General features: G+C 59.6%; 80 protein-coding genes, 1 tRNA gene, 25 pseudogenes and 1 other annotated feature. Of the genes and pseudogenes, 42 read left to right on the forward strand and 64 right to left on the reverse strand.

Annotation, left to right across the window (positions count from 1 at the left end; all coding sequences use genetic code 11):
- Positions 1–313: 313 nt before the first annotated feature.
- Positions 314–967: a histidine phosphotransferase ChpT gene (gene chpT, locus AC0L3A_RS12655; protein ID WP_007600529.1), complete on the reverse strand. Its 654-nt coding sequence runs from the start codon at positions 965–967 to the stop codon at positions 314–316.
- A 171-nt stretch (positions 968–1,138) separates the two neighbouring features.
- Between chpT and cysQ the strand changes: the two genes are divergently transcribed.
- The gene (gene cysQ / locus AC0L3A_RS12660; protein ID WP_473254462.1) at positions 1,139–1,966 is read left to right on the forward strand and encodes a 3'(2'),5'-bisphosphate nucleotidase CysQ; all 828 of its coding nucleotides are present in this window, start codon (positions 1,139–1,141) and stop codon (positions 1,964–1,966) included.
- Between the two features lie 14 nt (positions 1,967–1,980).
- Here cysQ and AC0L3A_RS12665 read toward each other — a convergent pair whose 3' ends face one another.
- On the reverse strand, positions 1,981–2,466 hold the full coding sequence (locus AC0L3A_RS12665) for a YHS domain-containing (seleno)protein (RefSeq protein WP_219685571.1): 486 nt from the start codon (positions 2,464–2,466) through the stop codon (positions 1,981–1,983).
- A gap of 139 nt (positions 2,467–2,605) precedes the next feature.
- Between AC0L3A_RS12665 and AC0L3A_RS12670 the strand changes: the two genes are divergently transcribed.
- From AC0L3A_RS12670 to AC0L3A_RS12680, 3 genes are all read left to right on the forward strand, one after another.
- Positions 2,606–3,211 carry a DUF1134 domain-containing protein gene (locus tag AC0L3A_RS12670; RefSeq protein ID WP_027565201.1) on the forward strand — a complete coding sequence of 202 codons (606 nt, stop codon included), beginning with the start codon at positions 2,606–2,608 and terminating at the stop codon, positions 3,209–3,211.
- A gap of 119 nt (positions 3,212–3,330) precedes the next feature.
- Positions 3,331–4,629, forward strand: coding sequence for a coiled-coil domain-containing protein (locus AC0L3A_RS12675; RefSeq protein ID WP_007600524.1), 1,299 nt, complete (start codon positions 3,331–3,333; stop codon positions 4,627–4,629).
- 157 nt (positions 4,630–4,786) lie between these two features.
- Positions 4,787–4,861 (forward strand) — tRNA-Val (locus AC0L3A_RS12680).
- A 101-nt stretch (positions 4,862–4,962) separates the two neighbouring features.
- On the opposite strand, the gene AC0L3A_RS12685 is transcribed toward AC0L3A_RS12680, so the two are convergent.
- Entirely contained in the window at positions 4,963–5,319 is a 357-nt protein-coding gene (locus tag AC0L3A_RS12685) for a hypothetical protein (RefSeq protein WP_473254463.1), read from the reverse strand.
- Between the two features lie 554 nt (positions 5,320–5,873).
- On the reverse strand, positions 5,874–6,107 hold the full coding sequence (locus tag AC0L3A_RS12690; RefSeq protein ID WP_007600521.1) for a hypothetical protein: 234 nt from the start codon (positions 6,105–6,107) through the stop codon (positions 5,874–5,876).
- Positions 6,108–7,197: 1,090 nt separating this feature from the next.
- Here AC0L3A_RS12690 and AC0L3A_RS12695 point away from each other — a divergent pair.
- Positions 7,198–7,455 (forward strand): hypothetical protein, encoded by a 258-nt coding sequence (locus AC0L3A_RS12695; protein WP_473254465.1) that lies wholly within the window; start codon positions 7,198–7,200, stop codon positions 7,453–7,455.
- A gap of 134 nt (positions 7,456–7,589) precedes the next feature.
- On the opposite strand, the gene AC0L3A_RS12700 is transcribed toward AC0L3A_RS12695, so the two are convergent.
- The 9 genes and pseudogenes from AC0L3A_RS12700 to AC0L3A_RS12740 form a co-directional block, all read right to left on the reverse strand.
- Complete coding sequence (locus tag AC0L3A_RS12700; RefSeq protein WP_473254466.1) at positions 7,590–8,015, reverse strand: hypothetical protein; 426 nt, start codon at positions 8,013–8,015, stop codon at positions 7,590–7,592.
- 20 nt (positions 8,016–8,035) lie between these two features.
- On the reverse strand, positions 8,036–8,239 hold the full coding sequence (locus AC0L3A_RS12705; protein WP_473254517.1) for a hypothetical protein: 204 nt from the start codon (positions 8,237–8,239) through the stop codon (positions 8,036–8,038).
- A gap of 807 nt (positions 8,240–9,046) precedes the next feature.
- Positions 9,047–10,330, reverse strand: a complete 1,284-nt coding sequence (locus AC0L3A_RS12710) for a type II toxin-antitoxin system HipA family toxin (RefSeq protein ID WP_473254467.1) — start codon at positions 10,328–10,330, stop codon at positions 9,047–9,049.
- The gene (locus AC0L3A_RS12715; RefSeq protein WP_473254468.1) at positions 10,327–10,614 is read right to left on the reverse strand and encodes a helix-turn-helix domain-containing protein; all 288 of its coding nucleotides are present in this window, start codon (positions 10,612–10,614) and stop codon (positions 10,327–10,329) included. Before AC0L3A_RS12715 ends, AC0L3A_RS12710 begins: the two co-directional genes overlap by 4 nt.
- A gap of 390 nt (positions 10,615–11,004) precedes the next feature.
- Complete coding sequence (locus tag AC0L3A_RS12720) at positions 11,005–11,340, reverse strand: PilZ domain-containing protein (protein ID WP_473254469.1); 336 nt, start codon at positions 11,338–11,340, stop codon at positions 11,005–11,007.
- A 1,353-nt stretch (positions 11,341–12,693) separates the two neighbouring features.
- Positions 12,694–13,569, reverse strand: coding sequence for an ABC transporter permease (locus AC0L3A_RS12725; RefSeq protein ID WP_473254470.1), 876 nt, complete (start codon positions 13,567–13,569; stop codon positions 12,694–12,696).
- Positions 13,562–14,424, reverse strand: a pseudogene (locus tag AC0L3A_RS12730) (ABC transporter ATP-binding protein). Before AC0L3A_RS12730 ends, AC0L3A_RS12725 begins: the two are co-directional and overlap by 8 nt.
- A 136-nt stretch (positions 14,425–14,560) precedes the next feature.
- Entirely contained in the window at positions 14,561–15,313 is a 753-nt protein-coding gene (locus AC0L3A_RS12735; protein WP_473254471.1) for an ABC transporter substrate-binding protein, read from the reverse strand.
- A gap of 201 nt (positions 15,314–15,514) precedes the next feature.
- Complete coding sequence (locus AC0L3A_RS12740; protein WP_473254472.1) at positions 15,515–16,444, reverse strand: TauD/TfdA dioxygenase family protein; 930 nt, start codon at positions 16,442–16,444, stop codon at positions 15,515–15,517.
- A 566-nt stretch (positions 16,445–17,010) separates the two neighbouring features.
- Here AC0L3A_RS12740 and AC0L3A_RS12745 point away from each other — a divergent pair.
- From AC0L3A_RS12745 to AC0L3A_RS12760, 4 genes and pseudogenes are all read left to right on the forward strand, one after another.
- On the forward strand, positions 17,011–18,354 hold the full coding sequence (locus AC0L3A_RS12745) for an LLM class flavin-dependent oxidoreductase (RefSeq protein WP_473254473.1): 1,344 nt from the start codon (positions 17,011–17,013) through the stop codon (positions 18,352–18,354).
- Between the two features lie 680 nt (positions 18,355–19,034).
- Positions 19,035–19,550, forward strand: a complete 516-nt coding sequence (locus AC0L3A_RS12750; RefSeq protein ID WP_473254474.1) for a MarR family winged helix-turn-helix transcriptional regulator — start codon at positions 19,035–19,037, stop codon at positions 19,548–19,550.
- Between the two features lie 753 nt (positions 19,551–20,303).
- Positions 20,304–21,506, forward strand: a pseudogene (locus AC0L3A_RS12755) (diaminopropionate ammonia-lyase).
- A gap of 178 nt (positions 21,507–21,684) precedes the next feature.
- Positions 21,685–21,810: pseudogene (locus AC0L3A_RS12760) on the forward strand (ATP-binding cassette domain-containing protein); the annotation flags it as partial.
- On the opposite strand, the gene AC0L3A_RS12765 reads toward AC0L3A_RS12760, so the two are convergent.
- From AC0L3A_RS12765 to AC0L3A_RS12800, 8 genes and pseudogenes are all read right to left on the reverse strand, one after another.
- Positions 21,755–22,327: a GNAT family N-acetyltransferase gene (locus AC0L3A_RS12765; protein ID WP_473254475.1), complete on the reverse strand. Its 573-nt coding sequence runs from the start codon at positions 22,325–22,327 to the stop codon at positions 21,755–21,757. The pseudogene AC0L3A_RS12760 and the gene AC0L3A_RS12765 sit on opposite strands and share 56 nt — an antisense overlap.
- A gap of 612 nt (positions 22,328–22,939) precedes the next feature.
- Positions 22,940–23,125 carry a hypothetical protein gene (locus tag AC0L3A_RS12770; RefSeq protein ID WP_473254476.1) on the reverse strand — a complete coding sequence of 62 codons (186 nt, stop codon included), beginning with the start codon at positions 23,123–23,125 and terminating at the stop codon, positions 22,940–22,942.
- 576 nt (positions 23,126–23,701) lie between these two features.
- Positions 23,702–23,983 (reverse strand): annotated as a pseudogene (locus AC0L3A_RS12775) (aminotransferase class III-fold pyridoxal phosphate-dependent enzyme); the annotation flags it as partial.
- Positions 23,980–24,611, reverse strand: a pseudogene (gene bioD / locus AC0L3A_RS12780) (dethiobiotin synthase). The pseudogenes AC0L3A_RS12775 and bioD (AC0L3A_RS12780), both read right to left, overlap by 4 nt.
- A 402-nt stretch (positions 24,612–25,013) precedes the next feature.
- Positions 25,014–26,128 (reverse strand): annotated as a pseudogene (locus tag AC0L3A_RS12785) (8-amino-7-oxononanoate synthase); the annotation flags it as partial.
- A 52-nt stretch (positions 26,129–26,180) separates the two neighbouring features.
- Positions 26,181–26,554 (reverse strand): annotated as a pseudogene (locus AC0L3A_RS12790) (aspartate 1-decarboxylase).
- A 44-nt stretch (positions 26,555–26,598) separates the two neighbouring features.
- A pseudogene (locus AC0L3A_RS12795) lies at positions 26,599–26,736 on the reverse strand (biotin synthase BioB); the annotation flags it as partial.
- A pseudogene (locus AC0L3A_RS12800) lies at positions 26,735–26,999 on the reverse strand (chorismate-binding protein); the annotation flags it as partial. The pseudogenes AC0L3A_RS12795 and AC0L3A_RS12800, both read right to left, overlap by 2 nt.
- A 257-nt stretch (positions 27,000–27,256) precedes the next feature.
- Here AC0L3A_RS12800 and AC0L3A_RS12805 point away from each other — a divergent pair.
- The 4 genes and pseudogenes from AC0L3A_RS12805 to AC0L3A_RS12820 all read left to right on the forward strand — a co-directional run.
- Positions 27,257–27,613: pseudogene (locus AC0L3A_RS12805) on the forward strand (chorismate-binding protein); the annotation flags it as partial.
- A gap of 41 nt (positions 27,614–27,654) precedes the next feature.
- Positions 27,655–28,230 (forward strand): annotated as a pseudogene (locus tag AC0L3A_RS12810) (anthranilate synthase component II).
- Between the two features lie 406 nt (positions 28,231–28,636).
- Positions 28,637–28,813, forward strand: coding sequence for a hypothetical protein (locus AC0L3A_RS12815; protein ID WP_473254477.1), 177 nt, complete (start codon positions 28,637–28,639; stop codon positions 28,811–28,813).
- A gap of 20 nt (positions 28,814–28,833) precedes the next feature.
- A pseudogene (locus AC0L3A_RS12820) lies at positions 28,834–29,258 on the forward strand (hypothetical protein).
- A gap of 2,873 nt (positions 29,259–32,131) precedes the next feature.
- Here AC0L3A_RS12820 and AC0L3A_RS12825 read toward each other — a convergent pair.
- From AC0L3A_RS12825 to AC0L3A_RS12840, 4 genes are all read right to left on the reverse strand, one after another.
- Positions 32,132–32,914 (reverse strand): YggS family pyridoxal phosphate-dependent enzyme, encoded by a 783-nt coding sequence (locus AC0L3A_RS12825; protein WP_438744159.1) that lies wholly within the window; start codon positions 32,912–32,914, stop codon positions 32,132–32,134.
- Positions 32,915–33,485: 571 nt separating this feature from the next.
- The gene (panC, locus tag AC0L3A_RS12830) at positions 33,486–34,337 is read right to left on the reverse strand and encodes a pantoate--beta-alanine ligase (RefSeq protein WP_473254478.1); all 852 of its coding nucleotides are present in this window, start codon (positions 34,335–34,337) and stop codon (positions 33,486–33,488) included.
- A gap of 14 nt (positions 34,338–34,351) precedes the next feature.
- Positions 34,352–35,224 carry a 3-methyl-2-oxobutanoate hydroxymethyltransferase gene (panB, locus tag AC0L3A_RS12835; RefSeq protein WP_473254479.1) on the reverse strand — a complete coding sequence of 291 codons (873 nt, stop codon included), beginning with the start codon at positions 35,222–35,224 and terminating at the stop codon, positions 34,352–34,354.
- A 453-nt stretch (positions 35,225–35,677) separates the two neighbouring features.
- Entirely contained in the window at positions 35,678–35,800 is a 123-nt protein-coding gene (locus tag AC0L3A_RS12840) for a hypothetical protein (protein WP_473254518.1), read from the reverse strand.
- On the opposite strand from AC0L3A_RS12840, the gene AC0L3A_RS12845 reads away from it, so the two are divergent.
- A complete protein-coding gene (locus AC0L3A_RS12845) occupies positions 35,747–35,929 on the forward strand; it encodes a hypothetical protein (protein ID WP_473254523.1) in 183 nt (60 codons plus the stop codon). The genes AC0L3A_RS12840 and AC0L3A_RS12845 overlap by 54 nt on opposite strands.
- Here the strand turns inward: AC0L3A_RS12845 and AC0L3A_RS12850 are convergent.
- Positions 35,864–36,001: a hypothetical protein gene (locus AC0L3A_RS12850; RefSeq protein WP_317245085.1), complete on the reverse strand. Its 138-nt coding sequence runs from the start codon at positions 35,999–36,001 to the stop codon at positions 35,864–35,866. The genes AC0L3A_RS12845 and AC0L3A_RS12850 overlap by 66 nt on opposite strands.
- 434 nt (positions 36,002–36,435) lie before the next feature.
- Here AC0L3A_RS12850 and AC0L3A_RS12855 point away from each other — a divergent pair.
- Positions 36,436–37,026 (forward strand): annotated as a pseudogene (locus AC0L3A_RS12855) (IS5 family transposase); the annotation flags it as partial.
- 207 nt (positions 37,027–37,233) lie between these two features.
- On the opposite strand, the gene AC0L3A_RS12860 reads toward AC0L3A_RS12855, so the two are convergent.
- Together AC0L3A_RS12860 and AC0L3A_RS12865 are read right to left on the reverse strand one after the other, a co-directional pair.
- The gene (locus AC0L3A_RS12860) at positions 37,234–37,575 is read right to left on the reverse strand and encodes a transposase DNA-binding-containing protein (protein WP_473254480.1); all 342 of its coding nucleotides are present in this window, start codon (positions 37,573–37,575) and stop codon (positions 37,234–37,236) included.
- 211 nt (positions 37,576–37,786) lie between these two features.
- Positions 37,787–38,517 (reverse strand): annotated as a pseudogene (locus tag AC0L3A_RS12865) (outer membrane protein).
- A gap of 641 nt (positions 38,518–39,158) precedes the next feature.
- Between AC0L3A_RS12865 and sbmA the strand changes: the two are divergent.
- On the forward strand, positions 39,159–40,394 hold the full coding sequence (gene sbmA / locus AC0L3A_RS12870) for a peptide antibiotic transporter SbmA (protein WP_473254481.1): 1,236 nt from the start codon (positions 39,159–39,161) through the stop codon (positions 40,392–40,394).
- Between the two features lie 443 nt (positions 40,395–40,837).
- Here sbmA and AC0L3A_RS12875 read toward each other — a convergent pair whose 3' ends face one another.
- The 3 genes and pseudogenes from AC0L3A_RS12875 to AC0L3A_RS12885 all read right to left on the reverse strand — a co-directional run bounded on the left by AC0L3A_RS12875 (position 40,838) and on the right by AC0L3A_RS12885 (position 44,598).
- Positions 40,838–41,425, reverse strand: a complete 588-nt coding sequence (locus tag AC0L3A_RS12875) for a GNAT family N-acetyltransferase (protein ID WP_094183269.1) — start codon at positions 41,423–41,425, stop codon at positions 40,838–40,840.
- Between the two features lie 855 nt (positions 41,426–42,280).
- Entirely contained in the window at positions 42,281–43,783 is a 1,503-nt protein-coding gene (locus AC0L3A_RS12880) for an SGNH/GDSL hydrolase family protein (protein ID WP_473254482.1), read from the reverse strand.
- A gap of 54 nt (positions 43,784–43,837) precedes the next feature.
- Positions 43,838–44,598: pseudogene (locus AC0L3A_RS12885) on the reverse strand (IS5 family transposase).
- Between the two features lie 135 nt (positions 44,599–44,733).
- Between AC0L3A_RS12885 and AC0L3A_RS12890 the strand changes: the two are divergent.
- Positions 44,734–44,971, forward strand: a pseudogene (locus tag AC0L3A_RS12890) (MFS transporter); the annotation flags it as partial.
- A gap of 4 nt (positions 44,972–44,975) precedes the next feature.
- Here the strand turns inward: AC0L3A_RS12890 and AC0L3A_RS12895 are convergent.
- The 9 genes and pseudogenes from AC0L3A_RS12895 to AC0L3A_RS12935 all read right to left on the reverse strand — a co-directional run.
- A pseudogene (locus AC0L3A_RS12895) lies at positions 44,976–45,242 on the reverse strand (type 2 isopentenyl-diphosphate Delta-isomerase); the annotation flags it as partial.
- Positions 45,229–46,131 carry a terpene synthase family protein gene (locus AC0L3A_RS12900; protein WP_473254483.1) on the reverse strand — a complete coding sequence of 301 codons (903 nt, stop codon included), beginning with the start codon at positions 46,129–46,131 and terminating at the stop codon, positions 45,229–45,231. The gene AC0L3A_RS12900 and the pseudogene AC0L3A_RS12895, both read right to left, overlap by 14 nt.
- Positions 46,128–47,678 (reverse strand): hypothetical protein, encoded by a 1,551-nt coding sequence (locus AC0L3A_RS12905; RefSeq protein WP_473254484.1) that lies wholly within the window; start codon positions 47,676–47,678, stop codon positions 46,128–46,130. Before AC0L3A_RS12905 ends, AC0L3A_RS12900 begins: the two co-directional genes overlap by 4 nt.
- 299 nt (positions 47,679–47,977) lie before the next feature.
- Positions 47,978–48,976 carry a polyprenyl synthetase family protein gene (locus tag AC0L3A_RS12910; RefSeq protein WP_317245092.1) on the reverse strand — a complete coding sequence of 333 codons (999 nt, stop codon included), beginning with the start codon at positions 48,974–48,976 and terminating at the stop codon, positions 47,978–47,980.
- 99 nt (positions 48,977–49,075) lie between these two features.
- Positions 49,076–50,419, reverse strand: coding sequence for a cytochrome P450 (locus AC0L3A_RS12915; RefSeq protein ID WP_317245093.1), 1,344 nt, complete (start codon positions 50,417–50,419; stop codon positions 49,076–49,078).
- Complete coding sequence (locus AC0L3A_RS12920) at positions 50,419–51,264, reverse strand: SDR family oxidoreductase (RefSeq protein ID WP_473254519.1); 846 nt, start codon at positions 51,262–51,264, stop codon at positions 50,419–50,421. The genes AC0L3A_RS12915 and AC0L3A_RS12920 overlap by 1 nt, the downstream gene beginning before the upstream one ends.
- A complete protein-coding gene (locus AC0L3A_RS12925; protein ID WP_231188988.1) occupies positions 51,251–51,559 on the reverse strand; it encodes a ferredoxin in 309 nt (102 codons plus the stop codon). Before AC0L3A_RS12925 ends, AC0L3A_RS12920 begins: the two co-directional genes overlap by 14 nt.
- A gap of 1 nt (position 51,560) precedes the next feature.
- Positions 51,561–52,850 (reverse strand): cytochrome P450, encoded by a 1,290-nt coding sequence (locus AC0L3A_RS12930; RefSeq protein WP_456766007.1) that lies wholly within the window; start codon positions 52,848–52,850, stop codon positions 51,561–51,563.
- Positions 52,851–52,944: 94 nt separating this feature from the next.
- Positions 52,945–54,147, reverse strand: coding sequence for a cytochrome P450 (locus AC0L3A_RS12935; protein ID WP_473254485.1), 1,203 nt, complete (start codon positions 54,145–54,147; stop codon positions 52,945–52,947).
- Positions 54,148–54,435: 288 nt separating this feature from the next.
- On the opposite strand from AC0L3A_RS12935, the gene AC0L3A_RS12940 reads away from it, so the two are divergent.
- The gene (locus tag AC0L3A_RS12940) at positions 54,436–54,576 is read left to right on the forward strand and encodes a hypothetical protein (protein ID WP_231189001.1); all 141 of its coding nucleotides are present in this window, start codon (positions 54,436–54,438) and stop codon (positions 54,574–54,576) included.
- Between the two features lie 249 nt (positions 54,577–54,825).
- Here AC0L3A_RS12940 and AC0L3A_RS12945 read toward each other — a convergent pair whose 3' ends face one another.
- A complete protein-coding gene (locus AC0L3A_RS12945; protein WP_473254486.1) occupies positions 54,826–56,025 on the reverse strand; it encodes a cytochrome P450 in 1,200 nt (399 codons plus the stop codon).
- A 137-nt stretch (positions 56,026–56,162) separates the two neighbouring features.
- Here AC0L3A_RS12945 and AC0L3A_RS12950 point away from each other — a divergent pair, with 137 nt between their 5' ends.
- The gene (locus AC0L3A_RS12950) at positions 56,163–56,909 is read left to right on the forward strand and encodes a TetR/AcrR family transcriptional regulator (RefSeq protein ID WP_456766009.1); all 747 of its coding nucleotides are present in this window, start codon (positions 56,163–56,165) and stop codon (positions 56,907–56,909) included.
- Positions 56,910–57,703: 794 nt separating this feature from the next.
- Here the strand turns inward: AC0L3A_RS12950 and AC0L3A_RS12955 are convergent.
- Positions 57,704–58,060 carry an aminotransferase class I/II-fold pyridoxal phosphate-dependent enzyme gene (locus AC0L3A_RS12955; RefSeq protein WP_473254487.1) on the reverse strand — a complete coding sequence of 119 codons (357 nt, stop codon included), beginning with the start codon at positions 58,058–58,060 and terminating at the stop codon, positions 57,704–57,706.
- Positions 58,061–58,068: 8 nt separating this feature from the next.
- Entirely contained in the window at positions 58,069–58,305 is a 237-nt protein-coding gene (locus tag AC0L3A_RS12960) for a GntR family transcriptional regulator (RefSeq protein ID WP_326956081.1), read from the reverse strand.
- 482 nt (positions 58,306–58,787) lie between these two features.
- Here AC0L3A_RS12960 and AC0L3A_RS12965 point away from each other — a divergent pair, with 482 nt between their 5' ends.
- The 3 genes from AC0L3A_RS12965 to AC0L3A_RS12975 all read left to right on the forward strand — a co-directional run bounded on the left by AC0L3A_RS12965 (position 58,788) and on the right by AC0L3A_RS12975 (position 59,753).
- Positions 58,788–58,967: a hypothetical protein gene (locus tag AC0L3A_RS12965; protein WP_473254520.1), complete on the forward strand. Its 180-nt coding sequence runs from the start codon at positions 58,788–58,790 to the stop codon at positions 58,965–58,967.
- A 140-nt stretch (positions 58,968–59,107) separates the two neighbouring features.
- Positions 59,108–59,308 carry a hypothetical protein gene (locus tag AC0L3A_RS12970; RefSeq protein ID WP_317245100.1) on the forward strand — a complete coding sequence of 67 codons (201 nt, stop codon included), beginning with the start codon at positions 59,108–59,110 and terminating at the stop codon, positions 59,306–59,308.
- 16 nt (positions 59,309–59,324) lie between these two features.
- Positions 59,325–59,753 (forward strand): hypothetical protein, encoded by a 429-nt coding sequence (locus AC0L3A_RS12975; protein WP_007600175.1) that lies wholly within the window; start codon positions 59,325–59,327, stop codon positions 59,751–59,753.
- A 226-nt stretch (positions 59,754–59,979) separates the two neighbouring features.
- Here the strand turns inward: AC0L3A_RS12975 and AC0L3A_RS12980 are convergent.
- From AC0L3A_RS12980 to AC0L3A_RS12995, 4 genes and pseudogenes are all read right to left on the reverse strand, one after another.
- A pseudogene (locus AC0L3A_RS12980) lies at positions 59,980–60,372 on the reverse strand (TRAP transporter substrate-binding protein); the annotation flags it as partial.
- 151 nt (positions 60,373–60,523) lie between these two features.
- Positions 60,524–61,570, reverse strand: coding sequence for a transketolase family protein (locus AC0L3A_RS12985; protein ID WP_456766011.1), 1,047 nt, complete (start codon positions 61,568–61,570; stop codon positions 60,524–60,526).
- A complete protein-coding gene (locus AC0L3A_RS12990; RefSeq protein ID WP_317245102.1) occupies positions 61,567–62,418 on the reverse strand; it encodes a transketolase in 852 nt (283 codons plus the stop codon). Before AC0L3A_RS12990 ends, AC0L3A_RS12985 begins: the two co-directional genes overlap by 4 nt.
- Before the next feature lie 24 nt (positions 62,419–62,442).
- Positions 62,443–63,192 (reverse strand): SDR family NAD(P)-dependent oxidoreductase, encoded by a 750-nt coding sequence (locus AC0L3A_RS12995; protein ID WP_473254488.1) that lies wholly within the window; start codon positions 63,190–63,192, stop codon positions 62,443–62,445.
- Positions 63,193–63,302: 110 nt separating this feature from the next.
- Between AC0L3A_RS12995 and AC0L3A_RS13000 the strand changes: the two genes are divergently transcribed.
- Together AC0L3A_RS13000 and pdxR are read left to right on the forward strand one after the other, a co-directional pair.
- Complete coding sequence (locus AC0L3A_RS13000) at positions 63,303–64,199, forward strand: LysR substrate-binding domain-containing protein (protein ID WP_473254489.1); 897 nt, start codon at positions 63,303–63,305, stop codon at positions 64,197–64,199.
- Positions 64,200–65,007: 808 nt separating this feature from the next.
- Positions 65,008–66,540, forward strand: a complete 1,533-nt coding sequence (gene pdxR, locus AC0L3A_RS13005; protein WP_473254490.1) for a MocR-like pyridoxine biosynthesis transcription factor PdxR — start codon at positions 65,008–65,010, stop codon at positions 66,538–66,540.
- Between the two features lie 281 nt (positions 66,541–66,821).
- Here pdxR and AC0L3A_RS13010 read toward each other — a convergent pair whose 3' ends face one another.
- Entirely contained in the window at positions 66,822–67,466 is a 645-nt protein-coding gene (locus tag AC0L3A_RS13010; RefSeq protein ID WP_473254491.1) for an FMN-binding negative transcriptional regulator, read from the reverse strand.
- A 62-nt stretch (positions 67,467–67,528) separates the two neighbouring features.
- Entirely contained in the window at positions 67,529–67,747 is a 219-nt protein-coding gene (locus AC0L3A_RS13015; protein ID WP_007600162.1) for a rubredoxin, read from the reverse strand.
- 492 nt (positions 67,748–68,239) lie between these two features.
- Between AC0L3A_RS13015 and AC0L3A_RS13020 the strand changes: the two genes are divergently transcribed.
- The 4 genes and pseudogenes from AC0L3A_RS13020 (at position 68,240) to AC0L3A_RS13035 (ending at position 70,477) form a co-directional block, all read left to right on the forward strand.
- Complete coding sequence (locus tag AC0L3A_RS13020; RefSeq protein WP_473254492.1) at positions 68,240–68,389, forward strand: hypothetical protein; 150 nt, start codon at positions 68,240–68,242, stop codon at positions 68,387–68,389.
- An 18-nt stretch (positions 68,390–68,407) separates the two neighbouring features.
- Positions 68,408–68,719, forward strand: a pseudogene (locus AC0L3A_RS13025) (LysE family translocator); the annotation flags it as partial.
- Positions 68,720–69,575: 856 nt separating this feature from the next.
- Positions 69,576–69,971 carry a hypothetical protein gene (locus AC0L3A_RS13030; protein WP_473254493.1) on the forward strand — a complete coding sequence of 132 codons (396 nt, stop codon included), beginning with the start codon at positions 69,576–69,578 and terminating at the stop codon, positions 69,969–69,971.
- A gap of 164 nt (positions 69,972–70,135) precedes the next feature.
- Positions 70,136–70,477: a pyridoxal-phosphate dependent enzyme gene (locus tag AC0L3A_RS13035; protein ID WP_473254494.1), complete on the forward strand. Its 342-nt coding sequence runs from the start codon at positions 70,136–70,138 to the stop codon at positions 70,475–70,477.
- Positions 70,478–71,125: 648 nt separating this feature from the next.
- Here the strand turns inward: AC0L3A_RS13035 and AC0L3A_RS13040 are convergent.
- From AC0L3A_RS13040 to AC0L3A_RS13055, 4 genes and pseudogenes are all read right to left on the reverse strand, one after another.
- A complete protein-coding gene (locus tag AC0L3A_RS13040) occupies positions 71,126–71,341 on the reverse strand; it encodes a hypothetical protein (RefSeq protein ID WP_085348737.1) in 216 nt (71 codons plus the stop codon).
- A 318-nt stretch (positions 71,342–71,659) separates the two neighbouring features.
- A pseudogene (locus tag AC0L3A_RS13045) lies at positions 71,660–71,872 on the reverse strand (helix-turn-helix domain-containing protein); the annotation flags it as partial.
- A gap of 3 nt (positions 71,873–71,875) precedes the next feature.
- A pseudogene (locus AC0L3A_RS13050) lies at positions 71,876–72,294 on the reverse strand (IS3 family transposase); the annotation flags it as partial.
- Positions 71,885–71,997 (reverse strand) — a sequence feature (AL1L pseudoknot). It overlaps the preceding pseudogene by 113 nt.
- Before the next feature lie 724 nt (positions 72,295–73,018).
- The gene (locus AC0L3A_RS13055; protein WP_473254495.1) at positions 73,019–74,257 is read right to left on the reverse strand and encodes a cytochrome P450; all 1,239 of its coding nucleotides are present in this window, start codon (positions 74,255–74,257) and stop codon (positions 73,019–73,021) included.
- 408 nt (positions 74,258–74,665) lie between these two features.
- Between AC0L3A_RS13055 and AC0L3A_RS13060 the strand changes: the two genes are divergently transcribed.
- The 4 genes from AC0L3A_RS13060 to AC0L3A_RS13075 all read left to right on the forward strand — a co-directional run bounded on the left by AC0L3A_RS13060 (position 74,666) and on the right by AC0L3A_RS13075 (position 80,752).
- Positions 74,666–74,914 (forward strand): GcrA family cell cycle regulator, encoded by a 249-nt coding sequence (locus AC0L3A_RS13060; RefSeq protein ID WP_456769714.1) that lies wholly within the window; start codon positions 74,666–74,668, stop codon positions 74,912–74,914.
- A gap of 1,508 nt (positions 74,915–76,422) precedes the next feature.
- On the forward strand, positions 76,423–77,787 hold the full coding sequence (hemN, locus tag AC0L3A_RS13065; RefSeq protein ID WP_473254496.1) for an oxygen-independent coproporphyrinogen III oxidase: 1,365 nt from the start codon (positions 76,423–76,425) through the stop codon (positions 77,785–77,787).
- 91 nt (positions 77,788–77,878) lie between these two features.
- Positions 77,879–78,109 carry a hypothetical protein gene (locus tag AC0L3A_RS13070; protein WP_157158633.1) on the forward strand — a complete coding sequence of 77 codons (231 nt, stop codon included), beginning with the start codon at positions 77,879–77,881 and terminating at the stop codon, positions 78,107–78,109.
- Positions 78,110–79,450: 1,341 nt separating this feature from the next.
- Positions 79,451–80,752 (forward strand): carbohydrate porin, encoded by a 1,302-nt coding sequence (locus AC0L3A_RS13075; RefSeq protein WP_473254497.1) that lies wholly within the window; start codon positions 79,451–79,453, stop codon positions 80,750–80,752.
- Positions 80,753–81,485: 733 nt separating this feature from the next.
- On the opposite strand, the gene AC0L3A_RS13080 is transcribed toward AC0L3A_RS13075, so the two are convergent.
- Complete coding sequence (locus tag AC0L3A_RS13080; RefSeq protein ID WP_007600153.1) at positions 81,486–82,415, reverse strand: TauD/TfdA dioxygenase family protein; 930 nt, start codon at positions 82,413–82,415, stop codon at positions 81,486–81,488.
- A 2,012-nt stretch (positions 82,416–84,427) separates the two neighbouring features.
- Between AC0L3A_RS13080 and AC0L3A_RS13085 the strand changes: the two genes are divergently transcribed.
- Entirely contained in the window at positions 84,428–85,054 is a 627-nt protein-coding gene (locus AC0L3A_RS13085) for an FMN-binding negative transcriptional regulator (protein WP_007600152.1), read from the forward strand.
- 417 nt (positions 85,055–85,471) lie between these two features.
- On the opposite strand, the gene AC0L3A_RS13090 is transcribed toward AC0L3A_RS13085, so the two are convergent.
- From AC0L3A_RS13090 to AC0L3A_RS13105, 4 genes are all read right to left on the reverse strand, one after another.
- Positions 85,472–91,036: a trifunctional serine/threonine-protein kinase/ATP-binding protein/sensor histidine kinase gene (locus tag AC0L3A_RS13090; protein WP_456766020.1), complete on the reverse strand. Its 5,565-nt coding sequence runs from the start codon at positions 91,034–91,036 to the stop codon at positions 85,472–85,474.
- A 150-nt stretch (positions 91,037–91,186) separates the two neighbouring features.
- Positions 91,187–91,510 (reverse strand): hypothetical protein, encoded by a 324-nt coding sequence (locus AC0L3A_RS13095; RefSeq protein ID WP_231189043.1) that lies wholly within the window; start codon positions 91,508–91,510, stop codon positions 91,187–91,189.
- A complete protein-coding gene (locus AC0L3A_RS13100; RefSeq protein ID WP_246648954.1) occupies positions 91,507–91,806 on the reverse strand; it encodes a HipA domain-containing protein in 300 nt (99 codons plus the stop codon). The genes AC0L3A_RS13095 and AC0L3A_RS13100 overlap by 4 nt, the downstream gene beginning before the upstream one ends.
- 126 nt (positions 91,807–91,932) lie before the next feature.
- Positions 91,933–92,250, reverse strand: a complete 318-nt coding sequence (locus AC0L3A_RS13105; RefSeq protein ID WP_456766021.1) for a HipA N-terminal domain-containing protein — start codon at positions 92,248–92,250, stop codon at positions 91,933–91,935.
- A 1,681-nt stretch (positions 92,251–93,931) separates the two neighbouring features.
- On the opposite strand from AC0L3A_RS13105, the gene AC0L3A_RS13110 reads away from it, so the two are divergent.
- The 5 genes from AC0L3A_RS13110 to nolL all read left to right on the forward strand — a co-directional run bounded on the left by AC0L3A_RS13110 (position 93,932) and on the right by nolL (position 99,681).
- Positions 93,932–94,561 carry a response regulator transcription factor gene (locus tag AC0L3A_RS13110; protein WP_088941395.1) on the forward strand — a complete coding sequence of 210 codons (630 nt, stop codon included), beginning with the start codon at positions 93,932–93,934 and terminating at the stop codon, positions 94,559–94,561.
- Between the two features lie 84 nt (positions 94,562–94,645).
- Positions 94,646–95,035: a response regulator transcription factor gene (locus tag AC0L3A_RS13115; RefSeq protein ID WP_007600141.1), complete on the forward strand. Its 390-nt coding sequence runs from the start codon at positions 94,646–94,648 to the stop codon at positions 95,033–95,035.
- A gap of 445 nt (positions 95,036–95,480) precedes the next feature.
- Positions 95,481–95,621, forward strand: coding sequence for a hypothetical protein (locus AC0L3A_RS13120; RefSeq protein WP_158091512.1), 141 nt, complete (start codon positions 95,481–95,483; stop codon positions 95,619–95,621).
- A 365-nt stretch (positions 95,622–95,986) separates the two neighbouring features.
- A complete protein-coding gene (gene ectB / locus AC0L3A_RS13125) occupies positions 95,987–97,249 on the forward strand; it encodes a diaminobutyrate--2-oxoglutarate transaminase (protein ID WP_473254499.1) in 1,263 nt (420 codons plus the stop codon).
- 1,310 nt (positions 97,250–98,559) lie between these two features.
- Positions 98,560–99,681, forward strand: coding sequence for a nodulation factor fucose acetyltransferase NolL (nolL, locus tag AC0L3A_RS13130; protein ID WP_456766022.1), 1,122 nt, complete (start codon positions 98,560–98,562; stop codon positions 99,679–99,681).
- 219 nt (positions 99,682–99,900) lie between these two features.
- On the opposite strand, the pseudogene AC0L3A_RS13135 reads toward nolL, so the two are convergent.
- The 6 genes and pseudogenes from AC0L3A_RS13135 to AC0L3A_RS13160 form a co-directional block, all read right to left on the reverse strand.
- Positions 99,901–101,023 (reverse strand): annotated as a pseudogene (locus tag AC0L3A_RS13135) (aminotransferase class III-fold pyridoxal phosphate-dependent enzyme); the annotation flags it as partial.
- Positions 101,020–101,525 (reverse strand): annotated as a pseudogene (gene bioD, locus AC0L3A_RS13140) (ATP-dependent dethiobiotin synthetase BioD); the annotation flags it as partial. The pseudogenes bioD (AC0L3A_RS13140) and AC0L3A_RS13135, both read right to left, overlap by 4 nt.
- 7 nt (positions 101,526–101,532) lie before the next feature.
- Positions 101,533–102,114 carry an aminotransferase class I/II-fold pyridoxal phosphate-dependent enzyme gene (locus AC0L3A_RS13145; RefSeq protein ID WP_445818636.1) on the reverse strand — a complete coding sequence of 194 codons (582 nt, stop codon included), beginning with the start codon at positions 102,112–102,114 and terminating at the stop codon, positions 101,533–101,535.
- Positions 102,115–102,289: 175 nt separating this feature from the next.
- Positions 102,290–102,627, reverse strand: a pseudogene (locus AC0L3A_RS13150) (aspartate 1-decarboxylase).
- Positions 102,593–103,443, reverse strand: a pseudogene (bioB, locus tag AC0L3A_RS13155) (biotin synthase BioB); the annotation flags it as partial. The pseudogenes bioB and AC0L3A_RS13150, both read right to left, overlap by 35 nt.
- Positions 103,444–103,954: 511 nt before the next feature.
- Entirely contained in the window at positions 103,955–104,374 is a 420-nt protein-coding gene (locus AC0L3A_RS13160; protein ID WP_094183635.1) for a DUF7694 domain-containing protein, read from the reverse strand.
- A 1,564-nt stretch (positions 104,375–105,938) separates the two neighbouring features.
- Here AC0L3A_RS13160 and AC0L3A_RS13165 point away from each other — a divergent pair.
- The 4 genes from AC0L3A_RS13165 (at position 105,939) to glmS (ending at position 115,056) form a co-directional block, all read left to right on the forward strand.
- Positions 105,939–107,825, forward strand: coding sequence for a hypothetical protein (locus AC0L3A_RS13165; RefSeq protein ID WP_473254500.1), 1,887 nt, complete (start codon positions 105,939–105,941; stop codon positions 107,823–107,825).
- Positions 107,826–110,970: 3,145 nt separating this feature from the next.
- Complete coding sequence (gene gmd / locus AC0L3A_RS13170; protein WP_456766026.1) at positions 110,971–112,056, forward strand: GDP-mannose 4,6-dehydratase; 1,086 nt, start codon at positions 110,971–110,973, stop codon at positions 112,054–112,056.
- Positions 112,037–113,020 carry a GDP-L-fucose synthase gene (fcl, locus tag AC0L3A_RS13175; protein ID WP_473254501.1) on the forward strand — a complete coding sequence of 328 codons (984 nt, stop codon included), beginning with the start codon at positions 112,037–112,039 and terminating at the stop codon, positions 113,018–113,020. The genes gmd and fcl overlap by 20 nt, the downstream gene beginning before the upstream one ends.
- A gap of 209 nt (positions 113,021–113,229) precedes the next feature.
- Entirely contained in the window at positions 113,230–115,056 is a 1,827-nt protein-coding gene (gene glmS, locus AC0L3A_RS13180) for a glutamine--fructose-6-phosphate transaminase (isomerizing) (RefSeq protein WP_456766028.1), read from the forward strand.
- Positions 115,057–115,343: the final 287 nt, after the last annotated feature.

Here is a 115,343-nt window from a genome sequence, read left to right on the forward strand (position 1 = left end):
ATGTTATCCAGGATCTTGGCGTTGTTCGGCTCCTGCTCGAACTTCACCAGCTGATTGTCCACGGTGTCCAGGCTCTCACTGGTTTCCGTCAAAAACTCCCGCAACAGATCATCCATGAAAACAGGCCTTCATACAGGGAGGGCGCGCACACAAGACGTGATGCGCCAATTCGGAATGGGGCCAGCTTCACCGCAAAGCGTTTAATATTGGTTGAGTATGTGGAAAAGAACGGAATCAACAAAGAGATAAGGCGCTCCGGACAAGCCGAAGCGCCTTGTAAAGATTTGATTAACGTTTGAGAGCGGCTTCGTGTCTACGACGCGATGATGGTGATGGCCTCGCCTTCGTGCGCGAGCCTCACGGTCAGCCCGCAAGCCTCTGCCAACAGCCGCGTATAATAAGGCTGGATCGCGTGCGCATCCGCGGCCGGGCCGCGCTCGCCGCTCAGGAGTTCGGAGATGTTCTGCGGCAGGCGCGCATTGTGTCCGGTCGCGGTGATGCGGAAGCTCATCGTCTCGCCCTCGCCGATCGGATCGATCGTCAGCGTGCCGCCGCGCGGGATCGTGTGCTGCGAAACGACCAGCATGTTGAGCAGCAGCTTGACGCGATTCTTCGGCAGCAAGATCCTCGGCAGATTCCAGGTGATCGAGCACTTGCCGTCCTCGATGTGGCCGCGCGCCATGGTCTGGGCATCGCCGAGATCGATCTGCGCGCCGGACGAGCCGGCCGCACCAAAGGCGAGGCGGCAGAACTGGAGGCGGGCGGAGGCGGTTTTCGCGCTCTTGCGTATCAAGTCGAGTGCGAACTCGCGGTCGTCGGGCTTGGGATCGTCGTCGAGCACTTCGAGCCCATTGACGATGGCGCCGACAGGGCTGATGAGATCGTGGCAGACCCGCGAGCACAGCAGCGCAGCGAGTTCGAGCGCATCTGGAGCGGTGACGGTAGCGGGTGACGAAGCGTCAGACATAAAGGGTTCCTGGAATTGCACGGCGCGGACGCGGCGAATCAAGCATGCTTGACGAATGCCGCAGGTTCTAACATTCGCAAGCCCGTGGCAGCTAGCTTGCGATCGGTTCGAAGCGGCCCTAATGCCGCGGCGAATCACTCGCGTAGGGATGGAATTACCGATGAATGAGGCATGCAGGTGAAGCGGATCATCGACAGCACGGCCGCCTCCCACCTGATGGAGCCGCTCACCGCGCTGGTGGTGAAGGCGGGTGAAGCCATCCTCGCGGTCAACCGCACCGCGATGCGGGTCGACGGCAAACAGGACGGCTCGCCGGTCACCGAGGCCGACCTTGCCGCCGACCGCATCATCGCGGACGGGCTGGCGCAGCTTGCGGGCGACATCCCGACGCTCTCGGAAGAGCGGACCCAGCTCGCCTCGCCGCCGTTCCGCGAGAGCTTCTTCCTGATCGACCCACTCGACGGCACCAAGGAGTTCGTCGCCGGGCGCGACGAGTTCACCGTCAACCTTGCCCTCGTGACATCGGGCGTGCCGGTGCTGGGCATCGTCAGCGCCCCTGCACTCGGGCTGCTCTGGCGCGGCATCGTCGGCCGCGGCGCCGAACGGGTCGGGTTTGACGGCGCGACCATCGGCGCTGCCGAGGCGATCCATACCCGCAAGCTGCCGCCCCTGGGCGAGCCCTGGATCGCCGCGGTGAGCCGCTCGCATGGGGATCCCAGAACCGAGGCGTTCATCGATCACCGGCCCAATGCCATCAGAAAGACGGTCGGCTCGGCCGTGAAATTCGGACGGATCGCGGAAGGCAGTGCCGACATCTATCCCCGCTTTGGGCCCACTTGTGAATGGGACGTCGGGGCCGGCTACGCTGTCGTGACCGCGGCCGGCGGCAGCGTGACCGACGGCAAGGGCGGCGCGCTCCGCTTCGGCGAGCGGCACGATGCCGGCTTCATCATCCCGGAGTTCATCGCCTGGGGTGACCCGCAGGCGGCAAGACTCTGACGTCGTGAAGGGGCCTACTGGCTGAGCTTGTCCTCGAGGGCCGGCCAGCGCTTGCCCACCTCGTAGAGGAAGCGCTCGGGATTGGCGGCGAAGGCGTCGCGATTGGCTTCCCGGCTGAACAGATAGAGCCGCTGCGCCGCGATCGCGAAGAAACGGGGGTTACCGGCGATGGTGACGCCCCGGGCGATATCGACCGGATCGTAGCCGCCGAACTGCGGCCCGTAGACCTCGGGATGGGCCAGGAAAGAGGCCCGGTTGCCCTCGTTCCGAAAGCGCCAAACTGCGCCCCACAGGTTCGCCTCGAACTCGGCCGTCCCCTGCACGGCCGCGCCATCGACGAAATAGGCCACGGGGTCGAAGCCCTCGATCGCCACGCCGCTGAAGCGGTTGACGACGATCCGCTCGGTGGTGGCCGCCTGCGCCGGCAACCCCGCGCAGAGGATCCAAATGCCCGACAGCATGCAGACCAGAAGGCCGATCAAGGCAATTCCGGGGCGCAAAGGGCTGGCTTCCTGCCGTTCTGCCGTCATAGTTGCTGCGGATAACATCCGAGTCGAGGGGACATCCGGCGCAACCTAGAGCCGTGCCTGTTGGCGTCAGGTTAAGGAAGCGACCGGATTCGATACCAGGGGTTCTTTTATGACTTTCGCATCACGCCTTGCCGCAGTCGCGCTTGCCGCGATGGTCGGGTGGATCATTCCGGCTTCCGCCCAGCAGCCGCCGCCGCCCGATTTGCCGCCGCCGCAGCGGACCCAGACGCCCAGCACCTATGGGCCGGACGAACTTGTGAACGCCGGCCACCGCTTCTTCGGCAACGTCTCGCGCGGCCTCGCCTCGATCATCGAGAAGGCGGTCAGCCAATGGGGCCTGCCCAACGGCTATATCCTCGGTGAGGAAGGATCCGGCGCTTTCGTCGCCGGCCTGCGCTACGGCGAAGGCACGCTCTACACCAAGAACGCCGGCGACCTCAGGGTCTACTGGCAGGGTCCCTCGCTCGGCTTCGACTGGGGTGGCGACGGCGCGCGCACCATGACGCTGGTCTATAATTTGCCCGCCACCAACGCGATCTATCAGCGCTTCGCCGGCCTCGACGGCTCGGCCTATATCATCGGCGGCTTCGGCATGACGGCGCTCACCGCCAACAACATCGTGCTGGTGCCGATCCGCTCGGGCCTCGGCCTGCGGCTGGGAGCCAATATCGGCTATTTGAAATTCACCCCGCGCGCGACCTGGAACCCGTTCTAACGTTCTGCTTTCCCCTCCGGCGACGGATCAAGGTTAACGACATGTCGGGGCTGGCTTTTTGCCGGCCCCGCATGCAATGTCCTTGGTAAATTTTTCCTTAGCTTTGGGAGTTCTGGCCCATGGTCGAACCGATCATGTACCTGGCGATCGGTTTCCTGCTCTCGATGCTGTGCGGGCTTGCGATCGTGCCGCTGGTGCATAACCGCGCCGTGCGCCTGACCACGCGCCGGCTCGAGGCCGCCACGCCGTTGTCGATGGCCGAGATCCAGGCCGACAAGGACCAGCTCCGCGCCGAATTCGCCATGTCGGCGCGACGGCTGGAGATGAGCGTCGACCAGCTCAAGAACAAGACCACGAGCCAGCTCGCCGAGCTCGGCAAGAAGAGCGACGCCATCAACCGCATGAAGATCGAGCTCGGCGAGAAGAACGCCACGATCTTCGCGCTGGAGGCGCGCGAGAAGGCGGTGAAGGAGCAGCTCCGCGCCACCGAAGAGGAATTCAACACCAAGACCGCAGCCCTGCGTGCCGCCGAGCTCGCGCTGACCGACAAGCAGGGCGAGCTCGCAAAGATCAATTCCGAACTGTCCGACCGCTCGATGATGGCGGAGAGCCGTCAGGTCGAGCTGGTTGTGGTCCGTGCGCAGATCGAGGAGCTGAAGAACCGCGTCGGCGACGCCGAAAAGGAATTTGCCGCGACGCAGGCGCGGCTGGCGCAGGAGCGCACCGAATCCGAGACCGCCTCGCGCGAGCTCGGCGACGCCCGCGGCCGGGTCGAGAATCTGAGCCAGCGCGTCACCGATCTCGATCGTCAGCTCATCGTGCAGGTGAAGGAGGCCGAGATGCTGTCGGGCCGCGTCGGCGATCTCGAGGGACGCCTTGCCACGCAGGGCAAGCTGCTCGCCGAGCGCGACTATGAGAACAACCAGCTCCGCCAGGCCAACGAGGGCAACGAGCGCACCATCAAGGAGCTGCGCGTCGAGATCGCGGCCTTGAGCGGCGGTAAATCGTCGGCCGCGATGGAATCGATCCGCGCCGAAAAGACCGCGCTCGAGGAGCAGCTCCGCACCGCCCGCGACGAGCGCGCCAAGCTCCAGCGCGACATCAACGCGATCCAGCAACAGGCCGAGAGCTCCTGGGCGACCGAGCGGATGGAGAACGCGCTGCTGCGCGAACGCATCAACGACATCGCCGCCGAGGTCGCCAAGCTCGCGATGCAGCTCGAAGGACCGAACTCGCCGATCGAGGCCCTGCTTGCGGCGGAGGCCGGCCAGCCGCCGAGGCCGGCGCCGCGCCCGGCCAATGACGCCCCGACCAACGGCACGGCCGCCGGCACCCTGCCCGAAGGCGGCGGAACACTGGCCGAACGTATCCGCGCGCTCCAGGCCCACGCCTCCCGCGCCCGCCAGCAGGGCGCGTAAGCCGCCCCAATACAGTCTGACCGCTGAATTGCGGGTCCGGGGAGAAGGTTTTCCGGTCCGGCAGCGCCTCGAAACTTGACACCTTCGGCCCGCACTTCTAAATCGCGGGCTCCAAAGCGTCGGCGGCCGAAACTCGGGTCGCCTGCATGATGGTTTCGGGTGCATAGCTCAGCGGGAGAGCGTTCCCTTCACACGGGAGAGGTCCAAGGTTCGATCCCTTGTGCGCCCACCATTAGTCCAGAATTTACAGTAGCTTAGCGACTTGCTTCCCCCACATTGTGCCCCGAAAAGCCTGGGGCACAACCCGGGCACGCTGCAAAAAAGATCATTCCTCTACTTCGCCCGCCGCTCCGATCCCGACAGCAAATCAAGAAAGCTGGTTGATCTTTCACCATGAGATCCGTGTCGTCGCGCGACCTTTGGGCCCGAGTTTCGTTGGGCGCTCGGTAAGGCGAGTACGTTGGGATCGAGGCAACCTTCGCCGAGGTACCACGCGAGGAAGGTATCGTGCTTCCGCGGTTCCTTTGATGCTGCGCGCTTGCCGGTCTTGGCTGTGTTTTCCACTGGCGCCATGAGTTGCCGCCGCGTCAGCTCGGCAATGGCGAGCTCGAAACGGTGATCGAGACCACGTCGCCAGAGCAGATAGTGCTGGTTTCCAGTGACGACCTGCCGTCCGGTGAGGGACACCACATAGGGCCGCCTTCAATCATCAGGTTGCCAGCTCATGCACTGCTTCTCCGCCAGCTGTTGCCGTTGAGACTCGCGCCCGACTTAGCTCGGATCGCTAGCGCTAGTGAAGTGACGACTACGACGAGACCCCTGTGGCAACATTGTAAAGCGGTAAGGACTAATGGAGCCGGGGAGTTCGCTTTCGCATCCCGCTACCTCGGGGTCGGCTTATGGTCATCGCCCTTCCAGATCGTGATGCTACTCGGGCGTATTGACCGGTTGCGGTGCCGTAGCGCTCGTATGGCTCACAACGAAGGACCCGGCTCGCACCCTCCTGGATCACGACCGAGTACCAAACCTGCATCGAGCATTGGCGGATCGGGTCTAACCAGCTTCGTGGTGCTCACGCCCGCATTCGGATCAACTGCCATTTCGTAGTCCCGTTCAAGCAGCTCTCGCAGGCGCTCGATGCGAGCGAACCGGAATGGATGGACTGGTTTGATCATCGGGCTAGGCTCCTCGGGTCGAATGCGAACAATCGGATGATGAAACGACGAGCGCGCGACGGGTGACGCTCATGAGTCGAGTTGTCGGTTCTCCGCCGAATGCCAGTCCGCGCCATGGAGGCGGATCATCTCCCGACGGGACCGCTCGATGAAGATGCGCTCAACGCAAAAGCCGGCTGCAACTGAAGCCGCCAGCGCAAGGCCACAGGCCATATAGTCATTGATGAAATTCCAAAACATGTTGCAGCCGGCAACTCCTACAAAAGTAAGTGCCATGATCAAATTACGAAATGCCTTAACCATCCTGCCCCCAGTCAGTCGGCGAGGAGCTTACCATTGCAACCACGGCGATTGGCAGCGTTTGACCCTTGGGATGAGCCGTCTTTCTGCTCGATCAGCCTGGGTCCGGCCGCGCTGTCGACCGCCGACCGCGAACGGGGCAGTGATAGCGACGCCGGCATACTTCATCACGGCAGGCCCCTTTCCCGAATGCCCCCGGCGAGGAGCTCCGCATCCCTTTGCACGAGGGATGGACGCGCTACCCCGATGCGACGTTCACCTTGATCACGCGGCCGACCACTGAGCAATCGGTGGGCGAAGATTACCGTCTAGGCGCGTTCGACATCGGCAATCCTGAACAGTAGGACGGTCCACCGTCGTCGCCTGGGGCACAGCCCCGACCGGCGTTGAGTGCGCGAGCCCGTCTATCCAGACCGCTTTGCCACTTCTGCGACGAGCAAGTCCCGTTCGTGCAAATGAGCCTTTTGGGTCTCAATCAGGGTGTCGAGAATGGAAAACGCGAGAGCAAGATCACGTCCCTCGCGCTTGAGCTGGGCGATGACCCTCTCTTGCTCACTGATGTGTTGCTCGCCTTCGTGAAGACGGCGTTCGGCTACGATCAAGCGCTCGCGCAGGCGCGAAAGCGGCCGCTCCTGCCTCCGCTCGGTTCAAAGCGGGCGAGACGCCGTGGACCACACCAAACCTCGACAGGGTCGTTCGCCACCGCGGGAGAGCCCAGCTGTAGAGCCTCTTCGGCGTTATTGCAGTCGATCTCTTGCGCGTTCAGTGTCCTACCGCAGTCGTAGAGCGTGAAGATATAGCAGCGAATCGCAGTTTCGCAGCTGTTGTTCAGTCAGGAATTCCAACGCAGGCGTAGACGTTCCTTCTTGGACATTCACCGGCTCAGAACCTTCCGATGCGGCTTCTCGCTTCCCGAATTAACTTCCAGCGCGGATATCAAGCTTAATTTGACGCTTTGATTGCGGCGACGCGTCGGAGGGTTAGCTTTGCGCACCGGACATTGCCCTGTCCGGGAACACCCCAGGCGAAGCCGTCGCGCCATCATATTCGGCGCGGCGGTTTCGTTTGCCCCAGCACGCCCGCGAGTGCGATTTTGAAGAGGCCGTCAAAACAAGAAGCGCTCGATCTCGCCGAGATGCGTCGGCAGATCATCGCTGTGCGAAGCCGGCACTCAGAAAATTTGCGCGTTACGTATCTGCTGAACAGATTGCTGATCAAGATTGCATATCTCACTGAACCAGAGAGCCCTACTCACGCGGAGCAACTGCGCGAAGCGTTCACCCGAACCATGACGGATGTGGAGACCATCACGAGAGACGACCGCACCGCGCCGCCCGGTAAGGCTAACTAGTAGATTACATTGCAGGAGGCCATTTCTGGGTCGAGCCTACCTGTAGTCGCGGAGGTGCCGATGTATCGCGTAAACGCTGCCTTCGCGGCAAGGGGCCGCCGCTGTCACAAGCGGCGGCCCCGCCCGCGGGCGGTCTAGTAAGCACGCCGCACTACTCGGGGCAGGGATGGCACTCTCGGAGAAAACCGGTGGGCAAGCGCGAGCACTGCGGCTTCCTCGGTTTCGAGCGCGATCTTCTGCGCGAGCATCACATCGCCAGCCGCCAAGGCCCGTTCGGGAACGAAACACCACCCGATCTTAGGCTGTCTTTCTTCATCAAGTTCCAAAACATTGCTCATGGTGCCCTGATGAATTCGATATCGTCGGCCGGTGTGAGAGCCCGTGACATCGAAATAACCCTCGGCATCAAACTGCGCACGCTGATCCGGAGATAGCCAATCGCGCAAAAGACGCCGCGCACGCGCTTCCGGCCCTTTTTGCTCGAAGAAGCTCCAATACAGCGAACGCAGGGCGCGCAAACGTGCACTACTGCCGACGCCGTTGCGCCTGAACAAAAACATTTGCCGTGCCGCGAGGGTGGCTAGCCGCCGACGAGGCGCGGATAGAACAGCGTCTCGTCCGCAGTCGGATCAAATGTCCGTACGGCCTTGAGATCGCCGACTGGCGTCCGAGTAGCAGCGGTAAATCCTTGGTCTGTCAACTTCTCAAAGCGACGCTCAGCCTTGGCCAGCCCCTCGAGGGCGGTTTGGTCAAAAAAGTGTCTGCTGTCGCCTGTGTGGTCCATCACGATCTGAGTAGCCCTCGAAGAGAACTCCGTAAGTGCTAACCCTACGGCCGAAGAACCTCGCGGCGCCGGCTGGTGTTCCTAGTCCGGGGAAATTTGCTGTGTTTCCCATTAGGCGTCCCTGACCGGCATCGACGAAGCCTGATCCGCCGCGATCTGACCGCAGCGCAGCGCACTGACCTGATCGCGAAGTGGAAGCGGCATATGGAGCCGTGCATCCGGAGACGAAGCACGGCGCGACCGGGCGCCGCGGGAAAAGATGCCAACGTGGCGTCTTTTACTTCCGATACCGCGGCAAGACAGGAAACCAGAACGGACCATCCAGCACGACGCGAACCGCGCCAAGGCGCTAGGCCCCGATCCGGACCGTGTTTCAAGACGTCGCGTACCAACCGACAGGACAGCCGTCGTGGCCGCGATCCTGCTCTGTTTGATCTTCAGCCCTGGCTAATCCAGCGCCCCTTAAATGCGGCGAGACGCCGTGATTGCGCAGCCGTGTCCACGGGACTGCCGGGCGGATAGGAGTCGTGCCAAAAGAGGACCTACAAGCGGACCGCCGAATTGGAAAAGCCCGCGGAGAGTAATCGTACTCTGCCGGAGCCCTGAAAGGACATGCCGTAGGGTCATGCCACCCGCAGCGGCTACGCGGTTGCCACCGATCGCGAGCAACCACCGATCGTAGTCGACATCGACATCGGCATGCCGATCGCGGTGGTGCTGCCGTTGGCCTCGACAACGACATGTCGACTATGATGATCGACGCCTTGCTGCCGAACATCATCATTCTGCTGGCGGCCGTAGTCGGAACTATATCCCACCGAGCTGTCGACGGCATTGCTTGGCTCTGGCAATCAAGTGCTCGGCGAGGCGCCCGATGATGGCATTGTCCAATCCGTCTTTCCGCCCTTGCTCCCGTACGGCGGCTACAATGTCCGGAAGCTGCTCGGCCATGGAAATCAGTCCGGCGATCACCTTGTCAGGATCGAGGCGCGTTTCGCGTGCGAATTTCTGCCAATCGCGCAAACCAATCTGGCTGAGCTTGTAATCACCGCCGATTTTCATCGCGAGCTTGATCTTCTGCAGATCGATGTCATCGTAGGGAAGAATGCTGGCGATGTCGTAGAGGGGGGCGAGTCGTACGTGAGGGCCGCCGGCCAGCAGCAGCGAATAGTTTTTGGCATGAGCATCCGTACCCGCAATCAGCCAATTGAAGCCTAGCGCCTCGACAAACGTGTCAACGTCGACGACGCGATCCGTGGAGTAGGTGCGCAAAAGCTCGATCACGTCGGCAGGGCTTGGTCCGCCATCGTTTTGATACTTTCTGGTCGGCAGGATCCCGAGCGCCTGGCAGATATCCTCCTGGTGGACACGGACAATCTCGTTCCCACTGAACTGCCGGTCGTAGCGCTCGATGACGATGGCGATTTCTTTTCCGAAGCGCATCACCTGGGTGTCGGCGACGGGCAGACCGAGATTGCGGGCCAGTATGAGGCAGATATGTTCATTTTCCGCGTGTCCATCGAAATGGCCGGTCGGCGGTTTGAGGATATGCGTCGTCGGAATGCGCCCAGAGGGAATTCCCCATTTGCCCTTTTGCAAAAGCAAGGCGGTTTTGGGTTGGGCGCCCGCAAGGCTGAATTGTCCGGCATCGCGCGGCAACCGCCAGGCGGCGTGATCCTCGCGCAAGGTCTGCAGGCGTTTGGCGATCGCCGTTTCGTCAAGCCATTCGACCTTGTCTTCGGCGCCGCTTCGCAAGGCGTCCAGCCGATCGGGCGTGACGAACTGGAGGGCGCCGGCGCAGTCCTCGCCGACATGGGAAACAAGGGCAAACACGTTGCGCGCCGACACCTGAAATCGTCGGGCCCACCGTTCGAGCACGTGTTCGTTGTCGGGCAGGAGTCCCCAGAGGAAAGCCTGCACGGCGGAAGGTCCGTGCTCTTCGGCCGCGAGCGGCATGGACAGCGATAGCGGATAGGCTCCCTCGGCCTGGCGCCAGTCCTTGTCATAGACAAGGGTGAGCCGGCCGCGGGCGTCATTGCGCACGCGGCCGATTTCCCGGCCGTCCAGCAGAGCAACAAGTTCGCTCGTCATGCCTTTTTCTTCCTGGCGTTGGCCACGATGGCGTTGATATCGACGGCTGGCCTGGTGGCCCGGCGGGCCGGCGCTTGTTCGGTGCCCGCATCCAGGCGGATGTCCAGGGCGTCAAGGGCGCGAAGGATCAGACCGAGTTCAGCGCGCGCGTGACCGTGCTCAACTTCGATCACCCATTGGCGGCTGACGCCAATGCGTTTGGCAAAAGTCGATTGATCGAGTTTGAGCTTCTTGCGCCGGTCGCGAAGGATGGCGCCGAGTTCGGCCGGTGTGCGTATGAGCATGGGATATCCAAATGTCTACGTTCGCTTACTTTAGCATAAGTCGGCGTTCGTTGACAATTTGTGAATGTCAGCGATCGATGACAAAGTTGAATGTCATCGAATGCTGACTTAGTGCCCAACTGTCCCCAGTTGCGGCGATATGGCGTGTTCGGGAACGACTATACCGCTGCAGCGCTACGGGGAGCACTACGTCCTGAGACCGCCGCACGGCATGTTCTCGGGCGCCGTTCAGGCAATCGCATAAGGGTTCGATACCCGGGATGGACCGCCCCTACAATGAGAACGCAGATGAGGGGCATCGCTGCTGCCAGTTAGCGTCGATTCAGGAGTGAGTTGGGGGACGACCCTCCTCATTGAATCAATTCGAGCCGGATTTGGTTTCTCTGGCAATTAGCCCGAGCGGATATTCCGGCTGGTTACAAATTGGACTCCGATTTCCGAGCCGTCCAGTCGAATCAACTTGCATCGCCGGTAAGCTAATCCGACGGTTGAAAGCAGCAGGAAGAACTGGCGAGCTTTGAGCACGTCTGTCGATCCATCAATTCGAAGGCGTGCTCCGGTGTCGGAAACGTCGATGAGAATGCAATCGCGCCGCCACGTGCCGTCTAGACCTAAAAGGGTTGCCCGGTACTCGCGCTCGAAGTGAACGCGCTTTGATTTTCGCTTATCCCACATCCAATGGCTTTCAGTCCAGACCGGGCGAAGCGGAGTCAAATTGCTCCTCATCTGGCCTCGCATCCGCAATCAAATGAAAATGACAACTACCAAGAGGCAAGCTATCTGTCGGCTTGATACGATAGCAAAGATACTGAAAGCGGACGCGGCTCTCGCCACCACTTTCCGAAGATGGTTCGTGCGGGCTTGAGCGACGTCGTTGGAGAAGCTCCGGGACAACAGCGATTGAGGTCTACATAAATGGCAACACGATCGACCAATTCACTTTACGTGAAGAGGAGCGGAAGCAAAGTTGCGCAACTCCAGCTGCCGACCGCACAGAAGCTGCTGCTGACAAGATCAACAATGCCCATGAACGAACTCAATTTTGGCGAGGAGTAGACATCGCCGGCTCATCATGAAAGATTATTCAAATACGGCGCATAATTCCTGCTGGTCTCCCAATGGGCCGCTGGTTTCCAGCACGATCAGCGAGCAGTGCGCCGCATTCCCGCACCGTTCAACCCTGTGGCGCGTAAGGGGACGCGATCTCTAATCGGCAGTAGAGTAGAGCACCTGCGTTCAGATGCAGAGCAGGACTGTCGAACTCGGAGACGTCTTGGACGCGGCACAATCGCGACGCGAAGCCCATTTGGCTTCGTAAACAACTAGGCTGATGCCGCCCAATTTGAGCGCCGATGGCTACTACTCACTTTCGATCGCCCTCTGTGCGCAATGGACGCCTCTACAGTAGTCTGGGCACGGGCGAAAGATCATAGGTCTGAAATCGTTTTTGACTTCACAAGTGGCGAGTCCGGCTTTTGATTCTGGCGGTCCCCAAGTAAGGGCTTTTATCTCGAACAGGCTTTGAGGTAACTTTAAGAGGCCGCTGTCCCCCGCCAGCGGTGTCTTAGCCTCGTCGGGAGAGTTCGTCCGATGCCAACCCAAGTATGGGCTCTCGCCACGTCAATCGGTTGGACATTGGTCGTGGCGGCGATCCTGCTCTGCTTGATCTTCAGCCCTGGCTAGTCCGGCGCCTTAGCCGTCGTGATTGCGCAGCCGTGTCCACCGGAGTGCCGGGTGAATGGGGGTGAGCAAGAGGACCCAGAAGCGCCCGCGGAATTGGAAAAGCCCGCGGAGGAGAAATCATCTTGTGCCGGAGCCTCGAAAGAGCACCTCTAACGTGAGGTCATGCCAGCAGCAGCAGCGACTACGCGGCTGCCACCGATCGCGAGCAGCGAGCGAACGTAGTCGACATCGACATCGATATCGGCATGCCGATCGCGGGGATGTTGATGCTGGTGCTGCTGTTTGCGTCGAAAACGACAAGTCGATGATCGGCGGCAATCTCTTAACGATCCGCCGAACAGCATGGTTACGTAGGCGGCCAGCGCGGAACCTGCGAGCGGCGCCTGATTCCAGATCTCATGCCGTCACTGGCGCTTTCCACCGCATGAAGCGCCGCTCCAGTGCCTCCAGAATGGCATTGAACACCAGCCCGATGACGGTCATGCTGAGGATGCCGAAATACATTTGCGGGATCAGGAAGCTGTACTGGCTATTGATGATGAGATAGCCGAGGCCGGCCTTGGCGCCGACCATTTCGGAGGCCACCAGCACCAGCATGGCCGACGCGCTGGCCAGACGAATACCGACAAAGATAGTGGGAAGCGCCGCCGGAACGATCACCTTGCGAAACAGCTGCCGCGGGGTTGCACCCATGGTCCGCGCCGACTTGATCAGCAACGGATCGACCTGTTTCACCGCGGCAACGGTATTGAGCAGGAGTGGCCAGGCGCAGCTATAGATCACCATCGTGATCTTCGACAGCTCGCCGATTCCGAGCAACAGGATGAAGACCGGCAGCAGCGCAAGCGGCGCGGTGTTGCGGCAGATCTCGATGAACTGGTTCACGAGATTGCCGAGACGCGCATACCAACCGACGGCCATGCCAAGCGGGACGATGAAGGCGACCGAAATCAGAAATCCGCTCAGGGCACGCAGCAGGCTGGCGGAGACGTCAGCATAGAGCTCGCCGGGCTGCGCAAGCTGCCAGCCGGCCGCGATCACCTCCGAGAAGGGTGGCAGGAACACGGGATCGATCAGCCCGAGCCGCGGCGCCACCTCCCATGCCGCCAACAGGGCAATCAGCAGCAATGAGCGGTGCCCGAAGGCAGCCAGCCCGCGGGCCGCGGCGCGGATTCGGCCGACCGCCGGCGATGCCGGGCCTTCCACGCTGGTGAGCGGCTCTCGGCGCCCGTGTGCAAGCTCCAGCAGCGTCAACATCTCGAGACTAGACATGGGCGCCCCCTTCCACTTTGCGATCGGCTCGTGCGAAAGCGCCGGCGGTCAATTGCCCTTGCTGCGCTTTCAGCACTTCCTCGCGTAACAGACTCCAGACCTCGTGGCGCACGCGGCCGAATTCAGGCAGCGAGCGCACGTCGTCGGCCTCGCTGCGCAGCACGTCCGGAATGTCGATGATCCGCTTGATCCGGCCCGGACGCGACGTCATCACCGCCACGCGCTGCCCGAGCACGATGGCCTCGTCGATGCCGTGGGTGATGAAGACGATTGTCTTGCCGGTGGCGCGCCAGATCCGCAGCAGCTCGCCCTGCAGCGTCTCGCGCGTCTGAGCGTCAAGCGCGGCGAACGGCTCGTCCATCAGCAGCACTTCCGGATCGTAAGCGAGGCTTCGCGCGATCGCGACGCGCTGCTTCATGCCGCCGGAGAGCTCATGCGGGTAGCGGTCGGCAAAGCCGGACAGCCCGACCAGGTCGAGGAAATGCCGCGCGATGTCGAGCCGCTGCTTGGCCTTGAACCCGGCGATATCGAGACCGAACTCAACGTTCTGCGCGGCGGTGCGCCAGGGAAACAGCGCATACTGCTGGAACACGATGCCGCGGTCGCGACCGGGTCCGGCAATCGGCCGGCCATCGAGCAGAATCCGGCCGTTGGTCGGCAGCGCGAGCCCGCCCAGCAGATCGAGCAATGTGGATTTCCCGCAGCCGCTTGGGCCAACCAGGCCAAGAATTCGCCGGAGCGAACATCGAGCGTGATGTCCTCCAGAGCGATGAAGTGGCGGCCTGGTGCGCCTCCCTCCCCGCGCAGGACGAACTCCTTGCGGACATGCTCGAAACGGATCTTGACGGAGGTCATCGGGCCTCCGCCGTTTTTCCGGGACGAAAATAGTTGAACGCATTGGTGTAGGTGTTGGAAGCCTTGACCTGACCCGGCTTGAACAGGCCGTCCTTCACCAGCCAGTCGATTCATACCTGGATTTCGCTGTCCGAGATCAAGCCGCCCTTGGATACAACACCGCGCTCTTCCAGTATTTGATCGAGGAGGCATCCTCGTTGCGCTTGCGCTCGACGATGATCTTGTCGAACCGGGCCCGCACCTCTTCCGGCGGTGTGGTCTGGGCCCATTCGATGGCCCGCGAAATCCCCTCCACCAACTTAAGCGAGGCATTGGGATTATCCTTGATGAATTTGTCCCGCAGTACATAGGCACCGCCGGTGAACTGGCCGAACAGATCGGTGTCGACAAAGAGCGAGCGGATGCCACCCCGTTCCAGCGCCTTGTCGCGCAGGACACCGCCCAGCGCGCTGACCTCGACCTGACCCTGGCGCAACGCTTGCTCGCCGCTGACCGGAGGGATCGCCACCAGCGTGACCTGCCTGGCTTCACCAGCGCTGAGGCCGGACCTAGCCAGGTACTCGCGCAGCACGAACTCCAAATGTGCGCCCAGCGTGTTGACCGCGACCTTCCTGCCGATCAGGTCGTGCGCGGTCTTGATCGGGCTGTCGTCCTTCACGAAGTAGCCGTAATAGGTGTTGGCGTCGGAGCCGTAGTAGCCGACCACCGCCTTGACCGGCGCCTTCGCCGCGATCAACTTGAGGATCGCCCCATAGAACGCGCCGCCGATGTCGATATCACCGGTGACGACGGCCTGGATGTCCTGCGGCCCGCTGATGGTGTTACCGACCCATTTGAGCTTGAGCGGCGCGAGATAGCCGAGGTCCTCGGCCAGCTCGATAAACGTCACCTGCCCAGCCGATCCCTGGTATCGGATCTCGGTCTTCTCGAGCGCGGCTCGGCGAATGCCGGGGCCGTGAGGCCGAGCGCCACGGCGCCCGCCAACAAAACCCGCAACGTGTTGCGGGTGGCCCGTCCCAATCCGGCGCGCCTTGCGGGAAGCAATCGAAGTATAGCGTTCATCATTGTGACTCTCGTGAGCTAATCCGGATCAAGCGGCTTTGGCGGTCTGGGGCTTGGATGTTTTGACGCGCGTCACACTGCGGCGACCGTCGACGCTGAGCGGTACATCGCCATCGATGGTGGCCCGGCGCACAACGCGGTGCTGGTCGCCATAGTCGTTGACCGCGTAATGTTGCGTGGCGCGATTGTCCCAGATCGCAACGTCGCCGGCCTCCCAGCTCCAACGAACGGTGTTTTCCGGCGCCGTGATATGCGACTGGAACAGGTCGAACAGCTTCTGGCCGTCGAATTTCGGCAGACCAACGAAGCGCTGCACGAAATTGCCGAGCACGAGCGTGCGCTCGCCTGTCTCGGGATGGACGCGCACCACCGGATGCTCGGTCTCAAAGATCGTTCCGGTGAACACCTCGTCGAAGTGCTTCTTGTCCGCCTCGGTTGCCCGCGTCTTCACGGCATAATCATAGGCGTTGCTGTGAACGGCCCACAGTTCGTCGGCGAGCTTGCGTAGGGGCGCCGGCAGGTCGAGATAGGCGGCTGCCGTGTTCGACCAGACGGTGTCGTCGCCGTAGGGTGGAATCACCACGCCGCGCAGCACCGAGATTTTCGGATAGGCGTCGACGAAGGTGACATCCGTATGCCATTGGTCGGCGCGGCCACCGCCTCGGCCCGAGTCCAGCTCCAGGATCGACGACGTGCCCTTGATCGCGCCGACCGTCGGATGGGGCACCAGCTTGCCGAGTCTGATGGCAAAGCGCTCCTGTTCGGCATCGTCGAGATGTCCCTGGTCCCGGAAGAAGATGAGCTTGTGTTCGAGCAGCACTTGGTTGATGGCACGGATCGTCTCGTCCGAAAGCTCGCCCGACAGTTTGATGTTCCTGATCTCGCCGCCAAGTCTGGCCGCACGCTTGACGATGTCGGCGCGCGGAATGACGTTATCAATTGTTGTCGTGTTGCTCATGGTCGTGCTCTCGTCACTGCGATCCCAATGGACAAAGCTCCGCCATGCGTCGGTCGCGGAAACGACGGCAGAAATAGATGAAATCATTTCTGGCTAGGGGCCCTACTCGGCCGCAACGTGCTCCGGCAGACGGCCCGAGCCGGGACATCGGTCACTGCGATCGAATTGGAGCATGATGAAACGACCTCGCGTTGAGGTCCTGAATGGTACGAGCGATCGATCGTCAGTCAATGAAACAAAACCAGCTTTGTTTTCGGCGACAGGCAACGAACGCTTCGCCAGTGATGCTGACACTGAAAGATTCACAATGATGGCTGCCCGCCCCTCTGCAAGAGGAGCGCAATTTGACGCGACGCAACGCACTTCTCGTCCAGAGACCCGATAAAATCGTTACAGCCGCCGCCATTTCTCGTCGTGACGACTGCCCTCGTCTTTGATTGGCGCTCCGCTCGCAAGCTTCATGCTTGCATCCAATTCAACAACGCAAATGCATTTCATCGACACCAGCGTGACTGCAGACGTAGAGTCTCGCTTGCTACAGCTCCCAATGCACGCGGATCTCACAAATGAGCAAACGACGGCAGCTTTCCCTCAACTTCTTCATCTATCCAGATGGCCATCACGAGGCGGCCTGGCGCCACAGGAGTTCGGCAGCCAATCGCATCCTGGACGTCACCTACTATCAGGAGCTGGCGCAGCGCGCTGAAGCACATAAGTTCGACGCGGTTTTCTTCGCCGATGGTCCGGCGCTGGCGGACAATGTCCGCTATGCGCAGCGGTTTCGGCTCGAGCCGATCACCCTGCTCACCGCGATCGCATCCGCCACCAGCCGGATCGGCCTGATCGCGACCGCATCGACCACCTACACGGAGCCTTACAATTTGGCGCGGCTGTTCGCCTCGCTGGATCACATCAGTAGCGGCCGGGCCGGCTGGAACATCGTGACAACGAGCACGCCGCAGGCCGCGCAGAACTTTGGCTTGCCCGAGCATCCTCCGCATCACGAACGCTACGAGCGGGCGCGGGAGTATCTCGACGTCATCACGCGCCTTTGGGACAGTTGGGAGGACGACGCGCTCGTCAACGACCCCAGATCGGGTGTTTTCGCCGACACCGGCAAGATCCACGCGATCAATCACATCGGAAAGCATTTCCGCGTGCGTGGCCCCCTCAACATCTCAAGGACGCCGCAGGGACGACCGGTCTATGTCCAGGCCGGTTCTTCCGACGACGGACGTACCTTTGCGGCGCGTTTTGCGGAAGCGATTTTCACCGCGCATCAGACACTGGCGAGCGCCCAGGAATTCTATACCGACATCAAGCGTCAGGCGCGCGCTTTCGACCGCAGTCCCGATCAGATCAAGATTCTGCCCGGCATCAGTCCTTTCATCGCCAGCACGCAGATCGAGGCCGATCGGCTGCAGGACGAGTTCAACGAGCTGATCCAGCCCGAGTATTCCCTGACCCAGCTGCGCCAGATGATCGGTCTCGACCTCTCCGGGTTTGACCTCGATGGCCCCTTTCCTCGTCATCTGATCGATACCGAGGGCGCCCGCGGGGCGGCCAGCCGATTCAAGCTGGTGATCGACATTGTTGATCGCGAGAAGCCGACGATTCGCCAGCTCGTGCAGCGCCTGGCCGGCGCCCGCGGCCATTGGGTGATTGCCGGACCGCCGGAAAAGATCGCCGACAACATCCAGACCTGGTTCGAGAACGGGGCAGCCGATGGTTTCAACGTCATGCCGCCCTGGCTGCCCGGCGGGTTCGACATCTTCGCCGAGCAGGTCGTGCCCATTCTGCGCAAGCGCGGCCTATTCCGTCACGATTACACCGGCACAACGCTGCGCGATCATTACGGCCTGAGCCGGCCGGCCAGCGTCTTCTCCAACGCCATTGAGGAGATCGCATAATTCGCCTGACAACACTGATTTGAAGATGGCGCGACAGACGCCTAACGGGTTGCTTTCATTGGGTCGCTGGACGGCTAAGGCGTAAGCGAGGGGGCATTTATTTATGCCCCTCATAGCAACCTAGGTTCGGAGCGAGGTTCACTCCGGTGAACCAGGTCCTCACGGATTCGGCGAATAGATCTGTCCTTCCGCGGCCGTGCCTTGCAGACATCTTATGGCGAGCGCCGGGTTTAGCCGGCGGGTGATCAAATCTCTACGGCATCCTTAAAGTCGAAGGAATCGTCGCCCGGCCTACGCTCGTCATCGAAAGCGCAGCGAGAGCATCTCGACCGAGACGTCGGAAGCATTCCCTCTGAACGATCCAGCGCCGACTCCCGCTTGGCCGTGAAAGATCGCGGTTCGCCTGGTTTCGAGAAGTCAATTTACGTCTGACCTGCCGCGACGCTCAAATTCTGCGTTTACAAGCGAGTTTTTGACGGATTTCACCACCGCGAGTGTGTGAAGTTGCGACGTATGCTTTGGAGCTTCAGCGAGGAAGTCGCATCGGGAGCGGGCTCGGGATTGCAGCTCATCCAGCTGACCTGCAGCGCTTGGCCTGTCGAGTCGGTCAGCCAAACATCAATCCTCTCTGTTGAACTCCGCTGCGCGGAACGGTCTAACGATGGAACTCATAAGATCCGATGGTGCCAAATTTGCCTAGTCTAACAACACGGCTTGGAAAGGGCTCTGCCGCGGGCCAGGATGTACTTAGGCGATTCACCTGGGAAATCAGATCTATCAATGTCTGTCTGGACGCACTTCGCTATTTCCAGGCGAATGCGCTCGGTATTACTGGACCGCAAATGATGATCCTGATGGCGCTGACCGAATTGGAACGGAATGACGGAGTACCGGTCAACGTGGTTGCAAAGTTAATGGAGGTGGGTTCGGCCTTCATCACGAAGCATTCGAAGGAGCTCGAGAATAAACGGTTTGTGCGGCGCGAGCCCTGCACGAAGGACGCCCGAGTCGTACACCTGTCGCTAACAGAAAACGCTCGCAAACGTCTTGGGAGCATCGCGGCACAGCAGGAAGAGATTGATCAGTTTGCTTTTGATTATCTCGGCATTAAGGAATTCGCCAAATTGGCTAGCTGCCTCAGCGGTGTGAGGCATAGGCTGGAAAAAGCTCGCCTACACGCTGAACTAAAATCCTGAGATGAACTAACAAATTCAAGGGCATTTCGCGACGACAAAGATCTGCACGCATCTTTTGCGACCCGTTCACGTGATGGGTGCTCTTGGCAATCCTGGTCGCTTTGGCGATGGCACGCAACTCCAGTGTGTTGCGGCCTTCGGTTTGCGGGCCAGTGTCTTCGTGATCAACTCGGCCACTGCCTCATCCTCAACTGTGCAGGGCCCCTGAAGGCTTCCAAGCATCTGGCGATGCGTCGACGCACAAGAAGAAGCACTCGACCAATTTGTTTTTGGTGATTTCGGCACTAGCGAATTGACCTAGTCCGCTGCTAGGCTGATGCGCTCGGGCATCGCCTAAAGAAAGCTCGCTTGAAAGTCGCTATCGAGTCTTGAGGACCAAAAAACAAGCACGCGGCTTGAAGCGGCGCGCTATCCTGATCAATGTCTGATTGAATTCCAACGCTCACTATTGTTAAAGCAGCGCAGCCGAAGATGCTTGTGGTCGGTCTGCACGATAGAAGGCGCGCTGGTTATGACGGGTTTAAGAAGCAGCCGATCCGCTACCAGCCATGAAGCCAATAGGGCGCTTGTTCTATTGCTGCTGAGCGCGCCCTATCGTTTGCGAGTTTCGGCTCGAGCGATCCAGGCTGATCAAAGGGCTGCCCTCGGGTATAAGCGACTCTTGCACAAAATGATTCCGGAATGCGCCACTTATATCGTCGTGAATGAAGTATTCCATACATAGCGCAATCGACGAGGCAAGAAAGCCAGACCATGTTTCTCCTCAACCAACACATCGACCACCGCGCTCCCCTCGATACCTCGGACGCCGATACGGTGAGTGTCGAAGCCGCTCGCGAGGTGGAGCGGTTTCTCAAGCATCGCGATGGCCACAAGGAAACCCCTCTTGTTTCTTTGCCAGGCCTTGCCCGCGAGATTGGAGTCGGTTCGATCCATCTAAAGGACGAAGGCCAACGTCTCGGCCTTGGTCAAAGCATTGGGAGGTTCCTATGCCGTGATCCGTCTGGTGCTTGAGGAAGCAACTCGGCAGCTCGGTCGCGATGTTGACGTGTCCGACGTGCACGCACCTGAGGTGAATTCCGTGGCAAAAGGTATGACGGTCTCTTGTGCCACGGATGGCAACCATGGCAGATCCGTTGCCCAAGGCGCCCAGCTCGTTGGTGCAAAATGCGCCATCTTCGTTCATTCAGGCGTGAGCAACGAGCGCATCGCTGCCATCGCCCGCTTTGGCGCGCAGATGATCCGCGTCGACGGCAACTATGACGATTCTGTCGTCCAAGCAGCCCGAGTTGCGGCTCAAGAAGGCTGGATTACAGTGTCTGACACGTCCTGGCCTGGCTATGAGCGGATCCCGCGCTTTGTAATGCAGGGATATACCGCCCTTGTGAGCGAAGCACTACGCCAGTTGCCGGAGCCGCCGACACACGTCTTCATCCAGGCAGGCGTCGGTGGGATCGCCGCAGCCGTTGCTGGACATCTATCAATTCTGTTCGACGACGACCGCCCGTTCTTCACAGTTGTTGATCCCTCGCGGGCAGCATGCCTCTTCGAAAGCGCGCGGGCCGGGCATTCTGTCAAGGTAGATCGTGGGCAACCGATCGTGATGGCGATGCTCGAATGCTACGAGCCTTCGCTCGTGGCTTGGCGCATCCTTTCGCGCACGGCGGATGCTTTTATGACTGTCGACGACGAGGACGCAATCAGCGTGATGAAACGACTGGCAAATCCGAGGATGGCGATCCCGTTGTCGTTGCAGGCGAAAATGGTGGTGTTGGCCTCGCAGCATTACTGAAGGCTGCTTCTGACCTGACCTTGCGTGGCAAGGTCGGTCTTGGACCCAATGCACGGGTCTTTCTGATCAACACCGAGGGCGCGACAGATCCTCTCCTGTACGAACAGCTCATCGGTGCGACGCCAGCGCAAGTGACCTCGAAGAATATTAAACCGGTCAACTGATGGGGCGAGCTCGTGAGCCTTTCGTAAGCCCGTCCCATCCGTACGCTTTGGGACACTGGCCAGCGTTCCGCCCTTACAGAAGGCTCATCGCCGCGCAGGGGTTCATGTCCCTTCGAGCTGGGCACGCGGATTGGCTCACTCACAATGAGGGGTTTGAGATGCGCCGGTTCTCTCTGACTTGTCGGTCGGACTCAAACCCGGCACTACAAACTTCATCGCGGGTCAATCGGGCGCCGGCAAATCGACGCTCACGCAAATCTCGCAGAAGTCGAATCCGAGCGAAAGCGGCTCAGTGCGCGTTGCTGCCGAGGATCTAACCGCGAGCTGCCCGCAGCATCACGTTTCGCACGTTGACCAGGTAAGCCGTGTAACGGCAACTTGAGGCGTGGGCCGATCTCTGCAAAACCGGCCTTCAGGTATAATGCTGAGTTGGGGCTACGGCTCCACATTGGTTGCCTCGGCGCCCCCACTTCGAGCTGGCCCCAGCCTTTTACCGTCCCTAGGCCCACCGCAGCCTCAATGAGACGCATCGCGACCCCAGACGACCGCTGATCCGGCACCACGTAGAGTTCGGTGATAATACCGTAGGTTCCGCCCGCAAAAAGGGCGGCGCTTTCCGACAACATAATGAGGCCGACCGGGCGTGACTCCGTGAAGGCCAAAAACCCATGGACGCGCTCTTTCATGGCCAAGAGGTCGACAAAGAGCTGGGTATCTGGTCCGCCCTGCTTTTGTCCGCCCTCAAGTTCGGCAAGTAGGGCGGCAACCATGTGAGTCACCGTTGTAGCGTCGCCGTTAGAGACTTCACGCGTGGTCACCATGTCACATCCTCCGTCAAGTTTTACCAATGTACGACCTGGTCCAGCGGCGGCATCGGGGCAGGAGCCTGCCGCAGCACCCGATCCAAAACAGATATGCCGCAGGGTTGAAGGTCAGATGACGTTTAGTTCACACCGCGGTGATAGCGTCTTTGTGTCGCTCCTAGCTAAGCTAAAATATCTGGGAAACTCGAAAGATAACTTTGCCGAACATCGTGATGATCGCACGGAGCAGTCTCTTCTTCTTTGGACTTGCGTGTCGCCCAAAATCGGGCGGATCGTGTTCATGCGCGGACGTTACAGGAGCGAGGCTAACCGCTTGCGAACAGGCTCACGGATTATGGTCTACTCTCCCCCCTCGTAGAAAGCTCGAACGGCAGGCCGACCCGCGATTTGCCGGATCCAGTCTCGATCAATCACATTTGACGGTCCCATGACGTGGTTGCGCGCGTGGCGGAAAACACGCTCATCCGTCCGCGGGAATAATTGAAATACTCGCCTTGTCGAAGCTGTTGTTGGGGATCATGAGCGTCCCTACCGCCGTCATTGCTGGCATCTATGCTCTCAGAGAATCGTGGAACACGCGAGTCCATGGCACACTGTTTTCGGTAGCGTTTAGATAATCAGTTTTTCTAATTTCTCATCGGACGCGCCATTTGTTGCCGCGCCGATGAAGAACATCACGGACGCCCGACGAACGCGTGCAACTTGGTCGTTGAGCTCGCGATTGAGGCCGGCTTCTCTCGTGTTCTTCGAATAGACAACATCCCGTCCTGATGAGCCGGGTTCACCGCGTGCCATCGCATTGCCGTTAAATGCTTTGAGAGCATCGTCGGGCCGTATCGCGCGAGACGTTTCTATCGTTCACTTGGATCACTTTACGATCTGTTTGTTGAAAGACTGTTCTATGCTTGCCGACACGCGCTACTCCGTGAGCACGTCGCGGAAGATCGCTCAGGCATAAGCGGTAGGCTTCTGCCATCGCAAAATCAGGAAGTGCTGCACGAGGACGATTCGTAGCGGCTATGCGCGCCTACCACTCCTGTCGGCGCGTAAACGGCACGGATGAGGCAGACGTCTGAAGTGACTTACGTCACTTTCCTACATTCCTATGACGGGAGCTTGCCGGCTCAGGCGCGATTCCGCCTTCATCATTGCACCGGCTAGCATGAAGGACGGCTTAGTTGGTTCGGGATTATATCCAATCTGCGCCATCGTGACATTCCGCCATCAAGGCGTATCGGCATTCCTCTGCAGCGGCGCCGTCGGAACGATGTTGAACGACGTGATAGCCATTGTCGTGCAGGTACCGTAGGAAGGCGGGCTTCATCGCGGCGGTATGTGCCTTGGCGTCGTGAAGCAGAATGATCCCCCTGCGAGCTTCAAGAGTTGCGCAGCAAGCTCCTCCGCCGGTTCGTGGGTGTAGCCTGCGAAGATGATCTGGTTGAGCTTGCCTGCCTGTTCCTGGTTGGCGCTGACGATATGTGGAATGCAGTGACCGTAGGTCACCACCCACCAGGATGATATAGCATCGATAATTCGGCGACCGTCAGCGGTGCGGAGATAAGCGCCATCTCCCCGCACAACTTTTGTCATCTCCTCTTGGAGCGCATGTTGTGTGAACGGGTGCCAGATCGGCGACTTCGGCTTCGTCGTCATTGCTTGAATTGATCAGCATGGAAAGCGGTTTTGAACGGGGCCTGCAGCGTGTCTGCCGCGAGGGGAGACAGCCAGGGCAATCGCCCTAGCCAACGCGCCCGCCCAATCTCGCGAATCGCGATCTGGGTCTCAGGATTGGGTTCCCCAATGAAGGCTATCCCAAGAATGGGGATCTGGCGTTTTCGCAGAGCCTCTATCGACAGCAACGAATGATTAATGGTGCCAAGTGCCGTGCTCGCGCAAAGCACGATTGGAAGTCGCCATCGCTCGAACACATCAATGTAGAGTGTATCGCCCCTGAGCGGCACCATCAGGCCGCAGCGCCCTCGATCATCAACGGTCGCTCCCCGGTGTCTGGCACATTGAGCGAATCTGGCTCAATGCGAACTCCGTCAATTTCAGCGGACTGACGTGGCGAAACGGGAGTGCGAAGTCGGTAAAGCTCCGGCATGATGCGATCGGGCGAGAGACCGCCGAGCCGCGCGACAAGTTCGACATCAGTCTCTCCTTCGAGACCGGCCTGAATCGGTCTCCAATAGTTGGCGCCAAGGAGATCGGCGAGCCCCGCGGAAAACACCGTTTTTCCGATTCCGGTGTCTGTGCCTGTCACCACGATCCGCTGACTCATCGAGCTTCACCTCTCGTCTCTTCAATAAACGCGCCGAGCCCTGAACGCACCTTGTCCGCTCCGACCTTGGTCGGCTGGAAGTTTTCATCTTTGCGTCCTATGTTGCCCGGACTCTGAGCCGAATTTCCGCAATGCTGGGCAGCTCGTTGCCGAATTCCGCAGCTAATCAGGAGATTGCAAAGCTTTCATCTCACAAGCCTCGAGGCTTCTGGGTCTGCCTGAGCAAAGCACGAGAGGCGTCTAAGTTCTGGAGCCCCTTCACTGCCTATTGCCACGCCGGCCTGAATCGGTTCGCAGCAGGATTGCACCGAGGAGATGGGTGAGCCCGGCCGCAAAAACGTCTATCTCATCCGGTACTCCGCATCGGTCACCACGACCTGTTGCTCGAGCTCCATCTCTTCTCTCCTCGAACATAGCATCGAGCATTGCACGCACTTCAGCCTCCGCAAGCGTCAGTGAAATTCGCAGACGAGCCGTGCCCGCCGGCACAGTCGGCGGCCGGATTGCGCGAATATCGAAACCGCGCGCCTGCAGTCTCGATGCGAGCCGCATCGCACGCGCGTTGTCGCCCAGGATAGGGCACGCTCTGCGACTCCGAGGAACTTCGCCCACTGGGCGCGCCAATCTCTCGATGCGTGAACGCGATCAGCTTGGCCAGCCGCTGCTGTCGCTTTGGTTCCTCCCGCAGGATGAAGAGTGCCTCCCGCACGGCGACGGCCATCAATGGTGAGGGCGCGGTGGCGAAGATGATGGATGGCAACGATTGACCATGAAGTCGCGCAGCACGCCCGAGGCCACGACAAGCGCCCCGGCCGCTCCCAGTTCTTTGCCGCAGGTATGGACAACCAAGAGGTTCTCGCGCCTTTCATAAGGCGCTGTGAGCCCTCGACCCTGCTCCGCGTAAACGCGCGTGGCATGGGCCTCATCCACTACGACAAACGCATCATATCGATCCGCGATCGCGATCAGCTCTTTGAGCGGGGCAAAATCGCCATCCATGCTGTAGACACTTTCAACCACGATCCAGACGCGGCCCATTCCACCCGTGGCCCGCCAGTCACAAATTGTGCTTTCGACCGATTGAGTATCATTGTGGGCGGTTAGAGGAAACTCGGCCCGGCCAGCACGCGCCCCTTTCATGGACACTTGCGTGCACAAGAGAATCGAGAACAAGCAGATCACCCCGCTGAGGCAGCGTTGTCAGGCTGCAAGATTTGCGAGATAGCCCGCGGGAAAAAGCGCGCCTCCGCCCCAAAGAACCGAGCTGCTTCCGCCTCGGCTGTTCTTCGCAATTGCCACGCAGGAGCCGCAACCCGCCGGCCCGACCGGGGTGCCCGCCTCGAGCGTGGCCGTGACAGCCTTTTTCATGCGCGGCGCGCTCGCCAGCGCCAGATAATCATTCTCGATGTGAAATCTGCCCCACTGCGCGGCTTGAGGCAGCGAAGACGGTCGTCTTCGTTCAGGGCATGCAACTGCGCGACATAGTCGGCAACTTTGACCGCAAGGCTTAACGTCACTCTTCAACTCCCAGGATCGCGCAAGAAAGTCTGTTGGCCGCCTAGAGCAAGCTCAAATATCGGCCTCTTGGCTTCGACCTGGCAGAATGCGAGTTTCTCGATCGACGAACACAACGTGTGGCTTGAAAGGTCTTGCCTCCGTCTCGTCAAGCGACTCGTATGCCACGACGATAACCTTGCCTCTGGGCATCGCGAGTCGCGCAGCCGCACCGTTCAAATCTATGGAGCCCGATCCGCGGGGGGCTTCCACCACATAGGTCGCGAAGCGCCCCGGCTTCCAATCTTGTAGATCTCGACGCGTTCGTGGATCAGGAGTCCTGCCGCATCCAGCAGCGCACGATCATTCGAAACCGAGCCATCGCTGTCCAGATCGGCTCCAGTCACCCAGACGCGATGGATTTTGCCTTTCATCGAGATAATCTGCATTGTCACTTTCACTCAAGTTACGGCACAGCTGCGCGCTGCCTCTTTCATTTAGTAGGCCCGGACGAGATGCCGAGCCGGTCCAGCAAGTTGGCATCACGGTCGCGCTGCGGGTTCTTAGTCGTCAACAGCACATCGCCGATGAAGATTGAGTTTGCGCCGGCTAGAAAGCATAGGGCCTGCACACAAGGAAGGAACGTCGATCGAATCCACAGTGCAAACGCGAGATAGTCGTTCTGCAAGAGGTCGACGATCATAGTGTTCTCTGCCGGGTCCTTTTCGGATGCGACCAGCCTATCAGCGCGGCGCTGGTCTTCCTTGGAATCAGCGGATCGCGCGATCGTACCTTTGATGGGTCGCGTTCTACCTGTCGTCCGTCAAGCTTCAGTAACGGTTCCGGCGAGCTCGACGCAATGGTGAGCTTGCCGTAGCGCAGCAGGGCTGTAAACTAGCGACATCGCTCCTGCGGCACCCATGATTCGTCACATCGTCCTATTTAGCGCCAAGAATCAGGCTCAACTTGCCTTAGCATTCCATCATAGATAATCAGAGAAATTATCTATGAACTGTCGGTTTGGAGTCAGACTAGACGATGCGACCTACTCATGCCCTGATTTTGCGGTAGATAATCTATGATTGGCCCTGACCAAAACGCGACGACTGCGGGGCGCATTGCTGAGGCCATCGGTGAGCGCATTATGAGCGGCGAACTGCAAGCTCGAAACCTATGCCTCAGTGCACCACCTCGTGTCAGTCGTCACGGGTGAACTTGCAGAAGCCCAAGACGCCGTTTCCTTACTTCGGGCTTGCTTCCCCGGCGGTTCCATCACAGGGGCACCGAGGGTCCGCGCGATGAAAATTATTACGAACATCGAGGCTATGGCGCGAGAGGTCTGTTGCGGGGCGATCGGCTTCATCGGTTTCAACGGGCACATGGATACGAGTAATGCGATCCGCACTGTCACGATCAATGACTAACAAGCGGTGTTTCACGCCGGTAGCGGTATAACCGCGATGTCAGAGCCAGAGGCCGAATACCAGGAGACGCTCGCGAAGGCGTAGCGCATCTTTGATGCATTTGGCGCTAAAACACCCGGTGGATTTTGATCGTCATCATCGACAACTACGACTACTTCGTCTTCAACATTGCGCGCTATTTCCGCAGGTTAGGTCAAGCAACTGAGGTGTTCCGGAACGACGTGGTCGGCTCAGCGAACTTGTTCGCCTCAAGCCGCGCGCAATCGTTATCTCCCCCGGTCCATGCACGCCAACGGAAGCCGGAATATCTACCGCCGTCGTCCGCGAACTTTCTGGGCGGCTCCCGATTCTCGGCATCTGCCTCGGACACCAGTGTATTGGCAGCGTTTTCGGCGGACGTGTCGCGCGTGCACGTCGCCCTATGCACGGCCGGTCCTCGTACGTAACGCATGATGGCCTTGGGTTGTTCAAGGACCTCCCCTTTCCACTTTGCGTCGGGCGCCACCATTCTCTCGTTGTCGAGCTCGATTAGGCCTGCGCGCCGCACCTCACGGTCACCGCGCGTTCGGACGAAGGCGCGATCATGGCTATTGCACATCGCCATCAACCAACCTATGGCGTGCAGTTCCCCAGAGTCGATACTTACGCAGCAAGGGCACGTCTTGCTCATGAATTTGCTGCGACTTGCAGAGACTTCCTAAGCGTGACGATCGGATACCAGGAACGATCCTTCCTGGCTCGTGGCGAGGTCGTCACTCGGATGAGGCGGCACAAAATGGAGGAAGCCGCTGGCCCATTGCAGGGAGCCACCGCGTAGCGGCACCGTCATCAGAAAGAAGCATCGGGCATGGCGCAATTAGGGTGACAAGGAGAACTTACGCGGATTCCTGGAGCGAGGCCCGGCAGCAACGATGTAGGCGTCCTTCCAGCGCGAGTCGCAGACGAGTTCTCGAAAAAGCGTGCAGTGCCCCATGGGTTACGCTCGCGTCAGTGAGAAAACTCAAATTTTCGAGCGACATAGGAACACTATTCCGGGCTGCAAGGTTCTTCGCCTCAGGGGCAAGAATTGCGGAGTTCTCTTTCATGGCTACGGGCGACACTCGACATATGTTTGAGCAAACCGACCCGAACGGGCTGGCCGAGGCTGAACAGCGCTTCAGGGAGCTGACCGGCCAAGGATTTACCGCCGCCACCCGGACCTCGTCCGGCGAGCTCAAGGTCACACGGTCATTCGACTGGACTGCGGATGAGACGCTATTCTATCCGCGCCTCGTCGGTGGTTAGCTATCTTCGCGGAACGGCAAATGTTTCTGTTCAGGCGCAATGGGGCCGGCAGTCGGGCGCGTTTGCGCGCCCTGCGTTTGGTCTATTGGAGCTTCATTAAGCAAAACGGCCCGGAAGCGCGTGCGCGGCGTCTTCTGTGGGATTGGCTATCCCCAGAGCAGCGTGCGCAATTTGATGCCGAGGCTATTTCGAAGTCACGGGCTCTCACACGGGTCGACGATATTGAATTCACCAGGGCAGCGTGAGCAATGTTGTGGAGATCGACGAAAACGGCCAGCCAAAAATCGGGTGGTGCTTTGTTCCCGAACGCCCCCTGGTGACCGGCGACATCATGCTCGCTCAAAAGATCGCGCTCGAAACCGATGAAATGGCAGTGCTCGCGGTTGCGAATAAATTCTATCCGAATCCTATTCGACTCCCTCGACTGGTGCGCCGCGCCTACTAGCGTTGCTCATGGGTGGGCCGCTTGGTGCGGGCCGGCGAAAAGCGCCTGTACGTGAAACGACGGCTCTTTCGCGACAGCAGGTAAGCCTCGCCAGACTGGCGTTTTGTTGCAATGCGATCCGGCTATTAGCCGTTGGCGAGATGCCCTGCGCGCATTTCGCGCCAGGCATTTCTCAACCTCTGCATGGCATTTTCGAAGGCTCCGCGCAGCCATTGCGCGTGAGCGGTGCTGACGCTGTTGGGGAGATAGCGTTGCGGGCCCGATGCGCTACGCTACGAGATCGCGCACTTGTAAAACGAACTCGGCGGCAGGGGTGGACCATCGCTACGTTCCGTAAGTTGGGTGTAGTTTCACGAGCGATCTCTCTGCGGTGATCAGCCGGATGCATAAGGAGTTGAAGTCATGCCTCGACCTCAACGCTCCAGGGCTTGGCGGCGCTCTTTCCTTCAGCTCTATGACGGCGCCTCGCCTGTATTCGAGAAGCAAGCGCATTTTCCTGCAGTTCTTATACCTCAATCCAGCAAGTGAGATCGTTTCATGCACGACCTCCGCGCAAAGCGAATGGCGTCCACGCAGTCATATACTTAAACTTGTTCGGGGGCTTGATGATCAGGCGCTTTCTTGCTGCATGGCGAAAATTGGTCTCAGACATGGTCCACCTTGCGCAGTAGCGGCCGAAGGAAATTCAGCTAAACACCTGGCAGTGCGATCGTGCAGGGCGCCTACCGTGCGGTGGCCACTGGACGGCTGCCCGAGTCCTGCATGACTTGGCTAGGACGCTTCGCTTTCCACGAAATCAAACCGCAACTGTTCGGGATTACCGACGGCCAACTATGATTTGACACGTCGTATTCTTCACCGCAAAAGACAAGGCATACATCGACAAAGTAATCGAAGCCCTTTCCGTTCTCGCCAAAATCCCGTACGCACGCCGGCTTGAAGTCGCTCGCAACCGGCAAGAGTGACCGGCCAAACGAAATTGACGTGATCGTCTACGGTGAGTTCGACGACGAAGGCGCCTCGAAGCCTATAAAGCGCCGAGCTTTACCACCAATCGATCCGGCAGGTAAGCCGCTGCGAGAGCTACGTCTCGCGGCCGCCTACAGCTTGTCTGCAGATGCGGAGCCAGTATGTTCGGCAGGCCCTCGCTACGCGCGTGGTTAAGCTGACAGGCAGTAGGGGTTTTGGGGTGATATAACGCTCGCCTTCGGCGGGCCGAATTACGATCTTACATATATCGCTGAGCGACAGAGTCATGCAGTAGTGGAACTGCAGTGGATCGAGCCCGTCACAGCCATGCGAGGCCTCTCGCATCGGAGGCACCTAACGTGCCTGGATAGGCATCGAGAGACGCGGTACTCGGGCAGCATTCGCATATGACGTGCGATCCGTTCTGGGCTTATATGATCGCGGACGGGAAAGGTATTTGCAACGGAGAGACCATTGTGGGTGATCCGAGGGTGGCACTTCGCGCTCTGCTAGTGACAGCACTCTGGGATGATAGGGCGATCATGCTCTTGCCCATCGGAATCAAGCGACATACGACGTGTAGTTCCATCCGGAGTCGATACTCGCACCGCAAGGGGACGCAGTATTCGCAATCTTCCTACGGCTTGCAGAACTTCCTTAAACGCGGTCGTATAGATCGGTTTCACAAATGCGCAGCTCGATAACATACCGGTCAACGCGAAAAGAGCAGTATTGCGGAAATATGGGTCGAGTTCATTTGATGCGGGCAGCACACAGACCGCTAGGCCGGTTGAACTTATCAATACCTTTCAGGTGCTCGGATCAATAGAACTCTATCACGTTTGAAATTTCCGGATGCCGTTCTAGAATTCACAGGATAAGCGGCATCTGCTCGCGCGTTTTCGGGCTCTGCTTCTGCCGTGCCGATCTTGTAATTATTGGATGCGACCATCCCGTGGCACCGCCCATGATCAGAGTAGCCCGACCTGGTTTAGCCGCGGATGCTTAAATCGGGCGAGCGTCCGTAGAGTTCGCTCACGCGCGCCAGCGGTCTCGCTTCCCTCCGCTCTGGTTCAAAACGAGCGAAACGCCGTGGGCGGCACTTCGCGTAGAGCTTCTCCAGGCGCTCTCGCAGTCCATCTCTTGCACGTCCAGTGTCATGTCCAATCCTCTAGCGATAAGATCCGGCAAACCATGAATTTTGATCGGTGGGGCGCGGAGGCTGAAAAGCAGAAGGTTCCTGCTCGCTTGCACGCTCGAATCTCGGTTCCAGAATTAACCTCGACCCAGGGCATCAATTAATTTGGGGTTTTGATTGCGGCAACGCATCGTAGCGTTGCGTTCACGCACCGGACATTGCCCCGTCCGGGTTCACCCATGCGAAGCCGGCGCGCCATTATATTCGGCGCGGCGGCTTCGTTGCCCGGCCACGCGCGTGCGCTCGATTTTGATGCGGGCGTCAAGAGATGGAGCGCTCGAGCTCATCGATATGGGACGGCAAATCCCTGCTTCTGCGAAGCCAGCACCCCTAACGTATCTTTAGGGCAGGCTAACAATCGAATATCTCAGTGACCCACCGAGCCCTGCTCACGCAGACAGTTGCGCGAGGCGTTCACCATGGAAGAGAACTCCGCAAGCCCTATCCCTGACGCAGAAGAACCTCGCGGCGCACCTTAGTGTTTCTGGTCGCGGAGAAATTTGCCGTGTTTTCCGTTGGGCGGCCCGCCTGCAATCGGCGAGGCTCCGGCGTATCGACTTAGAGTGGGTCCGCCATCGAGCCTGGTCAGCTCACAAGGGGCGTCATGCCGATCGTGACGGGGCGACTTGCTAGCATTGGTGTGGTGATTTTACTCTGCTGTTGGCAGGCGACGGACGAAACAGAACTCGCGGCAGGTCCCGCGGCCTCACTCGGATAGCGCGCTGGTGGGGAGAGGAAGCCCTGGCCAATACTGTCCGTCCTTGGTCGGCCGAGGTCCGAATATCGCCTGACCAACTCTTATGACATCGGCACCTTCCTCGATTGCTATCTCGAAGTCGCTTGTCATCCCCATTGAGAGGAGATCAAGTCGCGTCGATGTTCTATCGCGGAGTGCGTCTCGAAGCCCGCGCAGCAACTTGAAACATTCGCGAACCTTGTCCGCCTCTCCGCTCAGGACGGCGAGAGTCATCAAACCGCGAGGGACAAGGGCTGGATAGTCGGACAGCCGAAGAACAAAATCCTCTACCTCGTGGGGCAGCAGACCGTATTTGCTCACCTCACCCGAGGTGTTGACTTGGACGAACACGTCGAGATGCCGGCCTTCGGCGCTCAGGCGGGCCTGGAGCGCTTCCGCCAATCTCAAGGTATCCAACGCATGAAACTCGTTCGCGAACTTGACCATCGATTTCACTTTGTTCGTCTGGAGGTGACCGATGACACTCCAGTTCAACGACAGGTCGGCCAAATCGCGGACCTTGCTCTCCGCCTCTTGGACCTTGTTCTCGCCGAACTCGCAAAGGCCGAGTTCGGATGCGATACGGATAATCGCGGCGGGTACGGTCTTGCTGACAGGCAAAACACGAACTTCTGAACGGCTGCGGCGAGCCCGCATACAAGCCCGATTTATGCGCTGCTCAAGCTCATCAAGGTTGGAGCGCAATAACGAGCGCGGATCGTCCGTGAATCGGGCGCTATTCATCTGCGACATCGCGAATTCCTCGCTTCCACGTCCATGGTGTTTGACATGGCAAAGGCCAATGATTTCGGTAGCACATAAAGCAGGGCCGAGTCCGGCTAGTTCGTCAGAACCTCTCACATCGACGCATAATCCAGGCCGTATCCCCCTCATAGGGACGATCCTAATCCCAGACAAGGTGCTCCGGATCTCGCGATCCGCCATCGCCCAACTCGCCGCTCTGGCTCAGGGAGGACAGCACGGAAAGTTCTGTGCTGCTCGGGAGAGACAATTCACGCCCCTCCACTCACGAGTAAGGTTCATATTCGTTCAAAATCGGGGCAGTTCTGGTCTGACGACGCTGAGCGGCTTGAACTTTGCGCACCCAGCCCTTCATCGCTAAATCCATGTCCGACCCACATCCAGATGCTAAGGTTTGCGCTGCGTCGGCGGAACAAGGGTCGCGGAGTGCCCGACGCTCAAATCCCGGACCTGCACCGTCTCAAATCGCTGGGTTGGGCCCACGGCCTGAACAGGTGAATCGGTCGGCCGATCCGTGGATTATGACGAGAAGATAGGTTTATCGATTTGGTTCTGAATTGCGCTACGGAGTTGGTAGTCCCAGTAGAACGTTGTCAATCAGTCGGGTCGAACCAACGTAGGCTGCGACACAGAGCGCCGCCGGAAACCGCAGGGGACTCTCGGCGCGCTTGAGCGTATCACCGTCGACAAGTTCAAGATATTGCAGCCGATCAACTGTCTCAAGTTGCCGCTCGGCGATCGCAATCAGCTTCTCCACCTCGCGCACTCCTGCGCGGAATTCTTCCGCCGCGGCGAACAGTCCACGACTGATGGCAACGGCTCGCCGACGTTCTTCCTTGCTGAGATACCGATTGCGGCTGCTCATCGCGAGCCCGTCCGGTTCCCGAACGGTTGGCACGGTGACGATCTTGATGGGAAGATTGAGATCTGTCGCCATGCGACGCACGACCGCGCATTGCTGAAAATCCTTTTGCCCGAAAAACACGACGGCCGGATGCACCATGTTGAACAGCTTGCACACGACGGTCGCCACGCCCCGAAAATGCCCAGGCCTGAAAGCCCCGCAGAGTGGTTTCGCCAGTTCGCCCGGCTCGACGAAGGTCTCGAATTGAGCCGGATAGACTTCCTGTGCACCCGGCGCGAACACAATCTCAACACCGGCATCGCGGCACAATTTTTCATCGCGCACGAAATCGCGAGGATAGCTGCTGAGATCCTCGTTTGGTCCGAACTGAGCCGGATTGACGAAAATGCTAACGACGGTGACATCGCATTGCGCTCGGCTCGCGTCGACCAGGGCCAGATGGCCATCGTGCAAATACCCCATTGTAGGTACTAACCCGACGCGTTTGCCCGCGCTGCTAGCCTTCGCTAGCTCACGACGAAGCTCAGCGACCGTGGTAATCGTTTGCATCGTTGCACCTTACATCAGGTTGGGTTGGGAGGAGCCCAGGTTGCGATAATGTCACTCAGGCTTTCAGGAAGCCTATAGCACTCCTGCGGCGCCGGTAACGCACCGGTGCGGACATCGGCAGCCCAGCGCGAGAGCGCCTCTTGTAACATCTGAAAACCATCTGCATAGGCGCGAACGAATTTGGGCCGATGACCTATGGTTAGCCCCAGCACGTCATGGAATACGAGCACTTGGCCCGAGCAGTCGGGACCCGCGCCGATTCCGATGGTTGGTATCGATAGCGATTCGGTCGCTCGCTGGGCTAGCTCGGCCGGAATGCCTTCAAGCACCAACGCGAAGCATCCGGCCTCCTGCAGACGGTGAGCGTCATCGAGCAGCCGTAAAGCGTCATCGGCGTTCCGGCCCTGCACCTTGAATCCGCCCATGACATTGACGCTTTGCGGGGTGAGGCCGAGATGGCCCATGACAGGAATTTCGCAATCGACCAAGGCACGCACCATTTCCACGCGCTTGGCCCCGCCCTCGAGTTTCACAGCATCTGCGCCTCGCTGCAGGAACCCTCCAGCGTTGCGTATCGTCTCCTCCGGACCAAGGTGAAAGCTAAGAAACGGCAGATCGGCCACGAGCAGGGCGCGGGGCCTTGTGCGTGCAACAGCCTCCAGATGATGGTTCATCATTGCCATGCTGACCGGCAACGTGTTGTCGAATCCGAGACAGACATTGCCAACGCTGTCGCCCACAAGAATGATATCGACGATGGGGTCGGCGATGCCTGCCGTAACCGCATCGTAGGCGGTGGTCATGGTGACACGCCGCCGCTCCTGCTTCCACCGCTGCAAGATTGGGATCGTGACCCGCTCAACTGACACTTCCGAAGCGTGGCTCATTTTCGATACGTTCCATCAACTAGGCGAAGGGAAATCCGATTCCGACGCGGCCGAGTATTACGCGCAAACTGGGACCATGCTTTCGTATGGAGGACAAGAGAAAACTGTCAACCGTGAAAGAAAGAAAGAAAGAAACATACGTCTCCAAGGTCGCGACCGAGTACACAAACATTCCAATGGTCGCGCGACCACCAAGCAAGAACTTTCAAAATTCAAATTGTCATGTGGAAGCACCTTGTGTCACGCCGCGCCTCAGGGCGCGCTGGGGCGGTCGGAGCCATTCCAGATGAGAGCGCACGGGACGACGCAGGGTGCGCTGATCTAGTCGTGTCGAAGCGCTGCGATTAGCTTTTGGTCTTCCAGTGGCGGAAAGGTGAAGCTGTGGTCAGTCGGGGTCCGGGTCAGTGGTCCCGCCGACTCACGTCATGCTGTCGACACCGCCTTGACGCTTCACTAGGAGTTCGTCCGTTTCCGCGGTGTTGGCTCACGCCATTGCAGGCTGCCCGCGGCACAGATGATCTCTTGGTCGAGCCGCATCAGCGCTTGGCGAGCGATGTCGGCGATGTCAGAGCGCAGGGTGCTGGCCAGCTTGGTTGCCGCCACCCTGCAAAGCAGGTCGAGCTCCGACCAACCCGCAAGTCAATGACCGCGATCGCGTTCTTCTTCCGCCGATTCGTCAGCGCTGGCATCTACCGGATGCTGTAGCAGACGTGCGATCTGCATGGCACCCGCGACTAATGCACGCGGAGACTTCTTCTGGCTTGTGATTTTTTGCATTTGTCGGCGCCTGGATAATGCTCTGGTGCTGCAGGTCGGCTGCGGCGCGCAAGCGGTGACATCGATTGTGCAAGAACCGACACAGCTGCGTGGCCGGCGCTGTTCGCCTGGCCGCTCAAGGCCAGTCGTCGAACATTTTGAGGCTCCTGCCTAAACTGAGATAGATCGGGACTTAGCGGCACGTCGCGGATATTTCACAGGACCGTGCAGCGTCGTGCTTGGCGTATTTGAACGTTCGACGGACTGCTGAATTTCCTTCAGGGCGGACTAGGCTTGCAACATACTATACCCCACCAACCCTAACCCTGTTGCAGCGAAAGCAACGGCCCGATGAACCTGCGGCCGATCAAGCCGCCTCCTCGCCGCTCCGCCGATCGGTTGACGCAGCCAACCATATTCACACTTGCTGTTTTCTATTTTCCTTCCACAGCAATGGCCCTTACACGACGATCTACGAATCGCTTCATCGCTGGGCCAAGCGAGGCCGATGGTGCGCAATCTTCGAACCGCTGGCCAAGCCTGGCGAAGATGGTGTTGTGCTGTAGCTCGATTGGACCTCGGTTAAAGCTCACCGGTGTGCGTCCGACGGAAAAGGGGGGAGCACAATCAAGCAATCGGCCGCTCGCGCGCAGGCCGCACGACGAAACTCCATACGCTGAGCAATCCCTTTGCCGGCCGGTCGTCCTGCATCTGATGGCAGGCCAGGATGTCGATATCGCAGCGGCTCCCGATGTCCTGGCGCTCGCGCCACCTATCAGTGCGCTCCTCGCCGACAAAGGGCATGACGGCGACAAGCTTCGCGGCGAAATCGTTCGTCGCGGCGCGAAACCCGTAATCCCCAATAAATGTAACCGTGTTGTCGTCCAGCGCTTCAACAAATGCGCCTAGAAAGGCCGAAACGTCTCGAACACTGCTTTTGCAGGCTCAAGGACTTCCGGCGCATCGCCCCGCGGTGCGACAAGCTCGGCCGGAATTTCTTGGCCGCTGCGCATCTTGCCGCTCTCGTCGCATATTGGCTCAATTGAATCTGGATCCTAGTCTTCTTGAGCGCGGCGGCCCCTTGAATTTCTTCTGGGTCCGGAATTTGACGGCGGCCAGCCCAGGCGGAGCCCTTCAGTCGTCACCGCCAGGCTCGAGTGCATCAGGATGCCGCAAACCGTGTGCGAGCTCAGGCAGCCCGCCTTGTCCCCGGCCGCTGTTTATGCTCTTCGTGATTCCGATCGGTCGGAGTTCTATCTTTGATGGCTGAACTGGGTCGTATCATCGAGCACTAGAACCGGACCGCCGGCGGCAATCGTGCGCTCACGCGCCGATTGAAAGTGGCCCGCCAGAATGTCCGCTTCGCTGACCCGGTCATTAGAGAAGAAGCGATAAGCTGCCTTGGTATTCGCCCAATTGGCAGACGAGCGGAATACTTTGTCCGATGGCGCTTCCAATCTGCGTGAGCAGCGGAATCTGTCGCCGAGCCGCGCGTCCCTAGACTGGCATCCACTAGTCTCTCGATCAATCCAACATTCACCGCCTACAAATCGCAAACGGCCTTTTGCCGATCGATCCCTCAATGTGAGCCCCATAGAGCACCCCCTCGCGCATCAGGTGCTCAGCAAGGAATCACAAGCGATTCTTCAAGATTTTGCTGATCGGCGGATCAGCTCAAGCGGAGAAAGTTATGGACAATTGAAAGCCGGTCAACCGCGCCAGTCGCGGCGCTCCGCGCCATGCCTGGCGCACCAAAATAGGCCCCGGCCCATGGGCCAAGGCCTTATCTACCTTTTGAACGATAGATCAATATTTGAGAAGAATCGGGCCGCCAAACTTATAGTTGAGCCGTGCAGTCAGAAGATCCAAATCTTGGCGGACGCGGTCGATCCCACCAGCGGGCTCGGTGAAGCTGACCATGGCAGGCCGCATGAACAGGTGTGCGTACTCGGACCCAACCGACCAATTCGGTGCGAAGCCGTACTCGATACCGGCTGCCAACGCGCCGCCCCAAAGAACGTGCTTGCTTTCTCCACCCAGCTCGCCCGTCGTCCAGATGATTCGAAACGTGTTGCTCGTCACCGCGGCGCCGCTTTGGCCTAAAGCAGTACGTTGTCGAAACCATAACCGATCTGCCCTTTACCAGGCCGAACGCATCAATCTTGGTCTGGTTGATATCCAAAAAAGCAGCGCTGGGATTCCAGCCGGTCAAATCAGCCCAGTTCCCCTGGCCTTCAAGACCAAGCACGATCGGGCCCATCTGCCATCGATAGCCGATCTGGCCACCCACGCTTCCGCTGGTCGCATCATGACAGCCCTCAGGCTTACCGCCATCGGATCCCAGCAATTCGAGCTTGAGGCCAAGCCGCCGTTCATACCGACGTTGTAGCCGCTCCAGTCGTAGATTGCAGCCGCGACGGCCGCGGGGCATTGGTGTAGAGAGGCTTGGCCGGCTGCGCAGCCAGATCCGCGCCGAATGCGGGGACCAACGCGCCAAGCCCCACAATGCTCACAGTCGCAAGCAATAAGTTTTTCATTTCTACTCTCATCTCTTCAGTGCCCCGAGCCTCATGCGTCGTAACAACGTCCGCGCGAATTGCTGTAACTGCATCGCAACATTTGCGCTGAAAGAAATGCGTGAACCGAACGCTGCGTCAGGTTGCGCTGCAGATCATCTCCAACAGCGTCGCAATCCACCTTCGGGTGCGAGCATAGATTGCGACCGCTGATTTCAGCGGAGTAAGCGCACGCAAGTCAGATCGTCGCAAGCCACACCGCAAGTGAGAAGAATGAAGCGGTTTGCAAAACTCTTGCTCTTGTCCCGTGCCGCCACTAAAGACCCCGTTACGACCATGCTCGTGTTGCACCCACTGGCTCCGAGAGATCAGATGACTATTCGATTGAATCAATGTCCTGCAGATGCTGACCCGTTCGTCGCAGATGCCGCTGTGTCCCGCGGTCGACAGAGCATGCGAAACACAACCTCCGCCCTCGGCGGATGCAGGATGCGGCCCGAAGGATTTTGCTTATTGGTTGAGCGAGCCGTTCTCCACCCGAGGCTTCCTACCACACCGCCAATGCCCAGATCGCCGATAACGCTTGCCGACCGGTGGTGGCCAGCGGCGGCGGTGTGTTCATCTTCTGAGCTGAAGTTCTGAGTCGATAAAGGACAGCGAGTATGTTCGTTTCATTCTTCCCTCGACCAAAGTTGTTCTTTGCGTCGTCAATTCTTTGGACGGCATTGGCGATGGCGTTTTGGTATGTATTTGCCGGCAATCTCTTTCAAGCCCCGGAGAAGCCGGTCGGGCTTGCGACGTTCTGGTCGGCCTCGGCGCTGTGGTTTGATCTCTATTTTGCGCTGGCCGTTACGGTGTTCGCGGCGGCATGGATGTTATTTGCCCCGCATCCCTGGGCGACGTGGTCCATTCTTGGTTCGGCGCTGATCCTGTTCACCTCTTACTTTCAGGTCCAGGTCTCGGTCGCGATCAACAGCTGGTATGGACCGTTCTATGACATGATCCAGGCTGCGCTTTCGAAGTCGGCGCCGGTCACGGTCGAGCAGTTCTACAGCGAGTTGTCGACCTTTGCCGGCATAGCGCTCGTGGCCGTCGTGGTCGGCGTGATGACGCGATTCTTCGTCAGCCACTACATCTTCCGCTGGCGCACGGCGATGAACGATTTTTATGTCGCCAACTGGCCACGGCTGCGCACGATCGAAGGCGCCTCCCAGCGGATCCAGGAAGACACGATGCGCTTCGCCAGCACGATGGAAGGTCTAGGCGTTAATCTCATCAGCGCCGTGCTGACACTGTTGGCCTTCCTGCCGGTTCTGGTGAGGCTGTCCAGCAACGTCACGGAGTTGCCTCTGTTCGGCTCGATTCCCTATCCGCTGGTGTTCGCCGCGGTGATCTGGTCAATCCTGGGCACCGGCGTTCTCGCGCTTATCGGCATCCGCCTGCCCGGAATTGAATTTTTCAACCAGCGGGTCGAAGCGGCCTATCGCAAGGAGCTCGTGCTCGGCGAGGATGATACGGCGCGTGCCAATGCGCCGACATTGAGCGTGCTGTTTAGAGACATTCGCAGGAATTACTTCCGGCTCTATCTGAACTTCATGTACTTCAATATCGGCCGGATCGTCTATCTCCAGACTGACGTCATCTTTCCTTATCTGCTGCTTGCGCCCACAATCATCGCGGGCAAGATCACCCTCGGCGCGATGAACCAGATCCTCAACGCGTTCACGCAAGTACGAACCTCGTTTCAGTATCTCGTCAACTCCTGGAGCACGATCGTCGAACTGATCTCGATCTATCAGCGGCTACGGAGCTTTGAGGCAAAGATCCATGGTGGGCCACTGCCGTCGATCGAGACACAAAAGGAGCGGCCTCATGATTGGCGTAGCTGCAGGAGTTGACGAAACCCGGCCCTTGAGCCGCTTGCCGCAGACCCGATCCGACGCCCCACACTGCGGTCATCGCGTCCCTTGATCGTAGCCCCATATCAACGCTTGTGCTCTCGCGGTGCCTAGACCGGCCTCGGTCCAACTGTTGCGCGTTCCCGAATTGCACGCACCGCATACTTGCGATGCCAGCCGGTCGTCGCGCATATCGCATCGAGATGCGCCTCTTTTCGCCCGGGTGGCCGACCGGCAACGATCCCTTTCGGCCGACACCACCTGCCGCCCCGCGCCCATGCTGATCTTTCCCGCCATAGACGCCACCGGACCAATTCGATGGCAGCCACCCAATCACCGGCGAGAAGTTGTTCAGTGACAATCCGGATGGGGCAATGCGCCTCAGTTCGGCGTCTCAAGGACGCTTCGGGAGCCGCAGCATGCGAAGCGTCTCCGAATTCCGCTCAACGCGTCTTTCGCAACATCGGCGTAAGTGGAGGTGAGCAACCGTGCTGTATCTCTCCAATAATCTTGAACCCGTGGCGTTGGTAAAAGGGAATGTTTTCAGGATTCGAACTTTCGAGGTAGGCAGCGAGGCCCTGCTCATCACAGCGTTGAAGAGCGTACTTCATCAGCAATGTGCCAAGCCCTTGTCCGGCCCAGTTCGGATCGACAGCGATCAGGGGCAAATACCAATGTGGCTCGGAGGGATGATGTTCGGCCATTCCCTGGCGCAGGTGTGCCATATGTTCGCTGATTTCAGGGCGCAGGGACAGCGCCATGATTGCGTCCAGCGCATCCTCATCCTGCTGCACGCCCGGAGGCAGCCACAGGGCCGCCGCGCGAGTCTCTCCCGTGACGTATGCTGTGCCATGCTCGAATGCTCGTCCGCCACAGGCCTTGATGAACTGAGTCATGCTGCCAAGATATTGCCCAGGGTCCGGCCAACTCCAACGCATCAAAGGATCGGCGGCAAAGCCGAGGACAATCGTCCAGACGATTCTTGCCCGAATACTTGCGTTCGCCGAGGTGACGCCCGGCTCTCTTGTCATGCTTCACCGCTTTTGGATCGCAGAGTTGAAGGTTGGAGCACAGGACCGATACCTTGGACGTGAGCGGAATGGATGTGCCCCCGAACATTCATCGGATCCCTTTAGTTTCCGTCTCCCGCGCTCATCCTGCCTCAGAAGACCGCCTTCGACGGCCGCTTCGGACGGAGGTTCCTCGCTGGAGGCCCTGACCCTTGGGGCTGGATCTGGATCTGGCGAGGACTTGTGCTTTTCGCCATGAGAGCGTCATCTGGATCCCGCGCTTTCCGAAGAAAGGGTCCGTTTTATCGGCGTCGACAACTCTGCCAGCCTTCCGAAAGCAGCGAAAAGACGATTTGAGCTACAAGGTGATCTTGTTTCGCCAAATGTTGCGAGTTGCATTCGCTCGACGAGTCTAAGCACCGCAGTATAATTTGGAACCTGCCAACCCAGGTAGGTGCTTGGCATTCGCCCTAAGGATTGCCAACGACTTCCCCCTTCGGCCTTGCCGCAGCGATCCGCACCCGTGACGTCGCCCGCGCGCATCGAGTTGCCCCTTCGTCGGCCGGCGTCGTCTGGGTCAACGATCATCACCGGTGCTCGACCCCGCCTCGCCTTGGGGGGCCTCGGCTATTCCGCCACCGTCCGCGAATACGCACCGAAACCTTCGACAACCACTTCAACACTAAGAGCGTGATGATCGCCACGCACGAGCAGCCGTTCGACTGGTATCGCGACACGGCCAACCAGAAGCGGCTGAACAGTGTTGCTCCAGGTGCGAACTGCGTTTGCCACGCCCACAGGCTCCGGCCCAAACCGATGCGATTGTCCCCGAAGCGGCCCCACTGAGCGAAACCTGCGGGCCAAAACGTCAGCGCCTCACCTTTGGCTGCGATTCTTTTTCTGCTTTAGCATTGGCGCCGGCGCAGATACCGGGATGCGATCATCGGGCGAAGCCGAAGCCATTGGAGTATCCTTAGACTGTTCGCGTCCGACTTCGCGGCGCGGCCAGACAAAATCGTCGGCGCGACCGGCCGGTGCCGACAAGGGCTCACCTTTGACCAAGACACGCGCTGCTAGCGCATCCATTGCCATCGGCGCCCCTGGACCGCCGAGCAATTGATCGGCGCCGAAAGAGGGGGCCACCAAGGGAAAGATCGGTCCGGCGAGCGGGCGCAGGTCCGGTTGACCCGGCGGCGCATTGACGTCGAGCTTTGCCGGTTCCGTCGGCAGCGCGATCGGCGCGGAACGAGTAGCCAACAACCGGTTGATTTCGCGTTCGACATAATGCGCAAGCTTGCGGGCGCCGGGCTTGGTGAAATACACGCCATCGGAGGAGCGCAGCTGACGGATCTGGCCTTCGAAGTCGGGACCGCGCTGCATAAAATGGCCGGCTTCATCGACAAAGCTGTCCCAGACATCGACATAAGTGATGCCGGCCTTGCCGGCCGCCTCGCGATAGAGCGAATCCAGAAACAGGGTGTCGGCTGTTGCCTTAGGGCCACGTACCACCGGCAGGCCAACCCACAGCACCGGCACCCCCTTAGATTTGAGCACGCCGATCATCTGTTCGATCTTGTTTTTGTAGAGCTCGATCCAGCGTTTCTCGCGATACTCATAGAGGCCGTTCGGCGAGCGCGTGCTACTCTCCGGCTCGATAGCCGGCGCGTCGGCGGCGTCATTTGGCGACAATTCCGTATCGACCAGTCTGCCATCCGGCTTCGCGTCGACGTTCGTACCGCCCTCCGGCTTGACGCCCGGTTTGCCTCTGGCTTCCTTCTTGTCTGCGTTTTTGTCCGATGGCTTGATATCGGATTTCTCAGCCGGCGGCTCGCGCATCCCGACTCGGTCATCGAGTCCGAGCATGACGATGATGACGTCCGCTTTTTCGGTCGCGAGAATGCCTTTGGCAGCGGCGGCCCAATCGGCCGGATTGCCCTTCGGCTGATATTTGATAAGGCCTGAGACGGTCTTATGTCTGCGGATCACGCCCATGTCAGGCTGTTCGGCATAGGCGTCTTCAAGACCATAGGCGAGCCAGTCCGCCATGGCATCACCGAGCACAAGAACATGGCGCTCCGGTACAGTATCGCGCTTTCCGGCCGCGGGCGCCCTCGAAAAATCCTCGCGCGCGGGCGGCAAGGTTTGCCGCCGATCCCAACGAGGCTGGGGAGCAGACGGCTCAAACATGTCGTTACCAAACCAGCCGCCGCCGAATCCGCCACCGCGTTGCGGCTGCGGCCGTTGCTGATATCCACCGAAATTGAAGAACTGCGCCGACGTCGGGCCGACAACGCCGACCACCATCCCCCCAGCGATGGTTAGCGCAATCAGGGGACCTCTGTCGGTAAAGATACGCAATTTTCTTAGTTTGTTTGACATGCTCTTGGACCGCACAAGACGAAGAACTGCCGCGACAGAGACTAGGGTTCAGACTCAATTGATCCAACAGGCGACGACGGCGGCGAGGTGGACGGTGGCCAAGAAGTTTCTAGCAAGTTCGTCGTAGCGAGTAGAGACACGCCTGAAATCCTTGAGCCGGCAGAAGCAGCGCTCGATAACGTTTGCGTCCTTTATAGGCGCGTTTGCTGAAGCTGTGGAGGGGCACCCTGTTGGACTTGTTCGGAATGACGAGTTTCGCGCCGCGATTGACGATTTCGGTGCGAAAGCCGTCGCCATCGTAGCCTTTGTCCCCAATGAGGGAAGACATGGGCGCCGCGAGTTTCAAAAGGGCCGGCCCTGCGGCAAGATCTGCGTCTTGTCCCGGAGTGAGATGAAATGCGCAAGGTTTGCAATCGGGGTCGCTCAGCGCGTGGATTTTCGTGCTCCGCCCGCCGCGTGAGCGGCCGACGGCCTGTTCATGCTCCCCCCTTTTCCGCCGCTCGCGGAGCGATGCGCTTTGATCGAGGTGGAGTCGATCGACAAAGTCAGGCCGTCCTTGCCGCAGCGGGCGAGCGCTTCAAAGATAGCCTGCCAATGTCCGCGCTTAGCCCAGCGATTGAACCGATTGTAGATTGTCGTGTAAGGGCCATAGTCGGGCGGGCAATCGCGCGAGCGTGCGCCGCACTGGAGCATGTGAACGATACCGCTGATGATGCGTCGATCGTCTTCGCGCGCCGGCGCGGTCTGGTTCATTGGCAGCTGCGGTCTATCTGAGCCCACTGCTTGTCGTTGAGCCAGAACAGTCCTTTGCGCATCGAAGCCCCCATGCCGAATCAACTTGGCAAGAGCGAATCAGAAGCAGTTAATTAGGTACAGACCCTAACAGAAGACAAGCGGCAGACGTTCGAAGAAGGCGGTCCGCATCAAGGGAGAGCGTCAAACTCGAATCCGTGAACGCAGGCACTCGTCTTGATCGACTGCTGGTCGGGCCATTCCATGGCCGCCTCATGCTGCTGATCGGCATCGGAATGTTTTTCATCTACATTGCCGGTACCGTGCTGAGCGTGATGCCGAAGACCAGGTTTGGACCCTCGCCCAGAATGCGGTGTTCATCTCCGCGACCTTCGTCGGCATGATCTGGGATCGTTGCGTACCGGGTTTCTCGGTGATCGCTATGGACGCCGCTTCGCGCCATGATCTTGCCCACCAGCCAGGCGCAGCGCTCGATCTGCGTCAGGTCCAAGTCGCATGCGCAGTGTTCGAAACCTATATACTTCCAGCCGTCGGCGATCGGAGCCGGTGCCGTTCGCCGATCCAGCACGACGTCCAGATAGTCGTCCTTGCACGGGCTCATGGCGGTGTCGCTCATGCTCGCTGCATCGGGCGACGGCGTTGCGTCCGATCTGACCGAGGGGAGCGGGCGCTCGCCTCCGCCTCCCGCGCGTTCAGCCCGGCGCACGCTGGCCTGCCCCCGCGGCGTCGCTGCGATAGCGGCTGGTCGAGGTCTGATAGTACTGCGCGCAGATGTCGGCCATGGCCTCGATCAACGCTCCCCACGGCGCGGGAAAGCATTCTTCCGCCATCAGGCGGTGCAGCATGCGCGTATGGCCGGCCAGCTCGTCCTTGAGGAACTCCATCACAGGCATAGCCGGATAGCGCTGCAGCAGCAGGATCGCCGCGTTGTCGGCCTCGCCCGCCGTCCTGTCCTTGTCGCGTCCATGCAGATCGTTCTGCAGACGCCCTATCGCGGAGATGAGCCGCAGGACCTGGCGAAATGCCGGACGCTCGCGCAAGGTCGCCATGTCCAACCCCCACAGCAATGACAGGCAACAGAACACATTCGCGTAGGCGATCGAATCGACGCCATTGTGCAGGTACTCGGCGTAGGACCAGCGTTCCGCCCCTGCCGCCTGCGCGGGTCCGTCGCGCAGCGCTGCGCAGTAGCGCCGGGTATCGTCGAGAAGCTGAGCATAGTCGCGACGATCGTAGGCGAGTGCGGCCAGCGAGGCGCGCAGCACCGCGCAGCCCTCGAATCCGGGGAGCGCGCACGGCAGGCCCTGCCCCAGCGCCTGCTCCACCGCGGCGAGCTGCTCCGGCGCGATCCGGCCAACGTCGTTGCAATCGTCGAGCCAGAACAGCAGCGCCAGTTCGCGATAGAACGCCACGATCAGCGTTTCGTCCTGCGGATCGCGGCCGGTGCGGGCGCTGGCGTCGCGCAGGCTCGGATGGATGCGCTGCAGGATGTACTGGCCGCCCCTGACTGCTTCCACGGCATGCTCATCGGCGAACCCGGTCAGGGAATGCCCCCACTCCAGCACCTGCTGCAGCGCGCGTTGGGTCTGGATCATGGCGCCGCTCCTGCTCCCTTGGCCAGGGCGCGCCGCCCCCAATGAAGTGCCAGCCACAACCCGGCGAGTTCAGCCACGCGCACGACCCGCGTGGGGCAATATAGTTCTTTGCCGATCCACAGCGGCGTCTGCGGCAATGGATGCGCCGCATGGCGGGCGAGCATCCACTCCAGCGCACGCGCCACCGCCTGCGCGATGCGCCGGCGCCCTGTCGGCTCTTCGTTCCCGTCCATCACGTGCAACGCGAACAGCGCATAGGCGGTTTCCTCGAATGTGGACGCGCGACCGGCGCCCCAGCCGCCGTCGTCGCGCTGCGCGCGCAGCAGCGCCGCCAGCGCGCGCTCGTCGCGCCACTGGGAGTTGCCTTGCGCCAGCGCAGCGATGGCATGCGCGGTGGGATACAGCCATGAAACGTGCCATTTTTCGTTGTCCCATACACCGTCCGGGTTGCGATTGGCTTCGACATAGGCGCTGGCGGCGGCGGTAGGCTTTCCAAACAGTCGCAACGCATGCAGGGCATGGATGTTGGTCGACATCGAGGCATTGCGCTCGCCGGGGAAGGTGACAAACAGCTCGCCGCTTTCGAATTGGCGCAACGCATCGACCGCCGGGTCGCGGCCTGCAAGGCGCAGGACACACAACGCAATGGCGGTGTCATCCGCATCGGCCGCGAAGTGCAAGGCCGGGCCGAGACCGCGCACGCTAAGGCGGGCATCGAGCTGCGCGACGATCACGCGCATCACCTCAGTGAGCGCGGGATGCGCGAACAACCCGGCCAGATGCAGGGTGTACAGCGACCAGCATGGTTCGAACACGTTGATCGGCCAGACGTTGGGAACGACACCTTCGATGCCGCTGCGCGTCGCCTTCGATGCCGCCTTCAGATACGCGTCCGCGCGCCCGACCTGCGGCGTGCTCCCCTGTGTCAGGACGTGCGCACGCCACGCGGCGGTGGCCGCCGGACTGATGCCGATGCTGCCGTCGTCGTCCGGGCATGCGGTGGTCGGCGAGGTCCCCCAGGCTTCCCAGGAGTGCAGCAACGGATGGCCGCTCGGCAACGTCGCCACCGCCGCCAGCTTGACCAGGCACGCTTGCCGCAACGGCAACAGCGCCGGGTGGCGCGGAAACGCCACGCCGCCCAGCAAGGATGCGGCCTCGCCGCAAAATTGCGGCAAGATCAGCTCCGCGCCGATCGGCGCGTCTTCCGGCACCGCATGCGCGTAGGGATCGGGCTGGCGTTCGAGGAACCGGGTTGCAGCCTGGACCGCGTCGGCAGCGCCGGGAATAGGATCGGCACGTTGCAATGCCAGCAACGCCGCCCACGTGGGCGCATGACGGAACAGCGGGAAGTCCGCGCTTCCCCATCCGCCATCGGCCTGTTGCTGCGAGATGAGCCACGCGTAGGCGTCCTGCCGACCGGTGACGTTGCCGTGGAATTGCAGAGCTCGCGCCGTGTCGTAGACGGACGGACCGACGCTGCCGCCGTCGCTCATCTCGCTCAGCAGGTGGCGCAATTCGGAAAGGATCTGTTCGGACTGCGCGTTCACGCGGGATGTTCCTTCTGCAGACGGTTGACGAGAACCAGGATCGGGCAGACGCCGCACACGTCGCCGCAGGTCCGTCGCGGCCCGGCCGATGGGCAGCGCCGGACGGCCGCACTGCTCTGGCGCGGCGACTTGCCACCGACGCTGGCGCCGGTCCGCCGCATAGGCTTGGCCGCAGCGCGCCGCGGCCGTGCAGGGCAACCGCTGCGATGGGCGCCGCGGACTCGGACACGGTGCAGCATGCACCGCTACCGCCGGCTGATCGCAGCGGCACAAGGGCGACTCCATGCGCACGGGCGCGCTCATGCGCATGGCGCGTGCTTGAACAGGTGCGCGTTGGCCCGCTGCAGCATCTGCCCCAACCGTTCCGCACGCGGCCCCAGCGGGACGATGGCCTCTCCGGCGTCGCGCAACAGATCGAGCGCGAACTGGCGCGCAGCCTGCAGCCCCATGATCGACGCGCAGGTCGGCTTCTGCGCCGCCGCGTCCTTGCCGGGGGTCTTGCCCAGCGCCGCGGTATCCGCCGTCGCATCGAGAATGTCATCGACCACCTGCAACGCCAGGCCGAAACAGGCGCTGTAGCGATCGAGCGCACAGTACAGCGCAGCGTGCGCGGCATCCTCCGCGATGGCGAATAGCGCGCCCATGCGAACGGACGCGCGCACTAGCGCTCCGCTCTTCATCCGGTGCATCGCGACGATCCTGTCCAGCTCGACGTGCTTTCCGACCAGCGACAGATCGATGGCCTGCCCGCCTGCGGCACCCTCGGCGGACACCGCCTGCGCCAGTTCGCGCACGAGCGCGATAGGATTGTCGCCCGGCGCATCCAGGCTCGCCAGGGTCAGGAAGGCGTGCGCCTGCAGCGCGTCGCCGACCAGGATCGCGGTGGCTTCGCCGAACTTGACATGCACGGTCGGAAGGCCGCGGCGAAGCACGTCGTTGTCCATCGCGGGCAGGTCGTCGTGGACCAGGGTACAGGCGTGCATCATCTCGATCGCGGCGCCGACGTCGTCGAGCATATGCGCCGGCGTGTCGGCCAGTGTGCCGGCAGCCAGACAGAGCAAGGCGCGGGTGCGCTTCCCGCCATGCAAGGTGGCGTAGCGCATTGCCGCGATCAGCTCGGTCTCACCCTTGTCTTCGACGCAGAGACGACGCGCGAGCGCTTGTTCGACCCGCTTTGCGCCGTCCTGCATCCAGATCTCAGGCATCAGCCTGCCGGAAGCGCCGCGCGCCTGCGCGCCCAATCCGCCGAGCGCGGAAACGCCAGTTCGGTCGTCGTGTAGCGTGGAACCGGTCTGCATGCTGTTCATGTCCTTGTACCTGACAGGAGACGGCCAGAGCGGGCCGCCGCGGTGTTGCCGGCGTCGCTGCCTCGCCACACAGGCGCAAGCGATGCCAGCTCATGAGAATCCGATGCGGATTTTCATGGACGGATGTGCGGTCGGGTAATAACGCCGGCCTTTTTCGACGCCGCTCAGCAACCGCGGCCGCACCCCGGCCTTGTGCATGGTCAGCGCCAAAGCGATGCAGAACTGCACCAGTTCGAGCCACACCAAGTGGTAGCCCATGCAGACGTGTGGGCCGGTACCGAACTGCAGCATGTCCACCGGCCGGATCGGCTCCGTGCGTTGCAGCCACCGCGCCAGGCGGAACTGATCAGGCGCCTCGTGCAGCAGCGCCGAGGTCGAGAAATGCAGCAGCGGGATGCACAGATGGGTGCCCGCGGGAATGCGCCGTTGGCCGAGTTGCAATTCCTGCAGCGCCCGACGCGGCAGGAGCGTGGTCGTCGGATGCACGCGCAGCGTCTCGCGGAACAGGGCCTCAGCGACCGGACACTGCGCCAGGTCCGCGTGCCGGGTCGGCACCGCGCCCACGCGTTGCGCCTCCTCGACCAGGGCGTCCCACAGCACAGGCTGCCGCGCCAGCTCGATCACCATCCAGGCCATCGTCGAGGCGGTGGTGTCGTGACCGGCAAGCAGCAGCAAGCGGATATTGGCGACCAGGACGTCATCGGAGAGCGCATCGTCGCTGCGATCGAAGGCGCTTACCATGTCGTTGATCAACCCGGTGCGCGCGGCATGCGCGCGCGCGTCGCGGACGAACTGGCGCAACTGCGCGTCGATCCAGTCGCGGGCGGCGCGGCCCCGCCGCAAGGGCAGCCCGGGCAGGTCGACCGGGGGCGCGACGATCAACTGCAGCAGTTGCCGGTACTTGCGATGCCATCCTGGCAAGTCCTGCGCGGGGATACCCATGAGGCTGAAGATGAGTTTGAGCATCAGGTCGCCGGTTTCGCGCAGGATGGTTACGTCGCCGCGGTCACGCCACGCCTGCACCCGCGCCCAGATGACGGGCGCGAACAGGTCGCCGATGCCGGCCTGAGTCAGCCCTTTGGGCAGGAACGCCGCCTTGATCGCATCGCGCGCCTGCCGGTGCGCGCCGCCGTCCTGGGCGACCAACGTTCCGCCAAGTAATTCGGGCGCGATCTCTTCGATCAGCACCGAGGACACGTCCTTGTGCCGGAGCAGCGCGAACGCGTCCGGATCCACGCAGGTCATCAGGTGTCCGGCAGGGCCGAAATCCAGCCAGAAGTGGCTGCCCAGCATCCGTTCCGCGCGCCGCAGCAGGCGCGGCAGGTCGCAGACGATGGCGGGAAGATGCCCGACCAGGGGGAAAGCGCCGGGCACGATCGGGATGTCGTACCGCAGCCGGTGCCGACGCGCCAGCGGGTTGAGCAGCATGTCCATCAGCAGCGCGGCGCCGCAGCCGCTTCGGCGGTGTTGCCGGCAGGCCGGGCGGCGCGGCTGTTGCCACCGTCGGCGTACGTCGGCACATGCGCCAGCATGCCGCCGTCAATGCACACGACCTGGCCGGTGATGAACGCAGCATCCTCGGAAAGCAGGAACGCCACCAGCGCGGCGACGTCCTCGGGACGGCCGACGCGCGGCAGGAGCTGGTGCCGGCGCAGATGCCGTTGCATGCCCTCGTCCAGCTTGGCGAGGAGACGCTCGGTCATGATGAGACCCGGCGCAACCGCGTTGCAGCGGATCCGCGCATGACCGTATTGGGTGGCGAGCGAGGCCGACAGCATGTTCATCGCCGCCTTCGACGCGGCGTAGGACGTCTGCGCGGTGTCACCGCTGAGCCCCTGGCATGACGACATGTTGACGATCGCGCCACCGCCGCGGGCGATAATCGGTGGGATTGCCTGCCGGCAGCAGAGCAGGGTGCCGCGCAGATTGGTCGCCATGGTCTGGTCCCAGACCGCCAGATCCAGGTCGAGGATCGCGCGGTCGCGCGGGGTCAGATGCATGGCGCTCGCGTTGTTCACCAGCAGGTCGACCCCACCGAAGTGCCGCTCCGCCGTCTCGAACAGCGCTGCCACCGCCTGCGCATCGGCGATGTCCATCGCCAGGGCCAGCGCGTGGCCCGCTTCGGCCGCGATCTGCGCGGTGCAGGCGATGGCCGCCGCGCCGTCAATGTCGGCCACCACCACTCTGCCGCCCTCGCGCGCGATAGCGAGGGCGCATGCCTTGCCGATACCGGCGCCGGCGCCGGTTATCACGGCCACCTTGCCTTCAAACCGTCCCATCGTGTCCTCGTCGATTGCGTTGGTCTTTCGCGGCATGCCGCTCGGCCTCGGCCGGAGAAGGCGCAGGGTCGGCGGTGGCGCGCTCGTCATCGCCAGCGTCGCTTTCGATGACCCTAATGGCGGCGACCGGGCATTGGCTGGCCGCGAGCCGCACGGCGGCGTGCAGCGCCTGCGGGACCGTCGCCACGCACACTTCGGCCACGCCGTCCGGTTCGCGCTGGCGAAAGGTGCCCGGCAGCGTCAACACGCACTGCCCGGTGGTTCCGCACATATCCTGGTCGACCACGACGCGCATCTCAGTCCCCGTGCTCATGCAGCCGCACCGGCAACGCGCGGAACGTCCTAAGGAACGCGGAGGGCTCCCGGCTCGGCTGCTCGGCCAATGCCAGCGTGGGGAAGCGCGCCTGGATCCGCTGCAGGCTCTCGGCCAACTGCACCCGGGCCAGTTGCGCACCGAGGCAGAAGTGGATGCCGTGGCCGAAGCTCAGCATGATCTTCCCGTCGGTCGACATGCCAGGACTGGTGCCGTAGAACCGCGCGGGATCGAAGCGGTCGGGGTCGGCGAAGGCGTCCGGGTCGCGATTGCCGGCCGCGATCAGCACGCGCACGTCCGCGTTCTTCGGGATCACCACGCCGCCTAGTTCGATGTCGCGCTGGGCGATACGCGGAATGGAGCTGAACATGGCGGGCGCGTCGCAGCGCAGGACCTCTTCGACGAATGCCTTCACCCCCACGGCGTCTCCCTGCAGCCAGTGCCGCTGTTCGGGATACGCCAGCATCGCCAGGACCGCATGGTCGATGGTCGCGGCAGTGGTGGCGAAGCCGCCCAGCAGCATGCCCCACAGCATGCTGATCAACTCCGCATCCGACAGCGTGTCGGCATCGTCCTCGTGTGCGCCGACCAGCATCGACACGATGTCGTGGCGGGGATCGGTGCGCCTGCGCTCTATGAGGTCGCCGAAGTAGGCCTGCACCCTGGCGCTGGCCGCGTCCGCCGCGGCAAGCTGGGGATCGCTGGCGTGCGGGCTTAGGCCTTCCAGAATGGCGCCGATGCCGGCGGCGAGCCCGAACATGTCGTCTTGGGGCATGCCGAACAGTTCGGCGAAGATTAGCATGGGCAAGGCCAGCGCGAATTCCCGATGCAGGTCCACCGTCTCCCCGCGCTCCAGCGCGGGCGCCATGCCGTCCAGGCGCGCTGCGACGATGCGCGCGATGCTCGGCCGCAGGTCGTCGATCTGGCGCATGGTGAAATCGCGCGAGATCAGCCGGCGCAGACGCGTATGCGTCGGTGGGTCCTTCATCGCCAGCGTGGACGCCAGCAGATTGAGCGACAGGCTGGTCGCTGCACGCGGGAAATAGCGCGCCAGTTCGCCCGGCGCCGGTCCCCGAAACGCATCGCCCGTGGCCTTGAGCGCCCAGTAGATGTCGCCGTGGCGGCTCAACAGAAAGAGGCCCGACGCCGCGCGATGCACCGGATCGTGCTCGCGCAACCACCGCATGAACGGATACGGGTCGTGGATGCACGCTGGCGACGCCAGTTCGGCGAAGGCGTCCCGGCATGCTGCCGTGGTTTCTTGCACGTCCATCTTGGTTAACTGTTGGCTTGCTGATCGGAACGGCGCGCGCCAGGCGCGCCGGCAAATTGCGGAGAAGATCGCGATTCCCGGCGGTGTCCGCGCATCACCAGAGCACCGGCAACTCTTCGAACCCGCCAGTGATGATCTCCTTGCGCAACTTCAGTTCTTCCGGCGCCACGGCCAGGCGCAGCGCGGGAAAGTGCTGGAAGATCGAACCGAACACCACTTTGAGTTCCAGCCTGGCCAGCGCCATGCCGAGGCAGTAGTGCGGACCGTAGGAGAACGCCAGGTGCGGGTTTTCGGCGCGCCCGATATCGAAGATTTGCGGGTCGTCGAAATGGCGCGGATCGAACGACGTCGCAGGCAGTCCGACCAGCACCTTGCTCTCCGCGGGAATATGCACGCCCGCGATGGTCACGTCGGTCCTCGGATAGCGCATGATGCCGTCCCAGCCCACGCCCGCCGGGTACATGCGTAGGATTTCCTCCACCGCCGTGTCCACCAGGGATGGATCGCCGACCAGGCGTTCGCGCTGTTGCGGATGGCGGAACATGGCCAGCAGGCCGAATTCGATCTGCGCGACGGTGCTCTCGTGCCCCGCCACCAGCATGCCCGCGGCCAGACCGATCGCCTCTTCCTCGGTCGCCTTGCCCTGGTCGACCGCCGCGAGCAGGTCCGTCAGCAGGTTGTCGCCCGGATCCTGGCGCTTGTCCCGCATCTTGCTGCGAATGTAGGCGCGCAGTTCTTCCCAAGCCAGGCGCGACGCGCTGCGCGGGCCGCTTTCATGCTGGTGCGTCATTACCTCGTCAGACAGGCCGGCGAAAAACGCGTGATCCTCGTAGAGCACGCCCATCAGCGCGCTGATGACCATGGCCGGAAGCGGAAAGGAGAGGTGGCGCCGCAGGTCGGCGGGCTGGGGCTGGGCCGCCAGCGTCTCGAACAACTGCGCGGCGATCGCCTCGACCTGCCGCGCGAGCAGCTTCACCCTGCGGTCGTTGAAGGCTGGCGCCACGATCGTGCGCAACCGGGCATGCTCGCCCCCCTCGTGCGAGACCAGCCACCCCGGCGAACCGAGAATTACCGAATCCGGGGTGAATGCCGCCGGCGGCATTCCCGCGGGCCGGAACGCCGCGTCGGACAGCACCGCCTTGGCCTCGTCGTAGCCTGTCACCCACCAGCCTTCGTGCCCGGACGGGAAGCGCACGCGGTGGATCGGACCGTTGGCGCGTAGCGCCAACATCTTGGGCGAGGGCTCGATGTGATCGACGCGCCACATCGGCAGCGTCGGCAAGAGTTGTTCGGACATGGTGACACTTCAGTCTCTACGCGATGGAAGGGCGGAAGGTGACCGGCAGACGGTGCGGGCTTCACGTGCGCTTGCGTTCGCTTCTGTTCGTCGATGATGAGGATCGGCGGGGACGGCGGCCGGAACCTAGGGCCTCAAAGTGGCTTTAGCCAACTACCGAATCTTGTAGTAGCGTCCTAAACTAAACGCTCGGTGGCGCAAAAAATATGCGGAAAACTCTGCCGCCACGCGCTGCAATACGGAAACCTATTTCCGATGCGTATCCGCCTATGTTGGTTGGCTACATGCGTGTCGTCGGACTCCGACGGCGAGAGCACGGACTTGCAGCGCGATGCGCTGCTCGCCGCCGGCATTGATCTGGTGACCTGCCTGGGGTTCGCCACGATGACGATGGCGTATTTCGCAAGGCTGATAGAGGGCCCGCGTTGATTCTCGATGCAAACGTTATCAAGGCGATCGTTGATCCTTCGGGCCCTTGGGAGCTCCTTTTCAAGAACAAGATCCCTTCTCGGTTCAACGAACTTCCATGCGAAAGGCGTGCTGAACTATAGCAACTACGTCGAAGAAGCAGCGGCGCTTGCACGACAACACCTTTCGGGCAATAAGCTCGCAAAGGAAGCAGGTCCGCCAGCCGTCCTGGCGGGCAATGACAGCCGCCGCAAAGAGCCCGGGCTGGCGCTATTTCGTCGTAACGCGTACCGGCAGTGAGCTGAGGGCCCGCAATCCACTGCTGTCGCGGTATACCGGCTCGCCCGTTATCTCGATTGATGCGACGCTCGCCGCCAAGGCGGCCAGAACGGCTTCGCCTTCGAGCCGCGCGACCATTTGCCCCACGCAGCCATGGATCCCGGTGCCGAAGCCGATATGGCCCGAGACGCGCCGGGTGATGTCGAACTGGTCGGGCTGCTCCCACCGCGTTTCGTCGCGATTTGCAGAACCAATCAGCAGCAATACTTTCTCGTGCTTACCGATCGGCACCCCTGCGATCTCGGTTTCATGCGGTGTGGTCCGAAAGACGTAAGGTGCGGCGGAATCATAGCGCAGGCTCTCATCGAACGCGCCGCGCGCCAGCGAAGGATTGGCGGCCAGAATGGCCCACTGCTCCGGATGACGGACCAAACTAAAGAGGGCCATGCCTGTTGCACTGATAGTCGTATCCAGTCCCGCCGAAAGAAAGGACCGGACGAGCAGAGGCGCTTCGTCATGGGTAATTTCGCCGCTATCGGCGGCCTCGTAGACCTGTGCGCCAAAACTGCCGGGAGCCAAGGCGTCCCGTTGGCATTTCGCGGCAACCCAAGGCAAAACCTCAGGTGCCTTGGCCATCAGAGTTCGGAAATAATCGTTCTCCGGCCCCATGCCGGCAAACACCATTGCGCCGTAGGTCAGAAAATTTTCGCGGCCCTCATTGTCGATGCCCAGAGCATCCGGAAATACAGTCACCGGAAATATTTCGGCAAGATCGCGGACGGCGTCGAACGATCGCTTTTCAATGAGTTCATCGACCAGCGCGGCGGCCTTGGCCTTGAAACCGTTCTCGAGCCCCCGCATGGCACCCGGCGACATGATCCGAGCTAGCACCTTTCGGGTGCGTGTATGTAGCGGCGGGTCAGCTTCGAGGACGATGCTTGGCGCACGCCACGGCTTCTCCTTGAAATAATTGATGATGCCAGCACCACCGGCATTGCTGAAGTTCACATGGTCAGCAAAGACCGCCTTGATCTCGGCAAAACGCGGCACGGCGAAGATGCCATATTTCTCGAGCCGGACGACGGGTGCCGTCGCACGAAGCTCGGCATAGGCCGGATAGGGGTCGATGCGAGTGTCCCAGTCGAACGGATCGAAATCGCTGCAGGCATACTCGCGTGCTGACGTTGCCACTGCTTGCCTCCGTTTGGTCGCTTCAACTTAATTGACTATAGTCATTTATCGCAGAAGGTGGCAAGCTAAGAATGGAGCGGCGTTTTTTGCTCGTGATAACAGCCATGTAGCTGCAGGACAGACCAGGCGGAGATTGGATGTCGGCCGAGAGATCAGGAAACTCCAAGGGGATGCGACGCTTTCAGAAGCGCGCACGCCAAGAAGCTGACAAGCGCGCGTTGCAGGCTCGAATCCTGGAAACAGCGCGAAAGGAGTTCGCGAGCGGCACACTCGAAACCGTTTCGATCCAGAAGATCGCCGATGCGCTCGGTTACTCGAAGGGTACGGTTCTCAAATACTTTCCGACCAAGATCCTGCTGCTGCTGGCAGTGAAGGAGAGGAATCTCGAGGAAATGGCGGATCGGCTCGACCAAGTCCGCGCGCTTCATTCCAGCGGTGAGGTCCGGCTGCGGCGTGTCATGGAGGCCTATATCGAGTATTGGGTGAACAACCCCGATCATTTTCGATCGCTCTATTCGATGGCCGGCACAGTCGAGGACAGGCGTTTTCCCGACGGGGTTTATTTCGGTGAAACTGAGATCGCACGAAAGGGCTACGGGCTATTTGTGACCTCGATGGCGGAGTATCTTTCCGAATTAGGGGTGGAGGCGACGCCAAGGCTGACGGAGCGCCTCGCGACCGCCCTGCTATCGGCGGCGCATGGGGTGATCTCGCTGCCACTGGGAACACCAACGATGAAATGGCCGGATACTCGTGGCAACGGACGATTGGTCCTCGACAGTCTCATCGACGCTTGGTCGGCGAAGATTAAAGCCGCTCGGCAGACCGAGACCTGGCCGAGAATTTCCATCGGTGATCTCTTTAGTTCGGCAGCACCGGCTTGATGGCAGCCAATCTATCGTCGCAGCCAAGAAAAGGGGCTGTCGTGCGAAGGGATTCGCCACGCGTACCGAAACGAAGACGGACACCTACGCGTGAGAAGCGACGTTTACTGGCCGGCGAGCCATAATGTCCCGAAGTATCTGAAATATATCGGACAGTTCTTTAGGATCGCTGGGGGCGCCAAAACAGATGCGAATGGCGCCAGGATCCCCCTTTCCCACCGCTGAGGCGATGCGGGGGGGGGACAAGTATGCCTCGTCCTGGCGCAGCGGCCGTAAACCGATCTGCGGACCACTCTTGCGGCAACTGCAACTATCCGTAGAAGGCTGAGAACTGAAGTTTGCGGCATTGGGAAAAAGTCTAGGAGCACCCCGTAACGTTCGTGCGCCTGACGCCGCCGCTCACGCAGAAGTTCTTCCAGCTTTCCGCTCGCAATCAACCGCACCACAGTCTCGCCTGACACCTGAGCAACAAACCAGGCACAGGCGTGCAGGAGGAGCTGAGTTTGAGCGATGTAGGCCGGCGGGACTGTCACTGTCCCGAGCCTGAAGGCTGGCGCAAGGTATTTGGAGTAGGACGTGATTTAGAAGGAGAGGGCCGGCACCAATGAGGCGATCGGCACAGGACGCTCGGGGAAGAAAAAGCGGTAAACGTCATCCTCTATGATGGCGAGATCGAGCTCCTCGGCGAATTCACCGATGCGCCCCCGCGGTCAAGACTCAGCGTGCGAGCCGTGGGGCTCTGCAACGTCGGCAGGCAATAGAGCACTCGCGCTCGGGACGCCCGGCAGGCTTTTTCAGCGCCTCAGGGTCGATTCGGTCCTCATCCATGTCCACGGGCACCAAATTACGGTGGCTGGCGCGGCGATGGCTTTGAAGCAGGGATAAGTGAAAGCACCCACCAAGACACTGTCGCCGGGTTTTGCCACGAAGCGCAGGGCGACATCGATCGCGTGCTGGGCGCCGTTGCACAGAATCAGCTGTGCCGGCGCGACCGTAAAGGCGTTGTCAGAGAGCGAGGCTGCGATGATTTCACGTCCCTGGGAAAGGCCAGCGTGAGGATGGTAGCCCAACAACAGTGCAAGATCAGGTTCGCGCACCACCTCGCCAAACAACGCGGACAGGACCTGCGTTTCGCTTCCGTGGCCGGGCACGCTCAGCGCTAAATTGACCGGTTCATGTCATGCCGTGGCCGCCTCGGCCTGCGCGGCGAATGACGCCGGACGAAGGTTCCCTGCCCGACATGTCCGCTGATACCGCGTTGTTCGGCCTTCTGATAGGCTTTGCTGACGGTGCCGACGGACAGGCCGAGCTCTCGTGCCAGTTCAAGGTGCGGCGGAAGGCAGTCGCCATCGGACAGCCGACCGTCAGCGATGTCCCGCTCCAGAGCACTGACCAGGGCGAGCTAGCGCGCCCCCTCGGACGCGAGTTTCCGCGGCCGGCGCGTATCTGCAGAAAGCCTGGCGCGGCAAACGGCCAGTACGTCATCACGCCGGAGATGAGCCCCGGCTTCGTGGAGGCACTCCCTGTCAGCAAATCCCACGGCATCGGTCCGGCGACTTGCGCCAAGATGAATGCTATCGGGCGGTACACTGCCTCGACGTCCGCAATCAGTCGCTCGACTCTGCAAGCCAATTTCGGCAAGGCCGGCGCGTAATACTACCGGATATCGAGGGGCATCGATCACCGCGAGGTCCGCGCGAACCGGATCCGGAAGTCGGTTGGTGCGGAGAATACGTCCTCAACCGATCTTTAGCGCTTTCGACGCAATGGCCACCGAGTTGGGCCCGCTGATCGAGAAGGTCTGGCGGCACTGGGAGGACAAGGACCGCGCGGGCCCGGAAAGTCACGCTGAAGGCTCAAGTCAACGATTTTGACATCATCACGCGCAGCAGGTCCATGCCGATCGCGAAGTCGAACCACAGCGAGCCCGAACACTTCTCGATCGCGCTGCTTCAAAACGAGATGCCTGCTCCAAAGCCGGTTCGGCTTCTCGGAGTATCGTTGTGCTCGCCCCACGGTGAGTGGCAGGTGAGCCGCAACTCGGCCTGGCCGATTTGAGAGGCGCAGTTTCGAGCAGGATTTCAGGAGGGGCGCAGGCGCAGGTCGTGTGCAGTGCGGCAGAGTTCATTAGTTCACATTCGTGAATCCCAAAATGGAAAGACTTGCGGTAGGATCGGGCTTTCCAAGGGGGCGCACCCATGTTTGAACAAGCTACAACCGCTCTATTGCGAGCGGTACTTGACGAGGTCTGCGAAAAGCTAGCCCGCGACGAGACGGGCGCTCGCACCCATGTGGCCTGCAAGATCCTCGAAACCGCAAAGACCGGCGAAACGACACCGGACGAGCTGCGGCAGATTGGCCGGAAAGCCCTGACACAAGCGCCGAGGATGTGGCGTTGATCAGGCGAGGTGCGCAGTGAATTTCCAGGTCACGGTCTTGAAGATCCTGGTGAGTTATCCGGATGGATTCGCCGTGATGGCGGACCTCAAGCGCGACATGGCCATCCTGGCGACCAGCGGCCCGGAATGGGCCGAGCGCACCAAGCGGATGGCAACGCGCGTACCCGAGCTCGACATTTTTTCGGACGGCCTCGTCGAGCGTCAAAACGGCGGCTGGAGGATTACTGTGAAGGGACGAGCCGTGCTCGAATCCATGGAGGCGCGCCGGACCGAACACGAGCCGGTCGAGAAGGTGCCAGTCGAAACGGCCGGGCCACCAGTGCCATCCTTGCCGCTGCCGGCAGAGCGAGCGAAGCGCCGACGCGAACGGCGCCAGCGTCGCCGCGAAGCCCGCGAACGCATGCATCTTAAGTGGGCAGGGCGCGGCGGCAGCCCAACTCATTGACCAAAAAGTAGATAGCTCCTGTCGATGCCGCGCCGACCCCGCGTCTCATGGGTCCAGCCGACAGCTCGGCGATAGCTGCCGATCGCCGCGGTCCGCTTGAGTGTCTTGACGACGACGGGCTGGTTCTCATCCGCGAAAGGGGAGACCCAAAGCGCATCCTCGGGACAATAAAGCTCGCAAAAGGAAGCATGTCGTCGTGACGGGCAATGACCGGAATTCCTTAGGTGCCGAGTTTGCCGTCCATCGCCTTCCACACGCTGTCGTAATCGGCGAATGCGAAGACGGTGCATGCCCGCGCTCGGCACCAGGGTGGCAAGGATCGAGGACGGTTGGTTGAAGAACTCACGCCGCTGCGTACCTGGTCAGGAGTTCGGTGTCGGAGCCGAGCTGATTGGCCGGAAACAGCCTGATCTCCAGCCCGCGCTCGTCGCTTCGCGGATCGGTCGATCGCCTCTTGGGCCCGGATATTCACGGGGTGGGTCGGATCCTGCCCGGTCGCAAACTTGTAAACGAACTCGGCTGCGGAAGCCGGACGAGTAAGAATCCCGCAGAGAGGTACGGCCGTGGCTGCCATCAATAGCGTACGGCGGCTCATCCTTCCGGGCTTCGAGACAATCATTTTTCCTCCTGATCCTGCATTGACGTTGGTGCCGACAGCATCAGCCTGCGCTGGCGTGCAGCTTTCGCGTCTCTTGGTTCCCCGCTCTCGACCGCCGGCATGTAGGCAAGAGTCATCGCTCGCCGGCGCAACATGCGACGGGTGTAGCTCCTCACAAGGACTTGGCTGGATTGGCGCTTAGCGCCGGTGCAAGCCACTGCTTGATCTGCCTTGCGACCTCTGCGGTAGAAATCCCGTAGCGGTCGTGCAGTGTCGGAAGTGCGCCAGCGTCAAGAAATTCGTCCGGCAATGCGATCTGGCGGAAACGCGGATGAACGCCTGAACGCATTAGAACCGCGGCAATTGCCTCGCCAAGGCCGCCAATCGACGTGTGGTTTTCGGCAACGACGACAAGACGGCCCGATTTGCCGGCTTCACGCAAGATCGTCTCAGTGTCGAGCGGCTTGATGGTTGGAACATGCAGCACCGCAGTGTCGATGCTGTCGCCCTTCAAGGTTTGCGCCGCCTCGAGCGCACGCATGGTCATGATGCCGGATGAGATGACCAGGGCGTCCTTCCCGTCACGAATCAGCTTGGCCCTGCCAAGCTCGAATTTGTAATCATATTCGTCCAGCACGAGCGGCACCTGGCCGCGCAGCAGGCGGGTGTAGACAGGCCCGTGATGGGCCGCGATGGCGGGCACCAGCTGCTCGATTTCGTGAGCATCGCAGGGATCGATGACCGTCATATTCGGCATCGCGCGAAACAGGGCGACATCTTCTGCGGCCTGATGGCTCGGGCCATAGCCCGAGGTCAGCCCCGGCAGCGCGCAGACGATCTTCACGTTGCGATCTTCCTCCGCGATCGTCTGGTGTATGAAGTCGTAAGCCCGTCGCGATGCGAACACGGCGTAAGTGGTCGCGAACGGCATGAAGCCTTCGGCGGCAAGGCCCGACGCAGCGCCGAACAGAAGCTGCTCGGCCATGCCCATCTGATAATAACGGTCCGGAAATTCCTTCGCGAAGATGTGCAGATCGGTGTATTTGCCCAGATCGGCCGTCATGCCGACAACCTCAGGGCGGCTGCGGGCGAGCTCGACGAGCGCATGTCCAAAGGGCGCCGGTTTCGTCTTCTGTCTTTCAGAAGCGATCGATGCGATCATGGCGGAGGTGGTCAGGCGCGGCTTGCGCGGCTGCGGTGCTGATCTGATGGTCCTCATGCCTGCCTCCCAGCTTCCAGCGCGGCAAGCGCGAGCTGCCATTCGTGCTGCTCGACGCGGATGAAATGATTCTTCTCGCGCTGCTCCAGGAAAGGAACGCCCTTCCCCATCAGAGTGTCGGCGACGATCATCCTCGGCTTGGGCTCGGGATGGGACTTGGCGGCGTCGAACGCGGTAAGTACGGCATCGAGATCGTTGCCGTCGATCCGCTGCACGAACCAGCCGAAGGCCTGAAGCTTGTCGACCAGCGGCTCGAAGGCCATAACCTGCGTGGAAGGACCATCCGCCTGCTGATTGTTGACGTCGACGATGCCGATCAGATTGTCGAGCTTGTAGTGGCCTGCCGACTGGATCGCTTCCCAGACGGAGCCTTCGTCGAGTTCGCCATCGGAAAACAACGTGTATACCTGTGCCTCGGATCTCTTGCGCTTGAGTCCTAGGCTCATGCCGACGGCAATGCTCAGCCCAAGTCCGAGCGATCCGCCCGACATTTCCATTCCGGGCGTGTAGGAGGCCATGCCCGACATCGGCAGGCGGCTCTCGTCGCTGCCATAGGTTTCGAGTTCTTCCTCCGGGACAATTCCCGCCTCGATCAAAGCTGCGTAGAGTGCGATGGCATAATGTCCGTTGGAGAGCAGAAAGCGGTCCCGGCCCTCCCATGACGGGTCTTCAGGCCGGTAACGCATGGCGTGGAAATAGGCCACGGCGAGAACATCGGAGATGTCGAGCGCCTGCGCGATGTAACCCTGCCCCTGGACTTCGCCCATGCGCAGCGCATTGCGGCGGATGTTGTAGGCGCGGTCCGCTAGCTTGGGCGCGTTGATAAGCGCATTGGTGGGCGTTTCCATCGATCTGGACCTTATCTCGCTGGCTCAGTGGATAAGCATGCCGCCGTTGACGTCGATCACGGCACCCGTGACGTAGGCAGATAGGTCCGAGGCCAGGAAGGTGTAGATACCGGCGACATCTTCTGCCGTGCCGAGGCGATTGAGCGGAATGCCTTCCAGAATTTTCGCTCTCATTTCATCATTCAGCTTGCCTGCCGTAATATCCGTGCCGATCAGGCCGGGCGTAACGCAGTTGACGCGAATCCCGTCAGGGCCGAACTCCCGCGCCATCGCCTTGGCGAGGCCAAGGACCCCTGCTTTCGCAGCCGAGTAGTGTGGCCCGCCAAAAATTCCACCACCGCGCTGGGCCGAGACGGACGACATGCACGCGATCGCCCCGGACTTCCGTGCGCGCATATGCGGGATCACCGCCTGGGACAGAAACAGGATACCCTTGAGATTGACGTCCTGAATTCGATCCCAATCGGCCGGCGAAATGTCCAGGAACTTGACGGGCTGGGTGATCCCGGCATTGTTGATCAGGATATCGATGCCTGCGAAGGTTTCGATCACACGGGTGACTGCCTGTTCGCAGAACGATTTGTCGGCGACGTTGCACGCCAGTCCAATGTGGGACTTTCCAAGCGATGCCGCAGCTTCCGCCGCGGCGCCCGCGTCGATATCCAGAATGGCCACCCGAGCGCCCTCGGCGGCGAACCGCCGGGCGGTTGCGAGCCCGATTCCCCGCGGCGAGGCCGCGCCCGAAATGATTGCCGTCTTACCGCTGAGCAGCATCAATTCCTCCCGCAAATTGTTCTTCCTTGCTGGATTTAGGAATGACCTGCGGAGGCCGGCCCTACAAACGCGCAGTTGTCACGGATCGATGAATCTGGTTCACTTATCGAATGCTCTCGAAGATCCCGATATCCTCAATTCGTGCCTTTGAAGCCGCAGCCCGGACCGGATCGTTTCGCGATGCGGCGAATGAGCTTCACCTGACGCCGAGCGCCGTCAGTCACGCGGTTCGCAAGCTGGAGGCCACGCTTCGGACCGTTCTGTTCGAGCGCAGCGCGCGATCTGTGCGGCTCACGCCAGCCGGCGAAAATCTGATGCGTCACACCGGGGCGGCGTTCGATCAGCTCCGCCGCGGGCTTGAAGAAGTCGCCGCCCGCGGCCCACAACTGGTGCGCGTCCATTCCGCCCCAAGTTTTGCTGCGCAATGGCTGGCGCCACGGCTTGCGCAGTTTCTCGCTGCTTACCCGAAGCTCGAGGTTCGACTGGCCGCAAGCACGGATTATGCGCGCTTCAGCAACGATGATTTCGATATCGACATCGTCTACGGTCCGCCGCGCGCGGAAGGCGTCGAGATTGTTCCACTACCAGAGGAGACGGTCACGCCGCTCTGCTCTCCCTCGCTCGCAAAATCGATAAGGAAGGCCGCTGATCTCCTCGATCAGACGCTCATCCGCTCAGACGTGAAGCAGGTGCAGTGGCATCAATGGTTCGCTGCCAACGGATTGGAAGCCCCCGCGCTCCACGGCATGAGGTTCGATCGGAGCTTTCTTGCAATTGCGACCGCTGCGGAGGGATTGGGAGTGGCGTTGGAATCAACCCTCCTGGCCCAGCTTGAACTGGCCAATGGGCGATTGGTTGCCCCGTTGGCGGGACGTGCGACCGATATCAGTTACGTCGGTCACCGTCTCATCTATCCGCGCGCCAGCCGACAAAGATCGGCCGTACGAGCGTTTGCAGACTGGCTGCTGGCTCAGCTCGACGGTGAAGACGCCCGCTCCTTGCAATGAACTGCAGGTCTGGCTGGAGCTTGGTTCAGGGCAAACCTCTGCTTGGCGCCGAACAGCAACCCTCGCCGCGGGGGCGTCCGCGCCTGCGGAGAACCTCAGATCATGCATTCTTCATTGGTCTGGTAGGGAGCTATCGCTGATGCTCGCCGATCCATCTGTACAAGGCGATCATCGATGTAGCGCCTGAGCGCCGCAGCCGCCTTCAACATATAGACACGCATTGAGATCACTTCCCGCACGTCACGGCTCGCGCGCGCCCGCAAACCCTTGCAAGAGGCGCTCGCCGCCAGCAGGCGCGAGGCCGATCGAAAGCCAGCGGATTCTGATCGCAGGAGGCGACGGCGAGCGCATCTTCTCCGCAAGCGATGCAACAGTGAAGCTCACTTTGCAGCTCGCGCGCCTCATCGAGCGGTCGGGACCCCGGAGGCCCTGGCAGAGCTGAGGGCCAGCAGGGTGCTTGGACCTCGATCCGGGACATGCGCTCGCCGAATTGATGAGGCTTTCCTTCCGGACGTCCGCTGCTACTCGGCCGATGGATTTCACACTCTCGACGGGCTTCGAAACTGGATAGCCTCTCAACAACGAAGATGCTCAGCCCGTCGATTCAACGAGGCGATCTTCCACGGCCTCGGGCCGAGCTACCTACGTCGTGGGGAAATGGTCGTTGACCCGCAAGGCCATCGCTGCTCGGCGGGTTGGATGTCGAAACCGAGCGGTAGAGCGGTATGTGACGATTTCTTTCAATGACTCACAGAGTTGGTCTATTCTGGACTTCAAAGTACGAGCGGACAGGTAGACCAGAACGGCAATGGCAAGGCGCCGAAACATCATCGCAATTCCCTCGCTGGGCTCTCTCGACAAGGCCGCAGGCCGGGTCGGACAACAACTTACACAGGCACTTCGCGAGGCGATATCAAACGGGATGTTGAAGCCGGGCGAACGGCTGCCGTCCACCCGCGCCCTCGCGGCATCGCTCCAACTCGCGAGGGGTACGGTCATCGACGCGTTCGGTCAGCTACATGCGGAAGGCTACCTCGAGGCGCGCGCCAGAGGCGGCACGATCGTCGCCAACGTCAACGGCGGTCGCGAACTCGTCAGCCCACCGCAGGCATTCATTGCGCCGCCGCGGATCGGCCCTGTGTTGCGGGAGAACGTCGCCCGTCTTGCAGAGGTCGCGCAAGCTCTTCGGCCGCAAGGGACGGCGCCATTTGCAATCGCTCATCCGGCAGGCGCGGTCGCCCCGGATGACAAGTGGCGCCGTCTCGGTAATCGCGTCCGAGCGCTGCGCGTGGCTGCCCCGTCGGGATACATCGACCCGAAAGGATTGCCTGATTTGCGGCTCGCGATTACTGACTACGTTCGTAAAGCCCGTGGAGTGAAATGCGAGGCCGGCCAGGTCGTGATCACGGCGGGTACGCAGCAGGGTCTTTTTCTGGCTGCAACCGTTCTTCTTGCGGACGGAGACGCAGTATGGGCGGAAGACCCCGCCTATCCCGGTATTGTCGCGGTTCTCGGAAACTTCAACGTCCAGACCTCTCGCATTCCCGTCGACGCGCAGGGCATCGACGTCCACGAAGGTCTCGTCCGATGCCCGAAGGCTCGGGTCGCGTTCGTTACGCCATCGCATCAATATCCGCTCGGCATGCCGATGAGCATGGGGAGACGCACGGCTCTGCTGTCCTGGGCCCGTCAAAACAATGCCTGGATTGTCGAGGACGATTACGACAGCGAACTTCGCTACGCGGGACATCCATTTCCGTCCCTGCAGGGACTCGATCCTACACGTGTCGTCTATCTCGGGACGATGAGCAAAGTGCTGTTTTCATCCATGCGGATCGGATACGCCATCGTTCCCCTTCCGCTGGTGGATGCGTTCGCGGGCGCCCGTGCTCTTATTGACCGCCATTCTCCGACAGCCGATCAATATGTGCTCGCGCAATATATGCGCGAGGGCTATTTCGAAGCTCACATACGGCGCATCCGGGGCGCTTACGCAGAACGGCGCGTGGCCCTGATCTCCGCCATTGAGACGGAGCTGCCGTCCTGGACAGCGCTTCAACCCAGCGACCAAGGTATGCACCTGGTGCTTTGGCTTCCTGCCGGCCTCGACGACGTCAAGCTTGCCGAGCAAGCACACAAGGCCGGGCTGGTTGTGCGACCGATCTCGCCCATGTACCAAAATGCGCCTGCTCGGTTCGGTCTAATGCTCGGCTTCGGCGGCTTTTCCGTCGCGGAATTGCAGGCGGCCGCAGTCCGCCTGAAAGGTGTCCTTGAGGCATCGGTCCGCGCGAACAGAAAGGCCAAACTGTCCAAGCGCCCACGGATGGAAACTGCCAGATAATATCTGGATGGCCGCGCTCAGGTCTCTTTCGCGGCAATCGGCGCTCGCCGCGAACTTGAACATTGGGTTGGGTGCTCCGCAGCGCGCCGGGAAGAACGCGCACTGATCTCCAGTTTTTGAGTCCAACTACAGCTTTCGCCAGCGGCAGACGATCGTAGGGCGAATGAGATTATCCATGCTTGCGCAGGGCCGCCGATGGGTTTGGCCCCGTCATACCCGAGGATCACAAGTAGGTCGTTGCGCCACGATTTCTCCGAGCATGTCGCTCCGTCGGATATGAGTCAGGCCTGCTCCGCTTTGGCCGCAGCGGCGGCCAGCATTGCATCGCCGATCACATCCTTGCCCTGGGCCTTGAGCGCGTTCCCTGCACCGAGAATGTCCCGGACCTCTTTATTCTGACTAAGCTTCGACTTGCCAACGAGTCGTGTGATCTCGATCTCGATTCCGACGATCATCTTGAGCATCATATCGATGTAGTCCTTGGGGCTGTCAGTCATCTTCCAAGGATCGGCCTGCTTCGCCTCATGGATGCGCGTCAGCCGCGCGACCATGCCACGAACGTAACGCTCATCGTCGCGGATTGTCACGCGTCCGTACACATGAGCCACCATATAGTTCCAGGACGGGACCTGCTTCTTGAACTCGACCTTGCTCGGATACCAGTTCGGCGCGATGTAGGCATCCCCGGCGCGGAATACGATCAGCACCTCGTTTCCCGTCGCGATATCCTGCCAAATGGGATTTGCGCGAGCCACATGTGAATGAAGCACGCCCTGCTGCCCTTCCTTCGCATGCAACTCGAAAGGCAGGTGATTTGCGTCGAGCCCGCTCTTCCCGTTAGTAAAGAGGATGCCGAGAGGATTTTTGTTGATGAGATCGTGAAGCGCCTCAGGGCGCGACTCGGCGAAATGTGGGGGGACGTACATGCTAGCTCCCTGGCAATTGATGAATGCCGCGCACGCTGCTCGCAGCATCAACGGGATTTCGTTCAGACCTCAGTCATCTGGAATTCACTCTTGTCTGCGCCGCAATCGGGGCAGATCCACTCGTCGGGGACGTCTTCCCAGCGAGTGCCCGGCGGAATGCCCTCGTCCGGCCATCCCTCCCGCTCGCTGTAAACAACCCCGCAGAGCGCGCACATCCAGGTCTTGTAAACCGGTGCGCCGATCGCTGTGTCAGAGTGCAGGTGAGCGCTTTCATTGCTCATCTCGGTCGCCTATGCTGTGGAGCATTCATGACACCGATGTAGGCTAGAACTGGTTCCTTCCATAGAGCCAGTCTGCGGCATTCTTGCTGTACCAGATTGACGTCCTCTGGTTCTGGTCAAGGCCGTCAACCCGGCAGTAGGAATATCTCTCAGAGAAGACGTGCATTCCTTCTTCGAGCAGCCGAAACTGGTCATCCGACTGTTGGACAACCATGACCGCGAAGCCTTGGGTCGCTCAGTGACGCGCCGCCGCTTTCGTCGGCGCAAAGGCCTGCGAGGCGTCGGCTGTGCATTCCGTCTTCCGACAAGAGCGCAAATGAGCCAGAACCGTCCAGCGGCCGGCCGGCGGCGTTACAAATGGCTTTGTAGAGAGCCAAACGGCCGCTGCAGTCCTGAGCTTTCTGCAATTGCGCTCGGGCGTGAAACGGGTCTAGCCATCATGCAAGAAGATTGGCGCCGCTAACGCCAGTTGAAACGATAATGGGTTGAGCGATGTTCAACTCGCATACGTTCTTTTTGTTCCTGGTGGTGGCATTGTTTGTGGTGGTCACGCCGGGCCAGGGTCTCTTCTATATTGTGGCCCGCACGCTTGCTGGCGGCAGAAGTGAAGGGCTCGCATCGAGCGTTGGCCTGGGTACCTGAGGGCTTGTCCACGTTTTCGGCGGCACCGTCGGTCTGTCTGCCCGTGTTGTCGCAAGCGCAGAAGCGTTCACCTTCCTAAAGATCGCCAGAGGCCTATATCTCATCTGGCTCGGGATTAAGGCGTGGCGCGAGACAAGCGTCGATCCGATAGAATTGCATACGACAGATGCGCATTCTGCTTTTCGCCAGGGCATCGTCATAGAGGCGCTCAACCCCAAGACAGCCGCATGCTTTCTCGTGTTCATCCCGCAACTCGTCGACCCATCTGGGAGTGTCAGCATGCAGTTCATCGTCCTGGGCTCATTTCGCTCGCACTCAACACGAGCGTAGACCTGATTGTGACCTATTGGGGACAGAAGACGAGGGATGGCTTTGCAAAAAAGGCCCTCATTCTTCGTTCAGGCGCGACAAGCATCAGGCGCCATCATCTGCGGGCTGGGGCCAACGCTACTCTTCGCACGGCGCACGAGTTCACGCTGCCGAATTTCCGCGCTCGAATAGCGCGCAGAGTCTCCATTCGGCTACGAAGGACGCCTTGCCATCGGAGGTCCTTGCTTCACCGTGCAACGGGATCACGACCAGCGTCGATGCTGGTTCGACTTCGGCCGCGCTTTGGCCGTCCGGGCCGGCAGAACATGAAGGCACGCATCAACCGGCTGGGAGCAAGGCCCGCCACTGCAATCCAACGCGCTTGCCTCTGCTGCCTTTTGCTCTCGTGCTGCTGGATCTGGGTACGTGATGAGGACCGAGTTCGTGTCCACGGCCTAGAAATCGTCATCCTTCCTCGTGCTCAAAACGAGGAGTGCAGCCGGGAACGGGTGAGCGATGGCCGCAACGCCCTCCTGCCGGATCTTCAAACATCAGCATCACCCGCCCGAGCCTGAGCACCGTCGGGGTCGTCATCGAGAGCGGCCTCCCATTTCTTGCGGATTAGCGAGAAGGCGTGACATCGCTGGGATTGCCGCTAGTGTTTCGGCAAGCGCATCGCCGCGATGCTTAGATCGGCGCCAACTCGAACCATGTTGCTTCCTAACCATCGCACTGACCACCGGGCGCCTTTGGATAGTGCGGATGCCAACATGCTGAGTCGCGAAGCTGCGTGCGAGGTGGAACGGTTTCTTGATATCGCAATGGCCACAAGGAAACAGCGCTGATTTCCTTGCCGGGCCTCGCCCACGAGATTGGCGTGGGCTCGGTCCAAGTCAACGACGAGGGTCACCGGCTCGGGCTTGGCAGTTTCAAGGCTTTGGGCGGCTCCTATGCCGTCATCCGGCTCGTCTTAGAAGCAGCAACTCCGCGCCTCGGCAGGGCTATTGACATCTCGGAGCTTCACGCACCTGAGGTGAAGGCCGTAGCACGGGGGATGACGGTATCCTGCGCCAACGGACGGCAATCATGGCAGGTCCGTAGCGCACGGCGCTCAGCTCGTGGGGGCGAACTGCGCTATATATTCATTCACTCGGGCGTCAGCGATCAGCGTAGCGCAGCAATCGTCCCACATGGCGCGCAGATGATCCGCGTCAGCGGCAACTACGATGACTCCGTTGCCGAAGCATCCCGAGTTGCCGCAGAGAACGGCTGAATCACGGTGTCTGACAGGTCCTGGCCGGGCTATCCCTGGTCTGGTAATGCAGGGATCTCCGCGCTCCTGACTGAAGCACTACGACAGTTGCCCGAACCTCCGACCCACGTCTTCGTCCAGTCAGGAGTCGGTGGACTTGCCGCAGCGGTCTTGGACATTTTTCGGTGTCGTTAGGTGATAGTCGCCCGTCCTTCACGGTTGTCGATCCATCGCGCGCAGCGTGCCTGTTTGAAAGCGCTCGAACCGGGCATTGCGTCAAGGTAGCTCATGGGCAGCCGACGGTGATGGCGATGCTAGAGTGCTACGAACCTTCGCTCGTCGCTTGGCGCATCCTTTCGCGCGCAGCTGACGCTTTTATGATTGTCGATGACGAGGAGGCCGTCGGGGTTATGAACCGTTTGGCCAATCCCCGGGACGGTGATCCGGCTATCGTTGCAGGCGAAAGTGGCGGGGTTGGTCTGGCAGGGTTGCTGAAAGTTGCGGCCGATTCGACCTCGCGCGCTTGACTGGTCTTGAACCTGACGCACGGGTCTTCCTCATCAATACCGAGGGCGCGACGGATCCTGGCGCTTACGAACAGCTCGTGGGTCAGTCTCTGTCGCAAGTGGTCAGGAGAAGCTTGGAGGCCTAGACGCTCATGATCCGCGGCCCGTTCGGTGAACTCGTGACGGGGACGAAAGCCCAAGAGAAGGCCAAGAACGAAGGCATCCAGCGATTGATCCTACGATTGAAATCCGCCGCAGATTTCTGCTTCCAACGAGGCCCGTACGCACGTTTTCGGCACAAAAGGCATGACTTTGCCGTCTTGCCGCAAGACCAAGCGTTATGACTTTGGCGCTTTGCAGTCCAACCGCGTTCGCCTCATCGAATGATACAACAGCTTCGTTTTCTTGTTGATTCGGCACACCGGCTATGAGCCGTTTCATAATTGCGATACAGCTCTCCGAGTAATCTGTCGATATGCGTGGACTCCTGATCGTTCTCACGGCTTTCGCGATCATATTGGCGGCACGCGGCCACCACCAAAGCGCCTTCATGCCGCGCCCGACGGCGCCCATGCCACCCGTCAATGTGCCCTAACACCACGAGGTCTGTCGGGTACGCGGTTGCCTGCGAGCGAACGCAGGGCAGATCGGGCCGGCAACAAGGGACTGCTAGGCTGATTTCGGCGCATTCTTCAGATAGACGACAGCGCGACGTCCCGCAGAGGTCAGCTCCCCCAGAGTCGTTTTTCCCGCCCGTACCGCTTGGATCAGTTGCTCAGCGACATACCGGCGGCTCTCGTGGTCACCGCCATTCGGCAGCCCCGCACAGACCTGATCCAAGACCAGGCCCATGTTCGCTTGAACCTCTCCCGTAAATTCGCTCACGCTCCATCTCTCCTTTCGAGGGATAATGCGATAAGGCTAGTGCCCTCTTTGCACTCGGTATAGCGCACATTTGCCGAGCGGTTAAAAGCCTCTCGCGTGCAGAAGTGAATTCATGGTTTGACGCGGCTTGGTATCCTCGCAATTCGCGCGGCGCTTGCGTTTGAAACGATCGCGCCGCGTTCGAAACGTCTCGTTGCGAGGAGGACGGAATCGTCCCGTACGGCTCGGATTTCCGGGCTCTCGCATTTCCCTGAGCGCCGGGCCGGCCTCATGCGGGCGCTATGGTCCTCACATGGGCGGCCATGGCCCTCTGGTTCGGCGCGAGCGGCCGTTGCGCCGCAGTTCACGCGAGACTGTCGAATCAGCCCGCCCCAGGCGACGTCCAATCTGTTGGATCGATTGGCCCTGCACCTTGAGAGGCGCGATCTCTTCGTGCTCTACCAATGAGAGCTATTGCCCCGAGATCGCCTTTGCCGAAGATCTGAACATCGCTGGTGGCATGTCGCCCGCCTTTGGGAATAATCTGCTTCCGCGGTAGGTCGAGGGGGCGATCGGCAACATCTTGCAGATCGGCTCAACCCCACGCGCCGCACGATCATCGTCGATGCGATCATGGCTTGGACCGGCGGTCGAGCTCCGCCGTCGCAAAATAAGCGCTTGCCTTGCGCAGGATCTCGTTGGCTGGCGAAGCTCGCGGTTCTTCCGTTCCAGAGCCTTGGGCTTCTCGGCCAGCTCGGTCGGAACGCCGGCCCGCTGCCCACTGTCGATCTCGACCTACTTGACTCAGTCATGCAAGGTCTGCGCGTGCAGCCAATCTTGGCCGCAATGGAAGTCACCGTCGTCCAGCGCGACCTGTGCTCGTTGGCCTGATACAGAGCTATACGACCCCCTTGGGCTCGGGCCTCGGGTGAACATTTCTCGTCGTCTTGCTTGTCATGGCTCCACCTTCTCAAGACTTGGAGCCTCCGCCAAATCCGCGGCGGCGGTTCAGATGGGCGCTCAATCCTGCAAGCGCTCAAACGCGGACGGCACGATTGAGTGAGTTTTGCTGTCAAGATGCTCTGGTCTACTCAGCTTCTGGCGGAGCGATCCGTTTGCAACCACGAGAGCACTAACGAGGATGCCCGCCGGAACGCGGCGAACTGTCGCTCGATCTTGCTGGAAAAGTGCGCTCTGCCACGAGACCGGCAGGAATTATGCGGCTTATTTGAATAACAATGCCGAGATTGGCCAGAAAGGGAAGCGGAGCGGCGATTGCCGATCTCTATTCCTCGCCGCAGAGGTCGTTCATGGGCAGTCATGATCTTGTCTCCAGCAGTTTCCTCGGGCTGACCGCAGCCGGATTTGCGCTACTCTGCTCGAGCCTGCTTGTCCTCGTCTTCACATGAAGTAAGCCCCCTCGTATGGCCAGTCTCTGGTCATTCAGTTCATCGACTGGACGGACTGCTTCCCTAGACTTTGAACGCTGGCACGGCTCCAGCAGGCGTGATGAGTATCGTAGCCGCCCGGCCAAAACCCTCGACGCGATAGCGGCCCCTGCCCGCAACCTTCGAAACAACCGTAAGCCCGTCACGCAACGCCTGTGAACTTACCCAGAAAACTGGTCTCCAGAAAGTCATTGTCCTAACCGCCGGCTCTGAACGGCATGACAGTGTTGAAGGTCGGCCGCAGCCGAGACTAACCTGGGATCTGCACCGGCAGTGCGGAATAACCGTGCACAAAATTCGATTGAACTCGCTCCGGTTCGCCGACCACATTTACCTCCAAACATCGATTCAGCATCTCCTCCCACAGGATTTTCAGCTGCAGCTCGGCAAGGCGCCTACCCACGCAGCGATGAATCCCAAATCCGAAAGAGAGATGTTGCCGTACATTTTCCCGATCGATGATGAAGCTGTTGGCTCTCGCAATGACCTCGTCATCTCGGTTGCCAGAGATGTACCACATCACAACTTTGTCGCCTCGCCTGATTCGCTTGTGGCCTATCATGAAATCGTCCACAGCGGTCCGGCGCATGTGTGCAATGGGGGTTTGGTATCGTATAATCTCGGATACCGCGCCGGACACCAGCGAAGCATCATCCCGGAGTTTTCGCATTTCGGATGGATTTTGACTCATGAACAAGACGCCCCCGGTAATTGAGTTGCGCGTAGTATCGTTACCTCCAACAATCAGCAGAATGAGGTTGCCCAGGAACTCGCGGGGCTCCATGTTTCGGGTCGCCGGTGAATGCGCCATCATCGAGATCAGGTCACCGCGCGGCTCACAATTGACCCGTTCGCTCCAAAGCCGCGTAAAATAGTCCAGGCACTCCGACAGCACCACCTTTCGCTTTTCCCAGCTGTCGATCTGGTCGCCCATTTGTGGAGTCAAGGCAGCTACGTCCGACCAGTAGGTCAGCAACCACCGATCCTGAAATGGAAAATCGAACAGCGTGGCCAGCATTTGGGTCGTCAACTCGATCGAGACCCTGTCGACCCAGTTGAAGGTATCGTTGCGCGGCAAACCGTCCAAAATCTTCTGAACCCGCGAGCGGATCAAGCCTTCAAGATTTGCCAAGTTCTCCGATGCCGCTATCGGACTGATAGTCTTACGTTGCTGAGCATGGAGAGGAGGATTCATTTTGATAAAACTGGGGGTCCAATACTCCTCCGGCGGGTCGACTATTGTGACGCTTCGCTCTGATGAGAATGTTGTGTGATTTGAGTCCACGGCTATGATGTCGCGGTATTTTGTTATCGACCAATATGGTCCGTATGGGCTGTTTTCGCAATAATGAACGGGATCTTCCCTTCGCAGCCGCTCGAAATAAGGCCAAACGGTATCATCCTCGAAGCGCTTGGGTTCGCTTACATCAAGGCGGCTCAGCGGGATATCAGTGCTCTCGCAGGCGCTTTCTGTCGATAACGCTGTCATGATTGTCTCGCTGACATTGGCTTGCACTTTTGCTGGATCAGCTGAGTGCGCTGTCTAGAGTTCGGGGGAAGCGCGCTCGAAACACGACGAGCTTGGGCGGTGCACTAACGATGTGTCACGCATGATCATGGCTGGACTTCGCGCGAGGTCCGAAATCTGAAATCATGTTACGGACTTTGGTTTGGTCCCCGTCAACGAAGAATAATGGAAAGGCGAGCGAAGCTCCCCTATCAGGATTGGGAGGCGCGCGAACGCGCCCTTTGTGGTAGTCAACATCAAGCCGCAAGCACTCGCAGCTGTGGCACCCAGCCGGTTATCGTCATTTTCTCGGGCAGGCAGCCCCTTTGCCACTCGACCACTTACATTGCCGAGGCGACGGACGTCCGAACTGGCAACAAAGTATCTTCCATGCGCTGGAATAGAAGAGAATTGGCACAGCTGAAACAGCTCTGGTCCGAGGGACAGAGTGCCGCGCAGATCGCGGGTCATCTCGAGTGCAGTCGCAACGCCGTTTGCGGCAGGCCGACTCGGTTGGGTCTCAGTCGAGGTCACAAGCCACCAACAGCACAAAACCCAAGATTAGATCGGTGCCCAAGCGGAGGGCCGACGTTGATGGCTGCCCGCCGCGATCGCGTCCGAAAGAAGCTGCTGCAATAGGCGCTAAAAACGCGGCCTCAGGAAATGAGCAAGCGGCAGCTTTACGCAATCCTAGCTGAGGCGGTCAGGAATACCGTCTAGAGCTATCGGCGCCGCGATCTCCCGGGTCTAGGCCGCCGTAGTCGGTTCATTCGGGCTATTTGGTTTCGCGATTTGTGCCTATCCGACGAACAGTGGCGTCCAGTAGAACGTTCGCGGCAGGAGGGCTCGATCGTACATCAAGTCATCCAATCTCAAGAGGCCGGATGCGCTGAATTGGAGAGAAGAGAGCGTTCTGCTTATTGAGTTTTCCGGGTATGCGTTTTGGGGAAGCGCCCGCCGTCCTGGTTTGCGCGGTGTTCGGAGCTTTCGGCACACCGCGCCCAACGAACTACACGAGACCGGGTGAAGCCGCTTGATCCTCAACCACTTTCGATATCTGCGACAGGCGTGTGGAGAGCTGGACTGGGACTGAACACTCGGCAAATCATCGAGGTACGACGTTTCCGGGGGTGAGCCCGGTGGCCCTCCGACTGTGATCGGACCTTCTGGGTTTAGACGAAGGCGCGAGTTTCCTCGCCGGCTTCGATAGGTTTGAGCTGACGGCGGAGATGAAACGGAAGAAGGTGAAGCGGTGAGTACCAGATAGCTCCACTATTCGATCTTCGCCTGTTCTCCCGAAAGAACCTCCGATAGAATCGCCTGTCGTCGGGCGGCGCTATGCTTAGCGTTGGAGCGGCTTGACGAGCTGCCCTCGCGGGATATTGCCTGACGTCGTTTAAAAGGTCGGCTCCTGCGGTGCGCAGACACACGAAAACGGCTACCACCAACGTAGGTGCCTTGACGTCTGCGCAAAACCGGCGGCGCCTCTGAGGCGGCCGGCTGTTCAATTGCACCCATCCGTTCTCGCTCACCTACCCGGCTCATTTCGTCACGCCAGCTGCGCGAGAGCCGCCGATAGGAGAGTTTCGCTCGTAGCGATATTGCCGCCGAGTAACGGACGCATGAAAGGACTTCTTCTGCGAGGGATCCATGAAGACGCCCACCGACAATCCCTTCATTGGCGAATTTCACTACATACCGGGACGGAGCCAAGCGGACCCATTATTCCTGGACCGATGGGGAATACGCCACGCAGACTCAACTACCAACCTTGTCAGTTGACGGAGAATACGGGACCGTATCAATGTTGGTCATTGAACCTCGCACGAGTCAAATCGTGGAGCAGTTCGAGGTCTAGCAGCTTAAACGGCCCTGGTGGGTGTCTCGTTGCCGAAGATCAAAGATTATCAAGGCGGACGAATTGGGGACCCCGCCGTGGCTGTGTTGATTCGAGTATCTCGCTTGCAGAACTTGTTCTCTGTGTCCGAGGGGAGCGGATCGTCATCCGACAGCGCGTTTCTTCCGCAGATCGGCCGTCACGCAAGCTCCCAATTGCCTAGCGACAATCCCGATCGCCCTTGGCAAGCAAAGGGATGCAGGACAATTCGCTTGCGACGTAAAACTTCGTAAACATGGGATAACAATCCTTGCAGACCTCGATCTTAAGCACGTATTACGATGCTCGCCTTCCTTGGTACACCATCTATCCAACTGTAGCCCAGTTCTCCAAAGCAGTCGGCGGCGACGCCTGTGAGAGATGGCTGCAGCAGCTGCCGCTTGACCAATCGGTGTCGCTCTATTTCCACATTCCGTTCTGTCGATCGATTTGCTGGTATTGTGGCTTCGCTCGAAGCATCACTCGCCGGCATTCTCCTATCCTCGACTTTTTGGGGGTTCTTCGTAAGGAGATCGATTTGGTCGCGGCGCAGGTTGCGCAACCGCTGCCTGTGAGCGACGTCCACTTCGGCGGTGGAACGCCGACCCTCATCGAGCCAACGGAATTCCGCCGGTTGATGGGGCTTCTGCGCCGACGCTTTGCGATTTCGAACACGGCCGCCATTGCTGTTGAGATCGACCCGCGCACGTTCACGCTCGCCACATGCGAAGGATTGGCGGCTGCCGGCGTGAACCGCGCGAGCCTCGGCGTCCAGAGCTTCGATCCAATTGTCCAAAAAGCCATCAACCGGGTCCAGAGTGAGACACAAACAGAGCGCGTTGTCCAGGCGCTGCGGCAGCATGGAATCATGCGCGTCAACTTCGACCTCATCTACGGGCTGCCAAATCAGACGGTGCAGTCCTGCGTTCAGACCGCGACAACGGCGCTGGCAATGCGACCAGACCGGCTTGCGGTGTTCGGCTACGCGCACGTTCCTTCCTTCAAGAAGAATCAGCGCCTGATCGACGAGGCAGCGCTGCCAGACAGCCATGCCCGTGCAGAACAAGCAGCCGCGATGGCCAATACACTGACTGCAGCGGGCTACCGCCAGATCGGACTCGACCATTTCGCCTTGCCGCACGATGAGCTCGCGCTGGCGCAGAAAGCCGGTCGCCTGCGGCGGAATTCACTCGGTTACTCCGCCGACACCTGCAATAAAGTGATCGGCTTCGGACCGTCGGCGATCGGCCGGCTTGGCGAGGGTTACGTCCAGAACGAAGTTACAGCGGGTTCCTACAGCGGCCAAATCAACGCCGGCCTTCTGGCGACGTCAAAGGGCTACTGTCTCAGCCTTGAAGACCGCCTCCGGGCCGCGATCATTGAGCGGCTAATGTGCGATTTCGAGGTGGACGTGCCGGCAATTTGCGCTGCTCATGGATTTGACCCGATCGGCTTGCTCGGTTCAGGCGAACGCTTAGCAATCCTCGCTGAGGATGGGATCGTCGAAATGGAAAAGGGATTCCTCCGCGTGAGGCCGGAGCATCGTTTTCTCACCCGGGCTGTGGCAGCCGCATTCGATTGTTACTTTCGCGCCCCCTCTGTTCAGACCAGCCAACGCAATGATTGGATGAAATGAATCACGTTTTGCTGCACGCGCCAGCAAGCCTGAGGAATGCGTTCGCTCATCTGGCACACTCACAACCAGCTCCAAATCGATCAACGACGCCGTGCGAAGCTGTGCGGCGGAGAGTCGCCCTGACCCGCGCCGCGAAGACAAGCTGGACGCACTGCTGCCGGGAATTGGACGCCCCGACAACAACGCTCCTCGCTCAAGCAGCGTGACCCTACATCTCGACAAGTTTCATCCCATCACCGCCATTAGCCGTGTAGCCAAGGATCTCGATGGGGACGACGACTGGTTGCGCGACGCCGCCAACCAACTGGAGATCGAGAACTGATCATCTTATGTCGTCGAGATGATGACATCTCGACGTTTAGGGACTTCCGGATCGAAAACCCTGATCGAGCTCGTCCGGATGGACAAGGACATCTGACCCTTGGCTCCGGCGGTGGCAGCCGAAATCATGCGTGATACGGCGCAAAGGATATTCGAGCGCCACAACTACAACCAGATCCGGCGGGATCACGGTCTTCGAAAAGATCGTTCCCTGTAAGAGCTTCGCGCGACGTGGATCGAAGCAAACGCCTAGAATTCACCCGCCGACGCTGCGATACCGATCGGCCGGGAACGCCGGGGTTGTGGAGTCGAGCGACACATTAGCTACGATTCACGCAGCGACAGCCGACCTCCCGCTCAGTCAACTACCAAACCTAGCAATTGATGGAGACGACGGAGACATGCCAGTCAGTGGCGGTGAAATTCGCTCGGGCCACATAAGAAGTCGCCGCGCGATTTCATCGATCAATGGAGCTGATGAATGTCTTGCCTCGTCGTCCCCAGGTATCAAACTGTCTCCAATCGTGCCCTCCATCTTCCTCTAAGAGCCACTCGAGGGTTTGTGGCGGCGAGTTTACGGGCCGCCAAGGATGTTAGCCCCTTCTGCCTGCCCGTGCTTCATCCCATCGACCGAGCAGCGAGCGGCTTTTCTTGGATCGGGCGTGTTGTTCTGCGAGCCCCGCTATTGCCGCTGCTCTCTGTTGAAAACTATTCTCCTTCGTTTTGGCAGCGGGTTTGTCGCAAGGTTCCTGGGCTCCGTGTATCGGCCACCAATCTCTTGCTAGCGAACGCGCACACCGAGCAGCCCGTTAATGTCTCGACACCCTCCAGCAGAAGCTCGCCTTGATTAGCGATCGAGCGACTGGGTTGTTTTGCGCTGTGTACCCACACGTAGGCCAAGCGGCGCCGCTGTGGTGATAGCGCGCAAGGTGGGTCTCGCTGACATAGAGAGGCCGCCTGGTGTCAAGCGTCTCCCACCACATTGAGGGACAAGATTTGACATCCGCTCTAAGGCCGTCAGTGGAAGTGCACTTTATTCAAATCGATGAGCGCGAAACTCACCATGCATCGTTGCGTTATAACGCCGCTATCCACGCAAGCATACCTGGCTGGCGTCGTTGCTTTCATGTCTGGACCAACTGCGAAGCCACGAGGTCGTATTGTCCTTTGTCTGATAGCTAGTCTCGCCAGCAGTTCGGCGGCGCCGAGTCGCGAGATCTCTGGCCCAAGAAGCCCCAGCCCCGATGAGCTCGATGAGGCAACAAGCAGAACAATTTCGGATCCGGCCATCACATTCCGAAGCGGGCGGCCCAAGGGAGCAGCGCGCCTTTCTAGGAGCTCCTTGCCAAAAACAGCTTCGACCACGATTAAGCGCGACGTTGCCATGGAGACGGCCAAGAGCAGAATTGAAAAGCCGATCGACCCATTCGCAAAATTCGAGAAGCTTCGCGAAAGAGGTGGCGCTTTCACTGCTCCTGGTCCTGCGGACACGATAGATCAGGATACAGCTTCTCTCAGATCCCATTTTTCGGATCTCGGGATTGGATTTGCTGGCTGGACGCTAAACACGTTTGTCGACAATGAACTCGGCAATGGCGCCAGAAGCACCATCGCCAATCAGCAATATGTCGGCCAGAATCCGACATTTAGTACGGTCAACTCTATGATCGTTACTTATGACCTCGCTCGGCTTGGAATTCCCGATGGTCAGATCGTGGTCGGAGCCGAGCATCAACACTGGACATGGCAGAGCGCTGGGCCAGATCGGCTGGGCCTCAATGCAGTTTCTTACTATCAAACGTTATTCGACAGAAGGATCGAACTCAAAGTGGGCTACCTCAGGAACCAACATGAGTTTGCGGGCGCTGGAGACAAAGTGTTCGGACCCTCATCGAAAATGCTGTTCCAAGCTGGCATGAGCAACAATTGGGCGCCAACGCCGGCTCTTAATCTGAAGTACAATTTTGATGATCGCCTATATAACAAGCTCTCAATCCAGCGCTCGGTCAGTCCAGCAGGACAATATGCGCATGTAAGCGAGAATCCCACTGGCTTGAACTGGAGCACGCGCGACGCAGGCATTCTTTTGCTTGATGAGCTTTCCTACAGGAACAAGCCTACTCCGGGTGTAATGGAGACTTGGCTGCGGGCTGGCGCGGGCTTCAACAACAGCCGCTACACGGACCTGCAGCATCCGACAGAAGCGACGACCAAGGCCAACAGCGTCTACTATGTAGGTGCGGACAGGCAATTCTGGCAGTCTGCCGTCCACGGCTCGGCATCTCGCGGAGTCTATGGCGGGCTCTCTGCAATGTATGCTCCGCCTGACCTAAATAGAGCTAGTCAATACTACGAGATTCGCCTTTATGCGAAGGGCCTATTGGACAGCCGGCCCACAGATCAGATGAGTCTTGTTGTCAGCAATACCATCTGGAGCCATGTCGCGGTGGACGCTGCACTGGCAAAAGAACAGCTGGCGTACCGTGACAGTACTGCTATTTCAGGACTGTACACGGCGCATCTGGCGCCGGGGATATATACAACCGTAGGACTGACCTACATCAATCACCCGACAAGCGTTACCTACACACCGCAAACCGGACACGCCCTGAATATGTTAGTATCTACGTCCGTATTCTTCTAAGGGCTCAGGACTGGGCGTGAATTCACCGGCATGTAGTCGAAATCACAATCGTTCCCTTTCAACGGCTTGGGCAGGTCATCGCGGCGTTTTGCTATCTCTGTGCTCCTGGCGCGAGGCCGGGTACCGCGTGAATTTAGGCATGTCCAAGGTAGCCTGCTGTTGGGAATGGTAGCTTGGAGCCTTTGCTGATTCGGTCTACGAGCGATAGACCGGCGCCGTATCGCGCAAAAGTCGTATCCTCTTGCGGAGCGACATTGTTTCACGTTAGCTGCTCCTGCAGCTCGTCAGACTCGCGTCCGAGCTCTTACTCTGCCATGACAACGCCGAAATCGTGCCCTCGGAGATTCCCGCGACGAGACTTGGTAAGTGGAACCGCGACACAGATGCCAAAATTCAGCCAGCTCCGGCAATCGCGCTCTGTCTGTCCGACGGTCGTGCCGTCGTCCGAAAGGCGATGCGCAAGGTCGGCGGAAACGCACCCCCTTCCGTGGGAAAGTCAACCGGACGCGGCCGGATGACTCGCGCCACTCGGCGCTGAATCATTTTCGGCCGGACGAGATGAGCTTGAGCATCTTACTTCAGCAAGTAGGTCGCCTCCCGGGTCTGCGCGCGCGTTAGCTCCTCCCATCCAATTGCGCGTGGCGTTCTGCTCGGCTTAACTTCTCTTCGCAAACATCTATTCGCGCGAACATGCGACAAGGCCAGTGCAATTATGTGAATTTGCCGCGCACTGCTAGGCAACTTTCGTGGACGGGTGCTTCGTCATCTTGAGGCGCGTCACACTGCATCGACCATCGACACTGACGGGCGCGTCACCATCGAGTGTGGCACGATGAACGACGCGATGCTGGTCACCGTAATCGTTAAGGGCATAATGCTGTGTTGCGCGATTGTCCCAAATCGCGACATCGCCTTCTTTCCAGGTCCAGCGCACGGTATTTTCGGGCGCCGTGATATAGGACTGGAATAGTTGAAACAGCTTCTGGCTGTCGCGTTTTGGGATATCAATAAACCTTTGCACCAGATCGCCGAGCACCAGCGCGCGCTCGCCGGTCTCGGGATGTACACGGACCACCGGATGCTCCGTCTCATAGATTGTTTTGGTAAAGACCTCATCAAAATGCTTCTGATCGATGTCGCGAACACGGCAGGTCCCGGCGTAGTCGAAGGCGTTGCTGTGAACGGTCCAGAGTTCGTCGGCAAGCCGTTGGAGCGGCCGCGGCAGATCGAGGTAGGCCGCCACAGCATTCGACCAAATCGTATCGCCGCCGGACGATGGGATCACAATAGCTCGCAGCACCGCAGCTTTGGGATAAGCCGCTAGAAAGGTTCCATCGGTGTGCCATACATCGGCTCGGCTACCTCCACGCGCGGAATCAAGCTCGAGGATCGAGGTCGTTCCATTGATCGTACCGAGTGTGGGATGCGGCACCAGCTTTCCCAAACAAGCGGCAAAGCGCTCCTGCTCCGCGTCATCAAGATGCCGCTGATCGCGGAAGAAGATCACTTTATGTTCGAGCAGCAGGCTATTGATTGCAGCGACGGTTTGGCTCGGCAAATCACCCGAAAGTTTGATATCTCTGATTTCAACACCGATGCGCGCGGCGCGCTTGACGATGTCGGTCGCTGGAATGACACGCTCGGTCGAAGCCGTTTCTTTCATTGCAATTTTTTCCAAGTTTTGCGGATTGTTCAAGCAGACGAGGGTGCATCTCACTCGCTTTCGATGACGAACCTCGCGCTGCGGGTACTCTTGAGCAAGCACCATGCCAGTCGGACACGAGCTGTGAACGTCAGGTTGATGATCCGAACAGCTTGCCAGGAGCTCGATGGCACCTCCAATCCTCTTGCAATCCGAACCCGCAAATACACCAGAGGTGAAAACTCTGAGGCTAGCGCCCCGGTCCGGGGCGAAAGGCACGCAACACCGAGAGGAATTGTACCGCTCGGTACCCGAACAGAAACGCGCCATACGGCCTTCGTGCAACTTTGAGCAGCGAGCCGTGCGTGCCGTTCTCGTCCAGTATGGCACCTGCCCAACTGTTTGCAGCAATCCGCCAAATACGGGCCGCGTCTGCGAACGAGCCATCACCGGCTCTGAAGGTGTCCGGGACCTGCCCTGGCCGCGATCACTACCGGCTTCATCCGCTGGAAATGGAAGAGGAATAGATGACCTTGGAAGAGACCCAAACGATTGAACTACGGTTTCATCCAGGCGAAAGCCATTGACCCGCGGCACTGGGATCGCGATGTTCTCGATGCACCGACGTCCGAGGGCGGTGAGGCAGATGCTCGGCATTGTCCCGGTGGCTTTGCCTAAGACGGCAAAGATATGTCCACTACCGGTCGTTATAGGTGTTTCAATGTTGTCGAAGTAATTACCCTCGACGAGTGCTTGCACAGATGATCCAGCAACCACTGCATGGAAAACTCCGCAGCTGTGTTGCGCATTCGTGTTGTGGAAGTAATTGTTAACGAGATGGATAATGGCCTGCGCACCGTCAATGTGCGGCGCCCGCCCCGAGATCTCATGAAAATAGTTATTTGCGATAGTGATCGTCTCCGGGACACCAAGAAACAGGAGGTTCCAATAGTGTTTCCCGTTAGAATAGGAGGAATAGACATCGCTGCCATCGAAGTCGTTCCAGGAAAGCGTAATATTCGTCGTGGGGAAAAAGCGGCCGATAGCGGCCGAGCCAATGCCGATCACCGTTTTGTTTGAGCCAATTTCCAGCGGGCGCTTGCCGGCCCTGTCGAATGCGACAGACGTCTTCTCCTTGCCATCGCAATGCGTGTCGTTTCCATCGATAAGAAGAAGGGACTCACGCTTGTAAGGTGCCGAACAGGCACGGCCGTATTGGGACCCCTGCCCTTCGCCTCGCCCCTCCGTACCGGTAAAGTCTATGGTTCCGATTACCTGGATCTCGCGCGAACTATCGTCATTGCACTGGCCGAAGCTGTACCACCGACATAACTCATAATTCAGAGCTTGGTTGATCTGACTTGAACTATCTCGCCTCCCAGCCCGCCCGTCGCTGCAGAGCCAAAGCCCATGATGGCCTCCGATCGCACATCGTTCGGTCCGAGGAGGGACGAGACGCCGAGGACGGCAGCAAGTCCGCAGAGCACGCGCAACGAACGCTTGATGTGCTCCATCGTGTGTTTCATAGGCATATGATGCTCTCTCTTACCTCCGCAATTCCGCACGACAACCTGAATTTTCGAGCCGAAATGCTGAACTAGACGGGGCCATCAGCATGCGGCGTTAACGCCATTAGATCGTCGTCAATAAGGCAGGCTGGTAACATCGGAAGCATGCTAAACAACGGTCGAGGTGTGCAGCCGCAGGCACCGTGCCAGATGGAATCGACCTGGGTAGCCATTGAGCGGCTCACGACTGATGAAAACAGCGGTCGATGCTTCGAGAACGCGGTCAGAATGAAAGCAACATCTTATCCCACGTTTCACCGTAACGCGCACGGCTCGAAGGCAACGGCGGGACCAGCTTGCAACCGCGCTCTTTGATTTGCGCCTTCGACGCTTGATGGGCTAGCTGCCCTAAGGCCCTGGAATGCAACTATCAAACCTGGCTGTTCCTGTGATCCCGAATGAGGCGTACCGCAGTTCAAATCATGAGACGCCCGGCTTCCGTCGGGCTGTCTGGGAGCTTCACTGATGTACACGCCGTCCTGCTTCCAAGTTCTCGATATCGCCGGCCTTCAACAAACAATGCGCGAGGCACGGACAGCGACACTGGTCACCGCCACTCACGAGGGGCTTGTTGGAACGTTGCTGCCCGTAGTACTCGACGAGAGCGCAGGCTCGATGGGCACGATTTACGCGCACGTGGCGCGTGCTAATCCGCAGTGGAAGCTGACACCAACCGGAGAGGCGATGGCAATTTTCGCTGGGGCGGAGGCCTATATCAGCCCTTCATGGTACGTGACCAAGCACGAGAGAGGCGAGGCCGTACCAACGTGGAACTATGTCGCTGTGCATGCCTACGGACAAGTTGAGTTCTTCGAGGATTCCGATCGGCTCCGCGAGGTAGTCACGCGGCTGACCGATGTACATGAGCGCTCAAGCAAAGACCGCTGGGCGGTCTCGGACGCACCTGCCGATTTCATCAAAGCGGAGCTCGAGGGGATTATCGGCCTGCGATTGCAAATTACACGGCTAGATGGCTCACGGAAGATGAGCCAGAACCGCAATGCCGCGGATCGCGCCGGCGTCATCGAGGGCTTATCCAAGAGCAACCGTGAGGAAGACCGTCGTGCGGCTCACCTCATTCCGAAAGGATGACGAACCCGATCGAGGTATTGTAAACGAACCGGTGTCACGTGGACTTCCTCCACTTCCTCGACTGCTGTCCTTCTGCACAACCACGCGCGGGCGGCGGGTCTGCTCGCGGCAGGTGCTTTACACAGCACAGGAACGCGCGGCGTCCGCGAGCGGCACCGCGAACGCCCAAGCCGCTAGGCCAACTCCAGCTTTTATGGCGTGCAAGTCTCAAGAGATTTGCAAGGAGCCCTCCAAGCGTCTGGAATCTGACATTGCGGTCAGATTGCAGACTCTCTGACACTTCACGACAATCTGCGGTCGCGCACACTCCCGACGGGCAGCAAGAAACGCGAATGTCTCACATTTGCAAGGTCGCGCAGCTCACTTCTGTCACAATGATCGGGGCTCCCGGACCACCTGCTCGACCTCGAATTCGGCCTAAGGCGTCCAAGAGACCTGTTTCGCCTGCTCGACGCCCTCCGGCGCAACGGGTATGCTGAACTGAAAGAAGGCCCCGTGAGGATCATTGGCGCCCGCCCAGATCCGGCCCCCATGCGCCTCAATAATGGAATGGCAAATGGCCAGCCCCATGCCCATGCCTTCTGACTTGGTGGTGTAGAACGCCTCGAACATACGGTCTGCGCTGTTTGGATCGAGTCCTGGACCTGTATCCCGAAAGCTGACCAATACATTATTCGAGCCATCTGTGCGCGTCGTGATCAGTAATTCGCGTTCGCCTTCGTTGATCTCGCTCATAGCCTCGATGGCATTCGTGATCAGATTGAGAATCACCTGCCGTACCTGAACGCGATCTGCCCGAACGAGCGGCAAAGCCTCAGGCCTTCGGGTTTGCACCCACACGTCATTTTGTGCAAGTTCCGCGCGGACTAGGGCCAACACCTCTAAGATCAATTCGTCAATTGCAAGAAGCTCGGTTTGCATGGGCGCTTTGTTCATAAGAGCGCGGATCCGACGGATCACGTTTCCTGCGCGCATACTGTCACGAACAATCAAACCGAAGGTCTGCCGAACCTCTTCCAGATTTGGCGGTTGAGCACCGAGCCAATTTAGCCCCGCCCCCGCATTACTGCTGATCGCGGCAATCGGCTGGTTCACCTCATGCGCGATCGAGGCGGCCAGATGTCCCATTGTCGTGATCCGATTGGCATGTGCAAGGCCCATCAGAGTCTCGCGATAGCGCCGTTCGCTTTCGCGGGCCTCCGCTTCCGCTCTCTTTCGTTCTGTCAGGTCCAGGACGAAGCCAACACCTTGGTCCTCTCGCGCATCGAACACGGCGAGGCCAATGAGCACTGGCACGCGACTGCCATCCTTCCGAACATACTCTTTCTCGAACTGCTGAACAGCTCCGGTCCTTTTTGCTTCTGTGTGAGCATCCATTGTGCGCTCGTGCCATTCTGGAGGCGTCAGATCGAGACCGTTCACTCGGCCTGCGAGGAGATCTTCTTGCTCGTATCCAACCATCGTGAGGAAGGCTTGATTTGCTTCGATGATCTCGCCCCCTTCGTGAATGATAAAGATTCCGATGATGTTAGCGTCGAGCAAGCGCCGGATTTTCGCCTCCCGTTGCTGAACTTCGCTGTACAACCGGCTGTTTTCGAGCGCTGTTGCAGCTTGAGAGGCAAGCATTTTCTGCATTGATGTTCGGGCAGCCGAGAATATGCGCGGGGCGAGATTATTCTCCAGATAAAGTACGCCGATCAGCTTGCCCTGCGTGATGAGTGGCAGGCAAAGAATAGAACGCGCTTTGCGCTCGCGGATATAAGGATCTTCGGCAAATGAAGGCTGGACGACAGCGTCTTCGAGAACCACGTTTTCGCGGACACGTAGCACGAATTGCAGCACGGATTCGGGAAGAGCCATCGGAGTTACGGGCTGTTCATCCACCTTTATAACGAGCGCATCTGCTACCGTTTTGCCTTCCGCTTCGATCCGTGGCTCGTCGCCATGCAGCAGAATCAACACACCTCTTTCGGCGCCGGCCTGCTCAATGGTAGTCCGCATAAGCTTGTCAATTAGCTTCTGAAGCACAATCTCGCCGGAAATCGCCTGCGACACTTTGATCACCGTCGCCAGATCAAGTTGCTCAACCGGAGCTCCGATCGTCATGCCATTCACGGCAAGCGGGGGCTCCTGATGCATGAGATGCGGATGCAGCTCCTCGAGTTGACGCACCTTACCATCCGCTCCCCAACGAAGGTAGCCGCGCCGCGCGTCCTGCAGGTAAACCCGGGAGATCCTGGCAAAACCGCGTGCAGCATAAAAGCGCGCTGCAAGTTCACAAGCGATCCCCTCGTGGTGGGGGAAACCGTTACGTCCTGCGGTTTGGATTGAGTGTTCGTACAGTCGCATTGCGTCTGCATCCCGGCATTCTAACCTCGCAATTTCAGCGCCGACCAAGGCAGCCCGATTCTCGAAGTTGTCGGGGCAATTCGTCGCCCATGTCTGCAGTTGCCTGTAATGAGCATCAATGACATCTCGGTGTGGCTGTTGTTCGCCTTCGCCCAGCCTGTCGCAATAACACGAGTGAGACAGCGCACCATAAAAGTGAAACTCCGCGGTCAAGGGCTCTGTTGGTATGGTCCATAGTTTGGGCTCGGCCTTCGAGCGAGCCTCAACAGCCGCAGCATAATCGCCGGATAGGAAGCGCGCCTGAAGTTTGCGGATCCAGTAAACGGTTTCGCTAGGTGACTCCGGACTTCCTGCCAACGATCGTTCAACGTCTAGCTCGTCAAATTGTTGGTCGTCGAAGCAACCGAGCGAGCGCGTGAGGCCGCGCATGGTTCTGACGATTGCGAGCTGAGCGGCTACCGCCTCAGCAGCAAATTGTACCTTTCTGTTCCGGATCGTAGCAGCGCTTTTCTCTAACTCGTTCTGTACCTCTTTCAGGTGATCTCCGGCCATCATCATACTTCCGGTTAGATGGACCGAACTGTACGCCTCATAGATGACATCACCGCTACTGACCGCGGCTTCGAGGGCTCGCCGGATCAAAACTCGGCCGTCTCTAAGCGGCTTCGTCCACGGGATCACGGTGGCTCCGACGGCCAAATAGACGTGAGCCCGAAAACGAGAGAACTCGCCGCGATCAGCCAGATCGCAAGCAAGACGACCAAATTTATCGGCCGCTTGGTAGTCACCGAAGCGTCCGGCCGAGATTCGGCCTAACCATGCGTAATGGGCGCAGGAAGCATCAGTGTTGCCGTATTCGAGGCTGATGCTGACCGCTCGGCAGATCACTAAAGCGGATAAATTGGCGTCTGTGAAACCTGCAGCCGGAAGAATCCGCGTCAACACGGCGAGCGTGGCAAGCTTGGCCTGGTCTGTCATTCGAGGCAAACCAGCAAGATCCTCGATTGCGTCGGGCAGCTGTGACCACATCCGCTGATATTCGGCCAGCATTTCATGGTCCGTCGGACGCTGCGACCACTCGATCCCGACGTCGCGAAGATATTCGAGACCTATGAGCACTGCCCGGCCGTGCTGACCCAGCGTCAAGTAAAGATCGACCCGCAAACATGCGACCGTTGCTCGTTGTGGCCCGTTCAAAGCTCGCTTCGACAGTGCGGACAAGAGACGCTCTGCAATCTCCAGCTGGCCTACCAAGAATTCGCATTCGGCCCGGCTGGTCTCGAGTGCGAACGCGAGCTCGCGGCGCCTTTGCCAAAAATTGGGCGCGAGCAGCGCAGCACCGACGGTGAAATATGCTAGCGCCGAGGCGTAGGCCGCCGAGGCCTTGGCACGCTGCCCTGCGATCAAGTTCAACTCGGCGAGCTGCTCTCGCTCCTGATCGGAAGCGATGAGCGCGACGCCTCGATTGAGCTGACTGACAATGTCGAAGATGGCCTCTTCGCGTTTGTGCGCAGGGATGTGTGCCGCGAGCATCCGACCGATCCGCAGATGGGAAGGAGCGCGCGAGGATTCCGGCATCAGCAAGTAGGCCGCCTCTTGAACGCGATCGTGGACAAAGCGGTAGGCTGTCCCATGCCGCACGATCAGTTCCTGCCGGATTGCCGGCCACACGGTCGCGTGCACTTGCTCCTCTGGAATTTCGAGCACAATCGCAAGCTCCGCCGTCCCGGCGATGTTGCCGAAACAGGCCAGCTGTTGCAGCGCTTCCTGCGTTTCCTTGGGCAGCCGGATGAGCTTGCCGAGCATCAGATCGACGACGTTCTCGGTGTACGCTTTTGCGTGAATTTGCTGCAGATCCCAACGCCAGCGCGCCGACACGTGATCGAACGTCAACAGCTGCTCTCCGGCTAGTTCAGACAAGAATTGAACGGCGAAGAACGGATTGCCCATCGTCTTCTGATGCACCAACTTCGCAAGCGGGGCAGCGCGTTTTGGTCCGCAGCGAAGGGTATGCGCAACCAACTGCCCGACGTCGTCTGCGCTGAGCGGCGATAGCGTGATCTCCTGTAGATTTAGGCCGGCTCTCCCGATGGACTCGAGCTTGCGTTTGAGCGGATGATCTGCATCAACTTCGTTGCTGCGGTAAGCTCCAATAAGCAGCAGGTGCAGATCCGGCTGGGTCAGCAGATCCTCGATCAGGTCGAGTGTTGCGGCGTCATACCACTGCAAATCATCGAGGAAGAGCACCAATGGATGGGTTCGCCGGGCGAACACGCCAATAAAGCGACGAAACACGAGCTGGAAACGGATTTGCGCTTGGCGGGCTGGAAGCTCAGCAACCGCGGGCTGCTCGCCGATAACAAGGCTCAAATCGGGGATCAATTCGACCATCAGCCGTCCATTCCCACCGAGCGCCTCCCGGAACGCCTGCCGCCAAGTCGCGAGTTCGCCCTCACTTTTGCTGAGAAGAGGACGCACAAGGCTCTGAAAGGTCTGCACTAGTGTCGCATATGGCACATCGCGCTTCACTTGGTCGAATTTGCCTGATGCCAAGAGCCCGCGATAGGGCACGAGTACTTTGTGTAGCTCCTGGACGAGCGAAGACTTACCGATGCCGGAATAACCGGCAACCAGCACCAACCTCGGCGCGCCGCTCTTCACCGCTCGATCGAAAGAGCCAAGCAAGGTCTCGATCTCGCGGGCTCTCCCATAGAGCTTCTCGGGGACGATCAACCGATCAGGTGTGTCGTCTGCGCCAAGTTCAAAAGGCTCGATGCGACCATGGTTGGCCCATGCTGCCAGACAGTGTTGCAGATCGTGTTCAAGGCCAGCGGCAGTCTGGTAGCGTTCCTCGGCGGTTTTCGCGAGGAGTTTCATCGCAATGTGAGAGATTGGCTCCGGGACATTTTGCGATTTCTCGAGGGGCGGTGTTGCTTTTCTTGCAATATGACAATGAATCCACTCCAACGGGTCTGAGCCCGTGAACGGCAGCGCGCCGGTCAGCATCTGGTAGAATATCACCCCAAGTGAATAGAGATCACTGCGAGAGTCGACCGAGCGATTCATTCGTCCGGTCTGCTCGGGCGCCATGTAGGGCAGCGAGCCGGCGATGAACTCGGCAGGCTCAAGCGGCACCCGCTCGCGGGAAAGCCGGGACGCCAGCCCGAATCCGGTGAGTCGCACTTGTTCGTCAGGACAATTGACCAGAATGTGACCGGGTTTCAGGTCCTTGTGGATTAAGCCGCGGCGGTGGAGCTTGCCCACGGACCTCGTGACACCAATAGCAAGGCGCAGGAAGCGCTGAGGCTCCATGCCGACTCCAACTAAGTTTAGCAGCGGCTCGCCGCATGGATCCTCCAGGACCAGCATGGTACGACCAGCTTCCCGGATGAGTTCCAGAGGTCGCACCGCCCATGCCTCATCTAGCTCCTCTCTCAGCTCATACTCGTGGGCGAGGCACTCGATCGTGGCGGGGTCTTCCCCGGTGGGCCGCACGAGAAGCACGACAGCCTTGCTGCCGTTGATTTGCCGCCACGCACGGCAGAACACACGACCTCCGTCCCTCCACAGGGGCTGGATGTCGTTGTCGAGATTTGAGCCGAACACATTTCGGCTGGGAGGGGCGCGCGGCATTTGCCTGACCAGACTAAGAAGACGCGCGCCAAATCTGACACATAAGAGGCGCCATTGTGAAGGAACTTCACAAAATTCGCTGCAGGGTCCGGATCATGGCCGCCAAAGAGAGCCCGCAGCAAGCACAATATAACGGACGCAAGCTGTATGTTAGAGCCCGATCGTGTCGATCGAGCGCAGCCCTGCGCGCAGCTCGAGCCCGGGCGGCGGCTCCGGACTACGCAGCGCGCCGGCGCGGAAGGAGTCCTTCGCGATAGAGCGACTCAAGCCGAAGGCTTCCCACGCCAAGGACAGCGGCTCGATTGACGTGTGGCCGAAAATGCCGCCACTAACAATGAAGTTGTTTGGCACGTCTACTTTGAAGAGGAACAACTCGCCCGGCTGGAGCGCCCGAAACTGCGTGATGCCGCTGGGTTGCCACGAAAAGGTTAAAGATAGCTGGAATACTGGGCCGCCCTCTGATTCGTATTTCAAGGCGGCGGCACGGACAAAGCCTGGCAGCAATCCTCTTGAGGCAAATGTAGGGGACGGTTGTCGCCGGTCCAGCGGCGATCGAACCTCTCAACCACGAGCACACGGTTGCCTTCAAACTCCTCGATCGCGATGGCGGCGCTCGGAAGTCCGAGAGCTGCTGTCAGCTGGCAGAAGAACTCATTCTCGACGCTGTAGGAAAGATTGAGGCCGTTCGGTAGTCGGTCAATCCGCGGTTTGAGAATGTGCGTCGTGGCTGTAGTCGCCAGCGGCTTGTACCAACGCCCTTTCCAGAACAAGAGCGCGGTCTTTTCCTGGGCGCCGGCGATCGAGATCCGAAAGTCCTCGTCCTCACCAAGCTCAAGGAGAGCCGATGCAAAGGTCGCCGAGAAGCGGGGCGATTCTCGTCGTCAACGGGTCTGCCGTCAACAGCCCCGGCAGCGGCCGGGTTCGATGCCGTCCGGCAGGAATTGCAATGGACCGACGCAGTCCCGTCCGACACCAATGAGTAGGTTGTAAGCGTCGATGCCCTGAGCGTGGACTCGCTCCGCCATACGATGGCGGATGGGCATGCTGTCGGGCAGGAGATTGTCGGAAACGGCGACGACAGCGGCACCGATATAGCGGTCCCTCACGCAGAGCAGAGATAGCGACACGGGCAGCGCATGCTCCCAGGCAAGCCAGGACGGATCGTACTGAAAGTCGATTGCGCCGACGAATGGTGTTTTGCAATGCGCGTTCACCGGCTTCGGATGAGGAGAGCACAAGGTTCGCTTTGTGGGCAATCTCGGATCGGCACATACTTTGATCCGTCATCTCCTCGACGAAGATGGGTGCGCTGCCTAAAACCCAGCGACGCTCCTTACAAGCTGGGTTCCAGCGAGCCCTTCTTCGATAGCCCTTTCGAACGGAGACGGCTGCGATCCTGAACGACGTGTTCCTTGCCCTGACCAAGGCCGGCCACCAGCCTTGGATTGGCGAACAACCCCGCAATGTCAGCACGACAGTGGGCCGTTAAGACGATCTCGTTCACGCTCGACCACCCGGGGCCAGGACGCAGGCCAACGGACGACTCCAAACACCGCATGAAGCTTCCGAAACCCTCCGACTGGAGATCCCAGCCACTGGAGAACAGCGGAACGCCTTCTCGTCCCAGTCGCGCTGCGACAGATCTAACTTGCCAACTACGAACTCCACCTAGTCGGCTCGAGAGATGCTAACTCGATCAATCTAAAAGACATGTACAACGTGACCCTACGTACGATTCAAGCCTTTCCCGTCTGTGTGAAGTAGCAGGGAGTCACCATCTACTTTGGCTGCTAAACGAGTCTCAGTTTTGCCACGCGGGTCACATCATCTGGGACACCATCACCACGGATGTACTGGCGATGTGGGGCGAACCCGGCACACTTCTTCTCAAAGGAGTGCGCCGGGCCGCCTTAATGAGTTGCGTCGGAAGATTGATGAGCTAGTGGGCGGTTGGCGGCTGCTCCAAGCGGACCGCTCGAGCCAGTTTCAGCCCTATACTGCGGCATTGAGGAGCTAAGCTTCGAATCAGCGTGCTCGATACGCACCTATGGTGCCCGCCAATCCCGCGAATGCGCCCTCTCCATTTGAATTACACACATCATCTTCGGATACGAGCAGCGAAGCAATCGGCAGGACGCACGAACGTGGGCGCCCCCGCAGCTCGAGATGATTACATTTCCTACAAAGCACGACCGAAAGGACTTGAATCGCACCATGCGTCAGGTTGTACGAAACCGATGCAAGGTGCTTTCCCAAGCTCGCTAAAGACGCAACTCACAGGCGCTCTGACGACGCAAAAAAGAATTTATGTGCTGATGCCGCTGCTACTCGTTCTGATGTCCATTTTCTTTGCTGCGGGTGCGATAGTCTACGCCTCATGCCGATCTCAACAACGCCGGCGGGATCGGCGCATGCACAGGCACATTGGCCCCAATTCGCTCAGCTCGCGCCCCCGCGTGCAGCTACCGAGGCGGCGGGCATTTTGATCCGGCCGCTTAACGAGAGTCCGCCGACGCCTCATGCGCCTGAACGGGGATGCCAAGCGGCATCCGCCGCCAGCTAGAGCGAGCGCCTCAACTTGGCTGCTGATTGATTTGATCAATGCCGCCGGGCCGTTCCAACGGGACGGCGGACAGACGGAAGCCAGTTCTCGACCACTCGGGCCCTTTTTGCTAGACTTTCGTGATAATGTCTTACGCACGCAAACGGCTGGCCGTTCGCATACCTGGAAGATCTCAGAGATTTGCACTGCGCGAAAGCTCCTGAGAAGGCCGCCACGAGCAACCTTTGGTCGTGGCTCCACGGAACTTCTACCACGATTGCAAAAGTGAGGCTTTTATCGTGACCAAGCGCTCTGAACCGCGGAAGCAAGCCGCAACTGTCGAAGGGCCGGAGGTGAGACCGAGCGTGTTGGTCGTCGACGACGACCTCTCAATGCGCGAATCGCTCGTCAACCTGTTTCGTTCGATCGGTCTAGACGTTGTTGCTTTCGGATCGGCCCAAGAACTGCTCCAGAGCGAGCTTCCTGATGTTCCCAGCTGCCTTGTGCTTGATATCAGACTGCCGGGCTTGAGCGGGCTGGAGCTCCAGATTGAATTAGCCAAACTGAAGGTTCACATTCCCATTATTTTCATCACCGCTCATGGCGATATTCCGATGACCGTCAAAGCGATGAAGAATGGAGCAATCGATTTTCTCGGCAAGCCGTTTCGCGATCAGGAACTGCTCGATGGAGTGGTCGCAGCGATCGAACAGGATCGCAAGAGACGAGCTATAGACAAGGTTGTCACGAAGCTGCAGTCCTTGTTCGAGGCTCTAAGTCCACGAGAGCAGGATGTCTTGAGACTGGTCGCCACGGGCCTCTTGAACAAACAGGTAGCCGCGGAACTCGGGCTTGCCGAGATTACAGTCAAAATCTACCGGGGGCACGTGATGAAGAAGATGGGTGCTCGATCACTAGCCGATTTGATTAGAATGGCGGAGAGGCTGGGAATTGGGACCGACCGTTTCAGAGTACAAACCTAAGTATGATTTTACAATTTCTTCGTACACGCGCACCCTTCAGCTGGCCGCCATGCTTCGGCCAGTGCCTTCGCCCAACCAGGACGGGTGGTCTTGTCTAACACTATTTCCGTTGTCGACGATGATCCTTCAATTCGTGTCGCGCTGAACAACCTCTTGAAATCACAGGGCCACATCGTTCATACGTTTGCTTCGGCCGAGGAATTCCTGGAGTCGTCTCAATTGAACAGCACGTCCTGTGTAATTGCAGACGTGCAGATGCCCACGATGAGCGGCTTTGAACTTTTAGAACAGATGCGGGCCCAAGGCCACGCTGCGCCATTCATTTTGATTACTGCCTTCGCGGATGATCGCACGCGAGCCCGCGCTTTGAGCGCCGGCGTGACCGGCTTTTTCGCTAAACCGTTTCCCGCTCTGGAGTTGATGGCCTGCGTCGATGAAGTACTCCGCGAGCACCGTCCCGGAACAAACGCCTGAAAGCGGGGCAAGCAATCTGGACCAAGCCGCGCTCGCGCGGCGCTCACGATGTCGATCAACGCGCGATTGACGTCTGGTTGAAGCACTTGCTAGTTCGGGCCCCTGACAACATGCCTCTCGTATGATCGCGTAATCCGACGAGGCCGAAGCGCTCGTCGCGTTAACCCAGGAGCGCGCGATCTTGAGTGCGACAACCATTGCTGAGTTCGGCGCGAAAGCGCCACGGGTCCGGCCGCCGAGTTGGGGGAAAAGGAGGCGGCGATCGCGGCCAACATCACGGAGTTTGTCAAGACGTTCGCTGCGGAATTCCGAGAAGCCGCAAAGACGTATGTTGGCAGATCGAATGTTGGCGGATCCAACGGTTTGCACCGCCAGATCCGCTAAATTCGGTTCGATCCCAGCAACTCTTCGGACTGAAGCACCGGAAGCTTACGCATCCGTTGGAATGGCAACACAAGTGCCGCTGGCAGATTCGATCTCAAGCCATGCCTTTGCTGCCGAACGCATCCACGCCGACGACTGCCCGGCGATTGTGTCGACCAAGCGCAAGGCCAAAACCGGTCGGGCGGCGGGCGTGTCCTTCTAGTCCCTGAGACCGTGGCCTGAGCATGTCGCTTCCGGCTCGCGGTATCCTGACGCAAGGTACCGCACGCATGCGCAACGTCTTCCCGCGCGGCTAGGTAAACCCGTTCGCGAAAGATGACTTAACACGGGGGCCGTCGCTGGATGGGGACGAAGCTACTAGAGATGGTAGCTTTGTTCCGCCTGGTTCTCAGGTAACCCGTTGGAGCTGATTTTTAGATGCGCTACGCGCAACCCAAACGATGCCGAGAGGCGCGGAACCCGCGGTATGGCCTGCCAGTCCTGCACGATGTTGGCCCGCGTTGTTTCATCGGGCAGATTGTCTGGTCGACGCGACGACCGCATGGTTGGAGTACACAGGGGAGCCGAATGAAGACAATTGAAACGCTAGAGTCCAATGTGCGTGCGTACTCACGTTCCTTTCCTGCTGTCTTCAATGGGGCGCGCGGTTCAATTATGTTCACAGAGGGCGGCCGAAAGGTCATAGACTTTCTGTCTGGCGCTGGAACGCTAAACTATGGCCACAACAATCAGCAGATCAAAGCAGCAATCAGCGACTATCTGGAGTCGGACGGGGTCGTCCACGGCTTGGACATGGCCACTCCAGCAAAAGTCGAATTCATGGAGACCTTTAGCTCTGTTATTCTTCGGGAACGGAATCTTTCCTATCGCTTTCAATTCACCGGGCCTACAGGAGCTAACGCCGTTGAAGCAGCTCTAAAGCTCTCGCGTAAAATCACAGGGCGTCACAACGTCATTTCTTTCACGAACGGATATCACGGCCAAAGCTTGGGAGCCACAGCCGCGAGCGGTAACCGCTTTTACCGTAAAGCCAGCGGGATTCCCTTATCCGGCACAACTTTCATGCCCTATGATGGGTATCTTGGCTCCTCGTACAGTCCGGCGGATTACGTTCGAAAGGTGTTAATGGACGAGAGCAGTGGTACTGATCTTCCAGCCGCCATTCTCGTCGAAACCGTGCAAGGAGAGGGAGGCATTAACGTCGCCGGCAAGGAATGGCTGCAGTCAATGCAGGCTTTGGCAAAAGAGGTCGGAGCTATTTTCATAGTTGACGATATCCAAATGGGCTGTGGTCGCACAGGTGAGTTCTTCAGCTTCGAGTTCGCTGCGTTGTCGCCAGACATTGTCGTGATGTCGAAATCGCTGAGTGGTTACGGCTTGCCATTGTCGATGCTCTTGATCAAGGAAGCGATCGACGCATGGGAACCAGGCGAGCATACGGGAACATTTCGCGGAAACAACCTTGCACTCGTTTCTGGCAAGGCGGCATTGGATCTGTATTGGCGCAACCAGACGTTCTGGCAACAGATCCAACGCTTGGGTGCATTTATGCGGCGTCGACTCGATGCTATCGCGCATCAGCACGGAAACGAGTTTGCCGTTCGTGGACGCGGCATGGTATGCGGCTTCGATTGCAAAACGAGCGAGATCGCGGAGGCGACGTCACGGAGAGCATTTGTGAAGGGATTGATTATCGAGCGATGCGGACCGACGGATCAGGTTGTCAAGTTTTTGCCTGCACTTACGATCGCCGAAGAAACGTTGGAACAAGGGCTCGATATATTCGAGGAGTCATTGACTGAAACCTTGAAGTTGACCCGACCAAGCTAACCTGCCGGCGCACGAGAGACACTGGTCCTAGCGACAGCATCGCCGCCAGCGACACTGGCGTCGGCCCTTGCTTCGCGCCGAAACGGTCAGGGGTTGTGAGGCAATAATGTGGAGCTAACGCCTGAACGCCAGCGCTGTTTGTGATCCGCTGAGTCGCTGGTGCGCGAAGAACGCCTTGCTCCCTGCTTGGTCCGCAACACGTGAGTGTGGAGCCCCCTAGGTCCGCCGAAGGCGACCTCGTTGGCGGAGCGGAGTCGAATGGTGTAGTAGGCCTTCAAAGTGCTGCGCGAAGAGTTATTGAATGACGATCGCATCTAAGCCAGTCCACAAGTGAGGAGAGTCCGCCCGCCGCTGCGATCTACCGCCTCATCCCCACGCCAAGCTCAGCTGATATTGATCGAGAAGCCTGCCTCGGCGACGTCGCGCACGCCCATCTGACCGTGCTCTTTCACGCACTCCTGCGTTAGATCTGGCCTCCTTGCAGCATTAGGTCATGTTGCTCGAACGCAGTTGGTCATCCGCCCAAGTACGATCAACCAGGCCTCCCCCGGATGCACATAAGCGACGAGCTTCAGCTAGAGATGGTACTCCACACGCGCAGCCCGTTTCACGCCTGGCTTTCATGAGCACGTGTCCATCACACGGGTGCGGACTTTGTCAGGACCGTAGACATTCCGCAGCTGCGATCCAGCCGAGCCGTTTACACCATAAATGCGGCAGCAATCACTGCGGCGGCGGCTTTACGACAAAAGTCGTCACGGCAAGCGCGGTTCAGGCGTGAGTTGCACGAAGCCGAACGAGCAGCTCAATTCAAAAAGCGTTGGTCCTCGGCTTTTGCTCCACAACTCGGAGCACCGATATCCGTGTGCCCCCCAGCCCGATGCCATAGCCCAAGTTGGCGTGATCGAGTTCAGCTATCAGACGCCCCGTTAGCTTGATCACCCCGGCGTCGACGGGACCAAATGTCGACTATGCTGGGCGAACCGAAGAAGCCCGACGCATCTGCCGGGTCCGAGATGCGTCGGGCTGAGTGGGAGACTGAGTGCGACAGTCTTCCTCCCAGAGCCGCGTCTGCAACTAGCATGCCGTGCCCGCACTGCTAGCCCAGCGTCTCAAACCAAATATCGGCTCTCTACCGCACAGTTTGCTGAGGCGTACAGAGATGCTCGGCCCACGGCTAGTTCCTCAAGGCCTAACCAGTTGAGCTTGTTGCCCTTCCAAAAACTCCCACCATCACCTTTCGTCTCAACCAAAAATGAGGCAGAAGAAGCGGACAACGGGCCGCCGGCTCATCAACAACAGATATCTAGATGTTTGATAGATTGCAACGCGTGACTGGAATAATGGCCCCGAGCTCGCGCACGACCGGGGCAAGCGATCGAGATCTGAGCTTAGATTTCGCGAAAGGTGCGCTCATTGTCTTGGTAATCGTTGGGCACCTGATCCAGTATGTCATCTATCGAGACGGCGGCTTTTGGTATTCGCCGTACTACAAAGCAATCTATATGTTTCACATGCCACTCTTTATGGCGATAAGCGGCTATCTTTCTTCTCGATCGTTGCTGCAGAAGTCGTTCACTCAGGCCGCCATCGCCCGTGCGACGCAGCTCTTACTGCCCATGCTGTTTTGGTGGGCGCTCATGGAGACAGCTAAGTCAGCGGCATTGTGGCGCGCGACCAGCCTAACTACCGGACTTTTGGAATTTGTAGACGATCTTGCCGGCACATACTGGTTCATCTGGGCCACGTTTGTTTCTTACCTTCTCATCAAGATACTCACCAGGCTGAGCCACCGATCGTTGGTCATATCTGGCTCAGCGATACTGATTGCACTCGTTCCTCTGACGTTCTCCATATCACCCTTGATCAGGTTCACTTACCCGTTCTTCTGCTTGGGATTCTTGTTTGCTCAATCGAACGAACGATGGACGACTACATCGCGATCTCACAAGCCGCTCTTGATTTTATTTCTCTCGGTCTTGACTTGCGTATGTTTTGTAGCCTGGGGCAAGGACACTTATGTCTACAATAATCTTGGACTAATTCACGATTTTCGGTCGGCCAAAGACGTGCTTCTGATGTTTGTTGGCGCTGCAGCTGCCTCAGCAATCGCCATCGAACTCTTGCTGCAATGCTGGCGCTTTAGCCACTCAACCCGAATCGCCCGCTTTATAGCTATGGAGTTGGGCCAGACCACGCTGCTGCTCTACCTTGTCCAGGGTACCGTGTTCCGTCTAATGGATTTCATACAGCTCGGAGAACTTTGGGATCTCACGACCCAGTTGATCATCGCGGGTCTGCTCGGGGCGGCAATTGTTGCGATCGCGCTAGTGGTCCGCTCGACTGTTCGCGGCATTCCATATCTGTCTCAGCTCGTCCTTGGAATGCCACCGCGGTCAGGTCTCCCGCGAGCCAAACCCGCAATGAACTAGCTGTATGCATTTGATCGTCCGAGTACGGCAGGATGTTGCGATGGCATCGCCTTGTGCTGCCGCCGGAATAGCGTTCGAAGCCCGATCGGGCGGCGTCGGCGTCCACCGGCCGAGCCGGTCGGCATAGAGTAACGTAACATGCGAGTAACCATCGTCCATTTCGGCACCTTATGGCAAGGCACTCTCAACTCGTTCCGGAAGCCGACGACAACTCAGACTCCTAAAGAAGGCGTGAAGCTTCGGGCCGACGCCTGCCAATGGCCGGTATCCTTCGTCTTCAGATCGAGTGCACTGTGATGGCGCCGCTACGGCGAACGTTTGCAAAGCGCGGATCGCCGCGGAATGGTTCAATTGCCTGCTCTTGCATGGTTGCGAGCGCAGCAATGCGTCTGACCTGTCTTTCCACAGTTCCAGGTTAGCCTTGGCGGCGGCACAGGCCAGCGGATTTGCCGTGAACGAACTCGAGTGAAGGAATGTGCGTACGGTCTTTCGAGTAATGAGCATCGAAAATCCCTGGCCAGCACAGTGTCACAGCGAGCGGCAGCGCCCCTCCCGTGAGGCCCTTGAATAGCACGCTCTATCTGGCACAACATTGGCCTGCTCACAGGCGAGATTGTTCCGGTGCGGCTCCAGCCCGTCATGACCTCATCGGCAATGAACAGGACGTCCGACGCCTCGCAGATCCGCTTCATCTCACTTAGCACCCAAGTTGGGTACCTCAGCATTCCGCCTGCCTCAACACCAGGCTCGACAATAAGGGCTGCGCGATTTTCGTGCCGACATGCTGATTCAAGCACATCAAGCGTTGCCTGCTCACGACCGCTCGCAGGGAATGGCATTGAGGTCAGGTCGAACAGGAGCGGTCCGTACGCCGCGTTGAAGACACCGCGGGCACCAATCGACATCGCGCCGAACGTGTCGCCGTGATGGGAGTGCTTGACAACGATGCGTGTTCCCTGTTTGCCTCTATTGTGCCAATAGCCGAGTGCCATGTTCAAGGGCGACTTCAAGCGGCTGAGCCACTGTCCGAGTAGAACACATGGTCCAAGCCTTGGGTTATGAGTTTCAAAAGGAGCCGAGCGACCTCCTCGGCCGGATCATGCGTGTAGCCGGCGAAAATGACTCGCTTCAATTTGCCGGCCTATTCGTGAATCGCGCTCACGATCTGCGGATGGCAATGGCCGTGAGTGACGACCCCACCAGGATGCGACTGCATCTATGATTCGATGATCATCCGCAGTGTGGAGATAAGCACCGTCGCTACGCACAACCTTGGTCATCTCTTGTGAAGCGCATGCTGCGCGAATGGATGCCAGATGGGCCACCTGTTGTTTGGCTTCATGGCTGGAAGTCGCTGGAAATGAACGAGTCTTTGAAGACGACCGTAGGCTGTCTGCCGTCAGAGGAGAAATCCAGGGCAGCCGGCCTAACCAACGCACCCGCGCGATGTCACAAATTGCGCTTTCAGTTTCAGCATTTCTTTCCCCCGATAATGCGATCCCAAGAATGTCGATCTGGCGCTTTCGCAAGGCCTCAATCGGCAGCAGGGAGTGATTGATGGTCCCGAGTAGCGTGCGGGCGCGGAGCACGACGGGAAGCCGCCACCGCTCGAAGATGTCGATGTAGAGTGGGCTACGGTTCAGCGGCACCATCAGCCCGCCGGCGCCTTCGATGACGAGCGGTCGCTCCCCAGCCTGCGGCCCGATGAGCGAATCCGGGTCGATGCGAATTCCGTCTATCTCGGCCGAATGATGCGGGGAAGCGGGTATTTTAAGGCGGTAACGCTCCGGAACGATCCGATCGGCCGGAAGACCCCTCAGCCGTGCAACCAGCTGGCTATCGGTCTCCCCTTCAAAACGATTCTCGCCAACGATATAGGGCAGGATCTGCGAATTCGAAGGACTTCTCTCGCCTCGCACAGCCATCTCCCGATGCAAGAACGCGACCAGCTTCGTCAACCGTTCTTCGCTCCGGCTCCCCCTGCAGGATCAAGAGAGACTCCCGCACGGCCACCGCCATCAACAGCGACCGAGCGGTCGCGAAGATGAACGGGCGACAGCGATTGATCGTGCGCAGCACGCCTGTGGCAGTGACAAGCGCGCCGGAAGCTCCGAGCGCCTTACCGCAGGTATGAACAACGAGGAGATTCTCGCGTCCTTCATAGGCCGCCGTGAGCCCTCGCCCTTGCTCGCCGTAAACGCCCGTTGCATGAGCTTCGTCGACAACCATGAACGCGTCGTGCAGGTGCGCGATCCCGAGCAGGTCTCCAAGCGGTGCGACTTCGCCATCCATGCTGTAGAGGCTCTCGACTACGATCCAGACCCGCCAGGCTCCTGCGGCCGGGCGCCAGTCGCAAATTGCCGCTTTCGATAGCCTGCGGATTGTTATGGGCACTGATTCGAAACGTTGCTCGGCCCGTTCGCGCTCCTTCATGAATACTGGAGTGAACCGGCGAATCAAGGACGAGCAGGTCGTCTTGTTGCGACAGCCTTGTCAGCACAGCAACATACCCGCAATGACGGAATTCATTCATCACTCGCTGAGCAACGATGGACGCCGCAAAACTCCCAACTGGCCGGACAGGGTCTTCCCGCGTTGGCTTGTGGGTTCAAACTTGCAGGATGGGATTTTCTCGATCAGCCGGCACAATGCGCGGCCTGAAGATGCTCGCATCCTCCTCGTCAAGTGACGCGTATGCAACAATACTTATCTTATCTGCGGGCATCGCCAGTCGCGCCGCCGCACCGTTTACGTCTACGGTGCCGGACCCTTGTGGCGCTTCTGTCACAAACGTTGCAAAGAGTGTTCCCGTCTCGAGGTTGTACAGTTCGACGCGAACGTTAATCGGATACCGGCCGCGTCCAGCAGCGCACGATCAATCGAGATCGAGCCTTCATAGTGCAGGTCGGATTCAGTGACCGAGGTGCAATGAATCGTTCCCTTCAATCAGGACAATCTGCATTTCTTCACCTACGCTGATGGCTTGCGCGCGCCACGCCCATTGTTCTGGATGACTTAAGCGGTCAGGCATAATACCGAGCCGGGCTAGCACACTTGCATCCCCGTCAACTTGCGGATTTTGGTCGTCAGCAACACATCGCCGACAAAGATGGAATTCGCACCAGCCAAGAAGCATAGGGCCTGGAGTTCATCAGTCATGTACTCACGCCCGGCGGCCAACCGTATGACGCTGTTGGGCATCATGATCCGCGCGGTCGCCACCAGGCGCACCAGTGCAATCGGATCGGGACGCTCCGCCGTGAACCTCACCGGCACGCCATTCACCTTGTTCCAGAGCTTGATCCGGATGCTTTCCGGATAGTTCGGAAGATTGGCGAGCAGTAGCAGCATGCCGAGACGGTCCTCGGCGTCGTCACCGATGCCGAAAATTCCGCCGCAGCAGATTTTGATGCCCGCCTGGCGCACGGGCGTAAGAGTGTCGATTGGCTCTTGCAAGGTCCGGGTCGTGATGATGCTGCGGTAGAACTCAGGCGAGGTGTCCACGTTGTGATTGTAGAAATCGAGGCCGGCATCGGCGAGCCGTGCGGCGTGCTTTGGCGTGAGCATGCCGAGCATTACGCACGTCTCCATGCCAAAATCTTTAACGGCCGCAATCATATCGCAGACCTGATCGAGGTCGCGGTCCTTTGGATTGCGCCAGGCCGCGGCCACGCAGAAGCGGGTCGCCCCGGCGGCCTTGGCCCGTTGCGCGGCGGAGACCACGTCAGACCGATCCATCAAGCGAGCCGCCTTCAGTCCACTGGATACAAGCAACACCCACATGCGCAGCTCCGGAAACGCACTCTTGCCCGGTAATGAAGGAGAAATATCGCCGAGTTGCGCGGGCCATCGCGCGCATATCAGGCTAATAGCCGGCCCGCCTTCCAGGATTTGATCGCAGCATCGAGGCACGCGCAACAACGCTGCCCGACGCGCCTCACCCAGGTCACTAGCCGATGCGTACGTAGTTGCGCCCCGTAGGTCTTTTACTGATGCGAGGATTTGGCCGCCCGCAATGTGTACCGGATCGACCGATCCGCTCTAATTCGTCACCTGGCCGATTCCTCGCTGGCGTTGTTATGCGCGTCATATTGCGCACAATAGACGAGCCGATTCTGCGGCGTGCCTTGCCGCTTTGAGAAGCGCAGCGGCCTTTGGTGCGCAGAGTGGTGCCCGCGGGCCCTTGGCGGGCCTGTGGCCGCCTAGGCTCCAGCGCCACTGCGCTCTCGATTACGTGCCGCCGCTCGACTTGGCATCGATGCGGCCGGGTCCGTTAAGACATGGCACTCATCTGCGCAAACAGAATTGCCGCTTCAGACGGCCCCAGCCCGACGATGCCCACGAAGGCTGACGGAGGCATCGGAATGACCTGACGGGTCGGCCTCCAGAGATGCAGGCAATAGCGACTGTTGTTCACATACTGTGACTGAGGAGGATGCAGCTGCATCACGCATTCCTCCTGATGCCAAAACAGATCTTTGGCGAGACACATCTCCTCCCAATTTGGAGATCGCCGAGGCGTCGACACAGAGACATGCTCCCATCCCGGACGAACGAAGCCGATGATCTTGAGCTGGCAGCCACAAGGCCCCTGCACGAAGAAGAGACCGGAAGGACCAGATCCGGGTGCGGTGGCGAACCGGCCATCGCGCACGCGTCCCGCTTCGAGCCTTTCTACAATTTGCTTCCTCACACCTCCTCCCTCTTTTGACCGATAGGGTCGAATCCGGCACCACTCGTGTTGTCCGACTCATACATTGACCGGCCGCCGCGCCGGCATGGGCAATCCCAACTACTGCGGACCATCTGCACCAAACTTAGTTGGAAGACGAACATCGGCTTTGTCCGGATCGTCCAGCGGAGAGTTTCTCCTGCAGTTTATCTTTCGACATCTGAATCTTTCCTTGGATTTTCGCGTCATTCGTGCCTTCGTTGCGAACTTGCCTCATGCAGACAATCGGCACAGACATCTACGATGGTTGTCGCGGCAAGCCGGGCCTGCAGGAGCTGCTGCCGCCCCTTCGCCTAAACAAGTCCGCAAGGTATGGCGTTGGTGCTTGATGCCAGAACCGACTGAAATGCCTTAGATCAACAATGGCGGCGGAGGCCATTTGGCGCGGCATGATCCGGCGAACCGGCTAGTTTGGCACCAAACAGACGTCATCGGCTTCAGCACATGATGCAAAGCGACGCCAATGTATCGCCAGCTCGTCAACGAGAGGCTTTGCTCTTGCGACGATCTGACGGTGGGCTTTCATCTCAGTCCTTTTCATGTCGAGCGGTTAGCCGGTTACCGCCTGAGACACCGTCAATGCGTCATCTATGTGGCCGGTCACAATGGATCCACGGCCAGGGAACGCGTGACGAAGCTTCGCAGTTCAGCCCTAGAGGGCCTCGAGCTCCAACACGGCGAGACTTCGGTGGCCGCAGTCACAGTTCGCTCCGGTAGCGATCAGAACTGCCCGTCAAGCTCGCTTCTTTGCCGCCCCTCCGCGAGGCGAGCCAGCTTGTCATATTCCTCAGCGACCTTGAGGAGCCTGCATCTAGATGTGTCGTCCTCGATCGACTCCGCTTTTAGTCGGGTCGCTTCCGCACGGCCTCGCCAATGTTTGGCGTCTGAGAATAGATTTTTCTGCTTCATGCAAAAGAGGATGCAATGTTTAGATCAAGAAAATGCGACACGGGCCCTACGTAAGATCCCGTAGGCTGGCTTTCACTAAAGCACCTCATTTGCCGTTAGCGCTGTCACTCGCTTTGTTAATGTCCGACATGCGACAAGCCCGCTGGGCGAAACGTAAGCGCGGCGAGTAAGCTTCACTGCAATCCCTCGGTTGAGAAGGCCGATTGGAAGGGCCACGCGGCATGATGGACGAGATTTGGCTTCACCGGCCGTTCACGCAGAATTCTGCGCGAAATGCGCGGCTCTCGACATAAATGGCTTGAATCGGACGCAGCGTCAGATTGTAGGGTCTTCTTGCGGGCGAGCGTCCACGATCGCCTGCCGATGGCTTGGGAGCGACGGCTTGCAGACGGAACGCACTTGGCCTGTGCAGCAGACATTACGGGGTGAGGGCGCCAGCGCTACCTGTCCGAACTCGAGTCAGCTTGCGTGAGCAATGTCGCGATCCGATTTCAGTTCGAGATCCTGGCCAGGGAAGGGTCGACAGATGACGCGCCCTGGACAAGCAGTCTCACTCGACCGGCTCCGCTTCGAGCAGCACGTTCGCGCGGAGCACTCAGAGCCACCAAATCGAACGATGGCCACACTCGATGAGCTTCTCGCAACAATCAGGCACGCTTGCCGTTGTCAGGACGTGCGCGCATTCTCAGGTTCACTATTCGACGATTCCAAGCAACTCACGAGATCAAATCGCGCACGCTTCCTGCGAAAGGCCGCGACTGCGTTCAGGATCGCATTTGTTCCACGATTTGAGGAAGACATCCGCCTCAAGCTAGCATCGAAATACGCCACAATATGTGATGCGCTCAGCCGGCAGTCTGGCGGTCAGGCAGGTACCGATCTTTCCAAAGCTCTGGCGGCTCAGCTCTCCCGCCTTAGTGATGCACTGATGGAACAAGTCGACTTCACATCACTTTCGCTCTTTGCGTGTTCATTTGGCCGCCATCCTGCGTCTTCCGACTGCCGCGATGGCATGATCAGAATTGCTGAAGTTTGCCGCGACAAGAGCGAGCCGCTCCAGGACCTAACCGGCCAGCACCTATCATTGCTGATAAGCGGCTTTAGCAAGTGGCCGGATCAACCGGCGGTTCGTGAAGCCGCTCTCAGGATCGCGACTGAGATTTCTTGCCGTACGCGTTCGGATGATCGCCTCTCAGCGCTCACCCCGCGGCATCTATCATTGCTCGTGAACGGCGTCGGAAAATGGCTAGCAGAGGAACGCTTTCACACGGCGGTTGTGATCGTCGCAGATGAGCTTGTGCGCCGAAGCGATCGACTCTCCGATTTTACCCAGGAACAGCTGGCGAATCTGATCAGCGTCTTTAGCAAGCGGCCGGAAGATTCGAGTTGTCGCAAGGCAGCGATCGCGATCAGCAACGAACTTCTCCGCCGCTCCGATCAGCTCTCCGATTTCAGTCAGCAGCGCCTGGCTAAGCTCGTAAACGGATTCAGCAGGTGGCCGGGCGAGCTCGCGCCTCGGCAAGCCACCGCCAAGATTGCAGGAGAACTCGTTCGTCGCGGGCTTTCCGTCGATCACCATGAGTTGGCGAGTCTGGTAAACGGCTTCAGCAAATGGACGGCGGAGGTTGCCTGTCTCGCGGCGAGCGTCGCGATCGCGGATCAAGTCATCCGTCACGCTCGCGGTGCCGAGCGCCTCTCTTATTTTCGTTACCAGGAACTCGGGGTGCTGGTAAACGGTTTCAGCAAATGGCGGCAGGACCCGAGCTGCCGCCAAGCCACAATTGAAATTGCCGGTGAAGTGCTCGCCCGCTGTGACCGCGCCGACGGCGTCTCCTGCATTACTGAACAGGCACTGGCGAACCTCGTAAATGGGTTCAGCAAGTGGCCACAACAGCTGTCTCTTCGCGACGCGACGGCTGCGCTCGCCCGGGAGGTCGTTTACCGCGCCCGACGGGCCGGTCAGCTCTGTGATTTTACGCAGCAAGGACTGGCTATTCTGTTGAACGGCTTCAGCAAATGGCCAACGGAAGTTCCGCTGCGCGAAGCTAAGACTGCGATCGCGCACGAGGTCCTTTCTCGGGCCTGCCGTTCCGACCGGCTTTCTCATTTTACGCGTCGAGCACTGGCGATCCTCGCCAACGGCTTCAGCAAATGGCGACAAGAGGAGATCTCTCGCCATGCGACGGTAGCCATCGCGCAGGAGATTCTTCGCCGCACTTTCCAGGTTTGTGATTTTAGCGAGCAGGAGCTTGCTCAGCTCATGCGTGCGTTCAGTCACTGGCCGAAAGAGGTCACCTGTCGCGAAGTCGCCGTCGTAATCTCCCAGGAGGTCCTGCGCCGCCTCACCGGGACTGCGCGTTTCACCGAGCAAGAGTTCGCATACTTGGCGAATGGGTTAGCCAAGTGGCCCGAAGTGGCGATCTGTCATCGAGCCGCTGCGGCTATCGGCAATTGGACAGCGCTAGGTGACCGACGACGAACACCATGTCATGCGGCGTTTTGAAGCAAACGGAACACGGCTGCACACCGCTCGTAAGGCACGAAGGGCGGCGCTGCTCCAAAGGACGATAACTCAATGCAACATGACGCGAGCAAGCGGCGCGACCAACGGCACCACACTTTTAGGCGCGAGGTGATCGAGATAGGCGACGAGATGGGCTCGCAAGCTCTTCAGCGGAGCGGATTTCAGGTCGTACTTTCGGCCATCAAAGGCAATGATCCACGCGTAGTGAGTAGCGAGGTTTTGACGGGCGGCACTATGTCGAATGGTACATTGAACGGCCGCGGCAGATCTCTGCAGGTGCTCGGCGCTCTGCGTTCAACGGATTTTCCAGAAGAGAACGGAGGCGCGTCATCGCCGCCGCTCTCGGCAGAGATGCATCAAGTGTTCGCTCACGCCGCAGCCCTTTCGGGCGGATTGCTCCGGAGCCCGCGTACATCGTGTTTTTCAGGACGGCAACAGCGCCTCCAGAGTGCAGTGGCTTCTGCAGCTTTGGATGCCAAGCAGTCGTTCAACAGACGACCACGTAGCGCGAGCTCAAACCACAAGGAACTCTCTAATTATGCTCTGCCAGAAATGTCACGGAGATAACTGGTGCGAGATCGCAATGCACGACCCCTGGGCCGGCCGACCAGTGATCACCTGCAACATTTGCGGCGAGTATGCCGAGTACGACAGCCTCCAGCGCAAAACGGCTCACGCGATCATGGCAGCTACCTTGGCCTGTAGCGTGAGCATAGAGGACCAGCGCGATCCCCGGATGGTTGCTGATAGGATCTTGGATGCACTGGAGAATGCCGGCTTAACAGTCGCTCGCGCCTCAAGATGAATGGGGAGGAGCGCCGGATCGGCGCCTACGAGGCCCTGCCCGGCGATCCGAGAGCATGGGCTGCGCCGCTCGTTCCAACAGCCGTTTGATTGCCGGCAGACTTTCCGCCTTTTCCGTGGCCGCTCTGGAGTTGCACGCGCCCATAGCAACTGTTGGAGACCAGCCACGATTGTAGCAAACGCACCAATTCGGACTTAAACCGCGATGCTCTGAACGGGACCAGGGCTGAGCACCGCTTGGGCGCCGTCTTCCAACGCATGACGGCCCCCACATGGATCGAACCCGCAATCATCGTTGACCTGACGCGGCCTGCACCTGACGGCGCCTTTCGAGGTCCATCGTCCAAGTTGTCTGGAACGGCAAAGTCACTGCTCAGTGCCTTGACGGGAATTGCACTCATTACCAGAATAACCGCTGCCGATGGATCTCGTTTCCCATTCTGCCCAGCGGCGCCAGCCCCGAGAAATCCCGGGAAACAGCCCCATCCAGACAGTGTAGCGGGAGAGCTCGGCCGGATAGACGAGGCGCCAATTCGCACAGATGCCACAGAGCATCCTCGCCATGGACGCTTGATTCGGCCGGCGAGCGCGCTCCTATTCCATGGACCTTACAAGAACTTCATTGACACGCGTTATCGCTCATTGCCACGACCAGCAGCCTCACTGCCGCGGCGTGGCTATGCCGGCACACTTGAGCAGACCCTGGCTGCGCAATTCCGCGGAGGACGAATAGCGAAAGCCAGCCGCTTTGGCGCAGCGCCTCCCGCCCTCCTCCCGTCGCGGCTGGCTCCTGGCGTGACATATTCCCGCGATAACCCCCGCAGGGGATTGAATCGTACGTAGCGTCAGATTGTAGAGTGCCCCTGCTAGTTGGCTCCAATCTTCAGTCGCCCTAGAATTCCTGTGGGCAAAAGCGGAGCAAGCCGATCGCGTGTCATGAGAGGTGTTCTGCCAAAGCGGCTGAGGATCGCGCTGAGTGCGAAGGACGCTGTTCCTGTTCTGTCTACGCAAATTGCCAGGTCGCATGAGGTCACGATTGCCCAGATGTAAGAAGGACCAATCCAGCATTGGAGACTTCGAAATACGGTTGCGAGCGCCAAGTGCCAACGAGCCGCCGCGAGACTGATGCGCTATCCTGGAGCGGTGATGTGAGAAGACCCGATGGATCCAACACGGTGTTGCTCGTCGACCATTGTGAGGGCCAATGTCGGGCAATTGTTGGCTTCAAGAATGGCGATCCTGGAAGAGCGTATATGTGCGGGGAACCAATTGTGACGGGACTGCGCCAAAAACCGTCATCATGGTGCGCTTATCACCATGTCCGAATGCACGTCATGCCATGGTCGGACGGACGCGCCCGTCCTTAAACGAAAAGCAGACTAGATGACAACGAGTAGTCCGGGACGAGCGCGCGGCATGGTAAGCGGCTGATTGCGGCAGCAAGAGAGCTGCCGCTAGCTCCGCGAGCTGGGCCTGCTCGAGATGCAGGCCTGACGATTGCCCCAGGGCCGAACGCGATGCAGGCAACGAGCCCCTCAACACCCGACGAACGAGCATTGGAAACCTCATGTGATCGCCTTGGAACGGCAATGATGTGGAAGTTTAGACACGCGAGCGATCGAAGATTGATCTCGGCGGCGTTCAAACCCGATAAGGCAGCGATCCATTTCGATGGCGCGCCTCTAAGCTCACGCCCCTTTTGGCGCATTCGAGCAGGCGGCGCGCGCTTAAACAGCCCGAGTCGGCTCCCTCGACGATCAGCTCATCCCGCGTGTTTCTGCCGTGGGACTGCAATATGCGCGCCTTCACCTATGCTTATCCGACCACCAACACGATCGTCCCGAGATTGATCGATGATACGGACTGCGCGACAGAGAACAACTTTCAAGGCTTTGTTTGCCGGGCTTGCTCGCAGTTGCACTGGATGAACAGCAAGACTCGAAATTTCTAGGCAAGGACAAGAAATGAGGGACACTCCTTGGCTCGACGCGCGAGCTGAGCATGGAGAGACTGCAGAACGCTTCTCGGCCGAACGGCCTGCTTACCTTTTGACTGCGCCGAATTTATTGAGCGCACTCAAGCAATAGAGAAGCGCCTGACGAAGGCCGAACGAAATCTGCCGGACTACAAACTTTCGTATAGTCCTTCAAAACTCTTTCGAGGTGGGAGGTTTACCTCCGTACAGTTGAGCCATCGACGCAATACCTGTAGAGGTCCACACTTCGGCAGTTCGAGAGCGTGACGCTTCCGCATTTCGAAGAGCCAGCCGCGATTGACGTCGTCGATCGGGGAACGACATTAGCCTGCGCAGAGGAATCATTTGTTAAGCCAAGAGAGCAAACGGCGGGTCGCTCTAATCACCGGCGTGACCGGCCAGGACGGCGCCTATCTTTCCGAACATCTGCTGTCGCTCGGCTATGTCGTGCACGGCATCAAGCGGCGCTCGTCCTCGTTCAACACCGCGCGCGTTGATCATCTCTACCAGGATCCGCATGTCGGCGACGTGCCGTTCCTGATGCACTACGGCGATATGACGGATTCGAGCAATCTGATCCGCCTGGTGCAGCAGATCCGGCCGACCGAGATCTACAATCTCGCCGCCCAGAGCCACGTCGCCGTCAGCTTCGAGAGCCCGGAATACACGGCCAATGCCGACGGCATCGGCGTACTCCGCCTGCTGGAAGCGATCCGCATCCTCGGCATAGAGAAGGAGACGCGGTTCTACCAGGCGTCGACTTCGGAGCTCTACGGCCTCGTCCAGGAGATCCCGCAGAAGGAGACCACGCCGTTCTATCCGCGCTCGCCTTACGGCGTCGCAAAGCTCTACGGCTACTGGATCACGGTGAATTACCGCGAAGCCTATGGCATGTTCGCGAGCAACGGTATCCTGTTCAATCACGAGAGCCCGATCCGCGGCGAGACGTTTGTGACCCGCAAGATCACGCGCGCTGTCGCCCGTATCGAGGTCGGGCTGGAGGAGACGCTCTATCTCGGCAATCTCGAAGCCAAGCGCGACTGGGGCCATGCGCGCGACTACGTCGAGGGTATGCACAAGATCCTGCAAGCCGACAAGCCCGACGATTTCGTGCTCGCCACCGGCGAGATGCACTCGGTGCGCGAGATGGTCGAGCTATCGTTCGCCCAGCTCGGTCGCCGCATCGCATGGCGCGGGACAGGCGTCGAGGAGACCGGCGTGGACGAGATGAGCGGCAAGACGGTGGTGAAGATCGATCCGACCTATTTCCGGCCCAGCGAGGTCGATCTCCTCGTCGGCGACGCCAGCAAGGCGCGCGAGGTGCTCGGCTGGAGGCCGAAGCGGAGCTTTGCAGAGCTCGTCGCGGAGATGATGGCGAGCGATCTGGCGGTAGCAAAACGGGACGCGACGAGTGGCAAACGCTCCGTTTGAGCTGACAGGCAAGAGTGTCTACGTAGCCGGCCATCGCGGCATGGTCGGCAGCGCGCTTGCGCGCCGGCTGGCGCGGGAGGACGTCAAGCTCGTCACCGTGGACCGGCGCGAGGTTGATCTGTGCAACCAGGCGGCGGTGTCCGACTGGTTCGCAAGAACGCGGCCGCAGGTGATCTTCCTCGCCGCGGCAAAGGTCGGCGGTATCGTCGCCAACAACACGCTGCGCGCCGAGTTCATCTACGACAACATCGCGATCGCGGCGAACGTGATCCAGGCCGCGCACCAGAACGGCGCCGAGAAGCTAATGTTTCTGGGCTCGTCCTGCATCTATCCGAAACTGGCGCCGCAGCCGTTGCGAGAAGATGCGGTCCTGACGGGCCCGCTGGAACCGACCAACGAGCCCTATGCAATTGCAAAAATCGCCGGGATCAAGATGGTGGAGGCCTATCGCAGCCAGTATGGCAGCGACTTCATCAGCGTAATGCCGACCAATCTCTACGGCCCCGGCGACAATTATCATCCCGAACTGAGCCATGTCGTCGCGGCGCTGATCCGGCGCTTCCACGAGGCGAAGGTCGCGGGTGCCAAGAGCGTTGCCGTGTGGGGCACCGGCACGCCACGGCGCGAATTCCTCTATGTCGACGACATGGCAGACGCCTGCGTGTACCTGATGAAGACCTATTCGGGAGCAGAGCTGATCAACATCGGCACCGGCGAGGACGTCACCATCGCCGAGTTCGCGCGCGTCGTCGCAGAGATCGTCGGCTACAGCGGCGAGATCGCCTTCGACACCTCGCGCCCCGACGGCACGCCGCGCAAGCTGCTCGACGTCAGCCGCCTCGCAAAGCTCGGCTGGCGCGCGAGGACATGGCTTACAGATGGAATGCGGCAGACCTATCAGGACTTCTTAGCGGTATCGGCCAAATCGGACAAAGGAGAGAATCATGCAGCTGTTAATTGCTGACGGCGCTCATTGTCCGATTCCCAGAAAGTTGCTTCGGATCGTCTGGCGACTTCGATTGGGTTTCCGGTGTTGCTTTGAGCTCGCGCACGCCGAGTGACGCGTGCGCGATGGAAGGCCGGCACGACCACACCGGTCGATAAATAGCGAGCGAATTGGTCAGGCGCGTCTTGCGAGACGCTCTGTTTTGAAGTTGAGGTAAACTGGCTACCATGTGCGGAATTGTAGGCATCTTGGGGCGCGGTCCGGTCGCGGATCGCCTCATCGATTCACTTAAACGACTGGAATATCGCGGCTACGACTCAGCTGGCATCGGAACGCTCAAAGGAAATCACATCGAGCTTCGACGCGCCGAGGGAAAGCTGAAAAACCTTGAGACACGTGTTCGCCGCCATCCGCTTTCAGGCCATGTCGGGATTGGGCACACGCGCTGGGCTACTCATGGCAAGCCAACCGAACACAACGCTCATCCGCATGCAACGGACAATGTTGCGGTCGTCCATAACGGCATAATCGAGAATTTCCGGGAGCTGCGCGCGGAGCTGAAACAGCATGGCGCCTGTTTCGCCTCTGAAACAGACACGGAGGTGGTGGCGCATCTCATCGAGTCTTATCTGAAGAATGGCAGCTCGCCGCAGGAGGCAGTAAAAGCGTCGCTGCCGCGGCTAGTGGGCGCGTTTGCGCTTGCAATTCTGTTCAAGGGCCGACACGACCTCATGATCGGTGCGCGCAAGGGCTCACCACTCGCGATCGGGCATGGCGAAGGCGAAATGTATCTCGGATCGGATGCTATCGCGCTCGCGCCCCTTACCGACTTGATTACCTACCTTGAGGATGGCGATTGGGCTGTGCTCAACCGCAACTTCAGCGTGGTCTACGACGCACAAGGCACAGTCGTCCGCCGGGATGTGGTGAACTCTGGCGCGTCGTCGGCACTCGTCGATAAAGCGAACTACCGCCACTTCATGGCGAAGGAAATCCACGAACAGCCAGAGGTGATCGGGCAGACGCTGGCGCATTACGTCGATATTGCCCGCGAGAGCGTGGCACTGCCGCAGGAGCTTCCGTTCGACTTCAATGAGATCGGACATATCTCGGTCACGGCTTGCGGTACGGCAGGCTACGCCGGCCACATCGCCAAATACTGGTTCGAGCGGCTGGCTCGTATTCCGGTCGAGCTCGATGTCGCCTCCGAATTTCGGTATCGTGAGGCACCGATGCGCCAAGGAGATCTTGCTATCTTCATCTCGCAGTCAGGCGAGACCGCCGATACGCTGGCCGCGCTCCGCTACGCCAAATCGCAAGGCCTGCATACGCTCTCGATCGTGAACGTACTCAGTTCGACCATTGCGCGCGAAAGCGGGACAGCATTGCCGACACTCGCGGGGCCCGAAATCGGTGTTGCCTCGACCAAGGCGTTCACATGCCAGCTGGTCGTCCTGGCGGCGCTGGCGGTCGCTGCCGGCAAGGCCCGCGGTGAATTGTCGGAGAGCGACAGCATCGATCTGCTACGCGAGCTGATCGAAATTCCTCGGCTCGTTTCAGCGGCGCTGGCCAACGAGCCGCAGATCGAGAAGCTCGCACGCGACATCACCAAATCGCGTGACGTGCTATATCTTGGTCGCGGCACGTCGTTTCCACTGGCCATGGAAGGGGCACTGAAGCTGAAGGAGATATCCTATATTCACGCCGAGGGCTATGCGGCCGGGGAGCTCAAGCACGGCCCGATCGCCTTGGTCGACGAGAGTGTTCCCGTAATCGTCATCGCTCCTTCCGACCGGGTGTTCGAAAAGACCATCTCGAACATGCAGGAGGTCGCTGCACGCGGTGGCAAGATTATCTTGATAACGGACGCCAGGGGAGCCGCAGACGTGTCCATGGATTCACTCGCGACGATTGTGTTGCCGGAGATGGGTGCGACATTCACCTCGATTGTCTATGCGATTCCGGTGCAGCTCCTAGCCTACCACACGGCCATCCTCATGGGCACGGACGTCGACCAACCCCGAAATCTCGCGAAATCGGTCACCGTCGAATAAGGCAAAGTGATGCGACCTCGGTTATCGTGGTCAGATTCCGAATGCGCAAGCCGCGGTCAGATCGACTCACGATGTGCCGCCCATTTCCAGGCCCCTATGCCGCCGAGGCTTGTGCCTGTTCTTGCCCTGTTTACGGAGACGCCGGGTTTGGATCGCATACGAAGCGGAGCGCCACTTGAAGTACGAGGCGCGCCTCGCTCGACGACAACGGGGCTGTTTACAAGCATGGCCATCGGCGCCGCGCTTGATCGCCGGCGCGCTCACAAAATCCTATTCGGCGAACCTCC

This window comes from Bradyrhizobium sp. MI1.3 (genome assembly GCF_055811695.1).

Coding starts and splice junctions, on each gene's coding strand:
- chpT (WP_007600529.1), bottom strand. CDS start 967: ATGTCTGACGCTTCGTCACCCGCTACCGTCACCGCTCCAGATGCGCTC.
- cysQ (WP_473254462.1), top strand. CDS start 1,139: ATGCAGGTGAAGCGGATCATCGACAGCACGGCCGCCTCCCACCTGATG.
- AC0L3A_RS12670 (WP_027565201.1), top strand. CDS start 2,606: ATGACTTTCGCATCACGCCTTGCCGCAGTCGCGCTTGCCGCGATGGTC.
- AC0L3A_RS12675 (WP_007600524.1), top strand. CDS start 3,331: ATGGTCGAACCGATCATGTACCTGGCGATCGGTTTCCTGCTCTCGATG.
- AC0L3A_RS12690 (WP_007600521.1), bottom strand. CDS start 6,107: ATGGTTAAGGCATTTCGTAATTTGATCATGGCACTTACTTTTGTAGGA.
- AC0L3A_RS12700 (WP_473254466.1), bottom strand. CDS start 8,015: ATGTTTTTGTTCAGGCGCAACGGCGTCGGCAGTAGTGCACGTTTGCGC.
- AC0L3A_RS12705 (WP_473254517.1), bottom strand. CDS start 8,239: ATGGACCACACAGGCGACAGCAGACACTTTTTTGACCAAACCGCCCTC.
- AC0L3A_RS12710 (WP_473254467.1), bottom strand. CDS start 10,330: ATGACGAGCGAACTTGTTGCTCTGCTGGACGGCCGGGAAATCGGCCGC.
- AC0L3A_RS12715 (WP_473254468.1), bottom strand. CDS start 10,614: ATGCTCATACGCACACCGGCCGAACTCGGCGCCATCCTTCGCGACCGG.
- AC0L3A_RS12720 (WP_473254469.1), bottom strand. CDS start 11,340: ATGAGGAGCAATTTGACTCCGCTTCGCCCGGTCTGGACTGAAAGCCAT.
- AC0L3A_RS12725 (WP_473254470.1), bottom strand. CDS start 13,569: ATGTCTAGTCTCGAGATGTTGACGCTGCTGGAGCTTGCACACGGGCGC.
- AC0L3A_RS12740 (WP_473254472.1), bottom strand. CDS start 16,444: ATGAGCAACACGACAACAATTGATAACGTCATTCCGCGCGCCGACATC.
- AC0L3A_RS12745 (WP_473254473.1), top strand. CDS start 17,011: ATGAGCAAACGACGGCAGCTTTCCCTCAACTTCTTCATCTATCCAGAT.
- AC0L3A_RS12750 (WP_473254474.1), top strand. CDS start 19,035: ATGGTGCCAAATTTGCCTAGTCTAACAACACGGCTTGGAAAGGGCTCT.
- AC0L3A_RS12765 (WP_473254475.1), bottom strand. CDS start 22,327: ATGGTGACCACGCGTGAAGTCTCTAACGGCGACGCTACAACGGTGACT.
- AC0L3A_RS12770 (WP_473254476.1), bottom strand. CDS start 23,125: ATGGCACGCGGTGAACCCGGCTCATCAGGACGGGATGTTGTCTATTCG.
- AC0L3A_RS12815 (WP_473254477.1), top strand. CDS start 28,637: ATGTTTGAGCAAACCGACCCGAACGGGCTGGCCGAGGCTGAACAGCGC.
- AC0L3A_RS12825 (WP_438744159.1), bottom strand. CDS start 32,914: ATGTCGCAGATGAATAGCGCCCGATTCACGGACGATCCGCGCTCGTTA.
- panC (WP_473254478.1), bottom strand. CDS start 34,337: ATGCAAACGATTACCACGGTCGCTGAGCTTCGTCGTGAGCTAGCGAAG.
- panB (WP_473254479.1), bottom strand. CDS start 35,224: ATGAGCCACGCTTCGGAAGTGTCAGTTGAGCGGGTCACGATCCCAATC.
- AC0L3A_RS12850 (WP_317245085.1), bottom strand. CDS start 36,001: ATGCAAAAAATCACAAGCCAGAAGAAGTCTCCGCGTGCATTAGTCGCG.
- AC0L3A_RS12860 (WP_473254480.1), bottom strand. CDS start 37,575: ATGGGGCTCACATTGAGGGATCGATCGGCAAAAGGCCGTTTGCGATTT.
- sbmA (WP_473254481.1), top strand. CDS start 39,159: ATGTTCGTTTCATTCTTCCCTCGACCAAAGTTGTTCTTTGCGTCGTCA.
- AC0L3A_RS12875 (WP_094183269.1), bottom strand. CDS start 41,425: ATGACAAGAGAGCCGGGCGTCACCTCGGCGAACGCAAGTATTCGGGCA.
- AC0L3A_RS12880 (WP_473254482.1), bottom strand. CDS start 43,783: ATGTCAAACAAACTAAGAAAATTGCGTATCTTTACCGACAGAGGTCCC.
- AC0L3A_RS12900 (WP_473254483.1), bottom strand. CDS start 46,131: ATGATCCAGACCCAACGCGCGCTGCAGCAGGTGCTGGAGTGGGGGCAT.
- AC0L3A_RS12910 (WP_317245092.1), bottom strand. CDS start 48,976: ATGCAGACCGGTTCCACGCTACACGACGACCGAACTGGCGTTTCCGCG.
- AC0L3A_RS12915 (WP_317245093.1), bottom strand. CDS start 50,419: ATGGACATGCTGCTCAACCCGCTGGCGCGTCGGCACCGGCTGCGGTAC.
- AC0L3A_RS12920 (WP_473254519.1), bottom strand. CDS start 51,264: ATGGGACGGTTTGAAGGCAAGGTGGCCGTGATAACCGGCGCCGGCGCC.
- AC0L3A_RS12925 (WP_231188988.1), bottom strand. CDS start 51,559: ATGCGCGTCGTGGTCGACCAGGATATGTGCGGAACCACCGGGCAGTGC.
- AC0L3A_RS12930 (WP_456766007.1), bottom strand. CDS start 52,850: ATGGACGTGCAAGAAACCACGGCAGCATGCCGGGACGCCTTCGCCGAA.
- AC0L3A_RS12935 (WP_473254485.1), bottom strand. CDS start 54,147: ATGTCCGAACAACTCTTGCCGACGCTGCCGATGTGGCGCGTCGATCAC.
- AC0L3A_RS12950 (WP_456766009.1), top strand. CDS start 56,163: ATGTCGGCCGAGAGATCAGGAAACTCCAAGGGGATGCGACGCTTTCAG.
- AC0L3A_RS12970 (WP_317245100.1), top strand. CDS start 59,108: ATGTTTGAACAAGCTACAACCGCTCTATTGCGAGCGGTACTTGACGAG.
- AC0L3A_RS12985 (WP_456766011.1), bottom strand. CDS start 61,570: ATGAGGACCATCAGATCAGCACCGCAGCCGCGCAAGCCGCGCCTGACC.
- AC0L3A_RS12990 (WP_317245102.1), bottom strand. CDS start 62,418: ATGGAAACGCCCACCAATGCGCTTATCAACGCGCCCAAGCTAGCGGAC.
- AC0L3A_RS12995 (WP_473254488.1), bottom strand. CDS start 63,192: ATGCTGCTCAGCGGTAAGACGGCAATCATTTCGGGCGCGGCCTCGCCG.
- AC0L3A_RS13000 (WP_473254489.1), top strand. CDS start 63,303: ATGCTCTCGAAGATCCCGATATCCTCAATTCGTGCCTTTGAAGCCGCA.
- pdxR (WP_473254490.1), top strand. CDS start 65,008: ATGGCAAGGCGCCGAAACATCATCGCAATTCCCTCGCTGGGCTCTCTC.
- AC0L3A_RS13010 (WP_473254491.1), bottom strand. CDS start 67,466: ATGTACGTCCCCCCACATTTCGCCGAGTCGCGCCCTGAGGCGCTTCAC.
- AC0L3A_RS13015 (WP_007600162.1), bottom strand. CDS start 67,747: ATGAGCAATGAAAGCGCTCACCTGCACTCTGACACAGCGATCGGCGCA.
- AC0L3A_RS13020 (WP_473254492.1), top strand. CDS start 68,240: ATGTTCAACTCGCATACGTTCTTTTTGTTCCTGGTGGTGGCATTGTTT.
- AC0L3A_RS13055 (WP_473254495.1), bottom strand. CDS start 74,257: ATGACAGCGTTATCGACAGAAAGCGCCTGCGAGAGCACTGATATCCCG.
- AC0L3A_RS13060 (WP_456769714.1), top strand. CDS start 74,666: ATGCGCTGGAATAGAAGAGAATTGGCACAGCTGAAACAGCTCTGGTCC.
- AC0L3A_RS13080 (WP_007600153.1), bottom strand. CDS start 82,415: ATGAAAGAAACGGCTTCGACCGAGCGTGTCATTCCAGCGACCGACATC.
- AC0L3A_RS13085 (WP_007600152.1), top strand. CDS start 84,428: ATGTACACGCCGTCCTGCTTCCAAGTTCTCGATATCGCCGGCCTTCAA.
- AC0L3A_RS13090 (WP_456766020.1), bottom strand. CDS start 91,036: ATGCCGCGCGCCCCTCCCAGCCGAAATGTGTTCGGCTCAAATCTCGAC.
- AC0L3A_RS13120 (WP_158091512.1), top strand. CDS start 95,481: ATGGCAACACAAGTGCCGCTGGCAGATTCGATCTCAAGCCATGCCTTT.
- ectB (WP_473254499.1), top strand. CDS start 95,987: ATGAAGACAATTGAAACGCTAGAGTCCAATGTGCGTGCGTACTCACGT.
- nolL (WP_456766022.1), top strand. CDS start 98,560: ATGTTTGATAGATTGCAACGCGTGACTGGAATAATGGCCCCGAGCTCG.
- AC0L3A_RS13145 (WP_445818636.1), bottom strand. CDS start 102,114: ATGAAGGAGCGCGAACGGGCCGAGCAACGTTTCGAATCAGTGCCCATA.
- AC0L3A_RS13165 (WP_473254500.1), top strand. CDS start 105,939: ATGGCCACACTCGATGAGCTTCTCGCAACAATCAGGCACGCTTGCCGT.
- glmS (WP_456766028.1), top strand. CDS start 113,230: ATGTGCGGAATTGTAGGCATCTTGGGGCGCGGTCCGGTCGCGGATCGC.